Here is a 112,699-nt window from a genome sequence, read left to right as displayed (position 1 = left end):
GTGAAGCGGGGTGCGCGCTGCTCAGGCGGCCGACGAACCGCTCGACGAGGCGGAGGACGACGAGGACGACGTCGAGGAGCCGGACGATCCGGAGGACGAGGCCGACGCGGTGGCCGACGACTTCGCGTCCGTACCGGAGCCCGAGGAGCCGGAGCCCTTCGAGGTGGTCGAGGCGGGCGTGCTGCTCGACGAGGAGCCGCGGCTGTCGTTCCGGTAGAAACCGGAGCCCTTGAAGACGATGCCGACCGCCGAGAACACCTTCTTCAGGCGTCCGTTGCAGTTCGGGCACACCGTGAGGGCGTCATCGGTGAACTTCTGCACCGCTTCGAGGCCCTCGCCACACTCGGTGCACTGGTACTGGTAGGTCGGCACTTGTTCCTCCTGGCACTCTTACTCGATGAGTGCTAACGACGCTCCATAGTGACGTATTCCGCGGGATCAGTCCACCGTGACCGGCCCGCGGTGACCGATCCCACGTGCCACGGTCCGCCCCCGGTCCCTCGGCAGCAGCCGGGACCGCAGCGTCACCAGGGTCACCAGAGCGAGGGCCGTACCCACCAACGGCACCAGGAATCCGGTGCTCGCCCCATGGGCGTCGGCGAGCCGTCCGGCCACCGTCACGGCCGCCGCCTGGCCGAGCGCGACCGAGCCCGTGAGCCAGGTGAACGCCTCGGTCCGCGCGGTCCCCGGGACCAGGGCCTCCACGAGGGTGTAGCCGCTGATCAGGGCGGGGGCGATGGAGAGGCCGACCAGCAGTCCGAGCCCGGCCAGCAGCGGCACCGAGTGCACGGCCCACAGCCCCGACGCGGTGAGGGCCAGCGCCGTGTACCCGGCGATCAGCCGGCGCCTCGGCCCGCTCTTCCAGGCGATCGCGCCGCAGGCGATCCCGGCCAGCATGTTGCCGGCCGCGAAGATCCCGTACAGCAGACCGTTCGCACCGGGGCTGCCGATCTCCTCGGCGAAGGCGGTCAGCGAGACCTGCATCCCGCCGAAGACCGCGCCGATCCCGAGGAAGGCCACGGCGAGCACCCGGACGCCCGGGACGGACAGCGCGGAGGCGTGGCGGGGCGATCCGGCGGCGGGCGCCGGGCGGACCGGCGGCTGGGTGGCGCGCCGGGCGGCGAAGAGCAGTCCGCCGGCCAGGGTCAGGGCGGCCTCGGCGATCAGCCCGGCCGCAGGGTGCACGCCGGTGCACAGCGCGGTGGCGAGCACGGGTCCGATGACGAACGTGAACTCGTCCGTCACCGACTCGAACGCCGCCGCCGTCGCCAGCAGCGGCGAGGCCTCCCGGCCCGGCCCCGCACCGAGCACGGCCGCCCAACGGGCCCGGACCATCGGCCCGATCTGCGGCACCGACGCACCGGTCGGGACGGCAGCGGCGAACAGCGCCCACATCGGGGCGTCCGCCAGCGCCAGCGCGGTCAGCCCGGAGACCGAGGCGGCGTGCACGAGGACGCCGGGCACCAGCACGGCGCGCTGGCCGAAGCGGTCGGCGAGCTTGCCGGTCTGCGGGGCGAACAGGGCCATGGAGACACCGGTCACGGCGGCGACGGCACCCGCGCTGCCGTAGGAGCCGGTGGTGTGCTGGACGAGCAGCACGATGCCGATGGTCAGCATCGCGAAGGGCTGCCGTGCGGCGAAGCCCGGCAGAAGGAAGGTCCACGCACCCGGGGTGCGCAGCAGCTGCCCGTATCCGGGGCGCTCGGAGACCGTGGACGCCACGGTCCATGCCTTTCCGCCGCCTGGTGGCCGTGCTCCCGCGGGGCGGACCGGCACGGGGGTGCGGGCCCGGTCGGGAGCTGCCGAGAGCTGTCCTCTTCGCGCGGAACTGCGGTAGATGCCGGGCGCTCGCAGCAGAGGCGGAGGACGCCACGACCGCCATACGGTCGCGCCAGCTCTGCGTCAGGCAGAGTTGGTGGTTCATGCGGCGGTCCGCACGGAACGGGTGGCTCCGGCGGACCTGATTACGTCCCTTCATGCTACAGGCAGCGGATCCGGCGCCCCTCCGGCCGCTGCCCGCGCACACCGTGCCTCAGGGTGTGCCCTGACTCGGGGGTGTGCCCTCGGTGGGTGCACCCCGTCTCAGTGGTGCACCCCGTCTCAGTGATGCGCCTTCTCCTCGTGCGGCTCGGAGTGGCGCTGGGCCGGCTTCCGGGTCCCGGACTCGCGCTTTCCGGATTCCGGTTTCCTGCTCTCCTCGCTCCGGCTCAGCTTCTTGACGGCCTTGAGCGCGCCTGCCATATGCGGGCCGGTGAGCGCTTCCGGGCCTGCCGCGCCCGTTCCGGTTCCCAGCCAGCCGGCCAGCTTGCCGCCCTCGCCGATCGCGCGCAGCCGGGCCTCGGTGGCGTCGCGGACCGGGTCGGTGGTCACGACGAGCAGCTCGTCCCCGCGGCGCAGCACGGTGGCCGGCGCGGGCACGAAGCTCTTGCCGTCGCGGACGACCAGCGTCACCGCGGCCCCCGAGGGCAGCCGCAGCTCGCCCACCTCGACGCCGTGCATCTTCGACTTCGCCGGGATGGCGACCGACAGCAGATGGCCGCGCAGCCGCTCCAGGGGCGCCGATTCGATGCCCAGGTCGGCGGCCTCGGAGGGGTCCTCGGCGATCCGCAGGGACTTGGCCAGCCAGGGCAGCGTCGGCCCCTGGATGAGGGTGTAGACGACGACGAGGACGAAGACGATGTTGAAGACGCGGGTGGAGCCCTCGATCCCGGACACCATGGGGATGGTCGCCAGGATGATGGGGACGGCACCGCGCAGCCCGGCCCAGGACATCAGGGCCTTCTCCTGCCAGGGCAGCCGGAACGGTGCCAGCGAGACGAAGACCTCCAGCGGCCGGGCCACCACGGTCAGCACCAGGCCCACGATGATCGCGGGCCAGAAGTCGTCGACCAGGTCGTGCGGGGTGACCAGCAGTCCGAGCAGGACGAACATGCCGATCTGGGCCAGCCAGCCGAGCCCGTCGGCGAACCCGCGGGTGGCCGGCCAGTGCGGCAGCTTGGCGTTGCCGAGGATCATCGCGGCCAGGTAGACGGCGAGGAACCCGCTTCCGTGGAGCATCGCGCCGGCCGCGTACGCCGAGACCGCGATGGCCATCACGGCGATCGGGTAGAGGCCGGAGGCGGGCAGCGCCACATGGCGCAGCCCGTACGAGCCGAGCCAGCCGACGGCGATGCCCACGGCCGCGCCGATCGCCAGCTCCAGGGCTATCTCGCCGATCAGCACGTACCAGCTGTCGACCGGACCGCGGGTGGAGAAGGCCACCACGAGGATCACCACGGGGGCGTCGTTGAACCCGGACTCGGCCTCCAGGACACCGGTCACCCGGGAGGGCAGCGGCACCTTGCGCAGCACGGAGAAGACCGCGGCGGCGTCCGTGGAGGAGACGACCGCGCCGATGATCAGCGCCTGCCGCCACTCCAGACCGACCAGGTAGTGCGCCCCGGCCGCGGTCACGCCCACGCTCACCCCGACGCCGACGAGGGAGAGCACGGCGGCGGCGGGCAGCGCCGGTCTGATCTCCTTCCACTTCGTGCCGAGGCCGCCCTCGGCGAGGATCACGACCAGGGCCGCGTAGCCGATCACCTGCGTCAGTTCCGCGTTGTCGAACTTGACGTCGAAGAGCCCGTCCTGGCCCATGGCGACACCGATGCCGAGGTACAGGAGCAGGCTGGGGAGCCCGCTGCGCGACGAGATGCGCACCGCCGCCACCGCGACGAGCAGGACGAGCGAGCAGACGAGCAGGAGTTCGTTGAGCGTGTGGACAGTCAGTGGCCGGTCCTTTCCCGCGTACGCCTGCCGGAACGACTTCCGGCGGCCAGTACTTCGTTACCTTACCTAATCTTTAACGCTTTCTTGATGCGTTCGAGTATTCGTACGATCGCTACGCAATTCGAACCATCCCGATACCGCGTCGGACCGGCCTCGACGCTGCGCCTATGGTTGCTCCTGCACTCCCAGGACCCTGCCCCTCGAAGGACAGCGATGCCCGCCAACACAATCGCCTCTTCCGGCACCACCGGTACCGCCGGCGGTGGGACCGGCAAGAAGAAAGGGCGACGCGCCCGCCTGATCGTGATCGTGCTGGTCCTGGCGCTCGTCGCGGGCCTCGGTTACGGGACGTACTGGTCGGTGTCCACCGTGCGCGCCTCGTACCCGCAGACCAACGGGACGCTGAAGCTGCCCGGCCTCGACGCCAACGTCGAGGTGAAGCGCGACGGTTACGGCATCCCGCAGATCTACGCGGACTCCGACGCCGACCTCTTCCGCGCCCAGGGCTTCGTCCACGCGCAGGACCGCTTCTGGGAGATGGACGTCCGCCGTCATCTGACCGCGGGCCGCCTCTCCGAGATGTTCGGCTCCGGTCAGGTCGAGACGGACTCGTTCCTGCGCACCCTGGGGTGGCGCAAGGTCGCTCAGGAGGAGTACGACACCGTCCTGTCCGACGACACCAAGAAGAACCTCCAGGCGTACGCGGACGGCGTGAACGCCTACCTCAAGGGGCGCGACGGCGCGGACATCTCCGTCGAGTACGCCGCCCTCGGCCTCACCAACGACTACAAGCCCACCGAGTGGACGCCCGTCGACTCGGTCGCCTGGCTGAAGGCGATGGCCTGGGACCTGCGCGGCAACATGCAGGACGAGATCGACCGCTCGCTGATGACGAGCCGGCTCGACGCCGAGCAGATCGAGGACCTGTACCCGCCCTACCCGTACGAGAAGCACCGGCCGATCGTCGACCAGGGCGGGATCTCGCCGGTCACCGGGAAGTTCGACCCCGAGGCGAAGCCGTCCTCCGGCACCGGCTCGGCCACCGCGCAGGGTGCCGTCGAGGGCCTGACCTCGCAGCTCGGCTCGCTCTCCGACACCCTGGACCAGATCCCCGCCCTGCTCGGCCCGAACGGCACGGGCATCGGCTCCAACTCCTGGGTCGTGTCCGGCAAGTACACGACCACCGACAAGCCGCTGCTGGCGAACGACCCGCACCTGGCCCCGCAGCTGCCCTCGCTCTGGTACCAGATGGGGCTGCACTGCCGCGCCGTCTCGGACGCCTGCACGTACGACACCGCGGGCTACACGTTCTCCGGCATGCCCGGCGTGATCATCGGCCACAACCAGGACATCGCCTGGGGCTTCACCAACCTCGGCGCCGACGTGACCGACCTCTTCCTGGAGAAGGTGTCCGAGGACGGCTACCTGTACGACGGCAAGACCAAGCCGTTCACCACCCGCGAGGAGACCATCAAGGTCGCCGGCGGCAAGGACCGGCACATCACCGTCCGCGAGACGAACAACGGCCCCCTGGTCTCCGACCGCAGCTCCGAACTGGAGAAGGTCGGCCAGAAGGCACCCGTCACCAACGCGGCGCCCGACCGCGCGGACGGCTACGGAGTGGCACTCCGCTGGACCGCGCTCGACCCCGGCCACTCCATGGACGCCGTCTTCGAGCTCAACCGCGCCAAGGACTTCACCACCTTCCGGGCGGCCGCCGCCCACTTCGAGGTCCCCTCGCAGAACCTGATCTACGCCGACACCAAGGGCCACATCGGCTACCAGGCACCCGGCAAGATCCCGGTCCGCAAGTCCGGCGACGGTTCGATGCCCAGCCCCGGCTGGTCCTCCTCGTACGGCTGGAAGAAGGACCCGATCCCCTTCGACGAGCTGCCCTACGAGTACGACCCCGAGCGGGGCTACATCGTCACGGCCAACCAGGCGGTCATCGACAAGGACACCTACCCCTACCTGCTCACCCAGGACTGGGGCTACGGCAGCCGCAGCCAGCGGATCAACGACCTCATCGAGTCGAAGATCAAGGGCGGCGGCAAGATCTCGACCGAAGACATGCAGAAGATGCAGATGGACAACACCAGCGAGATCGCCGCGCTGCTGGTGCCCGAGCTGCTGAAGATCAACATCTCGGACAAGCACGTCCGCGAGGCGCAGAAGCTGCTGGAGGGCTGGGACTACACCCAGGAGGCCGACTCGGCCGCCGCCGCCTACTTCAACGGGGTCTGGCGCAACATCCTCAAGCTGGCCTTCGGCGACAAGCTGCCCAAGGAACTGCGCGTCGAGGGCGAGTGCCTGAACGTGCCCCCGGCCAAGAGCTCCGGACCGGTCGACGAACAGAAGAAGCTGGTCCGCGAGTGCGGCAAGCGCGCCCCCGACTCGGCCCAGCCGGACGGCGGCGACCGCTGGTACCAGGTCGTGGCCGACCTCATGGACAAGCCGGACAGCGCGTGGTGGAAGACCCCGGCGAACCGCAAGGACAAGGCGACCGACAGCCGCGACGAGCTGTTCGCCCGCGCCATGGAGGACGCCCGCTGGGAGCTGACCGCCAAGCTCGGCAAGGACATCACCACCTGGAGCTGGGGCCGCCTGCACCAGCTGACCCTGAAGAACCAGACCCTCGGCAAGGAGGGCCCCGGACTGCTCCAGCGGCTCCTCAACCGCGGCCCCTGGAACCTGGGCGGCGGCGAGGCCGCGGTGGACGCCACCGGCTGGAACGCGGCGGGCGGCTACGAGGTCGTCTGGGTCCCGTCGATGCGGATGGTCGTCAACGTGGGGGACTGGGACAAGTCCCGCTGGATCAACCTGACCGGTGCCTCCGGTCACGCCTTCAGCGCCCACTACACCGACCAGACCGACAAGTGGGTCAACGGCGAACTGATCGACTGGTCCTTCGGGACCAACGCGGTGGCGAGCTCCACGAAGGACACGCTGACGCTGAAGCCGTAGTCATCGACCGGAGCAGCGCTCTTGATCGGAGCGCTGCTCCGGAGGTGGGGCGCTGATCACTGATCGGAGCACTGCTCACATTTTGGGCACCCATCCCGAACCGGAGCGCCGATCGCCGATCGGAGCACCGCTCGCATTCCGGGCACTGATCCCAAACCGGAGCACCGCTCTCATCGGATGTCAGTGCTCGGCGAATCGCCGGGCGCCGGACGGTGTGACCACGGCGTCCACGGGGTGGTCGTGCGGTTCCTCGGGGACCCGCGCGGTCACCTCGTCGTCGTAGAGCAGGACGACCAGCGCCGGATGGGCCCCGGCGGCGGCCAGCCGGGCGAGCACCCGGTCGTAGCTGCCGCCGCCCCGGCCGAGCCGCATTCCGCGCTCGTCGACGGCGAGCCCCGGCAGCAGCACGGCGTCGGCGGCCAGCACGGCATCGGCGCCGAGTCGGGTGCCGGAGGGCTCCAGCAGTCCGCGGCCCGCCCGTTTCAGTCGCTCCGCACCCTCGTAGGGCGCCCAGTCCAGGTCGTTGTCCGGCAGGAGTACCGGGAGAAGGACGCGGACGCCCCGGGCGCGCAGGGTGTCCAGCAGGGCGCGGGTGCCCGGTTCGCGCCCCACCGAGACATAGGCGGCGACGGTCCGGGCCCCGGCCAGCTCCGGGAGTTCGGGGGCCCGGCGGGCGAGGGCCTCGGCGGCCTCCGCCACCTCCTCGGGGGTCAGGCGCCCGCGTGCGGCGAGCAGTTCACGCCGCAAGAGCGCCTTTGCGGACATGTCGGAGTTCAACGGGGCACCTCCGTGCCGTACGTACAGACATATATGAGTACAAAGTTAACCGGAGACTCATCTTCCGCCCATGTGCCCCGGATATGGTTCTGCGCATGACCCAGTCGAACCCCAGGATCAGCAAGGCCGTCATCCCGGCGGCGGGCCTCGGGACCCGCTTCCTGCCGGCCACCAAGGCCACTCCCAAGGAGATGCTGCCTGTCGTCGACAAGCCTGCCATCCAGTACGTCGTCGAAGAGGCGGTCGCCGCCGGGCTCACCGACGTCCTGATGATCACCGGTCGCAACAAGCGTCCTCTGGAGGACCACTTCGACCGGAACTACGAGCTGGAGTCGGCCCTCACCCGCAAGGGGGACGGGGAACGGCTGCGCAAGGTCCAGGAGTCGAGCGACCTCGCCACCATGCACTACGTCCGCCAGGGCGACCCGCGCGGCCTCGGGCACGCGGTCCTGTGCGCGGAACCGCACGTCGGCGACCAGCCGTTCGCGGTTCTGCTCGGCGACGACCTGATCGATCCGCGCGACCCGCTGCTGACGCGGATGGCCGAGGTCCAGGAGCGCGAGGGCGGCAGCGTGATCGCCCTGATGGAGGTCCCGTCCGCCCTGATCCACCAGTACGGCTGTGCGGCCGTGGAGCCGACCGCAGAGGCCGACGTCCTGCGGATCACCGGCCTGGTCGAGAAGCCCGAACCGGCCGACGCGCCCAGCAACCTGGCCATCATCGGCCGCTATGTCCTGGACCCCGCCGTCTTCGGGATACTGCGCAGGACCGAGCCGGGCCGGGGCAACGAGATCCAGCTGACCGACGCGCTGCAACTGCTCGCGGCGGACGACAAGGTCGGCGGCCCGGTCCACGGCGTCGTCTTCCAGGGCCGCCGCTATGACACCGGCGACCGGAGCGACTACCTCCGTGCCATTGTCAGACTCGCGTGCGAACGTGAGGACCTGGGCCCGGACTTCCGGACCTGGCTGCGCAGTTATGTCACGGAGGAGATGTAGGACCTTGAGCAGCACGATCTGGTCGGTGGACGAGCATCTGGACGACATCCTCGCCGCGGTGAGGCCGCTCGAACCCATCGAGCTGCAACTGCCCGAGGCCCAGGGCTGCGTCCTGGTCGAGGACGTCGTGGTGGAGATCGCCCTGCCGCCCTTCGACAACAGCTCGATGGACGGGTACGCGGTCCGGATCGCCGATGTCGCGGGCGCGAGCGAGGAGTTCCCCGCCGTGCTCACCGTCGTCGGGGACGTCGCGGCGGGCGACGCCGGACTGCGGGACGGGCGCCGGCTCGGGCCGGGGGAGGCCGCCCGGATCATGACGGGCGCCCCGCTGCCGGAGGGCGCCGAGGCGGTGGTCCCGGTGGAGTGGACCGACGGCGGTACGGGCGGCGGTCCGGCCGCCACCATGCGCGCCCACAGCGACGCGCCGGAGGACGCGGCCGGTGAGGTGCGGGTGCACCGCCCCGTGGAGGCGCGGGCCCATGTCCGGGACCGGGGCAGCGACGTGCGCCCCGGCGATCTGGCGCTGCGCGCCGGCGCCGTGATCGGGCCGCCGCAGATCGGGCTGCTCGCCGCGATCGGCCGCTCCACGGTGAAGGTGCGGCCCCGGCCGCGCGTCGTGGTGATCTCCACCGGCAGCGAGCTGGTGCAGCCCGGCGAGGAGCTGACCGGCGGCCGGATCTACGACTCCAACAGCTTCGCCCTGACGGCCGCCGCGCGCGACGCCGGAGCGATCGCGTACCGGGTGGGCGCCGTCACCGACGACGCGGACGAACTGCGCGCCACCATCGAGGACCAGCTGATCCGCGCCGACCTCGTGGTCACCACGGGCGGCGTCAGCGTCGGCGCGTACGACGTGGTCAAGGAGGCGCTGTCCTCGGTGGGCGACGAGGACGGGCCGGGCGGCAGCGTGGACTTCCGCAAGCTGGCCATGCAGCCCGGCAAACCGCAGGGCTTCGGTGCCATCGGCCCCGACCACACCCCGCTGCTGGCGCTGCCGGGCAATCCGGTCTCCAGTTATGTCTCGTTCGAACTGTTCGTCCGTCCCGCGATCCGCACGCTGATGGGCCTGCCCGATGTCAGCCGCCCCACCGCGCGGGCGGCCCTGGACACCGGGAAGGCCCTGTCCTCGCCGTCCGGCAAGCGGCAGTTCCTGCGCGGGACGTACGACGCGGAGGCCGGCACGGTCGCCCCGGTCGGCGGTTCCGGATCGCATCTGATCGCCGCGCTGGCCCAGGCGGACGCGCTGATCGTGCTGCCCGAGGACGTCACCTCCGCGGAGCCCGGCGCGGACACCGAGGTGATCCTGCTCCGCTGACCGCCGCCCGGTGGCGGTACGGTGTCTGCCGCTGTGCCGTCCGGGGACACCCCCCGGACCCCGGACCGCACCCGGTGCGGCCCCGGGGCCACCGGCGCCCCTACCCGCTAGGCGGACTTGGTTTTGAGTACGCAGAACAGGCTGACGCACATCGACGAGGCGGGCGCCGCCCGTATGGTCGACGTCTCGGCGAAGGACGTCACCGCGCGCGTCGCCCGCGCCAGCGGCCGGGTCCTCGTCTCGCCGCGCGTCATCGAACTGCTCAGGGGCGAGGGCGTCCCCAAGGGCGATGCCCTCGCCACCGCGCGCATCGCCGGGATCATGGGGGCCAAGCGCACCCCGGATCTCATCCCCCTCTGCCACCCCCTCGCCGTCTCCGGTGTCACGGTCGACCTGTCCGTGGCCGACGACGCCGTCGAGATCACGGCGACCGTGAAGACCACGGACCGCACCGGGGTGGAGATGGAGGCCCTGACCGCGGTGTCGGTGGCCGGACTGACCGTCGTCGACATGATCAAGGCCGTGGACAAGTCGGCCGTCATCACCGATGTCCGGGTCGAGGCGAAGTCGGGCGGCAAGTCCGGCGACTACCGCCGTCCCGCCTCCGGCGGAGCGGACGCGTGAGCGCCCCGGAACCGGCCGCGGGCGGCTACCGCGCCCTCGTGGTGACCGCCTCGAACCGTGCCGCGGCCGGGGTCTACGCCGACAGGGGCGGACCGCTGATCGCCGAGGCGCTGACCGGGCTCGGCTTCGCCGTCGAGGGGCCGCGCGTGGTCCCGGACGGGGATCCGGTGGCCGAGGCGCTGCGGACCGGGGTGGCCGAGGCGTACGACGTCGTCGTGACCACCGGCGGCACCGGCGTCTCGCCCACCGACCGCACGCCGGAGGCGACCCGCTCCGTCCTGGACTACGAGGTGCCCGGCATCCCGGAGGCGATCCGCGCCGAGGGCCGCGACAAGGTCCCGGCGGCGGCGCTGTCCCGGGGCGTGGCGGGCGTGGCCGGGCGTACTCTCATCGTCAATCTGCCCGGTTCCACGGGCGGGGTGCGCGACGGCCTCGCGGTGCTGGAACGTCTGCTGGTGCACGCCGTCGACCAGTTGCGCGGCGGCGACCACCCTCGACCGGGGAGCCCGAGCTGAACGTCCCGACCTGGCCGGTGATCCTGGTGGACGGCGATGTCGCCCTCCGGCCGATAAAGGTGCGCGACCAGCGCGTGTGGCGCGAGGTCAACCGGCGCAACCGGGACTGGCTGCGGCCCTGGGAGGCGACCGTGCCGCCGCCGGCCCCGGGCGGTCCGGTGGCGCAGCGTCCCACGTACCGTCAGATGGTCCGTCATCTGCGGTCCGAGGCCAACGCGGGCCGGATGCTGCCGTTCGCGATCGAGTACCAGGGGCGGCTGGTCGGGCAGTTGACCGTCGCGGGGATCACCTGGGGCTCGATGTGCTCGGGGCATGTGGGCCACTGGGTGGACCAGGCGGTGGCCGGGCGCGGGGTGATGCCGACCGCGGTGGCGCTCGCCGTGGACCACTGTTTCCAGGTGGTCGGACTGCACCGGATCGAGGTGTGCATTCGTCCGGAGAACGGGCCGAGCCGCCGGGTGGTGGAGAAACTCGGATTCCGCGAGGAGGGGCTGCGTCCCCGTTATCTCCACATCGACGGTGCGTGGCGTGACCACCTCATCTACGCGCTCACCGCGGAGGAGACCCCGGACGGGCTGCTGCGGCGATGGCACAGGTCGCGGCAGCAGCGGCCGGCGGGTGCGCAGGGTCCGCAGGACCCGCGGGGGCCGCAGGGGCCGGATCAGGCCACGGAATAAAATAAGTGTTCGAATTTGATCGAGTGATGACCGCTAAGGTGCAGGCAAACACCGACTGTTGATCCGAACAATCACAAAAAAAGTCCGTGATATCAGCCGGATCGTGCGACACACCGCGCCAATTGGCGGATGCCTCCACTCAAACCCCTCTACGGTGTGAGATGTGAGCAGCAGCGGCCTCATCTACGCAGTCATTGTCGGGGCCTGGGCCGCCTACTTGGTGCCGATGTGGCTCCGCAGGCAGGACGAGCTGAACGAGGCGCGTCCGACGGAACGCTTCAGCACCGCCATCCGGCTGCTGTCCGGCCGGGCGGCGATGGAGCGCCGTTACGCCAAGGAGCTGCGGGGGCGCACCGAGGAGGAGGCGGCGCCCGACGCCGACCCGGACGAGATCACGGACTCCCTGGACTCCGTCGACGTCCGGGCCTTTTCCGCGCCCCCGGCGCACACCGAGCTACGGGTGCACGACCCGGCTCGTACGCCGGAGCGCACTCCCTCGGGGCGCGCGGGACGCAAACGTCAGGGACGCCCCGCCGGCATCGACGCGGAACGGGCCCGGCGCGCCCAGCGCCTCCAGGTCCTCGCCCGCCGCCGGCGCACCACCGTGCTCCTCTTCCTCGCCTTCACGCTCGGCGCGATCGTCGCGGCCGTCGGCGGACTCCGCTTCCTCTGGGCCCCCGCGGTCCCCGCGGTGCTGCTGAGCACGTACATCGTGCATCTGCGCGCCCAGGAACGGCGCCGGTTCGCCTTCACCATGGACCGCCGCCGCGCCGAGGTCGCCGCCCAGCGGCTGCGCGAGAACCGCCCCCGCCGCCACCAGCCTGCCTCCGCCCCCGTCGAGACCGACGAGGACGCCGAGACGCGCCACCCCGCCCCCGAGCCCACCCCTGCGGTCTCCCCGCAGGAGGCGGGCCGCCGCGCCCTGGTCGAGCAGACGGACCACGCGGAGTGGGTCGACCAGCAGCGCGAACGCGGCCGGGCCCAGGGCGACAGCTGGGAGCCCGTCCCCGTCCCCCTGCCGACCTACGTCACCGCCCCCGTCGCCCCCCGCGCCACCGGCGGCGTCGAGGTCGGCAACCCGGAGACCTGGAGCGCCGCCCGCTCCTCCTCCGCCGAACCCACCCCTCAGCCCTCCGCCGCCCCCGTGGACCCGGCCCCCCGCCAGCGCTCCACCCCCTCCCGCCGCTCCCGCGAACGCGGCCGCACCCCCCTCTTCGACCAGTACGACGAGGGCGACCGCCCCCGCGCCGCCAACGAGTGACCCCCGGCCCCCGCCGCCGCGACGCCGCCACGGCTGACCAGCGCGGAACGGATTTCCGACCACCCCGTGGAGGGTGCTAGAGTTTCACTCGTCGCAAGGGCCTGTGGCGCAGTCTGGTAGCGCACCTCGTTCGCATCGAGGGGGTCTGGGGTTCAAATCCCCACAGGTCCACTGCAACGACTGTTCTTGAGTTAGCTCGGGAACGGTGACGGGATCCCGTCCGATCGCAAGATCGGGCGGGATCTTCGTCGTTTCGGGGGTCGTTCGATGCCTGTTCGGGGTGGTGGATGGCGGCGTATCGGTTCTGGCGGGTTGCTCGGCAGGTGCCTGGCCGCTGCCGGGGCATGCGAACCGGCCCCGGTCGCCCGGGGCTGGTGATGGTGCTGTGCGGCTGTGACGCTGCCCGATCAGAGGCTGGCCGGCGGGTGCCGCCCCATGTCGAGTGGTGTGGGGGCGGAAGACGAGTCGCGACCTGGGGCAGCCGGAATGGAATCGAAGTCGGCGTCGGAAAGGCGGCTGCCGGTTCGCTCGTAGAGCCAGGTTTCCAGGATGTCCAGGTTTCCGATGGCCAACATGATCGCGATCAGGATCGTCTGGGCCACCTGGCCGGGTGCTCGGCGGTGCATCGGGTTGCCGATGTCCATGTAGGCGCCCTTGAGGCGGCCGTTGAGGCCCTCGTTGTGGGAGCGGATCGGCTTGTAGATCCGCTCCCAGGTGGGGCTGAGGTAGTGGCTGTCCTGCCGGAACTTGGCGTTCTTCAGGTCTCCGGCCGCGTCGGCGGGGACGCTGATCGCGGAGGCCCCGCAGATGGCGGGCAGCGCCTCCTTGCCGGGAGGGTCCGCCCATTCTCTGTCAGGGAGCTGGATGGTCGGGCGAGCCGAGGCGTGGGTGGCGCGGGAGCGGAGATCCGCCAGTTTGAGCACGGTCTGAGGCGGGCCCGAGGCGGTCGGTCGAGTAGGGCGGAGGCGTTCTCGGCGTGGACAGTTCACCGAAGGGGATGGTCCGGCCGCCGGGCATTGCAGGCGCACGGTTCCACGGGCGTCGGCGTTCTGCTTGAGCTTGAGGAAGTAGGGCAGCCGCTCGGCGACCACCGGCTTCAAGTCGTCGAGCCGTCGGCGGAAGGTCTTGTCGTCCATGCCATGAGTGGCCTGAGCCAGGGCGTTGGGGATGTGTGGGCAGGCGAGGGAGCCGTCGATCAGTACGGCTCCTTGCCAGCTGCCCTGGATACCGCGGTCGGCCGCCTTGTAGTCCAGAGCGAGGCGGTAGCCGAGTCGGCGTACGGGGATCTGGAAGTTCTCCGGCGAACAGCCGGTGTAGGCGCGATCTGCGGCACAGGTGCCTGTTGGCAGCCGAAGCTCGGCGATGTGCTTCAGCATGGTGACCGCGTTCTCGCCCGTACGGACGGTTGGAGTGTCCAGGCTGAGGCCGAGGCAGAGCTGCGGGTAGGAGGGCGCGCGGCGGCCCTTCGCGGCTCCTTCGCCTGTGCGGGAGTGGGCGGCGACGAGCAGGCTTGCGCTGTAGCCGAAGATGCCCTTGTCGGAGCCGCCGCTGAAGTGCCAGCCAGCGGTGATCTCGACGGACGCCGTGCCCGAGTAGTCGCTGTCGGGCTTGGCCAGAACTGGGATCGAGGTGGCGTCCACTCCCACGTCACCGGCCCAGTGCCGCATGTATCCGCGTTGCTGTGCCAGCCGGACCGGGACCAGTACGAGGTCGTTCGCCAGCCTTTGGAGCCGGTTCGCGGCCGTGCGGCCGGCAGCCTCCTCCCAGACAGCGGAGTGGATGTCAGCCTCCGCTTGGTCCAGGCGCCGGCGCCGGTCGCATCGTGCCGGGTCGAGTGCGGTGGTGATCCGGTCCAGCCCTCGGTAGAGGCGACGACTGGCAGCTATGCACGCGCGTGCCGTGGACGGCGGCAACTCGGGGATACCGAGCCAGGCGCGGGCTGCGGGCTGGAGACGGAAGTGCAGGATCTGCCAGGCGTCGGAGACCGTGGCTCGGCCCGTGTAGTACACGGCGAGCATCAGGCCCGCCAGTACGGTCCTCGGCCGTACGCCTGGTGGCCCGGGGCGGCCTCGCAGCATATCTTCCAGCTGTTGGGGCAGGCCGGAGCGGTCGAGGACAGACAGCAGCTGGCCGACCTTGGAGTCGGGGATCTCGGTGAGCCTTCCAGGACGCAGTCGTGGCCGCGCATGGCGGGCGGCCAGCTGGTCGGCTTCAGGCCGCGCCCTCACGAGCGGCGGCCGCGCAGCAAGCGGATCACCTTCGCCCTGGGCAGTGGGGGCACCCAGTGGTGGTAGCCCGCCAAACCGGCAGGGGAGGCCATGCCTGCGGCAGAAGCGACCGCCTCCGGACTGATGCCCTCGGAAGGCCGGCCGACGATCCACGTCGACCGCAACCGCCGAGCGGAGAGCGGCGGCAGACCCGCATGAGGCCGATGGCGGGCAGGCCAGGAAGAGACGAGGTTCTTGGCTGCGGTGACCTTCCGTCCCGGCCTGAAGAGGAACCCGGTTCCGGAGGTCTCTGCCAACTCGGCCAGCGTGCCTTCCCAGTCGGAGTGACACGCCACGAGCCGGCCGAGCATCTTCTCCTCCAGCACCGCGACCCCACCAGAAGTGACGCGAACGTGGCTGCCTCGCATGGGCGGGACCTCACCCGGCATCAGGCCGCACCCGGCTCCGAGCGCCATGAGCGCGAGGCCGTCGAGTCGAGCCTGGTCCGGCAGATGATTCGCCCAATCCCGCAGGCGCGCCAGCTCCCCGGTTTCATAAGGCGGCTGCGGCGTACGGGGCGAGGAAAGTCGAGCCGGAGGGGCCTCTCCGCGCTGGACCCAAACCAGGGCTTCCCGGGCCCGCCGCAGCCAGGTCCGGTAGGTCAGCACCGTCGAGTCCTTCACCGCCACGCAGCCCGACAGGATGAACGCGTCGATCGTCTCGGTCCGCAGCCAGGTTCCCGGGTCGCGCGGCAGTCCGCTCCGGTCCGCCCAGACCGCAATTCGGCCGATCACGTGCAGCAGATGCTCCGCCGCGTAGCAGGTGGCCGGAAATGTCGCCGCCACGGTGGCTCTCACCAGCTCGGCGACCGGCGCCCACTGCCGATACGGCAGCCGGGGCCGGTAGTCGCGGATCTTGCTGGAGACCTCCGGATTCAGTGTCACAGACCAACAAAACCGGCTGGACAAGCAGCCAGTGAAGACGTCGAAGGCGATCTTCACGGAAAGGAGTGCATCGACATGGTCGGAGGTTTGGCCCGTAAGACCGCGCCGAGAAACCTTGCCCGCGATCCGGAATCCTGGCCCGACTCCGCCGTCGACGATGTTGCCGCCAGGGTCGTCCAGGCCATCGCTCGCGCGCTCGCGCTCGCCCTGGAGCGCGACAAGCGAAGTCTGCGGCAGGTCTCTACGGGATCCTGCGTCAACCGTCAGGCCATTGCCGACCTGCTCGCCGGCCGGTGCTGGCCGGACGTCGTCACCGTTGCCCGCCTGGAAGATTTCCTCGCTGCCCCGCTGTACCCGCGGGACGGAATGCGCAGTACGCATGAAAATCGGCCTTCCCGTTCCCAGGGAAACCCGTCTCAGGAAACGACGAAATAGGCCACGCGCCCCCGAGGCGAGGCGGATTGCTCTAGCCTCGGGGATGCGTGAGCCACTACGAGGGTCCACGTCATAGGTTCCGAAGAGGGTCCAAGCTCAACGGAGCCCGTCCCCTTCTCCCCGCAATGGGAGGAGGGGACATCTCATGTTCGGGGCGGCGTCGTCAGGCCTCCCCTCCCTGCGATTCCGTGACCCGACGGGCGGCGAAGGCGCCGACCGGGTGCTCCACGGCACGGCCGTTCTTCACCAGCCGCTTGCACGTCGCGCGGGTCGTCTCGATGGGCGCCCGCCCGACGTCGCCCTTGGTCGGGCGCCCAAGGGCCTCTGTGATGTCCTTGACCTTCATCGGCCGTCCGGCGCCCACGAGGATCTGCTCGACCGCCTGCATCAACTGCCCGGACGGCGACCGTGAAGGCCCGCTCTGCCCGGCACGCGTCTCCTCTGGCGGCTTGCTCGGTTCCGACTCGTCGCCGGCGGACGCATCGCCGTCCTCGTCCTCCGCGTCAGCTTCCTGCTGGGCACTTTGATCGTCCTCGGACGACGCCGAGCGACCCGCGAGGAGCTCGGTGAGAGCTTCGCTCAGCTGATCGCGAGTGCTCGCGTACTTTGCCGCCTCGACTCGGAGGTCCGCGAGCTCTGCTTCGAGCTCCGAGATCCGCGCCAGCGTCCGATCAGTCTTGCCGGAGTAGATCTCAACAGCCGTCCGCAACCCGGGAGCCGCATCCGGCTCGCCCGCCCCTGTGAAGTCCATCCGCCCCTCCTCGGCCCTCCCGTACGACAGGACAACGGCAGTCATCGTAGGGAATGCCAGTCGTGCCCGGCAGCCAAATGGCCAACGAAGTCTGGCAGTTGAGGCACGACGAAGCATGAGCCTGATGTCTGGCGCCCCTGACCTGCGTGTCTGCGACGCCAGTCGTAATGCTTAACATCGTCAACAGTTACGGCAGATCAGGCTCTGCCACGATTCCTGACGCCACGTCTTCGAGGACGAGGCCCGGAAGGATGGCCAGACCCAGACTCTGAAGATCCACGTTCGGGCTGGCTGCCTTCTCTGCAACGCGGGGCGACCAGGAGGCCAGCCCGTCCAGTGCAGGTACCAAGCCTTCTCGGTCGTCACTGAGCAGGGCTGTCACGAGCGACACGACATCGGCGCGGGAGCTGCCTGCTGGAGTCGGGAGAACGGCTAGCCCTGAGAGTGCGCGCTGGTCACGAGAGCCACAGAGCGCCGTGAGGGCGGCGAGGGCGAATCGGACGGCATCGCTCTCGTCCTCCCAGTGGGACAGCAGTCTCGGCAACTCGCTGCCGATGGCCCGCCGTGTCAGGTACTCAGCTGCAGACTCCTCCCAGGCACCCCCGAGTGCGGTGATGCGATCGGCCAGGGAGACCTCTGCAGCAGGCCCCGAAGCAGCAAGCCGCAACAGGTCGCCGAGCAGAACCAGCCGGCTGCCGGGCGCGACGCTGTCGTCGCAGACCAGCTCCATGAGGAACGGGACAGCCTCGGCGGTGGTGTCGGTGCAGGTGCCTTGGTGGGCCACGGCATCCGCGAGATCGCCGAGGAACTCGCCCGTTGACCCGTAGGGCGCGCCGAACGCGAACTCCTCATCAAGCAGCCACCCCACGGCATCCGGAGCATCCTCCCCGCTGCCGTACATCCGCTCTGCGACCGCCACCACGGCCTGGACTAGCACTGCGGGCTCACCGACCTCAATGCACTTCCACGGCGGACCGGCCGGAGGCCGCGCGGGATCCTCGGGCAGAGGACTCGGAAGGGCGACATCGGCGCCGGACTGCTCATGGACCAGGCCGTCCCGTGGGAAGACTCCTTCGAGAGTCGCAGCATGCCCCTCGCTGCACCCCTGCTGAAATCCCGCGTGGGCACGGGCCACGCCGGCCACCCGAATCCGTTCACTCCGGAAGAACGGCTCGAGAGCCATGCGCTCGTACCCGCTGTAGACGGCCAGCGAGAAGAGCTGCCACCACCCCTCCAGCTCCGGGTCCATCGACGGCTTTCCGTACCAGAAGCTCGACGGAACGAACCGGAAGTGATCGTGGACGCGCACTGCCGTCAGACGGTGGCCCATCCCGGAAAGCTCGGCTGCGGCGGCGCGGGCAGCGTCCTCACTCGGCAGGCTCAGCGTGTACTGGACTCCCCAAGCGGGGGGTGCCGCGCTCATCAGCTGCACTGCCAGGTGAACATCGCCCGCTCGAAGCGCCGCGCGGCCAGATCTTCCGGGCGGATCAGCCAGTACAGGGCTCCGGCATCGCCCCACATCATGTCCGCGGCGTCCTCGCTGTCGAACTGGGCCAGCAGCACCCAGTTGCCCGCCTCCTCTGACAGCCGAGGGTCCTCCCAGGACACTTCGCCGTCCAAAACCGCCTCCGCGATCTCGATCTCCACAGGGTTCTGCACCGAGTGAGCGTGGCCGCCGATCTGATGCCCCACCTCCTCGTCGAACTCCCACAGCGCCTCGAGGAACCCCTGCGAGCAGACGGGATGGTCGTACCGATTCCCCAGCGGGGCGCCTGGGGCGAAGACGGCCCGGACGGATGGATGCCAGGGCTCGGTCGCAGTCATCTCCACCCGAGCGGTCAGTGGTACCACCGGGTACGGCTTGAGCCCAGCAGGCGCCCCACGCTCTGACACCTCCTCGTCGGCCCCCACGCAGAGCACGCGGGCGCCCGCCCAGCTCTCCCGGTCCTCAGCAAGAACGAGAGCATCGCCATCGTCCAACTGCCCATCGAAGTAGAAGAACAGCAGCGTCCCCGCCGCGGGCAGATCGATGTCCAGCGCAGCCACCTGGAGGCGCGTGCAGTCGAGCGAGGCTATGAAGGAGAGCGGGCCGTGTCCATCCCACATCGGCCACGCTGAGGTGACCGGTAGCGCCGGGAGTCCACCGAGCTGCCCGATTGCGTCGCCGGAATTGACCGCTGCTTCCAGACGAATGCCAGGCCGAAGCAGACAAGCCCAGTTCTCGGCTACCTCGGGCGACAGATACTGCAGGGCGAGAGAACGAAGGGCATCTCGGGAACCGTGTGTCATGCGCCCGATCATCCAGGGCACCACCGACAACCGTCCCTGCAGCCCACGGTTCAGCCTCCGGCCGACTTGGTCTGAGAGGTACGGGCCGGCAGTGGCAGGGCCTCACATCAGCAGCCCACCGCCCTCCCCGCATTCACCGTGGACCACCCGCTGCCACGCCGGGGACGGCACGTCTGCCACCAGCAATGTGTTCAGAGCGTCAGTGCCCTGATCTCTGACGAGGTCGGATGCTTCTTCCTCCACGGGAAAGTCACCTTGAAGAGCGTCGCAGTGCAAGCAGCCGTTGCTCAGGTACCTCCCACCCATTGTGGAGCTCCAGCGGGGCTTGATCGAGTCCGCAAGGGGTGTGAATCCGAGCTCCGCCAGCAGCTCCTTCACCCATACCCGCGAGGCTTCGTCGACCGTCCTCGGCCAGCGATCAGTGGAGGTCGGACGACACGGGTACAAGCCCACCACGCAGGTGGTGACTTCGCCGCACTTCCAGCACGGGCGGTCCATGGTCAGTACGCGCAAGGGGATCGTTGCCGCGGAGCCTGCCGGCACCACGTCCGGAATCCACGGCTCAGTTCCGAACTGGTCGCTCTCGTCCCAGCGCTCGTGCCGGAATGCGACTTCCTGGCACACAGGACACCGAGCTCTCCGCTTGCCGTCATCGCAAAGAGTCAGCACTGCTGCTCCTGCTGCGACCTGGACGGAGCAGTCCATGCATGTGCCGGCAAACCGGTTCGCCTCTCCCCGAAGGGGGCGATCACGCGGTTGCTCTCCGGCCAACGACGTAGCGTCCCCACGGGCTGGACGCCCCAGACCCGGCTCGGGAGCGTCGGTTTTGCAGTACACCTGCCATTTATCCCTGAGCCGAATGCGAACGCCAGCACCGGGCTGCACGTACTGGGAGCAATGATCGGCTGCGCAGACACCCCCGTACCTGTTCGTTGGCAGTTGACTCAACTCGATCTCCTCCTTATCTGGGACGCCCTGCCGGAGTCGCTCGTGGACACCTCCGGGCTCGCTGCTGCTGTCAGTGGCCTCTGCCAGGATGCAGAACGTGCTCCCCACTGCCGCCCGAAGACCAGCTCAGCCTGATTTGACCCACCACAAACCGCTACTTGAGCCCTATACGGAAGGCCGCCATGAGTTGGGATGTGCTCCTCCTCCGCCTGCCCGACAACGTCACTTTGGTCCAGGAGATCCCAAACGACCACACCCCGCCTCCGCTTGGCCACCGCCACGACGTGCTGGGTGCCATCGCCCAGACCATCCCTGAAGCCGATCTCTCGGACCCGACCTGGGGCCAGCTTCTCGGACCCACCTGGTCCATGGAACTCAACATCGGCGAGGAGGACCCAGTGGACTCGATCATGATCCACATCCGGGGCTCGGGCGACGACGTGCTCCCGCCCGTCTTCCGCCTCGCTGACGTCTTGGGCTGCGGGGTCTTCGACTGCGCCGAAGGGGACCTGATCACCGCAGAGCAGACATCGGACTGGCACGGATTCCAGAAGTTCCGCGACCACGTGCTCGACTCTTCTCGTTGACCTCTTTTCGGCTGGTCGTGCGAGTGTCACCGCATCCCAGCCGTACGGAGTCAGAAGGGCAGTTCGTCCACCGCAGTTGGTTCCGTGCCCTGCCACTGGGCCCACCGACCGGGGATGGCAGCGCAGGTTGTCGCAAGGTGGCTCAGGTGTTTTCCTCGAACGTGCAGCCAGCTGTGAGGCGCCAGTCCGTCCTGTCGTAGAAGGAGACCGGGAGCGGAGTACCAGCGGACCGGAGACTCGTCGTCGCCCGTCCACATGGGGTAGTCAGGGAGGGCCACTCGCTCAAAGAGCTCCGCAACCGAGTCCATCGCGTCGGCTGGCAACTCGCAGGCGTTGTAGAGCTGCCCGTTGCCGAACAGTGCCTCGGACAGCACGAGCTCGACGCACGCCAGCGAAACCCGGTCCATGAAGGGCCGCCAACCGTCTCGCGACTGGACGACAACAGGCGGGTCGCATTCCTTCAGGTCGCTCAGGCGTACGCCCCAGAAAGCGCACCCTTGGTTCTCGCTCCGGAAGACCAGCACCCCTCCGAGATCCTGGTGCACGAACAGACCTGGTGGGGGCAGCATTGGATCCTGGTACGCGAAGAGGTCGGGGCGCCTGCCCATGAGGAGGTACGCCTCTCGTAGCGCAGTGGGGAGCGGCAGGCCGAGGCGCGCTTCGACCTGCTGAAGGTCAATCTCGGCGACACCATCACCCGCAGTCAGGGGTGTGTACCAGTCGGCGGCAAAGGCGCGAATGAACTCCCATGCCTGCGACCGGTCCGACACACCGCTCTCAAGGGCCTCAGCCACATCGAAGTTACTCACCATGCGGTGACCGTACCCACCACGCTGACGAGGTGGGGAACGATCACGTGGCTGCTTGGAAAGAATCACCGGCTGAAGTGTTGCGCTGCTGGTCAGCGGTACTCGTGAACACCCACTGTGACGACTGCCGCGTCTCACAACTCGCCGAGGGTTCTCAGCCTTACTCATCCACGGCGCCCTCAAGGAAGTCGTGGTGGCGGGCGAGGGCTTGGCCGAGCTCCGTGCGGCCTGGGGTACCAGGCTGGGAGGTCTGCCACAGGGTGACGCCCGCGTTTTTGATCTCCGCAGTGCGGTACGACGCGATGGTGGAGTCGTCGGGGTCCTTTGCGGCCACGAGGACCGCGAGGATGTGGTGGGCGGCTTCGAGGTCCGGGCGTCGTGTCGCGCGCCGTGCTACGGCGGTGATGTGGGTGATGTCCGTGGTGCGCTCAAGGGTCTGGGCGGTCAGATCCAGCCACACCGCATCGTCCAGGGCTGCGGCATGGGCGAAGTTCCCGGCGCCGCGCAGGTGGCCGGCCGAGCCGGGGACGTCGAGCGCGAGGACACCGCGCCACAGGTCCACCCCCTGCTCGACGTCCACTGCGTTCTCCGGTGTGGCGGTGCGGGGCAGGAGACGTTCGGCTTCGCCCAGCAGGCGGGAGATCGCCGCCGGGCCGCCGTCGCGGGCGGAGAGGAGGGCGAGGAACTCAGGACGGCCGCCGAGGGTTGCCGGCTTGGCCAGCAGCAGGGCCGCGCAGTATGGCCAGAGCGTGGCGTTCTTCGTACCGTCCCCGCTGGTGCGGCTCAGGTAGACGGCGAGCTGGACCGGGTCGAGGCGCTGCAGGATCCGCATGCCCTCGGGGCGGAGGCTCCTCTGAGCGTTGATCCCGAGGACCGCGGGCGAGACCGCCTTGTCGAGGTCGAAGAGAGCTGCCTGGTGTCGGTCGACCCAGCGGGATGCGTGCTGGATCAAGGCGGGAAGATGGTGGCCGATGACCGCCAGGGCGCGGTCGTCAGTTCCCTCGTCGAGGATGTCGTCGAGAAGGGTCTCGACGGCCACCGTGAGCTCGGCCGGGGCGTAGACGAAAGTCAGACCGTGTCGGATGAGGGCGTCCAGCGCGAGGCCGCCGATCTCCTGGTGTGCGGCCGACAGCGGGTCGGCCTCCGAGGTGGTCGGCTCGGTCCACGCGGTGACGGCTGTCTCCAGCCAGGCGGTGAACGTAGCCGCGATATCCCCGAGGTCGATTCGGTGTGTCCATGCCTCGCTCAGCGCCAGGCACAGCGTGAGCTGTGCCTGCATCTGGACCGAGGCCCCGACACCGGGCGCGCTGAGCAGGTCCCACAGTGCTGCGGTGACGGCCCTCGTGGTGGCCTCGTGGTCCGGGAGCGGGCACGGGTCGGCGGTGAGCGGGGTGCGCAGCGCGGCCAGGTAGGCCTGCTGCAGGGCGGGGTCCGCGAGACCGGCGACGACTGCGGGGACGTCGGTGGCCCACAGGGCCGGGTCGGTGGCGACGAGCCGGCCCAGCACGGTCAGGGCATAGTCCAGGGACAGGGATCCGGTCCGCTGCCGATCCAGCAGGAGCGCGGCGGCTGCCGGTGCGCCGTGGTCGGTGGCGACGGGCGCGAGGTCCTTGGTGGCGGCGGTGAGGGTGTCGAGGTAGGGGACGAACTGAAAGCGCGGCAGCGGCTTGGCCGGAGCGGTCCCGATCAGGTCGGTCACCGCGTCGACGGCAGGCTGCCACGGGGCGAGCACCGGTGCCGGCAGGACCGGGGAGAGCGACCACACCGCGTCCCAGCCCCGTGGGGCGTTCCAGTCGGCGAGGGCGCGGCGGCCCGCGTCGAGGTCGGCCCCGGTCGGGGCGACGCCGAGTCCTTGTGCGAGCTCCGCCTCCACTGCGGGCAGGGTATCGGGCGGGCAGCGGTCGAGGGCGGCAGCCACCAGGTCGAAGGTGTCGGCGCCAACCATCTTGACGTCACCGAGGCGCGTCAGGAGGCCGCGGGCGGCCGTGAGCCAGCTCTGGGAGGCCTCGGAGTCGTCGTACTGCTGAGGGACGGTCTCCAGCAGGTGGGCGGCCAACACGCGGTCCGCCCATCGGGACGGTCCCGGGAGGCCTGGCCATCCAGCGGTGCGCTGCGCCAGGGGGACGCCGTGCTGGAACTCGGTCCGGGCGAAGTCGAGGCGGGCTCGGACCGCGATCCGGGTGGCGGACGGGCCGAAGTCGTCGGCCGAGACCACCTGGCGCAGATCGTCCGCCATGTCGAGGGCCGCCTGGTCCGATTCGGAGTTCACGGCGGCATCGACGACCGCATTCATGGCGCTGCGTACGGCCCGCACCACGGCCGCCTCCCCAGCGCCGTCCGGGCAGTATGCGGAGCGTTGGAGGTCCGCCAGCTGCGCCTGGAGCTCCCAGTACTGCCCGGCAGAGTGGTCCACCACGTACAGCAGCACCCGCTTGGCCACTTCTACCCAGTCGACGTCCCGCTCGTCGGCCGGGACGTCGACCAGCCACACAACCAGCTGAGGCCACAGCGCCTCCACGGTGCCGTCCTTGCACACGACGGTCCGCACCTCGGGGGCGGAAGCACCGCCGATGGCGCCAGCCACCCTCAGGAGACCGGCCAGCACGGCCGGGTCCGCGTCGGTGAAAGCGCCTCGGTGCTTCCTGAGCCACTCCAGTACCCGCCGCGGGTCCGCCTGCGCGACGCGCTCCAGGTACGGACGGGCCGGCCACCGGCCCGCTTCGGGCAGAAGCCGATTGGTGTTGACCAGGTCGAGCCAGGCGGGGCTCACGGCGTTGGCGAAGAACCACCTGATCGCGCGTGGCTGGTGGATCGCGGCCACCGCGGCGGCGTCCGCCGCGCTCGGCGCCTCGTTGCGGGTGAGTGAGACCAGCAGCGGGGCCAGGGCGGGCAGGTCGAGCAGGAGCTGCTCTACGTGCGCCAGGAAGTTGGAGACCAGGCGTCGGGTGCTCGCCTCGTCCTCGGCCCCGCCGCCGTGGAGACTGCCGGAAGTACGCCCGTAGAACTTCGACCAGGCTCGGAACGCCTCCTCTTCGCCGGGCCCAGGGGCGGTGCCGTGGTACCGATTAGTGAGGTGTGCCACCTGACGCGGCCGGAACTTGCCGGCGTTCACCTCCCGCGCGTAGTAGGCCCACGCGTCCCGCAGGCCGGCGAGGCCGTCCGGCCGGGCGGCTGCTTCGGCTGCTCCTGAGGCCTGGCGGGCTTGCCGTACGCGGCGCAGGGTCTCGATGATCGCCCGTTGGTCATCCCCGGCGGCGGGCAACGTGCTCAGTCCCTCGGCCAGGTCCAGGAGCTCGCGGACCCCCTCGTACTCCGCCCGGGGGTCGGCTGGGACCGGCAGCCGGCCGTCAGGGATGTGGATCAGCCGCTGAACGCCCGCTCCAAGGCCGGCCTTCTGCTCCAGGACATCCGGCACGTCGGCGGCATCGAGTGCGACGAGCAGCTTGTCCAGAGGGGCCTGCCCCTGCTTGCCAGCCTGTTTGAGGAGGGCGGCGACTTCCGTGTTGACCTGTTCCTGGGCTGCGCGTGGGCCCTCGAAGTCCTCCCCGGCTTCCTTGAGGAGTGCATCCAGTGCTGACCGGCAAGACGCCAGGACCGTCTCGAGCGGCCTGGGCCACCGGTCGAGCTCCTCCAGCAACTGCAGGGCCGTGCGCAGGTGATCCAGCGCCCGCTCGCCGTTGGCTCCGAGCGCAGTAAGGGCATCCGCAGTGCGGGAGCCGTCTGCTAGCCGGGACCGGTCAACTTCCGCGCCAGGGGCGCCATTCGGTATCACCGGGTCACGCTAGCAGCGCTTGGAGTTCCCCATCCTCGCCCCTGTGTCTGAACAGCGGAGGTCGTCTGGTCGTGATTGGTTGGGAAACGATCTCCGTCGACTTGGGGAGCGATCTTCGTGAGCCTCTGGCGGGCCTGGTCAGACACACTCGTGAACACCCCACTGCAACGAACGTTCTTGAGTTTGCTCAGGAGGGTTCATGAGATCCCGTCCGATCTGATTGATCGGGCGGGATCTCCGCGTTTCCGGGGTCTGTTTGAGGCGAGTCCAAACGAGGTTGTTGCTGGGGACGGGTGTCTGGCGGTCGTGCGGATCTCCGGACCTCTGGGCGGAGGCAGGCGCAGCCGCTCAGTCGGTGGACTTCCAGGCAGCGGTGACACACCCTTCCTCCCAGTGCCACCACTCCTCCGTCTCGCCGTGCTCCAGGAGGCTGCGGATGCGTCGCAGGTCGGCTTCCGGTGGGACATCGAGCGCCACCATCCCGTACCGCTCGATGCCCTCGCCGGTCGTGCCGAGCTCGTGGAAGGCGTCCAGGACGCTCTGCCTGGCCGCAGCCGATCCGTTGTCCCTCACCACGATCAGCCGGATCGTGCAGTTCTCCGAGCGGCGGACCGTCTCTCCCGCCCAGAGGGTGCCTTCGCTGTCGGGCTCCACCTCGACGATGTATCCGCGGGCGACTTCATGTGCGAACCAGGGCGTGTTGTCCACACGCGCCGTGCCATCACCGAGGTTCACCGCCCACAGGCTCTCGACGGCCGCGGGCGGCCAGCCGTCCTCGTCGACATCCATCCGGAAGTGGATCTTTATATGGTCGCCGCTGATGCTTGTTACAGCACCATCATCCACAGGGCGTGACCACCGCTGGGACGAGGCCCGTGAAGCTCGCCGGCGACGATGCCCGCAGCGGGATCGGCTGCGCGTACGAGGTCGGAACCGGCTCGTTGGGCGGACGCCGTGTTCGTTCAGGACAGGGTCCTGCGGGACGCGCGTCGCTCCGCAGCGGTGATCAGGATGCCGAGCAGCACTGCCAGGTCGGCCGCGCCTTCGGCGTCGTCGGCCCAGCGGGTGGTCTGCAGCGGGCGGACTTGGTCGAGAAGGACACCTTCCCGGGTCAGGACGAAGGCCGTCGCCAGCATGGCCGCGCGGGCGTTGCCGTCCTCGAAAGGATGGAAGAAGAGGACGTCGAGGTAGGTCCGTGCGACACGTGACGGGAGGGGCAGATTCCGTTGAGTGCTTTCGGACAGACAGTGCTCGAACTGCTCCCGCGTACCGGGTGCAAGACCGTAGTGCTCCCGTCCGCCCTTCGCGAACGCCGACAGCGTGCGGAAGCCGACGTGGTCGTGGCCCAACACGATCCGCTGCCACTTCGCCATCAGGGCGAAGGCCAGCGGCTTGCCCTGCTCCGCGTCGGCGAAGGCCATGTCGAGGGCGGTCAGGACCCGCGCGGTTCCCTCGCTGTCCCGTGCACCTCGCGTAGCGGTGAAGAAGCTTCGGAAGCCGTCGCGGGCCGGTGCTCCAGGGACAGGGGTCGTGCCGCGCCAGGGCGGCCAGGAGATGTCCGGCCGGATGAGCAGCCAGTCGGCGAGGCTGTCCTTGGGCTGGGCGGGCCCGGAGGTCATCCGGTGTCGTCCACGCCGCTCGCGAACCGCGAACTCACCGCGTCGACCACCGTGACGTCGGGTTCGGTCCAACTGGCGAACCGGCCACCGACCGCGTTCTCGACGATCTCCTCGGCGCGGCCCTCGCCGAGGCCGTTGGAGGCGAGGAACCACCGGAGGACTTGCATGCAATGCCCGTACCAGCCGCTCTCGGCCTGAGTGCGGTCAGCCACCACGGTGACCAGGCGTGCGCACGCCCGCTCCCAGTACCAGGGGTCCACCGAAGGGATCGTGGTGTTCTCCGGTGGCGCCAGAGCCGCGAACCGTTCCGCCAGGTCCTCCAGCCACCCACGCCATTCCCGAAGGGCCTCGACGATCAGCGGGGCAGTCACTTCCGGGGTCGTCATGGAATGGGATGAACAGCACCAGACTTCGACGACGCCTCCGTCGAAGTCACCCTCGCCGACCGACCAGTTCCAGCCGCACGCCCACCGACCGTACCGGTCCGTCAGGAACTCGGTGACGTGATCCGACGAACGCCGGCGAACCTTGTGAGTGTCTTCAACGCTGGGCAGCAAGGGCGCGACAAGGCTCGCCAACTCCGCCGCCGCATCGTCGGCCATCTCGAACGGATGCCGAGCCGGATCCACATCTGCCCACGTCAGGGTGCGTGCCCACAGTTCACTCACCGTCCCACTCTGCCGGGCGCGGCACCCTGACTCCACTCGATATCGAGGGAGCCCTGTCCGTGGGAAATGATCTGCGTCGTTCCGGGGCATTCGGTGCCCCGGTAGCCGGGGATCACGCCGCGGCCGGGGTGATGTTCTGGTTGGCGTGGAAGAAGTTGTCGGGGTCGTAGTGGCGTTTTACTTCGGACAGGCGGTTGTAGGAGTCGCGGTAGGTGGACCGGACGCGGTCGGTGGATTCTTCCTGGCCGAGGAAGTTGACGTAGGCGCCGCCCATGGAGTGGGGGTGCAGTTCGGTCCAGAAGTCGATGCACCACTGGCGGATCCGTTCGGCGTTGGCGGGGTCGGGGTCGATGCCGGCGACGACGCCGGACCACATGGCGTCGCGGTAGGCCCAGGGGGTCTCGGTGGGGGCGACGCGGTGGGCGGCTCCGTCGACGGGGTACAGGTGCATGGTCGAGAGGGCGGTGGGGAGGGCGCGGCCGTACTTCTCGTAGACCTCGATCGCCTGGTCGGAGATCGCGTCGAAGAAGTCGCCGCGCCAGTACCACTGGAGGCCCTTGGGGATCAGGTCGTCGAACATGGACTGGAGGGCCGGGTAGGGCATGGGGCTGGTGAAGTGGAACGCGGGGGGCGCCGGGTCGTCGACCGGTGCCAGGGTCTCCTCCAGGCGGCCGTCGGCGAGGTCGCCGGTGTAGCACCAGATCACGCCGCACATCTTCTGCCCGTGGATCTCTTCCGGGAAGGGCGGGCCCGGGGGGACGGCCAGCAGGGCGAAGAAGCCGTTGAGTTCGTCCGGTGCCGCGGGCAGGAACTCGCGGTACCAGCGCAGGACTTCGGCGGTCCGCTCGACCGGCCACACGGTCACCGCGACGCCCACCGTGTCGACGGGGTGCAGCCGGTAGGTGAAGGAGGTGACGACGCCGAAGTTGCCGCCGCCGCCCCGCAGGGCCCAGAACAGGTCCGGGTGCTCCTGCTCCGAGGCGGTGACGAACGTGCCGTCGGCCAGGACGACGTCGGCGGCGACGAGGCTGTCGATGGTCAGGCCGTACGCCCGGGTCAGATGGCCGTGGCCGCCGCCGAGGGTGAGGCCGCCCACGCCGGTGGTCGACATGATCCCGGCCGGTACGCCGCGCCCGAAGGTGTGCGTCGCGTGGTCCAGGTCCCCCAACTGGCTGCCGCCGCCCGCCTGGACCGTGCCGGCGCCGGGGTCGACGCGCACCCATCGCATCGGCGAGAGGTCGAGCGTCAGGCCGCCGTCGATCATGCACAGCCCCGGGCCGCTGTGGCCGCCGCCGCGGACCGCGAGATCGATTCCCGACTCCTGGGCGAAGGCGAGCACGGCGCGTACGTCCGCCGCGTCCACACAGCCGGCGACGGCCGCGGGGCGGCGGTCGATCATGGCGTTGTAGAGGCTGCGGGCCTCGTCGTAGCCCGTGTCCACGGGCGTCACGACAGGTCCCCGTACGGTGTCGCGCAGGGTGGCGAGTGCCGTTGCGTCGATGCTGGTCATGGTCGAACACCTCTGAGCGGTCCCCGGTTCGGGACCTCGACATCACCGTTTCAGTGTGACGCAGGTCACATTGTGGGGCGAGGTGTGGGGCTGTCGGGCTTCGCGATCCGGGTGTTGGTGGCCCCTGCTGGTGCCTCTCCTTCGGCGCCATGAGCGGGGGGACCGGGGGGACTTGGGGTGCCGGACCCCTCGGCCGGGGGCCGTGGCTAATTTCCTTGATGATCTTGGCGGGGTGGTCGTGGGTGGCCGTGAAGGGCTGATGCGCGCCGCTCCCGCGGTCCGTTCAGCGGGTCGCGGCGGTGATCACGGAGTCGAACGCGGCGGAGAGGGACTCCTGGAGGGATGTGGAGTGGCCGAGGTAGCCGTTCACCATCGCGCCGTCGCGCAGGATCATGAGCTGGCGTGCGGTCGTGGCGGGGTCGGGCACCCCGGCCTCGGTGGCGATGGCGGCGAACTCGTCGAGCATCCATCGGCGGTGCTCGTCGACGACGGTGCGGACGGGGTCCTGCGGGTCCGAGAACTCCGCGGCGGCGTTGATGAACGCGCAGCCGCGGAATCCGGGGGTGCAGCTCGCGGCGCCGATGCCGGCGGCGATCGCGCGCAGTGAGCCCGTCGGGTCGCCCGCCGTGCGGAGGGAGGAGAACCATGTGCGTTCTCCGGCGGCCTGCTGCTGGAGGTAGGCGACGACGAGGTCGCTCTTCGTGGGGAAGTGGCGGTAGAAGGTGACCTTCGTGATGCCCACCCGGGCGATGATGCGGTCCGCGCTCGTTCCGCGGATGCCCTCCGCGTAGAACAGCTCGCTCGCGGCCTGGAGGATGCGTTCGCGCGTGGCGGGCCCCCGCCTGGTCCGGGTGCTGTCCGTGGCTTCCTGCCGCATCCGCGCTCTCCGACCTTCGTCTCTGCCGCTTGCCTGGGTGTACGGAGTAGTCTACCGTCCTTAAGTAGACGAACTAGTTACTCTACTTAGGAGTGTGTGATGCCGACCCTCACCGAATCCATCGACCCGTCCACGGCGCCGGCGCCCGCACCGGCGTACGCCCGGTCGCTGCGCACGCTCTACTTCGTGCGCTTCGTCTTCGCCGCCGTCTGGGTGGGGACCATGTTCGCGACCGCGGCGAAGGCGTCCGGGCCGAGTGCTCCGCTGACCGTCCTGCTGATCGTCTATCCGCTCTTCGACGCCGGTGCCGTGCTGTGGCAGTTGCGCGCCGACCCGGACACGGGGCGCGCGAAGGCCGCGGAATGGACCAACGTCGCGGTCAGCGCCGGGGTCGCCGTCGCGCTCGGGATCTCCTCCTCGATCGCGCTCTCCGGGGCCCTCGCGGTCTGGGGCGTGTGGGCGATCATCGCCGGCGCGCCGCAGCTCGTCGCCGCGATCCGCAACCGCCGCAACGGCGGCCAGGTCGCGCAGATGCTCTCCGGCGGGATCTCGCTCTTCGCCGGTGCGGGCTTCGTCCTCCAGGGCGTCCAGGGAAGCGACAAGATCTCGGGCGTGGCCGGATACGCGGGGCTCGGGGCCCTCTTCTTCCTGATCTCGGCCGTCCTGCTGAGCGTCAGGCTGAAGAAGCGGAACGCGTACGCCGCCTCGGCGGCGCCGCGACCGACGGCCTGATCGCCGGCAGCGGTGGTCCCCGTCCGCCCGACGGCGCCCCCTCCGCCCGACGGCGCCCCCTCCGCCCGACGGCGCCCCCGTCCGCCCGACGGCGGACCCGCCGCCCCCGCCGCCCGCCGCCCGGAAGCGATCCGTGAAGCCCCACACGCCCGGCTTCGGCGCTACGCCTCCTCGTCGTCGCGCGAGGACGGCCCGCCCCGGCGCGGCGGGCCCTCCGGGCGCAGGCGTGCCGGAACCTCGGCGAGCCGGGCGGCCGGGTGCCAGTCGCGGCCGCCGGGGAGAGACCAGTGGTAGTGGACGGCGAGGAGGCGCAGGGCGAGGGCGAGGGGGATGCCGAGGGCGGTGCCGATCTGGGGGGTGCCGGAGTACCAGCAGATGACCGTGACGCCGGAGACGACCAGGGCCACCGTGGCGTACAGGCCGTTGCCGCCGAACACGGCGGGGCGGCGGCCGAGGACGATGTCCCGGAGCGCGCCGCCGCCGACGGCGGACATGGTGCCGAGGAGGACGGCGGGCAGCCAGCCGAGGCCCGCCTGGAGGGTCTTGTTGACGCCGGCGACCGACCAGAAGCCGATGACCGCCGCGTCGAGCACGGTGAAGGCCCGCGTCCAGACCGCCTGGCCCATGTTCATCAGGAAGGACATCAGGATGCCGGCGAAGCAGGTCGCGAGGTACGCGTAGTCCGTCAGGGCCACCGGGGTGCCGTGCTGGAGGAGCACATCGCGCATCAGGCCGCCGCCGAGACCCGAGAGGAGCCCGACGACGAGGAAGCCGAAGAGGTCCAGGCCCTCCTGCCGGGCGATGACACCGCCGAGCACCGCGCACCCCAGGACACCGGCCAGGTCCAGATAGCGGGTCGCCACGGTCAGTTCGGTGGTCACGTGGAACGCGAGGACGAGGGAGGCCATGGCATGCACCGTAGGCACGGCACCGGGCGGATTCCCGGGGCGACCCGCCCGTACCGTTGCGGACCTCCGTAGCCACCCCTCCGTCAGTGCGCCCCGTCCAGCCGTGTCCGCTGCTCGTCCGTCAGTTCCAGGTCGACCGCGGCCAGGCTCTGTGCGAGCTGGGCGACCGAGGAGGCGCCGACGAGGGGGAGGACGGGGAGGGGGTGGGCGAGCTGCCAGGCGAGGACGACCTGCTCGGGGGTGGCGCCGGTCTCCCGGGCGACGGCGTGGAGGACGGCGAGGCGGGCGGGCGTGCCCGGGTGGTCGTAGTCGGCGGGGAGCGGCTTGTCGGGGCGGGTGTAGGCGCCGCCGAGGAGCGGGGAGTAGGCGACGAGGGAGAGGCCGGGTTCGGCGCGGAGGTAGCCGAGGAGTTCGGGGCCGGCGTGGCCGAGGCTGCCGTCCTGGAAGAGGGGGCTGGGGACGTCGAAGCGGGGGCGGAGCAGGCTGTGCTGGTACTGGAGCACCTCGTAGCCCGCCAGTCCGGCCGAGGCGGCGAGGGAGCGGGCGCGCTCGACGCGCCAGACCGCGTGGTTGCTCGCGCCCAGCAGGCCGACCGCGCCCTGTGCCACCAGCTCGCCGAACGCGCCGACGGTCTCCTCCAGCGGGACGGTCCGGTCCTCGATGTGCGCGTAGAGCAGGTCGATCCGCTCCACGCCGAGCCGCTCCCGGCTGCGCTCGACGGCCTCGCGGACGGCCTTCGCGGACAGGCCCTCCGGGTTGTCGACGAAGCCGGTGCCGGGGGCGAGCGGTTCCGCGCCGAGCTTGGTGGCGATGACGATCTCGTCCCCGACGCCCCGGCTCCGCCGCCACCGGCCGAGCAGCCGTTCGCTCTGGCCGCCGAGGCCGCCGTCGACCCAGTACGCGTAGTTGTCGGAGGTGTCGATGAAGGTGCCGCCCGCCTCGACGAAGTGGTCCAGGATCGCGAAGGAGGTCTTCTCGTCGGTCACCGAGCCGAACAGCATGGCTCCCAGGGCGAGTGCGCTGACCTCGCGGCGGGTGGCGGGGCCGGAGCCGATGGTGCGGTACTTCATGGGTCCCCCTCGGGTCGCGGCCGTCGTCGCTCGGCGGCCGTGGGAGGGAGTCTGCGTGTTGAAGTGCGCTTCAAGGCAAGCGCCGTGGGGGTACGGGGGAGGGCGGAGCCCCCTACGCTGGGGCGGTTGGCCCGATCCCTGCGACTCTCCGTACCGAGGAGCGGCCCGTGACGACAGGCGAAACCGAACCCCGACCCGCGCCCCATCCCCGTCCCCAGCCCCTGTCCCCGCCTTCGCCCCCGATCGACACCAGCAGGCCCCACCCCGCCCGCGTCTACGACTACTTCCTGGGCGGTACGGACAACTACCCGGCCGACCGCGACTTCGCGCGGACGCTGCCCGAGGAGACCCGCGCGAACGCGGCGGGCAACCGGGCGTTCATGCACCGGTCCTCCGCCTGGCTGGCGGGGAGCGGGATCGACCAGTTCCTGGACGTCGGCGCCGGCATCCCCACGGAGCCCAATCTCCACCGGATCGTGCAGGCGATCGTGCCGTCGGCGCGGGTCGTGTACGTGGACCACGACCCGATCGTCCTGCGGCACGCGCGGGCGCTGCTGAGCGGGACGCCCGAGGGCGCCACCGCCTTCGTCCACGCCGATGTGCGCGAGCCGGCGGTGATCCTCGAACGGGCCCGGGAGCTCCTGGACTTCGACCGGCCGGTCGCCCTGTCGCTCAACGCGGTACTGCACTTCGTCACCGACGACGAGGATCCCTACGGACTCACCCGCACCCTGGTCGGCGCGCTGGCCCCCGGCAGCTTCCTGGCTCTCTCGCACGGCACCTTGGACGAGCACCCGGAGCTGCGGCGGAAGGTCGAGTCGGCGTACCGGGAGGGGGCCATTCCGCTGGGGATCCGGACGCACGCGGAGGTCCTGCGGTTCTTCGAGGGGCTGGACCTGGTGGAGCCGGGGCTCGTCCCCACGAACGCCTGGTACCGGGACGGGCCCGTCCCCGCCGCCGGGCGCAGCGGGTTCTACGCGGGGGTCGCCCGGGTGGGCTGACGGGCCGCCCTCAGCCCTGGAGCGGCTTCGCGAAGCAGCGGCTGCTGTCGTACGTGCGGTAGTGGCCGAACTTCTCGCAGGGGGTGTAGCCGCTGGAGACGTACAGCGCGATCGCCTCGGGCTGGCGGTCGCCGGTCTCCAGCACCATGCGGGTGCGGCCCGCCGCGCGGGCGTCGTCCTCCAGGGCGGCCAGGATGCGGCGGGCCAGGCCCTGGCCGCGCCCCTCGGATATGACGAACATCCGCTTCAGCTCGGCGTCCCCGTCGGAGTAGCCCTCCGCGTTGCGCTCCTGCGCGCGCCAGCCCCCGGTGGCCACCGGGCGGTCCGACGCGTCGTACGCGAGCAGGTACAGACCGTGCGGGGGCGTGAACATCGAGGCGTCCAGCGGTGTGACGTCGCCCTCGTCCCCGTAGCGCTCGGCATATTCGAGCTGGACGAGGTCGTTGAGCTTGACGGCATCGGGGTGGTCGTAGGGGGTCGGCCGGATAATCATACGGAGAATGGTACAGGTATGCGGTTCGGAACTCTCGGTGTCGTGCTCCCGGTACCGCGCCCTCGGTATCGTGCCTGAATGCTCACTGCGGCCTCCGACGGTGTGCTGCGCAGTCTCCGAACGCCTGTGAACTATAGGAGCGTGCTTTGCTCACTGTGACCTCTGTCAACGTCAACGGTCTCCGCGCCGCCGCGAAGAAGGGCTTCGTCGAGTGGCTGGCGCAGACGGACGCCGATGTGATCTGCCTCCAGGAGGTGCGCGCCGAGGCGGAGCAGCTTCCGGAGGGCGTGGGTGAGCCCGAGGGCTGGCACACCGTCCACGCGCCCGCCGCCGCCAAGGGCCGGGCCGGCGTCTCCGTCTACTCGCGCCGGGAGCCCGAGCGCGTCCAGATCGGCTTCGGGGGATTCGGTGTCGAGGGGGCCGAGGAGTTCGACACGAGCGGCCGGTACGTCGAGATCGACCTCCCCGGCGTGACCGTCGCCAGCCTCTATCTGCCCTCCGGCGAGGTCGGCACCGAGAAGCAGGAGGAGAAGGAGCGCTTCATGGCGGCCTTCCTGCCCTATCTCGTCGGGCTGAAGGCGCGCGCCGCCGCCGGGGGCCGCGAGGTCGTCGTCTGCGGCGACTGGAACATCGCCCACCGCGAGGCCGACCTCAAGAACTGGCGCGCCAACCGCAAGGCCTCCGGCTTCCTGCCCGAGGAGCGGGCCTGGCTGACCCGGGTCTTCGACGAGGCCGCGTACGTCGACGTCGTGCGCACCCTGCACCCGGACACCGAGGGTCCCTACTCCTGGTGGTCCTACCGGGGCCGCGCCTTCGACAACGACACCGGCTGGCGCATCGACTACCAGGTGGCCACCCCCGGCCTCGCCGCGACCGCCGTGAAGGCGTGGGTCGAGCGGGCCGCCACGCACCCGGAGCGGTGGAGCGACCACGCGCCGGTCACGGTGGTGTACGAGCGCTGACCCCCGGCCCGGCCACGGTGCCGGTGCTGACGGCTTCACAGCCCCGGTGGCCGCTCACGGCTCCGGTGGCCGCTCACGGCGCCGGCGGCTGCTCCTTCTCGTCCCGGCGCAGCCGCCGGTCCAGGGCCATCGACAGTTCCGCGTCGACCACCGCGCGGGCCAGCGGCCGCAGTTGGGGCGGTTCGTGTTCCGTGCTGTGGGCGCGGAGGGTCGAGACGAAGAGTTCGGCCAGGGCGTCCGCGTGCTCGCGGACCTGGCGGCCGGAGGCCAGGACGGTGGCGAGGGGGACGCCCTCGCGGACCAGCTCGGCCGAGACCTCCAGCAGGCGGCGGCTGATGTGGACGACCTCGTCGCCGTCGGTGCCGAGATAACCCAGCTCCATGGCGGTGGCCAGGTTCTCCGGGGTGGACTCGCCCTCGAAGTAGTCCGCGAGCTGCTCGGGGGTGAGCCGGACCGGGACCTCCTCGGTCGGCTCGCCCAGGCCCAGCACCTCCGCGACGTCCCGCCCGCTCTCGAACGTACGGGCAAGATCCGCGATGCCGGACAGGGTGTGGCCGCGCTCCAGCAGTCCCGCGATCGTGCGCAGCCGGGCGAGGTGGTGGTCGTCGTACCAGGCGATACGGCCCTCGCGGCGGGGCGGCGAGATCAGTCCCCGCTCCCGGTAGAAGCGCAGGGTCCGGACCGGGATGCCGGCCTCCTCGGCCAGCTCCTCCATGCGGTACTCGCGGTGCTCGCGTCTTCCGTCCACACCGGCACCCTATCGGCCCGCGCTTCAGCCTTGGCCCGATGTTGTACCGCCGGTAACTTTCCCCCGCAGGCCCCCTACCCATCGGTACGCGGCTGCTCTACGCTCCCCACAATGCCAGTGATTGCTGGCAGAGTCGTGTGACGTACCGCGGGAGGCGGCAGCATGGCCCAGCACGAACACGTACGCGTGGCGGTGATCGGATCAGGGTTCGGGGGCCTCGGCGCCGCGGTCCGGCTGCGCCGCGAAGGCATCACCGACTTCGTGGTCCTGGAACGCGCCGGCGCGGTCGGCGGCACCTGGCGCGACAACAGCTATCCGGGCTGCGCCTGCGACGTACCGTCGCACCTCTACTCCTTCTCGTTCGCCCCCAACCCCGACTGGCCGCGCACCTTCTCCGGCCAGGAACACATCCGGGCGTACCTGGAGCACGTCGCCGACACCTTCGGAATCCGGCCGCACCTGCGGCTGAACCACGAAGTCACCGTAATGCGCTGGAACAAGGACGAGCTGTACTGGGCGATCGAGTGCGCCAACGGCACCACGCTCCACGCCGATGTCGTCGTCTCCGCCACCGGACCGCTCTCCGACCCGAAGACCCCCGACATCCCCGGGCTCGCCGACTTCCCCGGCAAGGTCTTCCACTCCGCCCGCTGGGACCACGACACCGACCTCACCGGCAAGCGCGTCGCCATGGTCGGCACCGGCGCCTCCGCCATCCAGATCGTGCCCGCGATCCAGCCGAAGGTCGGCCGGCTCACCCTCTTCCAGCGCACCCCTCCGTGGGTGATGCCCCGCATGGACCGGAAGATCAGCGGCGCCGAGCGCGGACTCCACCGCGCCCTGCCCTTCACCGGCACCCTGCGCCGCGGACTGCTCTGGGGCATCCGGGAGTTGCAGGTCAGCGCCTTCACCAAGCATCCCGACCAGCTCGGCCTGGTCGAGCGAATAGCGAAGTCCAACATGGCCCGCGCCATCAAGGACCCGGTGCTGCGGGCCAAGCTGACCCCCGACTACCGCATCGGCTGCAAGCGCATCCTGCTCTCCAACGCCTACTACCCGGCGCTCGCCCGGCCCAATGTGGACGTGGTCGCCTCCGGTCTGGCCGAGGTGCGCGGCTCCACGGTCGTCGCCTCCGACGGTACGGAGGCCGAGGTCGACGCCATCGTCTTCGGCACCGGCTTCCACGTCACGGACATGCCGATCGCCGAACGGGTCGTCGGCGCCGAGGGCATCACGCTCGCCGAGTCCTGGAAGGACGGCGTCCAGGCACTGCGCGGAGCCAGCGCGGACGGCTTCCCCAACTGGATGACGATCATCGGCCCCAACACCGGCCTCGGGAACTCCTCGATGATCCTCATGATCGAGGCCCAGCTGAACTACATGGCCGACTACCTGCGCCAGTTGGACGTGCTCGGCGGCCGGGTCGCGCTGGACGCCCGCCGCTCCGCCGTCGGCGCCTGGAACCGCCGCGTCCAGGACCGGATGAAGCGCACCGTCTGGAACACCGGCGGCTGCGACAGCTGGTATCTCGACGCCAACGGACGCAACACCACCGTCTGGCCCGGCACCACCTCCGAGTTCCGCCGCGTGACCAAGCACGTCGACCTCGCCGAGTACCAGGTCGTACGGGCCGCCAAGGGCGGATTGGTCCCCGAGCAGCGGCAGCCGCACAACCGGCCCGCCGTGGAGCCGACCGTCGCCGAGGAGGCCGCGCGATGAGCCGCCCGCTGCGCGCCGCGCACCACCGCCCGGTCCCCGTACGCGAACTCATGGCCGTCTCCGCCGACGGTTCGCGCATACACGTCGAGGTGCACGGCCGCGACGACGCCCCCGCCGTCGTGCTGTCCCACGGCTGGACCTGCAACACCCACTTCTGGGACGCCCAGATAAGGGATCTCGCCACCGACCACAAGGTCATCGCCTACGACCAGCGCGGCCACGGCACCTCACCCGCCGCCGGCCGCGACGGCTACAGCACCGAGGCGCTCGCCGACGACCTCGAAGCGGTCCTCGCCGCCACCCTCGCCCCCGGCGAGAAGGCCGTCCTCGCCGGGCACTCCATGGGCGGCATGACCCTGATGTCCGCCTCCCGCCGCGCCGGACTGCGCGAGCACGCCGCCGCCGTCCTGCTGTGCAGCACCGGAAGCTCCCGGCTGCTGGCCGAGGCCCGCGTCGTCCCGCTGCGGCCGGGCGCGGTGCGCACCCGGATGACCCGCGCGATACTGGGCGCCCGCGCCCCGCTCGGACCGGTCACCCCGCTTTCGCGTCGCATACTCAAGTACGGGACGATGGGGGCGGGTTCGTCCCCCCACCGGGTCGACACCTGTGCCCGCATCGTCCACGACTGCCCCCGGCGCCCCCGGGTCGCCTGGGGCCACGTCCTCGCGGATCTCGATCTCGACGAGGGCGTACGGGAACTCCGGGTGCCCACCGCGGTGATCGCGGGTACGGAGGACCGGCTCACGCCGCCCGTCCACGCCCGCGCCATCGCGGCGGCGCTGCCGGACTGCCTGGGGCTCACCGAGCTGTCGGGCATGGGCCACATGACTCCGGTCGAGGCGCCGGACGTCGTCACGGCGAAGATCCGTGAACTGGTGACCGCGTACCTCCCGGCGCGCGGCACCGCCGTTGCCGAGGACAAGATGAAGGAGGAGGAAGTCGCATGAGCGGCAGGCGGAGTCTCGAAGGACAGGTCGTCGTCGTCACCGGCGCGGCACGCGGCGTCGGCGAACTGCTGGCCCGCAAGCTCTCGGCGCGCGGCGCGACGCTGGCCCTGGTCGGCCTGGAGCCGGACGAGCTGAAGAAGGTCTCCGAGCGGCTGCACGGGGAGAGCGACCACTGGCACGCCGACGTCACCGACCACGAGGCGATGGCCCGCGTCGCACGCGAGGTCAAGGAGCGCTTCGGCAAGGTCGACGTCGTCGTCGCCAACGCGGGCGTCGCCACCGGCGGCCCCCTCGTCGACTCCGACCCCGTCGCCTGGCGCCGGGTCATCGAGGTCAACCTCATCGGCGGCGCCGTGACCGGCCGGGCCTTCCTGCCCGTCCTCATGGAGAGCCGGGGCTACTTCCTCCAGATCGCCTCCCTCGCCGCGATGACCCCCGCCCCGATGATGAGCGCCTACTGCGCCTCCAAATCCGGGGTGGAGGCCTTCGCCCACAGCCTGCGCGCCGAGGTCGGCTACCGGGGCGTGAAGGTCGGCGTCGGCTACCTCTCCTGGACCGACACCGACATGGTGCGCGGCGCCGACGAGGACGACGTCATGCGCGATCTGCGCCAGCGCCTGCCCTGGCCCTCCAACCGCACCTACCCCCTCGGCCCCGCCGTCGACCGCATCGTCACCGGCATCGAACGGCGCGCCCCCCACGTCTACGCCCAGTGGTGGCTGCGCGGCATGCAGTCCGTCCGCGGCTACCTCCCCTCCCTCATCGGCGTCGTCGGCCAGCGCGAGATGAAGCGATTCGCCCCCCGCCTCGACGGCATGCGCATCGGCCTCGTAGGCGCCGGAGGCGCCGCCGACCAGGACGAACGGGCCGGACGCCACGCCTCCACCACAGAGGGTCAATGATCGAAATGCGATGAATCGCCCGGCGTGCAAGTCTGGTCGAGGCCCGTCCCGGGCCTACCCCCCACACGTCGAGGAGTGACCAGCATGGGCATCGCCGACCAGTTCAAGGACAAGGCCAAGGACCTCGCCGACCAGGGCAAGCAGAAGATGGGCGACGGCGACAACGACAGCCAGGACCGGTCGCAGGACATGCAGGACCGCGCCCGCGACACCGCCGACAAGGGCAAGCAGAAGGCCGAGGACGCGGCGAAGGACATGAAGGACAAGTTCAACCGCTGACGCGCGGCTGCCAGAACGCGAGGGGCGTACCCGGAAGGCTCCGGGAACGCCCCTTTCGCGCGCTCCCTGCCGGATTCCGGCAGGAACCTCCCTTCCGGACTGCCGCCCCCGCCCGGTGACGGCCCCGCCCCGCACCGGCGATCATGGGATCCGGACGACTGGACGGCCCTTGGTGCCCAGGTCCGCGTGAGGTGGGGGAGAGGGCATGGACACCCTGGACACGATCGGGGCGGTGTTCGTCGCCGTCATCGGCGTCGGCTGCGCGCTCTGGGGCGGCCGATGCCTGCTCCGGCCGGCAAGCGCCCCGCAGGACTTCCAGGGTTCCGCCTGGGCCGCACGCTCCTGGGGCGGTGCCTACTTCGTGATCGGCGTCTGCCAGACGATCCGCATGATCGCGAAGCTGTACGGCCGCGAACCGACCTGGCCCATGGACGTGAGCCTCGCCGTCGCCACGCCCCTCCTCGGAGCCGCCTTCCTCGGCGCCTACGTCTCCCGCCGCCGCGCCCGCCGCGATGGCACGCTCACCCGCCCCGGACGCCACAGCCGTGCCCGTCTGCTGTTCGGAGGACGCCGAGCATGAGAACTCCCGTCGCCTGGAGCGAGGCGGCCGCCGCCATCGCCCTCTGCTGGGCGGTCAGCGCCGTCGGCTACGCCGTGCTCGCCGCCCTCGACCAGCCCACCCTGCACATGACACCCCTGATCCTCCTGGGGCTGGCCCGCTGGTTCTTCGTCCACCACCGCTACTGGCGCGCCGCCACCGCCGCCGCGCTCACCGGCAGCGCGGTCCTCGCGCTCCTCCTCGACCCCTTCCGCGCCGCCGCCAACCCGTATGTGGCCAACGCCCTCGTCACCGCCCTCGCCACGACGGCCGCCGTCGCGGTCTTCACGGCCGTCACCCGTGCCCGGCCGCGCGCCGCGCGAGGCGGGCGCGTCAGCGCGCCTTGACGCTCTCGATGAACGGCGCCCATGCGGCGGCGTTGATGACGAGGGCGGGGCCGTGGGGCCGCTTGGAGTCGCGGACGGGGACGAGGCCGGGGTGCCCGTCGGCGACTTCGAGGCAGTCGCCGCCGCTGGTGTTGCTGTAGCTGCTCTTGCGCCACGCGGCGAAGTCCTGGGCCACTTCGAGACAGTTACCCCCGCTGCCGTTGCTGTAGCTGCTCTTGTGCCAGGTGGCAGCGCTGAGGTCAAGGGTGGTCGTGGCCATGCCGGTGCTCCTCAGCCGCCTCCCTGATCAGAGCGAGGGACGCCTCCGGCGGCGATGCGGCGGCCCTCAGGCGATCGTATGCCTTGCGGTACTGCATCACGAGAGCCGGATCATCGATGGTCTGACCGTGGTAGGCACCCTCGGTGTAGACGATGGGCGGCTCGCTGTCGAACTCCATGTGGAACATGGGCAACTCGGTGAACGCGCGCGTCGGCCCGTTCCACGGGAGGATCTGTAGAACGATGCGGCCACTCTGCGCGAGGGCTGCGATGTGCTCCAACTGCTCGGCCATGTCCACGGGCGCGACGATGGAATGGTGCACCACGGACTCGTGGAGCACCACCCAATATTCCGGACGCTTCGGATTCTCGAAGAGCCTCGCCCGCTGCATCCGGGCGGCGATTTTGGCTTCCACCTCCTCCGGGGAGTCGAGCGGGTGAGTGGAGCGGATGATGTTGTGGGCGTAGGCCCTGGTCTGGAGCAGTCCGGGAATCAGGGTGCCGGACCATTCGTGGATGCACGTGGCCCGGGTCTCCGCCTCCGCGATGTTGGTGAAGAACGCCGCATGCGCCCCCTGCCGCGCCTTCCGCACATCTTCACAACGCCGTTCGAAGAACCCGTCCGTCTCCGGGACCCGGTCCACATGGCGGGCCAGCTCCGCAGGCATACGGCGGTGGCCGTGCTCGATCTCGCTCAGGTACGTCACGCCGAAGAAGCTGCCCTCCACGAGCTTTTCGAGGGTCAGGCCGGCCTGCTCCCGCTGGAAGCGCAACTCCTTGCCGTAGAACTGCGGCACTCCCGCCGCTCCATCGATCTCCTTGCGTGTGGCCACCGCTGACCGCCCCTTCTCGCTGCTTTCTGTGGAGCGGGATCGGCTTCAACGGTAGAGCTCCGTACGGCACCGTGTGAGGTGTTCGTCACAGTCAGCAACGAAAGGTGCACGGCACTCATGAACGACTCACAGGCCGTCGAGGCGTACGACATCGGGTCCGAGATCGACGCACTCCGGACCGCGCTCCTCGCGCACGGCGTCAAGCTGCCGTCCCTCGGCGTCGACCCCCTGACGCTCGCCGCGCGGACCACCCGGCCGCCGCTGGTCGCGTTGGGGAACTGCAACGTGGAGACGGCGCGGCGGCTGACCGAGGTGCTGCGTACGGCGGCGGTGGGGGAGGCGTGAGCGTGCTGCCGTTCGCGGTGGATCTGGTGGCCGTGCCGAAGGCGGTGCCGGAGGTGCGGCGGATACTGCGGGGCTGGTTCGCGGGGGAGGACACGGGCGATCTGGAGTTGTGCGTGGGCGAGTTGCTGTGCAACGTGATCGCGCACGTCGGCATGGGGACGCCGGTCACGCTTCGGGTGAAGGGCGCGGGCGGCGCACGCATCCGGGTGGAGATGTGCGATGCCGCGCCCTCGCTCTGGCCGATGCTCCGGACGGCCGGGGCAGGGGACGAGTCGGGGCGCGGGCTGCATCTCGTGGAGGCGCTGGCGCTGCGGTGGGGCGTGGAGCAGGGCCCGTACCGCAAGACGGTGTGGTGCGAACTGCGGGCGCCGCGCGGGGCGGCGGCCCGCAGATGGGGGACGTCAGTGCGCGATGCCGTCGATCAGATCGCGGGCGCCCTGGCGGAGCAGGGCCACGGCGACGGAGGTGCCGAGGGTGGCGGGGTCGAGGCGGCCGGCCCATTCGTGGGCGTTGAGGACCGTCTTGCCGTCGGGGGTGAAGACCTTGGCGCTGAGGGAGAGTTCGCCGTTGTGCCCGGCGCGTGCGTAACCCGCGATGGGGCTGTTGCAGTGGCCCTGGAGGACGTGGAGGAACATCCGCTCGGCGGTCGTGGCGCGGTGGGTGTCGGGGTGGCCCAGCGCGCTGACCAGGTCGATGAGGGCGGTGTCGCCCTCGCGGCACTGGAGGGCCAGGACGCCCGCGCCGATCGGCGGGCACATCACCTCCGTGGACAGCACCTCGGTGATCACGTCGGTGCGGCCGATCCGTTCCAGCCCGGCCAGGGCGAGGAGCAGCGCGTCGGCCTCGCCGGCCGCGAGCTTCTCCAGGCGGCGGTTGGCGTTGCCGCGCATCGGTACGCAGACGAGGTCCGGGTGTGAGGCGGCCAGCTGGGCGATCCGGCGTACGGAGGAGGTGCCGATCCGGGTGCCGGGCGGCAGCTCGTCCAGGGTGAGGCCGCCGGGGTGCACGAGGGCGTCCCGTACGTCGTCGCGCTCCAGGAACGCCGCGAAGGTGGTTCCGGCGGGCAGCGGGCGGTCGGCCGGGATGTCCTTCACGCAGTGCACGGCGAGATCCGCCTCGCCGGACAGCAGCGCCTGGTCGACCTCCTTGGTGAACGCGCCCTTGCCCTCGACCTGGGCCAGATCGCCCATCCACTTGTCGCCGGTCGTCTTCACGGGGACGACCTCGGTGGCGATCCCCGGGTGCAGGGCAGCCAGTTCAGCGCGTACACGCTCCACCTGGGCGAGTGCCATGGGCGAGTCACGGGAGACGATGCGGATCAGGTCGATGGCCATGCTGTGCATGATAGGCCGTCAGATGTGGGTCGTTGCCCGGTACGGACGGGGCGGTTCAGTCGGTGGCGGCGGTCAGTCGATCCCCGTCCGTGTGCCCGTCCGCATCGACATCTCCGTCCTCCGCCTCCCAGCGCAGCAGGTCGCCCGGCTGGCACCGCAGCACCTCGCAGAGCGCGGCGAGCGTCGTGAACCGTACGGCCTTGGCCCGGCCGTTCTTGAGGACCGCCAGGTTCGCGGGCGTGATGCCCACGCGCTCCGCCAGCTCGCCCACGGACATCTTGCGCCGCGCGAGCATCACGTCGATGTCGACGACGATCGGCATCAGATGACCTCGTCCAGCTCGGCCCGCATCCGGGTCGCCTCGGCCTCGCGGTCCACGGCCTGGGCCAGCAGCGACCGCAGCACGTACACGATGAGCGCGACGCCGAGGATCGCCAGGCCGATGCCGCCCATGATGAGCGTGACCCCCGGATCCTCCCGCTGACCCGGTGCGTTGATCCCCGTCACCGTGAACCAGACCAGCGCCGCCGCGACGACCGCTCCGATGATGCCGTCCACGTACCGGAACGCGGCGTCGGAGAACACCGTGCCGCGCCGCACCATCGTCACCAGCCGCCACACGCACACCAGGGCGACCTGGGCCGTCCCGATCCCGACGATCGTCACCACGCGCAGCGCGGTGAGCGGGAGCGACCCGTCCTCGGGGTCGTTGCCGCTGATCAGCATCCAGGCCATCAGGGCCTGGACGAGCACCGCGCCGGTGAGCACCACCGCGAGCACGGCGCGCAGGGTGCGTACCGCAAGGTCTCCCACGACCATCACCTCCATCGTTCTGCGATGGAAATCTATTGAATATCGATAGGTTCGGCAAGTGTGAGTGCGGTGTGTGGTGGGCGGCGCACGGTGAGCATGGGATACCCCCGGGGGTATTTGCCTTCGAGGGAGGGGAGGTCGTACCGTCGGATTCTGATACCCCCCAGGGTATCCATTCGCTCTGTACCAGGAAGGCCGATGCCATGACCGCCGTCTCATCCCTCCCGGCGGGACGCACCGCCGAGGCCGCACCACCGAGGCCCGGCCCGTTCGGGCGGCTCGGGGCGTGGTCGGCCTCGCACGCCCGGACCGTGTTCCTCGTGTGGGCCGTCGTCGTCATCGCACTCGGCGCCTTCGCTCCGAAGATCAACACCGCACTCTCCGGCGCCGGATGGCAGGCCGAGGGCTCGCAGTCGGTCGCCGCGCGGGACCTCGCGGAGAAGCACTTCGGCGGCAACGCCTCCTCGGCGCTGCAGATCGTGGTCAAGGCCGACCGCCCCGTCACCGATCCGGCCGTGGCCGAGGTGATCACCAAGGCCGGGGACCTGGCACGGGCCGACGACCGCGTCGGCGCGATCGTCGCCCCGCAGAAGGGCGCGACGATCAGCCCCGACGGCCGGACCGCGATCGTGCTGGCGGGCGCCGACGCCGACCCCAACACGATGGTGCGGGCCGCCGACGACCTCAAGGACCCGCTCGCCGCGCTCTCCGGGGACGGGATCGAGGTGAACGCCACCGGAGCGTCCGTGCTGTGGAGCGACTTCAACGCCGCCAACCACGACGCGATGATGAAGTCCGAGTTCATGTCCTGGCCGGTGACGCTGGTCATCCTGGTCCTGGCCTTCGGTTCGCTCGTCGCCGCCGGGCTGCCACTGCTGCTCACGATGGCCGGACTCGCCGCGTCCGCCGGTTCGCTCGTCCTGCTCACGCACCTGACGCCGATCTCGGTGTGGGCGATGAACTTCGCGATGATGTTCGCGCTCGCCCTCGGCATCGACTACGCGCTCTTCATGGTCATGCGCTTCCGCGCGGCCCGCTCCACCCGGCGCGAGAACGACGCGGTGGGCGCGGTCGCCGAGACGATGGACACGGCGGGCAAGGCCGTCGCGCTCTCCGGTGCGACCGTCCTCATCAGCCTCTCGGCCGTCATGCTCGTGCCCTCGCCGGCGTTCCGGTCGATGGCCGGCGGCATCATGCTCGCCGTCGCCTTCGTCCTCGCCGCCACCCTCACCCTGCTCCCGGCGGTCCTCGCGAAGCTCGGGCCCCGCATCGACGCGGTGTCGCTGCCCTGGGCCAAGAAGGCCGCGCCCGCCTCGCCGCGCTTCACGGCATGGGGCGAACGCCTGTGGCGCCACCCTCTCCGCTACGGCATCGGCGCGCTCGTCGTCCTCGTGGCGCTCGCCGCGCCGGTGATCGGGCTGCGGACCGCCATGCCGTCCATCAACGTGCTGCCCGAGGACGCCTCCGCGCGGGCCGGGTACGCCGCCGTGCAGGAGTCCTTCGGGCCCGGCGCCCCCGGCACGCTCCAGATCGTCGTCCCCGCCGACGCGGCCGGCGAGGCCGTACGCGTCACCGGAGCCACGGACGGCATCGCGCAGGTCATGCCCGCGCAGCCGGCGGCGGACGGCAGCGACTGGGCGATGATCCAGGCCGTCCCCGACGTCGACCCCTCCGACAAGGCGCTCTCCGGCACCGTGCACACCCTGCGCGCGGACCTGCCCGAGGGAAGCCTCGTGGGCGGCGCACCGGTCGAGAACCTCGACCTCCAGCACGTCCTCACCGAGAAGACGCCACTGGTCATCGGCGTCGTCATGGTGCTCGGCTTCCTGCTGCTGCTCTTCGCCCTGCAGGCACCCGTCATCGCCGCGCTCGGCACCCTCGCGAGCCTGCTCTCCACCGGAGCCGCCTTCGGCGTCGCGCGGCTCCTCTTCCAGGACGGCCACCTCGCGGGCCCGCTGGGCTTCACCTCGCAGGGCTTCCTGGACGGCTGGGCACCCGTGTTCTTCTTCGCGATGATCTTCGCCATCGCCATGGACTACACGGTCTTCCTGCTGGCCTCCGCCAAGGAGCACTACGAGCGCACCGGAGACCCCAAGCAGGCCATGGTCGGCGCCCTCGCCCATTCCGGCCGGGTCGTCTTCGCGGCCGGGGCCGTCATGGTCGCCGTCTTCTTCACCTTCGCGATCTCCGGACCGCTGCCGCCGAAGGAGATGGGCATCGTGCTCGGCGTCGCCGTCCTCCTCGACGCGGCACTCGTCCGCCTCGTCCTCCTCCCCGTCCTCCTGCGGCTCACCGGGCGGGCGGCCTGGTGGAGCCCGAAGTGGCTGCGGCGGGTGCTTCCGGCGGTGCGGTTCTCGCACGGCTGAGGGATACGGCCAGGGGATGCGAGCGGCGGCGCCGGTGCGGTGCCGCCGCTCGCGGTACGCCCGTCGGACACCGGGTGGGCGGGGCGCGTCCCCCAACCCCCTTGCATTGGCCCGGGGATGACACTTCCTGACACGATGCGGGCATGACCGAGGACATACGCACCCGGGGCGAGGCGCTGGTCGCCGCAGCCCTGGCGGGGGACGGCAAGACAGCGCGGCGGCACACGGACTACTTCGTGCTGGGCCATCGGGTGGACCAGGGGATTCCGTACTGGGAGCGGGCGGTGGAGGCGGGGGACGCGTTCTCGCACTACACGCTGGCGCGGTACCGGAAGATCCGGGGGGACCGGCGGGCCGGGGAGGCGCTGTACCGGGCGGCGGCGGAGCGGGACGCGGGGTGCGCGTACGGACTGGGCACGCTGCTGATGGAGGACCGGAACCCGGAGGCGGCCGAGTGGTTCCGGCTGGGGTGGGAGCGGTGGCGGCACCTCGGCTGCAAGATCGAGCTGGGGAAGCTGATGGCGGCCGAGGGGCGGCACGCCGAGGCGGCCGCGTTCCTGATGAAGGACGCCGATCTGGGGGACATCGCGGTCTTCCGCTGGTTCCAGCTCTTCGACTCGTTCCGCGAGACCTTCGAGCGCACGGCCGCCGCCCTCGACGCGGCGGAGGCCGACGGGGACGAGGACGCCGCCGAGGCGGCCGTGCGGATTCTCTTCGACCTGGACGAGCACTTCGCGGACTACCCGGGGCTGACCGCCGAGGCCGACGCGCTGTACGGGCGCGGTGCCGCGCTCAGTGCCCGCGCCGCGCTGTTCCACGCGATGTTCCTCGTCGAGACGGACGAGGACGCCTGGCCCCGCGCCCGCGCCATCCTGGCGGACGCCCATGAGCGCGGCGCCGAGCAGGCCGCCTCCACGCTCGGCATCAACCACGAGAAGCGCGGCGAACTGGCCGAGGCCGAACGCGCCCACCTTCTCGCCGTCGAGCGCGGCGAGGAGAAGCCCCGCTGGAACCTCGCCCTGCTCTGCAAGCGCCAGGGCCGCTACGACGACGCCGAACGCTGGTTCCGGGAGATCGGCGAGGACGACAAGGACGCCGCCCGCGAGCTCGACCGCATCGCCCGCTTCCGGTCCGGTGACCTCTCCGCCCCCGACGCCGACGACCTCGCCCGTCTGCCCGCCCTCCGCGAACGCGCCGAGGCGGGCGACCTGCGCGCCGGATACGAGTACGCCGCCGCCCTCAACGACTGGGACGGCTCCAACGCCGCCTATCTCCTCCGCTGGATGGAACCCGCCGCCGAGGCCGGCGACCAGGACGCCGCGTTCGCCGTCGCCGGGCTCTACGAAAAGCTCCGCCGCTTCTCCCTGCGCGACGCCTGGCGCCGCCGGGCCGCCGACGCGGGCCACCTCACCGCCTGTTCCCAGATGGGCTGGCTCTCCGACCACCACCACGACTACCAGGAGTCCGAGCGCTGGTTCGTCCGCGCCGCCGCCGCTGCCGACGAGGACGACGGCAGGGGCCTGTACGCCATGCTCGCCGGCAAGCTCATGGCCCAGCGCGGCGCCTACGCCGAGGCCGAGCCCTTCCTCCGTACCGCCTGGGAAGAGGGCGAGGACCTCGACTACGGCACCGAGACCGCCGCCTACTACGGCCTCACCCTCCACCGCCTCGGCCGCTCCGAGGAGGCCATCGACCTCCTGGAGTCCGCAGTCCTCTTCTGGGACGAGGAAGTCCGCCGCCGCTACGACACGGACGACCTGGACACCCTGGCCCGGATGATCGATCCGGAGGAGATCCTGGAGGAGGCGAGGAAGGCGGTGGAGGAGGGGGCGGACGGCTGACGTCTGCGGTGTCCGGGTTCCGGCCGGGCCCCTGGCCGCGAAGCCGTCAGCGCAGCCTCAGTTGCTCGCGCAGCCGGTCCACGTGGCCCTGGACGTCGCGATCGATGACGGGGGGCTCAGCGGCGGCCTCGTCCGTGGCCGGTGTCGCGGCCGGGCGGCGGCACGCGGCGCACAGGCCGTCGCAGAAGGCTTCGGGGCGGCCGGGGACGCGGCAGGCGGTGCACTCGGGCATGAGGAAGGGGCCCGGGGAGCTGTCGGGCGGTGCGGGGGCCGGGGCGGCCGGGCGGTGGGGCGGGAGCTTGGTGACGAGGCGCTTGCGGACGAAGCCGAGGGGGGAGTCGACGGCGGGCGGGAGTCCGGCGGTGACCGCGTGGATGAGGTCGTCGGCGTCCGCTCCGCGTGCGAACCAGGCGGCGGCCGGCGCCTCCAACGTCCGGCAGTCGTCCTCGGAGAGGCTGACGCGTCGGTCGGCGTGGCCCAGCCGGGCCAGGGCGAGGTAGGCGGGGGACGGGCCCTCGGCGGGCGGGCGCTGCTGGGGTACGAGCGGGGCGGCGATGGCGGTTTCCGGGCTCTCCGGCGCCGGGGCCGTCGTCTCGGCCGGGACCCACGGCGGGGGCGGGGCCGCCGGGGTGGCTGCGGGCGGTGCCGGGGGCGGCCCGGCCAGGCGGTGGCTCGCCTCGGCGGTCAGGAAGGTGTTCCACCACTCGTTGTCGCGGGCCGTCCGCGACCAGAACGTACGGGTGACCCAGCGGACGTTGTCGCCCTCCCCGACCGCGCACCGCGCCTGCCGCAGATGCCCGGCCACGCCCAGGGCCCGCAGCGCGCTGCCGACGGCCATCTGCCCGTACAGCGGCTGGCTCTTGGCGAGCGATTTGATCCCCATCGCCGCGCCTTCGGGGAGCCGGTCCACGTACGCCGCGATGTACCGCTCCCGCTCGGGCAGGAACGCGAAGTCATCGGCGTGGGGCGGGCGTTCGTCCGGCACGGACCGCTTGCCGTAGCCGGGGCTGGCCTTCGGGTGTTCGGTGCCTACGTCCTGTGGGGCCGGAACCGAACGCGGCTGGGGCGGGACGGCGGGCGGCGGCGGGGCGGAGCTAAGGTTCTGGATAGCCACGAGATCGGTCCTTGCTTGCGATCTTGGGGTGAGACCCCGGCCGGTGCATCAACACCGCGTCGGGGTCGTTACGTTGGGGGCACCGTAAGCAGCCGTGACGTTGCGCCGCAACTCGGTCACAAGTAGTCATACTTGCTCGCCGTTACGGGGTGGGAGGTGGGGAGGTTTCTCCCACCTTCTTTTATTTACCTACCGGTTGTCAGACACGGCTCGAATCCCGGAGCCCGGATCTCGGAGCTCGGGTCCCGGGCTCCGAGACTCGGGCAGAGCGGCCGATCGGGTACCCACGAACGAGTGAACGGGTCTTCGAGTCTCGGGGCTCGGAGCCCGGAGCCCGGAGCCCGACGCTCGGGTCTTGGGGATCGGGTCTCGGGTCTCGGAACCTGGGAATGATGGAGCGGCCGACCACCGGCCGACCGTGGCCGAGACCATCATCCGTATCCCGGCACCCAGGGTGTCGCAGATCAGGCGGGCGTGCGATGCCGCGTAACGCGCAGCCTCAGCAGAACTTCGGGGGCGACGGTGCTCTGGTGGCAGACGAGTTCAGCGCGGAGAGGGGGCTCGTCAAGGGCCTCTCCGACTCCTTCGAGACCTTGTGGGAGCGTGGCGTCCCGCACAGCGAGTTCCGCGTCCGATGCGCGCACGCGCCGAAGCGGGCGGCTCGCGAACGACGTGGCGCCGATCGGCCAGGTGTTGTCGTACCCCCGGTGTAGCGTCCAGGCCGGAGTCAGGTCGTGTTCTGTGGGTGACGGAGGCGCGCGGATGACACGTACACGTACGACAGGCGAGGCCGTGGTGGGCGACGTCCCGGCTCAGCAAGAGCTCGGCGCGGGGCGCCGTTCGGTGAACGGCGAACTCGACGCGCTCAAGGATGCTTTGGACGGCCAGCGCGCGCACGTTCTCGGGATCCTCGAAGGGCTCTCGGAGGAGGATCTGCGGCGGCCGGTGCTGCCCAGTGGCTGGAGCTGCCTGGAGTTGCTGCGCCACCTCACTGTGGATGTCGAACGTTTCTGGTTCCCCGGGGTGATCGCGGGCGAACCGGATGTGGCCGGCCAGCTCGCGGCGGGCGCGGAGGCGCACTGGTCCGTCCCCGAAGGGATGAGCACCGAGGAGGTCTTCGCCGACTACCGGGCAGCCGTCGCACGCGCGGACGTCGTGCTCGCCGCCGCCGGCCCGGAACAGGAGCCCGCCGCGTGGCCCGTGGACATCTGGCCGACCTGGCGGCTGCCCGACGTGCGCCGGGTGCTCATCCATGTGCTCACCGAGGTCGCCTGCCACAGCGGTCACTTGGACGCGGCACGCGAACTGCTCGACGGGACCACCTGGCTGGGCGGCAACCCCTACGCCGGATAGTCCTCCGGCCCGCCGCCCCTGATGCGTGAACGCGCGTTCCTACGGCCCTAGAAGCTGTCGTACGCAGGCCGTCCCGCAGGCCGGTACACCCCCAGGACCGTGCCGCCCTTCGTCGCCGTGACCGTGACCGGTTGCAGGGCCGTCGGGATCGCGCCGTCCGCGAAGAGGCGCTTGCCGGTGCCGAGGATCACCGGGTGGATGGTGAGGCGGTATTCGTCCACCAGGTTCTCGCGCATCAGGGTCTGGGCCAGGTCGCCGCTGCCGACGACGTTGATGTTGCGGCCCTCGGTCTCCTTGAGGCGGCGTACCGCGTCGGCGGTGTCACCGTCCAGGAGGGTGGAGTTCTGCCAGTCGACGGACGTGAGGGTGCGGGACGCCACGTATTTGTGCATGGAGTTCATGCGCTCCGTGAACGGGTTGTCCGGGTCGGCGGTCGGCCAGTACGACGCGAAGATGTCGTACGTCTTGCGGCCGAGGAGCATCGCGTCGGCGTCCTCGTACCAGCCGGCGATCGCCTCGCCGACGCCCTCGTCGAACGTGGGCTTCTGCCAGCCGCCGTGCGGGAAGCCGCTCTCGGGGTCCTCGTCGGGGCCGCCGGGGGCCTGCATGACGCCGTCGAGGGTCAGGAACGTGGTGACGATGATCTTGCGCATGGTGTGTGCTCCTCTCGTCGTGGGCGGACCCCGAGGCAGCCGGCCTCAGCGGACCACGTCGAAGACGTTCTTCTGGATGCCGTTGGGGAACGCCTCGTGCTCCACGAGCTTCAGGTGCCGGGTGTCCTGGTCGGCCGCGCTGAACAGGCGCTTGCCCGCGCCGAGGAGCAGCGGGAAGACGAGGAGGTGGTAGCGGTCGATCAGACCGGCGTCGGAGAGCGCGTGGTTGAGGGTGGCGCTCCCGTGGACGATGACCGGGCCGCCGTCGGTCTCCTTCAGCGCGGCCACCTCGTCCAGGGACCGGAGGATGTGGGTCTCGCCCCACGTGTCCACGAGGCCGTCCTCGGTGAGCGTCGTGGACACGACGTACTTGGGCATCGCCTTGTAGCCGGCGAACTCCTCCATGCCCGGCCACACGGGGCTGAACGCTTCGTAGCTGGTCCGCCCCATCATGAGCGCCCCGGCCTCCTCCTGTTCCCGGCCCTTGATCTCGTACGCCTCGGGGAGGAAGTCGACGTCCTTGAAGGTCCAGCCGGAGTTCCGGTAGCCGGGCTCGCCGCCCGGGGCCTCCATGACACCGTCGAGGGAGACGAAAGCGGTGCTGATGAGTGTGCGCATGGTGTCCTCGGGATAGGTGCGGCGGGCTTTACACGGGTTCAGACCGCGCGGCGGGGGAAAAGTCATCGGTCCGGCGTTCCGGGCCGGTTCCCCGGACGGCGGACCACCACTGTCCCGGAGCCCTACCTCGGCGGCAACGGCGGCCTCCTCCGGTCCGGGGCCGTGTCGTACGACGGCGGGGTGGCCGGGGGGTGGGCGGCGAGGAGGTCGAGGGCGAGGCGGACGGCGTCGTCGAGGACGGCGTGGCGGCCCTCGGCCCAGTCGAGGGGGGTGCGGAGGGCTTCGAGGTCGGGTTCGACGCCGTGGTTCTCGACGGACCAGCCGTACGTGTCGAACCAGGCCGCGTTCATGGGGACGGTGATCACCGTGCCGTCGACGAGGCGGTGGCGGCCGGTCATGCCGACGACGCCGCCCCAGGTGCGCTGGCCGACGACCGGGCCGAGTTTGAGGAGGCGGAAGGCGGCGGTGATCATGTCGCCGTCGGAGGAGGTGGCCTCGTCGGCGAGGGCGACGACGGGGCCCCGGGGGGCGTTGGAGGCGTAGCTGACGGGCTGGGCGTTGCGGGTGAGGTCCCAGCCGAGGATGGTGCGGGTGAGCTTCTCGACGACGAGTTCGCTGATGTGGCCGCCCGCGTTGCCGCGTACGTCGACGATGAGGGCGGGGCGGGAGACCTCCAGGCGCAGATCGCGGTTGAACTGGGCCCAGCCGGAGCCGCCCATGTCCGGGATGTGGAGGTAGCCGCAGCGGCCGCCGCTGAGATCGCGGACGACGGCGCGGCGTTTGGCCACCCAGTCCTGGTAGCGCAGGGGGCGTTCGTCGACGAGGGGGACGACGGCGACGCGGCGGGAGCGGCCCTGGCCCTCGGCGGGGGTGAAGGTGAGTTCGACCGTGGTGCCGCCCGCAGCGGAGAGCAGCGGGTAGGGGCCGGAGACCGGGTCGACCGGGCGGCCGTCGACATGGGTGAGGACGGCGCCCTCCCGGATGCCCGTACCGGCCAGCGGGGAGCGGGCCTTGGAGTCCGAGGAGTCGCCGGGCAGGATGCGGCGCAGCGTCCAGGCGCCGTCCCGGCAGGTGAAGTCGGCGCCCAGCAGGCCGATCGCGCGCTGGTAGTGCGGGGGGCCCTCGTTGCGGCGGGCGGGCGCGACGTACGCGTGGGAGGTGCCCAGCTCGCCCAGGACCTCGCGCAGCAGATCCGCGAACTCGTCGGGGGTCGCGACCCGTTCGACCAGCGGGCGGTACTGGTCCAGCACCGCCGGCCAGTCGATGCCGCACATGTCCGGCTCCCAGAAGTACGAGCGGATCAGCCGCCCCGCCTCCCCGTACGCCTGCCGCCACTCCGCCGCCGGGTCCGCCTCGTGCAGGATGCGGCGCAGGTCGAGATAGACGGTGGAGTCGTTGTCGCCGGGCTCGTTCGCCGGGACCGCGCGCAGTTCGCCGTCGTCCATGACGACGAGCCGCGAGGAGTCGCCGCTGACCTCGAACCAGTCGAGGTGGTCGACGAGTTCGGTCCGTTTGGCCTTGGCGATGTTGAAGTGCTCCAGCGTCGGGCGCCCCGACATGTCCGCCGGGTTGGCGAAGGTCTCGCCCAGCGCGCCGGAGATCGGCCAGCGCAGCCAGACCAGCCCGCCGCCGCTGACCGGGCAGAGCGCCGAGTACTTGGACGCCGAGACGGGGAACGGGGTGACCCGGCTCTCCAGCCCCTCGAACTCCACCGTGACCGTCGAGCCCTCCGCCGCCTCCGCCTCGTCGGAGTCCAGCGGGTCGAGACCGCCCGCCGCCGGGCGCCCGTCGGGGGAGAGGGCGAACGGGGACGGGGTCGCCGAGGAGAGCGGGACCAGATAGGGGCGGCAGCCGAGCGGGAAGGAGAGGTCGCCGGTGTGCACGTCGTAGACCGGGTCGAAGCCGCGCCAGGACAGGAACGCGAGATAGCGGCCGTCGCCGGTGAAGACCGGGTTCTCGTCCTCGAAGCGGCCGTTGGTGACGTCGACGATGATCGGGGCGCCGGTGCCCTGGATCCGGGCCAGTTTGATCTGGCGCAGCGAGCGGCCGACGCCCGGGTGCGACCAGGTCAGCCAGTCGCCGTCCGGGGAGAACGCCAGATCGCGGACCGGGCCGTTGATGGAGCGGATCAGCTCGGTGGGCTCCCCGGTGGACGTCTCCTCGTCGGTGTCCAGGAGCAGGATCCGCCCGTCGTGCGAGGCGATGGCCAGCCGTTCGCCGTCCGGGTCGGAGATCAGCTCCAGGACCCGGCCCAGCCGGCCGGACGCCAGCCGGCGCGGGGTGCGGTCGCCGCTGACGCGCGGCAGGTACGCGATCTCGATCGCGTCCTCGCCCTCCGCGTCGGTGACGTACGCGACCTGGCCGCCGCTGCCGAGCATCTCCGGCAGCCGCACCCGGACCCCCGGGGTGTCCGCGATGGTGCGGGCCGGGCCGTCGCGGTGGGTGAGCCAGTACAGGCTGCCGCGCACCGAGACCGCGCTGGCGCGGCCCGTCTCGTCCACGGAGAGCCCGTCGACGTTGCTCGCGGCCGGGACCTGGTAGACGCGCCGCCCGGCGCGCGGGCCGCCGAGCCGGACCGACAGCTTCCGGGGCACGGCGCCCGGGGTCTCCAGGTCGTCGACCAGCCACAGCTCGCCCGCGCACTGGTAGACGACCCGCCGGCCGTCGCTGGAGGCGTGCCGGGCGTAGAACGCGTCGTGGTCCGTGTGGCGGCGCAGGCCGCTCCCGTCGGGCCGGCACGAGTAGAGGTTGCCGACGCCCTCGTGGTCGGAGAGGAAGGCGATCCGGTCCCCGACGAACATGGGGGAGTCCAGATGCCCGTCGAGGTCCGGCAGCAGCCGTTCGCCGTGCAGCCAGAGCCGGCCCGTGGCGCCGCCCCGGTAGCGCTTCCAGGCGGCCGGTTCGTGCGGCGGTGTGCCGGTGAGCAGCAGGGTGCGGCGCTCGCCGTCGATGTCGCCGACCGCGATGTCGGAGACCGGGCCCCAGGGCAGCCGGCCGCCGGGGCTGCCGTCGGTGGGGACGCCGTAGGCCCAGGAGAAGTACGAGAACGGCTGCCGGTGCGAGGAGACGGCGAGGATCTGCGCCGCGTCCCCGTCGGGGGTCCAGCCGCAGACCCGGGCGTCCGTCGACCCCCAGTAGGTGAGCCGGCGGGACGGGCCGCCCGCCACCGGCGCCACATGGATCTCCGGGTCGAGGCTGCGCCAGGTCGTGTACGCGATGCGGGTTCCGTCGGGGGAGAACCGGGGGTGGCCGATCCGGGTGCGGTCGACGGTCACGCGCCAGGCGCGTCCGGGCACCTCGCCCTCGGGGACGAGGGGGGCGACCCACAGATCGTCCTCCGCGGCGAAGCAGAGCAGATCCTCGTGAAGGTGCGGGAACCGGAGATACGAGACGTCGTCACTCACCCCACCCATGCTTTCGGTGCGCGGGGGGCGCGGCAACTCAGGGGACAGGAGAACGTTCGGACGGTCCGCCCCCAGCCCGTCCGCCCGTCCGCCCGGCCGGTCCGCGTGGCCCGTCTTTACGGCCCGCTGACAGCTGTGGTGCGGCCCACAAGCGAAACTGTTCCGTTTCGCTGGGGAGAGGGAGTAGCGTGCAGGTGTACGAAACAGTTTCGTTCGATGATCGCTCGATACACCGGACGGAACGGCCCCGAGGAGAACAGGAGGTCGACACATGGCACGCACACGGCTCACGCCCGAGCGTGAGAGCGAGCTGTACGCCGCCGTGCTCGACCTGCTCCGCGAGGTGGGCTACGACGCCCTCACCATGGACGCCGTCGCCGCGCGTACGCATTCCAGCAAGGCCACCCTCTACCGCCAGTGGGGGAGCAAGCCGGCGCTCGTCGTCACGGCCCTGCGGCACAACAAGCCCGTCTCCCTCGGCGATGTCGACACCGGCTCGCTGCGCGGTGACTTCCATGCCGTCCTCAGCCGCAGTGACGACTGTCAGATGGAGAAGGACGCCGCGCTGATGCGGGGTCTGAGCCATGCCGTCCACGACAATCCCGACCTCCTCCAGGCGCTTCGCGAACTGCTGGTCGAACCGGAGATGACCGGTCTCGACATGCTGCTGCGCCGCGCCGTGGACCGGGGAGAGGTGAGCCCGGACAATCCGGCGCTCGGATACGTACCGCACATGCTGATCGGCGCCTTCGCCACCAGACAGCTGGTGGAGGACCGCCCCGTCGACCAGGCCTTCCTTCTCGACTACGTCGACTCCGTGATCCTCCCCGCTCTCGGAGCCTGACCACACCGGTCCCCGCGTCCTCTCACGTACGGCCCCCTCCCCAAGCCCCACCTGACACGCCGCTCTCGTCGTCGGGCTGGTTCCACACGCCCATTTCCTCTCAACGACCTGACCGGGAGTACGCCTCCGTGGCCACATTCCTCTACAAACTCGGACGGCTCGCCTTCCGGCGCCGCCGCTATGTCGCCCTGATCTGGGTGGCACTGCTGGCCCTCGCCGGATTCGGCGCGGCCTCCGCGTCCACCGCCACCTCCAGCTCCTTCTCCATTCCCGGTACGGAGGCCCAGAAGGCCTTCGACCTGCTGGAACAGCGCTTCCCCGCCGCCAGCGCCGACGGCGCGACCGCGCGCATCGTCTTCAAGGCCCCCGAGGGCGAGAAGATGACGGACCCGGCCAACAAGACCGAGGTCAACAAGATCACCTCCGAGCTGAAGTCGGGCTCGGACCAGATCGCCTCGGTCGTCGACCCGTACGCCGGAAAGGCCGTCTCCAAGGACGGCTCGACCGCGTACATCTCGGTGACCTACAAGGTCAACTCCATGGAGCTGACCGACGCGACCCGGGACGCCCTGGAGGACGCGGGCACCCACGCGCAGAAGAGCGGCATGACCGTGGAGATCGGCGGTGACGCGCTCCAGGTGATGCCGGAGACCGGCGCCACCGAGATCATCGGCGTCGCCATCGCCGCCGTCGTCCTGGTCGTCACCTTCGGCTCGCTGATCGCCGCCGGACTCCCGCTGCTCACCGCCCTGATCGGCGTCGGCATCGGCGTCTCCACGATCACCGCGCTGGCCAACGTGCTGGACCTGGGCAACACGACCTCCACCCTCGCGATGATGATCGGCCTCGCGGTCGGCATCGACTACGCGCTCTTCATCGTCTCCCGCTACCGTGCCGAACTGGCCGAGGGCCGGGAGCGCGAGGAAGCGGCCGGACGCGCGGTCGGCACGGCCGGTTCCGCAGTCGTCTTCGCCGGGCTCACCGTCGTCATCGCCCTGGTCGGCCTGGCCGTCGTCAACATCCCGATGCTCTCCAAGATGGGCTTCGCCGCCGCCGGCACCGTCGCCATCGCCGTCCTGATCGCGCTCACCCTCGTCCCGGCCATGCTGGGCTTCGCGGGCAAGCGGGTCATGGGCCGCAAGGCGCGCAAGGCCGCCGAGGCGGAGAACGCCCCCGAGGCCAAGCCGAACATGGGCACCCGCTGGGCGCGGTTCGTGCTGCGCAAGCCGGTCTGGGTGCTGCTCGTCGGCGTCCTCGGCCTCGGCGCGATCGCCGTCCCGGCCGCCTCGCTGGAGATGGGCCTGCCCGACGACGGCTCCCAGCCCACCAGCACCACCCAGCGCCGCGCCTACGACCTGCTCTCCGAGGGCTTCGGCCCCGGCTTCAACGGGCCGCTGCTCGTCGTCGTCGACACCGAGAACAGCTCCGACGGCAAGGCCGCGGCCCAGCGGGTCGGGGACGAGATCTCCGGCATGAAGGGCGTCGTCGCCGTCACCCCGGCCACCTTCAACAAGGCCGGCGACGCGGCGATGATCACCGTCGTCCCGAAGGACCGCCCCAGCTCCGTCGAGACGGAGAACGTGGTCCACTCGATCCGCGACGCGGGCAAGGACATCAAGTCCAGCACCGGCGCCGAGGTGCTGGTCACCGGCTCCACCGCGATGAACATCGACTTCTCGCAGAAGATGAACGACGCGCTGCTGCCGTACCTGGCGCTCGTGGTCGGCCTCGCCTTCCTGCTGCTGATGGTGGTCTTCCGGTCGGTGCTCGTGCCTCTGAAGGCGGCGCTCGGCTTCCTGCTCTCGGTCGTCGCGGCCCTGGGCGCGGTCGTCGCGGTCTTCCAGTGGGGCTGGCTCGGCTCGCTCTTCGGGGTCGAGCAGACCGGTCCGATCATGTCGATGATGCCGATCTTCATGGTGGGCGTGGTCTTCGGCCTCGCGATGGACTACGAGGTCTTCCTCGTGACCCGGATGCGCGAGGCGTACGTCCACGGCGAGAAGCCCGGCCAGGCCATCGTCACCGGCTTCAAGCACGGGGCCAGGGTCGTCACGGCCGCGGCCGTGATCATGATGGCGGTCTTCGCCGGCTTCATCGGCTCCAGCGAGCAGATGATCAAGATGATCGGCTTCTCGCTCGCCATCGCCGTCTTCTTCGACGCGTTCGTCGTCCGCATGGCGATCGTGCCCGCCGTCCTGGCGCTGCTCGGCAAGCGTGCCTGGTGGCTGCCGCGCTGGCTGGACCGGGCGCTGCCCAACGTGGACGTCGAGGGCGAGGGTCTCCGCAAGGAGCTGGCCACCGAGCCGGCCGCGGACGGTCCGGGCCCCGACGCCGGGGACGAGCGCGAGCTGACCCGGGTCTGACCGGGTCCGGTCCTGCCGGACCGGCCCGACCGGCTCCTGTCCGACCGGCTCCCGGACATCGTGACGGGGGCCACCGAACTCCGGGACCGCGTCTGAGCGGAACGCGGTCCCGGAAAGCACCGGTTACCTGTGGGGACGGGGGACCGGGGCGACGAGAGCCCCCGTGCATCTGGGCACGGGGGCTCTCACCATGTTCGTCGCCCTCCGGGGGCCGGAGGGTGGTGTGCGGCGGGGCTCAGGCCGGCGCGGCCTCCTGCTCCGCCGTCCGTTCCGCCTCGGCCGCCGCCGTGCGGGCCCGCCGCAGGAAGCGGATCAGGGGCGCGGTGTCGAACTGGACGACGTCCACGCCCTCCGGCGTATCGCGTTCGACGACGAGCTGGACGCGGCCGCACGGCCAGACGCGAAGACCGTCGCGCTCGGCGGGGGAGCGCAGCCCCTGCTCCAGCAGCTCGCGTCCGACCGGCCAGACGGAACCTTCGGGGAAGGCGATCAGGATCGTGCCGGGGTCGGCCGCGGCGTCGTGGCGCAGCTCGACATGGACCACGGGCAGATCGCGGGCATCGGTGACGAGCCGGGCTCGGGCATGTTCTTTGATCACGGGGGACATGGGCCGGCTCCTCCTGTGTGCACCTGTATTTTCTGTGTCTTCGACCTCCAATGTCCCATATTTTCGTAAAAGAGCACGATGAGGGGTGCCGGGCAGTTGTGACAACCCCGCTCTTGCGACCTCTTTGCAACAAGGGCCTATCATTGAGAGGTTCATGACCCCGCGCAGCTATGCGGTCACGCAGAAGCGGAGCCTCCCCCCATGCATGTACCCGACGGATTCATCAACGCGCCCGTCTCCGCCGTCACCGGGGTGGTGGCCGCCGGGGCGGTGGCCGTCAGCCTGAAGGGCGCGCGCCGGGAACTGGACGAGCGCACCGCGCCGCTCGCGGGGCTCGTCGCCGCGTTCATCTTCGCCGTGCAGATGCTGAACTTCCCGGTCGCCGCCGGCACCAGCGGACATCTGCTGGGCGGGGCACTGGCCGCGATACTCGTCGGGCCCTACACCGGGGTCCTCTGCATATCCGTCGTCCTGTTGATGCAGGGCATCCTCTTCGCCGACGGCGGGCTCACCGCGCTCGGCGTGAACATCCTCGACATGGGCGTCGTCACCACCGTCGTCGCGTACGCCCTCTTCCGCGGGCTGCTCGGCGTGCTGCCGCGCACCCGCCGCTCCGCGACCGTCGCCTCCTTCGTCGCCGCCCTGGTCTCCGTCCCGGCCGCCGCCGCCGCGTTCACGCTGATCTACTGGATCGGCGGCACCACCGACATCCCGATCGGCAAGGTCTTCACCGCGATGGTCGGGGTCCACGTCCTGATCGGCATCGGCGAGGCCCTGATCACCGCGCTGACCGTCGGCGCCGTCATCGCCGTCCGCCCCGACCTGGTCCACGGCGCCCGCGGCCTCACCGCCCCCCTCAAGCTCCGGATCGACGGCGAACTCGTCGACGCGCCCGCGCCCGCCCGCGAGCCCGCCCCCGCCGCCCACCGCCCGACCCGCGGGCTCTGGATCACCGGACTGGTCACCGCCCTCGTCCTGGCCGGATTCGTCTCCTTCTACGCCTCCGCCAACCCCGACGGACTGGAGAAGGTCGCCGGCGACCAGGGCATCGACGAGAAGGTCAAGGACCACGCCACCAAGGACTCCCCGCTCGCCGACTACGGCGTCAAGGACGTCTCCAACACCCGCCTCTCCGGCGGCCTCGCCGGGATCATCGGCGTCGGCGCCACCCTCGTCGCGGGCAGCGGCGCCTTCTACGTGGTCTCCCGCCGACGCCGTGCGCAGGGCGAGGCCGACACCCGTACCGAAGAGAAGGTCTGACATGGGCGCGGGCCACGCCCACAAGCTCTACCGGCACGGGCACTCACCGGTCCACGACCTGCCGCCGCACTGCAAGATCGCCGCGGTGTTCTGCTTCGTCGTGGTCGTCGTCTCCACCCCGCGCGAGGCGGTCTGGGCCTTCGGGCTCTACGCCCTGCTGATCGCGGGCGCCGCCGCCGCGGCCCGCGTCCCCGCCGGCTTCCTCCTCAAGCGGCTGCTGATCGAGGTGCCGTTCGTCGCCTTCGCGCTGCTCATGCCGTTCGTCGTGCCCGGCGAGCAGACCCAGGTGCTCGGCCTCTCCGTCAGCGTCCCCGGCCTCTGGGGCGCCTGGAACGTGCTGGCCAAGGGCACCCTCGGCGTCGCCGCCTCCGTGCTCCTGGCCTCCACCACCGAACTGCGCGCCCTGCTGCTCGGCCTCCAGCGCCTGAAACTGCCCCCGCTGCTCGTCCAGATCGCCTCCTTCATGATCCGCTACGGCGACGTCATCACCGACGAGATGCGCCGGATGTCCATCGCCCGCCGCTCGCGCGGCTTCGAGGCGCGCGGCGTCCGGCAGTGGGGCGTCCTCGCCAAGTCGGCGGGCGCCCTGTTCATCCGCTCCTACGAACGCGGCGAACGCGTCCACCTCGCCATGGTCAGCCGGGGCTACACCGGCACCATGCCCGTCATCGACGAGGTGACCGCCTCGCGCGCCCAGTGGGCGTACGCCTCGGCCCTCCCGGTGCTCGCCCTCGCGGTCTGTCTGGTGGGATGGACCGTATGAGCCCCGACCCCGCCCCCGTACCGCCCTCCCTGGAGGTCAGCGGCCTCGCGTACGCCTACCCCGACGGCCACCAGGCGCTCTTCGGCGTCGACCTGACCGTCGCGCGCGGCGAGCGCGTCGCCCTGCTCGGCCCGAACGGGGCCGGCAAGACCACCCTCGTCCTCCACCTCAACGGCATCCTGGAGGCGGGCGCCGGAACGGTCCGCGTCGCCGGAATGCCGGTGGACAAGCGGAACATGGCCGAGATCCGCCGCCGCGTCGGGATCGTCTTCCAGGACCCCGACGACCAGCTCTTCATGCCGACCGTCCGGGAGGACGTCGCCTTCGGACCGGCCTCCGGCGGGCTGCGCGGCGCGGAGCTGGAGGAACGCGTCATGGAGGCGCTGAAGCAGGTCGGCATGGAGGAGTACGCCGGCCGGCCCCCGCACCACCTCTCCTTCGGTCAGCGCCGCCGCGTCGCCGTCGCCACGGTCCTCGCCATGCGCCCCGAGATCCTGGTCCTGGACGAGCCCTCCTCCAACCTGGACCCGGCCTCCCGCCGCGAACTCGCCGACATCCTGCGCGGCCTGGACGTCACGGTGCTCATGGTCACCCACGACCTGCCGTACGCCCTCGAACTCTGCGCCCGCTCCGTCATCCTCAGCGACGGAGTCATCGCCGCCGACGACCGCACCCAGGACCTCCTCTGCGACGAGGACCTGATGCGCGCCCACCGGCTGGAGCTGCCCTTCGGCTTCGATCCGCGCTCGGTGACGGTGCCTTCGGCGTGAGAACCGCCTGCGGGCGGGCCGCGGACGGGCCCACGGTCCGCAACCGGGTGCCCGAGGGGTGACCCGCCCCACCCGCGACCTGCGACGCCGTGCACCATGGGGGCATGAGCGGCGGCAGCGCGGGAGCAGGCGTGGACGTACGGGGCACGGTGGCGCCCGGATTCGAAGCGGTCCGGGACGCCTTCGTCCGCAACTTCGAGGAACGCGGCGACCGCGGGGCGGCGGTCACCGTCTACCGGCACGGGTACAAGGTCGTCGACCTGTGGGCCGGGACCCGCGACGTCGACGGCACCGAACCCTGGGCCGTCGACACCGTGCAGATCGTCCGCTCGGCCGGCAAGGGCATCGCCGCCGCCGTCCCGCTGCTGCTGCACCAGCGCGGCCAGATCGACCTGCACGCCCCGGTCTCCACCTACTGGCCCGAGTTCAAGGCGAACGGCAAGGAACGCGTCCTCGTCCGCCACCTCCTCGCCCACCGGGCCGGAGTCCCCGCCCTCGACCGCCCGCTCACCCCGGCGGAGGCGGCCGACGGCAGCAGCGGGCCCCGCGCGGTCGCCGCCCAGCGCCCCCAGTGGGAGCCCGGCACCGACCACGGCTACCACGCCCAGACCTACAGCTGGCTCATCGGCGAACTGGTGCGCCGCGTCACCGGGCGCACCGTCGGCCGCTGGGTCGCCGAGGAGATCGCCCGCCCGCTCGGCCTGGACTTCTGGTTCGGCATCCCGGCGGACGAGGCCCACCGCATCGGCCGGATCGGCCCCGTGGAGGCGCCCCAGGGCGACGCCGGAGGCGGGCTGCGGATGCGCCCCAAGCGCGCGGTGTCCGACGCCTACCGCGACCCGGAGTCGCTGACCCGGCGGGCGTTCGGCGCCATCGACCCGCTCCCCGACGAGAACGACCCCGGCTACCGGGCCGCCGAACTCCCCGCCTCCAACGGCATCGCCACCGCCCGCGGCCTGGCCCGCTGCTACGCCGCGATGATCGGCCCCGTCGACGGCCACCGGCTGTTCGCCCCCGCCACCCTCACCCTCGCCCGCACCGAGGAATCCGCGGGTCCGGACCGTGTCCTCGTCGTCAACACCCGTTACGGGCTGGGCTACATGCTCCACGGACCGGCCGCCCCCCTGCTGGCCCCCGGCTCCTTCGGCCACCCCGGCCGGGGCGGCTCCCTCGGCTTCGCCGACCCCGAATCCGGCATCGCCTTCGGCTACGTGACGAACGGTCTGCAGAAGGGAGTCACCGCCGACCCCCGTGCCCAGGCCCTGGTGCGGGCAGTACGGTCGGCGCTATGACTTCTCCCGTACGGCCCCGACTCGACGGATACGGCGTCCTCATCACCGGAGCGGGCCGGGGCATCGGCGCCGCCACCGCCCGCCGGCTCGCCGACGAGGGCGCCCGCGTCCTCGTCACCGACCTGGACGGGGAACGGGCCGAGGACACGGCCGCGGAGATCCGGGAGGACGGCGGCCAGGCCGCGGCCCTGGACTGCGACGTGGCCGACCGCGAGGCCGTCGAGACGGCCGTCGCCCACGCCGTCTCCCTCTTCGGCCGCCTCGACGTCCTCGTCAACAACGCCTGCGCCTGCACCGAGGACGCCCCGCTCTTCGAGGACGAACCCGACGCGAGCTGGGCCCGCGACCTCGACATCACCCTCACCGGCGCCTACCGCTGCGCCCGCGCCGCCCTGCCGCACCTCGCCGCGTCCGGCCGGGGCGCCATCGTCTCCATCGGCTCCGTCAACGGCCTCCAGGACTTCGGCAACCACGCCTACAGCGCCGCCAAGGCCGGCCTCGAAAGCCTCACCCGCACCCTCGCCGGCCACGCGGGACCGCGCGGCGTCCGCGTCAACCTCGTCGCCCCCGGCACCGTCCGCACCGACGCCTGGTCCGGCCGAGGCGACGCCCTCGACCGCGTCCGCTCCCTCTACCCCCTCGGCCGCGTCGGCGAACCCGAGGACATCGCCGCCGCCGTCGCCTTCCTCGCCTCCCCGGACGCCGCCTGGATCACCGGCACCACCCTCCGCGTGGACGGCGGCCTCACCGCCGTCAACAACGGTTTCCGGCAGGCGCTGGCCATGGAGTAGGCCGTGGCCGGAAGGCCCTGCCGGTCGTACGGCGAGACCTTCCGGCGGTCACGCGCCGCCGAGCGACACCCCCCCGCGAACGCCTGGGCCGGATCCGCGCAAGTACGGGGTGAGACCGCCACCCGGGCGGGATCGGACAGGAGACCTCATGGATCCGGACGAGGACCTGCTGACGCGGGCGGCCCGCGAGCCCGACGCCTTCGAACCGCTGGTCGACCGGCACAGTACGGCCCTGCACGGCTACCTCGTGCGCCGGGCACCGGCCGCCGCCGACGACCTGCTCTCCGAGGTGTGGCTCCAGGCGTACGCCCACCGGAGCACCTTCGACGCCGGACGCGGATCGGCCAGGGGCTGGCTGTTCGGCGTCGCCAGGAACGTCCTGGCCCGCCACCGGCAGGCCGCCGCACGGGCGGCGGACCGGCCGCAGCCGCCCGCCGACGCCGCGCCGGGCGACCCCTGGCACGCCGTCGACGCACGCCTGGACGCCGCCGCCGTCGCCCCCGACCTGCGCGCCGGACTCGCCGGACTTCCGGAGGCGGAAAGGGAGTTGCTGCTCCTCGTCGCCTGGGAGGAACTGACCCCGGCCGAGGCCGCGGCGGCCGTCGGCATCCCCGCGGGCACCGCGCGCTCCCGACTGCACCGGGCCCGCGCCCGGCTCCGCGACGGACTCTCCGCCACCACCCGTACGACCCTGACGGGAGACCCCGCATGACGCACACCGACCAGCGCACCGACGTCCTCGACTTCCCCGGTGCCGAAGCACTGCGCCGGGCCGGCCGCACCACCCCGCCCGACGACGCGGTCCGGGAGCGGGCCCGCTCCCTCGTGCGCGCCGCCATCGCCGCCGACACCGCGGCCCGGCCCGCCGTCCCGGCGGCCCCGGCCGCCGCCGTCCGGCCACGCCGGGCGCACCCCGGCCGCCGCCGGGTGCTGGTCGGGGCCGCCGCCGTCGCGGTGCTGGCCGCCGGAGCGGCCCTCCTGCCCGTGACCGACATCGGCGGCGAACCGGCCGCCACCGCCTCGGCGGCCGAGGTGTTCACCGCCATGGCCGACCGCGCGGCCTCCGGGGACGCGATCGACGCCCCGTACTGGCACACCACCGTCCGGACCTGGGTGGAGGGCGAGCGGGCCCGGACCGACGACGTGTACCTGAGCCGGAGCACGGTCGTCATCAAGACGCACAACGGCCGGACCGTCACCAAGTCCAACCCGTCCGGCACCAGTTGGGCCGTCGGCGACCGGCAGGTCGGCTGGAAGGGCCTCGACACCCTGCCCACCGCCCCGGACGCGCTGCGCCGCGCCCTGTCGGCGGGTGCCCGGGGGAGCGCCGCCGACGAGCAGACCGTACGCCAGGCCGGAACCCTGCTCACCGACGCGCCCGCCCCGCCCCGGCTGCGCGCCGCGCTCTACCGGGTCATGGCCGGCACACCCGGCGCCAAGGTCACCGAAGGGGTGAAGGACGCCGCCGGACGGACCGGCACCCGGATCAGCTGGACCTGGTCCGGCACCCTCCCGCTGAGCGTCCAGCACGATCCGGGCTGGATCGTGCGCCCCTCCGACGGTCTGCTCCTGGAGACGGACTACAGCCCGGTCGACGACCCCGGGCACATCACCAACACGCACACCTATCTGCGCGTGGGCCCGGCGGACAGCATCGGCTGACGGACGGCCCCGACTGGTTGACGGTCCTGGCTCGGTACGGGCCCGCGCGGAACAGGGGGCCGCGCGGGCCCGTACCGCCCACAACCGCCGTAGCCCGCTCTGCGGCAGCAGGTGTCAACGGCAGACGAGCAGGCCGCCAAGACACCTGATGCGGAAGGCACCTTCTGCCCGAATGGTCTGGTCGACCCGTTCCCGCGCGCGCTCGATCGTCTCCCGGAACGGGACGCCCATTCGGTCCGCCCAGGCCTCGTAGGAAGCCAAGTGCGCGACGACCGGGTCGGCGTCGGTCACCTCGATCACCCCGGGCAGGGGGATCGTACGGATCTCACCGAAGACCTCACCGAGGACCGCCGGCGCATCCTCCAGGGTGAAGCGGGAGGACAACTGCACGCGTGCTGGCCCCTCCGCGACGCCCAGCACATCGCCGGCGGCCCGGCGCCAGAGGTTCTCCAACTCTCGTTTGTCGGTCCGGCTGTTCGTGGAGACGATCGCGATGCCGCCGGGGGCCAGCACACGGCCCAGCTCCCGCACGGCCTGGGCCTGGTCCTCGACGTGGTACAGCATGTGCAGCGCGAGAACCGCGCCGAGGACTCCGTCCGCGACGGGCAACTGCTGGATGTCCGCGACGACCGCTCCCGGGACGGCACCGAGAATGCCGCGCGAGACATCCGCAGGCAGCACGTTCAGGTCGGTACGGTCCTCCCGCAGCCGGGCGACGAACTCTCCGTTCCCGCAGCCCACGTCCGTCACCGAGCCGTGTACGCCGGCCAGTTCGCTGACGACCATGCCCGGAAGATCGTGGCGCGGAGTCTGCCACTGGTACAGGGACCGGCGCGCGGCCAGGTGCCGGCCCGTGCCGTACGCCTTGGTGGCGAGGAGGCTGCGGTCGGTGACCGATTGATCGTGCGCGGGCTGGGCGGTCATCGGGGCTCCGTGGAATGCAGGGCTCTCTCATCGATATCCTCGCCATTCTGGCGGCAAGCACGGGCACGTGTAGCTCTGCGATGCTGGAGGCTGACCGAGAGGAGCCGCAGCGATGCAGTGGAAGATCCACGGGGAACGTCCGATCTACGAGAACAGCTGGGTGAACCTGTGGCTCACTGACGTCGAGACGCCGGACGGGAACCGCTGGGAACACCACGTCGTCAAGCTCCGGCACCTGGCCGTGGCCGCCGTGGTCAACGAGCGGCGCGAGGTGCTGATGATGTGGCGGCACCGCTTCATCACGGACGCCTGGGCGTGGGAGCTGCCCATGGGCCTGGTCGAAGAGGGCGAGACACCGGCTGAGGCAGCGGCCCGTGAAGTGCTGGAGGAGACCGGCTGGCGTCCCGCAGCGGTCAAGCCGCTCATCTACGCCGAGCCGGCCAACGGCATCACCGACTCCCAGCACCACATCTTCCGCGCCGACGGGGCGACGTACGAGGGACCGCCGACCGAGAAGAACGAGTCGGACCGCATCGAGTGGATCCCGCTGGCCGACGTACGGGGCATGATCGACCGCCGCGAGATCGTCAGCAGCGGCTCCCTGGTCGGGCTCCTCTACGTCCTCATGGACGAGGCGATCCGCTGACCCGGCGGGCCAGCACGTCCCGGAGCCGGGACTCGAAGCCCGACGGTCGGTCCCGGCCGAGGGGCCGACCCGGCGCCGCAGGCCCGTACCGTCCACCGCATCGCACGGGCCTCCCGGAGACAGCCGGGGAGGCCCGTGCGCCGCATTACGCCTCGTCCGCCCCGTGCGCGGTCTCCGCGTGCCGCCGCCGGAGCACCCGGAAGTCCGTCTCCCGGCTCCCGTCGCCCGCACGCTGCGCGGCCTCCTCGGCGGCGGTGAACGCCTCGCACGTCCCGCACCCACCCGACGACGGGACGGCGTCGGCGTCCGCCCCGGCGCCCTCGCGCGCCTCCCGCCCGTCGCCTTTCATGCGACCTCACCCCGACTCCGCGCGTTCTCCCGCGCGTTCCGCGCCCACAGCCGCTCCCGGGACGTCGCCTCCCGCGTGTGCTCGGGCAGCACCTCCCACTCGGCGCCGCCCCGGGCCGGCCGGAGCATCCAGTAAGGGCCGGCGACCCCTCGGAACTCCCCGATCCGGGGCAGATGCGCCCGGGTCACATCGACGACGAGGGCCCCGGGGGCGGGGGTGAATTCGGACGGTTGTACCTGTGTAGACACTGCCGTACCTCTCCGTAGTCGTTCCACTACCAAGGCGGCTCAGCGTGTCCTAGAGTCACATGGTCTTCAACTTGCACGATTCGCACGAAGAGTTGGGCGGTGTGCCTTGAACCGTAAGGAACTGAGTCCAGAGAGTTCCCCAGTCGCAGCGTTCGGAGAGCGTCTTCGCAGGTTGCGAGACGAACGCGGCTGGACGCAGGACGAGCTGGGTGAGCGCATGGGATACTCGGGCACCCACGTATCAGCTGTGGAAACTGGTCGAAGGTCTCCAACTCCGCGCTTCTCGAACAGGGCTGACAGGGCATTCGGAACCGGCGACCAGTTCGAGCGCCAGGGTCGGGCGGCACGTGACACTGCCCTCCTGGAAGGGTTCCCGGAGTACGTGGGGCACGAGGGGAAGGCCGCCGAGATCCGCCTCTACGAGGTGGGCGTCATGCCGGGCCTGCTCCAGACGCCGGAGTACGCGACGGCCCTGGCGGAGAGCGCGGTCAGAAGGGGTGTCATTACGCCCGACCAGGCGCTTCAACGCGTGGAGCTCGTCGCGGAGCGACAGGATTCCTTGCTGCGGCCCAACCCTCCGCTCGTCCTGGTGGTGCTGGACGAAAGCTGTGTCCGGCGTCCCATCGGCGATTCCGCCGTCATGGAAGCCCAGTTGGCTCGGCTACTGGAGTTCGCGGAGCTGCCGACCACGGTGTTCCAGATCGCCCCGTTCTCCATGGGCGACCGCCGTCCGTTCGACCTGCCCCTCTACATACTGACGATGCCCGACCGCTCGTTGATGTCCTACGCGGAGTCCGCCCATCAGGGGCACCTGGAGCGGGAAAGCAGCTTCGTGCTGCCGCTGCTGACGGCCTACCATCAGCTACAGGCCGAATCGCTCTCCCAGGCGGCGTCCGTGGCCATGATCGAGCAGTTACGAAAGGGCACTCCGTGACGACCGAATCCCCCCGCTGGTACACGTCCTCCTACAGCAACAACGGCGGCGCTTGCGTCCAGGTCGCCACCAACCTCGCCGCCACCGGCACAGTTCCGGTCCGCGATTCCAAGAATCCGACCGGTCCCGTCCTCGCGCTCACTCCCGCCGCGTTCACCGCGTTCGTGACGGACATCAAGCACGGCGGCTTCCCGACCGCCTGAGGCCGAGCAGAGACGAGAGGGTATCCCGTGACCACTGAATCCCCCCGCTGGTACACGTCCTCGTACAGCGACAACGGCGGCGCTTGCGTCCAGGTCGCCATCAATCTCGCCGCCACCGGCACTGTTCCTGTCCGTGATTCGAAGAATCCGACGGGTCCCACCCTCGCGCTCACCCCTGCCGCCTACAGCGTGTTCGTGATGGACATCAAGCTTGGCGGTTTCCTGACCGCCTGAGGCTCAGCAGACGCGAAAGGGCACACCGTGACGACCGAATCCCCTCGTTGGCTCACTTCCTCGTACAGTCAGAACGGCGGCCAGTGCGTCCAGGTCGCCACCAACCTCGCCCCCACCGGCACCGTCCCCGTCCGTGACTCCAAGAACCTCACGGGCCCCGCTCTCGCCCTCACCCCCGCCGCGTTCACCGCGTTCGTGACGGACATCAAGCGCGGCGGCTTCGAGACCGCCTGAGCGGGACGGGGGAGGGGAGCGCGCTCTTCCCGGGTACGTACGCCGAACGCCGAACGGCCCCCGGGACACCCCAGGGGCCGTTCGCGGCGTAGCCGTTCCCTCAAACGGGGACGCCGAGGTGGTGTTCCTCCTTCTGCTGGGACGCGGGCTGGGCGTCGGTGGCGAACAGGCGGTCCGCCGCCAGGGCACCCGGGCCGGTGACGGTGAGCAGGAGGAGGGTCCAGCAGAAGAGGGCGGCGGGTTCTCCGCCGTTCTCGATGGGGAGCAGGCCCGTCCGCTGGTGGACGTCGAAGTACGCGAAGGCCATGGAGCCGGAGCCGATGAGGGCCGCCGTCCGGGTGCCGAGGCCGATCAGGACCAGGGTGCCGCCGGCCAGCTGGATGACGGCCGCGTACCAGCCCGGCCAGGTGCCCGCCGGGAGTTCCGGTCTGCCGAGGACGCCGAAGAGCGAGGCGACGCCGTGGCAGGCGAAGAGCAGTCCGACGACGATCCGGAACAGACCGAGGACGTAGGGGCGGGCCCGGTCGAGGTGCGTGACCCTCATGTGCGGACGCCTCCCGTCAGCTGTAGATCCCGAACTCGTAGAGCGAGTAGCCCCAGCCGGTGCCGCGGGCGGTGGCGTTGATCCGTACGTAGCGGCCGGTGCCGTTGACGTCGAAGTCGTCGATGTCGCCGTCGCCGTCCGTCACGGACTTCACCGTCGTCCAGTTCTGGCCGTCCTCGGACGTCTGGATGTCGTACGCCTTGCCGTACGCCGGGTCCCAGGAGAGCTGGACGTGCTTGAAGGTGGTGGAGGTGCCCAGATCGACCTGGAGCCACTGCGGATCGCTCCAGTCGCTGGCCCAGCGGGTGTCGTTCTTGCCGTCCACGGCGCTGGATGCGGCGCAGGGGCAGCCGCCCGTCGGGTCGGTCTGGAAGGAGGAGGCGGTGGCCGTCTTGCCCAGCGCGACGTTCGTGCCCTCCACCTTCGGCGGGACGACCTTCAGGGACGTGGTCTCGATGCCGGCGTTGCCGTGGCCGTCGGTGGCCTTCACGTAGACCTTGTAGACACCGGTCTTGGACGGGGCCTTCGCGGTGAGGGAGCCGTCGCCGTTGACCGTGGTCTCCGCCGGGACCAGGGCCTTGTTCTGGTCGATGTAGTTGCTGCTGAACAGGACCTGGTAGGTGAGCGCGTCACCGTCCGGGTCGCTGGTGGGGGCGGTGATGTGGACCTGGCCGCCGGTCGGTACGCCGCTCGTGGCGTCGTCGACCGTCATGCCGCTGATCACCGGCGGGGTGTTGTCACCGGAGGTGTCGGCGCCGTACGCCTTCTTCACCGCGTAGTACGAGAGGCGCTTCTCGCCGCCGGGCAGCAGGTTGAACCACACACCGCCGAAGTCGTTCTCGGTGCCGTAGTGGAACATCGTGGCGCCGAGCGCCACCCCGGTGTGCCCGGTCACGCAGCCCCACGCCTTGGTGTAGCCCTCGGCCTTGGCGACGTCGGTGGGTTCGGTGGGAACGCCGTTGGCATCGTCGTCGACCTCCCACTCACCGGCCGGACCCGTCTCGGTGACGATGTACGGCTTGTCGTAACCGCCTTGCTCCCAGTCGGATTTGACGTCGCACACCGCGTTGTAGGCGTTGACGGCGTACAGATCGAGGTCGGGGGTGTTCTTCTTGTAGTACGGCCAGGCCCCGGTCCAGGCGTCCGTGGAGGTGACCGGGTGGTTGGGGTCGACCTGGTGGATCTTCTTGGCGATCTCGTTGACGAAGGAGGTGTACGCGTTGCGCTGGGCCTCCAGTTCGTCGCCGCCGTAGCAGTTCTGGAGGCCGAGCGTGGACTCGTTGCCGACGTTCCACATGAGCACGCCCGGGTTGTCCTTGTAGGTGTCGACCCACTTGGGGAACTCGGCGAGCATGTCGTTCTTGTACTGCGTGTCCGTGAGGTAGTTGACGCAGCCACCGCTGCCGGGGCCGCCGCCGGGCTGGAGCCAGAAGCCTGCGATGACCTTGACGCCGTTGGCCGCCGCCGTGTCGAAGAGCGGCTTGCTGGTGGCGTCGGTGCCCCAGGTGCGGATGGTGTTGACGCCCATGGACTTCAGATCGGGCAGGTACTTCTCGGCGTCGGAGACCGAGGGGCCCCAGGTGAGGCCCTTGACCGTATACGGCGAACCGTCCACGGTCAGCTGCCAGTCGCCCTGCGATCCGGTGACCTTGACGACGCTTCCCGCGGCCTGGGCCGCCGGGGCCTGGACGGCGAGCAGTCCGCCGCCGAGCAGCGCGGCCGCCGCGAGCGGGGTCACCAGGCGCCTGGTCCTGCGGGCAGTTTCGCGCGTGGCCCTGTGTGTGGGGGGATGGTGCATGCGAGTGCTCCTTGCGGGTGGTGAGGGTGCGACGGAAGCGATCTTGGAGAGCGCTCTCCAAGATCGGCCGAAAAAAGGCCCCGCCTCCGTCCGGTTGTGGGGGTGTGGGGACTACGGGAGCTGGTAGTTCCCGTCGAGGACCGCGCCCTTGTCGGGGTGGTTCTCGTCGTAGCCGTGCGGGTCGCACTGGAGGCCGCCCTTGACGCAGTGGGTGACCATCGCGTCCAGCGTGCGGGCGTCCCAGCCGTTCATGAAGTCGTAGTGGAACGAGAAGCCGCGTCCGCTCGCGAGCTTCACCTGCGACATGTCACCGTTGACCGGCCAGGCCATCTTGAACTCGATCATCGGCAGCGCCACCGGGTGATCGGCCGGGCAGGAGTTGTAGTTGTTGCCCGAGGCCACCGGGTAGGCCATGTGGCTCTTGTGGTCCGGGGTGTCCAGATGGATGCCGTCCCAGCAACTGGGGGCCTGGAGGCGGAGGTTGAGCTGGACCTCGCGGCGGTCCGGGCAGGCCGCCGGGAAGTCGTAGTTCTTGAAGCTCTCGGCGCACTCCCAGCCCTCGACCGTGCCCTTGAGGTTCTTGAACTCCTCCTGGGTCTGCATCGGGGAGCCGACGACGTAGCGCAGGCCCTTGGGGAAGGGGCGGACGCTCCGGTAGTCGGTGACACCCGACTTGTAGTAGATCGTCTGGACGCCGTCCGGGAGCACCTTGGTGTCCCCGTTGAACAGGCTCGGCATCCAGTACCCCGACTTGTCACCGGGGGCCAGGCACGTGGTGTCGCCGTTCTGGAGCGAGTCGGCGGTCGTGTACGCGTCCGTCGTGGTGTTGCCCATGAACGTGTGGTCATGGGACTTGCCCGGCTGGCCCGGATAGACGATCGGGTCGTCCGGAGCGGTGTGCGTCGGCGCGCACTTGGCCTGGAACTCGTGGAAGTACGCCTGCGGCGGCACCTCCATCGACGGGGTGACCCCGGTGACCGGCGGGTCGGCCATGATGTAGCCGTCCCCGTCCGGATCGTCCGCCGAGGCCTGCGTGGAGTCCGCCATCCCGGGCATCCCCGGCATGGAGTACGCGGCGTGCTGCGCGTGCGTGCCCGCCGCCTGTGCGGGGCTTTCGGTGGAAGCGTTCGCCGTCGCCGTGATCCCGGCGATCCCCGCCGTGGTCAGCGTCAGCGAAGTGAACAAGAGCAGTCCGGTGAGGGTTCTCGACCTCCGTGGCATGGAGACCTCCTCCTGCGTTCGTGGGGGATTGCATGGAGTTGGGAGAGCGCTCTCCCACTCGGGAGTGTTCCGCTCCTGACAAGAGCGTGTCAATAGTTGGTGAACGGGTCCCTCGGCGCGCGGCGTTGGCGCGGCGGGGCGCGGGGCCGCCGCCGGACGGTCGTTCCCCGGGGCGTGACCGGCCCTCCCGGCGAGGGTGAGCACCGGAAACGGCCTCGGTGACGGGCGCGGTGTAGTACCCCTGGAAGGGCCAGGCAGGTTCGTTCTCGTCCGGGAGTCGTCGATGGCCGTTCGCCGCGTTGTACCCAACATCCGCACGGAGGCCGCGCAGGAGAGCCGGGAGTTCTACGGCCTGCTGGGCTTCGAGGAGGTCATGAACCACGGCTGGATCATGACGCTCGCCTCCCCGGCCGGCCCGGCGGCGCAGATCAGCGTCATGCACAGCGACAGGACCGCGCCCGTCGTCCCCGACATGAGCATCGAGGTCGACGACGTGGACGCCGCCTACGAGGTCCTGCGGGAGAGCGGCGCGGAGATCGTCCATGCGCTGCGGGACGAGGAGTGGGGCGTACGGCGGTTCTTCGTCCGCGACCCCTCGGGGCGGGTGGTCAATGTCCTGGGGCATCGCTGACGGCGGTGGTGGTGGCGGTGGCGGTGGCGGTGGCTCGGTGGAGGTGGGGGCCGCCTCCGTCGGCGGTGGCGGGTGCCGGGCGGGGAACCGGTGACCCATCGACCCACGGAACCGGGCCGCCAGGACCGGGGTTCGGTCGTGGTCCGCGAGTTCACGGGGCCGGGGGACGTCCCGGGGTGAGCGCGCTTGTTCGGTGGGCGAGAACCTCATGGACTATTCATTGGCCGACGCGGCATGATGATCACGGCTTTTGTGCGGCGGAAAGGCGCGGTACACAGCCGTGATGCAGGCCATAGTGCAGTACCCAGGAGGATGTGCCCAGTGAGAAGACCCGTGTCCGTCGCCCTTACCGTCGTCGGGATGATTGGGCTGTTTGCTGCCGCGCCAGGCGCGTCGGCGTCAGAGTTGGCCGCCGACCCGGTCCGCCCGTCCGTGGAGGTGACGGCCGAGGCGCCCACGAAGCATGCCTCCGAGGTGCCGGTATCCGGCCTGCCGGGGGAAACGGGCGCGAACGCGTCCGGAGACAACATCTTCAAGGGGGAGAAGAGCTTCGTTCAGTACTACGCCTGGGAGTGCCTGGACGACAGCAACGCCAACGGGCTCCGGCTGCACACGTGCAGCCAGGCGAGCTTCGACGCCAGATACCAGAAGTTCTACTGGACCAGCACGGGTGACTACTTCAAGTTCCAGAATGCCTATACGGGACTCTGCCTCGACGGCAGCGCCAACTACGGTGTGCGCACGCACGGATGCAGTGACGCGAGCTACAACAACGGCTACCAGAAGTGGCGGATGTACGCCTCCGACCCGACCGAAAACTGGGTCAGCTGGAAGAACGTGGCCACCGGTGAGTGCATGGACTACAGCCTCAACTACGGCCTGCGTCTCCACACCTGTAGCACCGCGAGCTTCTCCAACGGCTATCAGACGTGGAGCCGCTACTGATTTTCTGGACCGCCCGGGTGGCTTCCCCTTCCGCGAACCACCGGCTGTCCTGCCGCACCGCGCCCTTCACGAACCCGGTCTGACGGCCCGATCAGCCCGGGACGTGCCCCGTCAGCCGGTGCCAGCGGGCGCGGGCGGCGTCGAGTTCCTGGCGGGCCCGGGGGATGCCGGGGTCGTGCTGCTGGTGGAGGGTCAGGTCGTGGAGCCGGCGGCTCGCCTCGGCCTGGCCGGTGGTGTCCTCGCGGACGCGGCGCAGCTCGGCGCGGGCCTCGCGCAGAAGGCGGGGGCGGTCGGCCCGGAACTCCTTCGCGGCGGCGGTGGTGTTGTGGACGGCGAGGACGAACCTGCGGACGTGCTCCTCGTCGAACTGCCCGGCCGGGTACGTGATGAGGTGCCGGCGCCCGCCAGGGGCGGTCACATAGACGTGGCCGCCGTGGTGGGTGTGCTCGGAGCGGACGGAGGTCTCGTGCAGGGGCAGCTCTCCCGACCAGTCCTCGGTGCTCAGGACGAGCACGAACTCGTAGAGGCTCAGGTCGCCCAGCTCCTCCCGGTAGCCGCCGCGCCCGGGATCGTTCAGCTGGGCCAGGTCCTCCTCCGCCCTGCGCACCCGGCGCCGGTGCGTGGTGGCGGCCCGCTGGTTGGCGTCATGGGCGGCGGCCAGTTCCCGGGCGGCGCTGCGCTCCAGTCCGCGCAGGGTGGTCCGGGCGGCGTCCAGGTCGCGGCGCGCGGCGGCGTGCTCGCTCCCGAACGCGAACCGCCCGCCTCCCGGATAGCGGTGCAACTGCCGCAGGACCAGGCCCGCGACGGTCCCGAGCACCACGAGCAGCACGATCAGGACGGCGCCCATCTCTCCCCTCCTCCGCAAGGCCGTTGACGTCGTGGGGCCGGTCCGCGCGCGGCCCCGCCCCGGTCGACTATCGGGAAACGGGGCCGCGTTCGTCAATCGGATACGGGACGGGCCCGCCTCACGGCCCCGCCCGCAGCACCTCCGCGACGACAGGGCCCGCCGCCGTGCCGCCGTGGCCGCCGGACTGGACGAGGGCGGCGGCGGCGAGGTCGTTGGAGAAGCCGGTGAACCAGCTGTCGGAGGTGGCCTTGCCGTCGACCTCGGCGGAACCGGTCTTGCCGCCCTTGTAGCTGCCGACGCCGGCCATCGCCTGGGTGGCCGTGCCCTCGCCGCTGGTGGCGGTGTAGTTCATCATCTCCTTGAGCTGGGCCGAGACGCCGCCGGGCAGCGGGGACGCGGTGGCGAAGGTCCGGTTGTCCAGGGAGCGAGGGACGATGTACGGCTGGAGGAACTGGCCGTGCACGGCGGTGGGGGTGACGGACGCCATGTTCAGCGGATTCATCTTGATCTTGCCCTGGCCGATGAACGAGGCGGCGGTCTCCGCGCCCTCGGACGGCGGGACCGATCCGTCCTTCGTGCTGATACCGGCCTTCCACTCCTGGCCGATGCCGAAGTAGCGCGAGGCCTCGTCGCCGAGGGCGGTGTCCCGGGTGCCCTCGCCGAGCGGCAGCACGGGCTTGATGAAGGCCGTGTTGCAGGACCGGGCGAAGGCCCGCTTCAGCGTGGGGTTGTCGGTCATCGAGAAGTCGTTCAGGTTGTGGAAGACCCGGCCCTCCCAGGGCACCGTGGCCGGGCACTTGACGGGCCCGTTCGCGGTGCCCAGACCGTGCTGGATGATCATCGCGGCGGTGACGATCTTCATCGTGGAACCGGGTGCCAGCTGGGCCCACCGCGCCGCGTCGAAGCCGTCCGCCCGGTTGTTGGCGATGGCCCGGATCGCCCCGCTCGACGGTTCGACGGCGGCCACCGAGGATTCGGGGTACTTCTTCACCGCGCGCTCGGCCGCCGCCTGGATCCCCGCGTCCAGCGTGGTCGGCACCCGGCCGGGCTTGCCCTTGACCAGGGTCAGCAGTGTCCTGTCCGCCCCGTCGGCGGTCGCGCTGTTGATCCACGTCTCGATGCCCGTGGTGCCGCCGGCCTTCGTGCCGTACTTCTTGCGCAGCTCGTCCAGGATGACGCCCAGCGAGGGGTACTTCTCCTTGGTGAGCACCTTGCCGTTGCGGTCGACCGCCTCGATCGAGGCGGTCTTCGACTCGCCCGTCTCCAGCGACTCGCCCTTCTTCAGGTCCGGGTGGATCACCGAGGGCTCCCAGTCGACGAGCGGCTTCCCGGTGGTCAGCCCGCGGACCACGGTCAGCTCGGAGGCGTACGACCAGGCCTTCGTCGTGCCCTTGTAGGAGACCGTCGCCTTCACCGTGTACGGCACCTTCGAACCGGTCGCCGCGCCCGCGGTGATCACCGCCTCGGTGACATGGGCGGACTCGCTGTACCCGGTCAGCGCCGGACCCGCCTCGCCCTCGTTGTTGGTGAGCTGGGCCGCCGTCGTCGCGTCCCCGCTCGCCCACGCGGCCAGGAACTCCTTCGACGTATCGGCTATCTCGTCCTTCGTGACCGGCCCGGTCCGCACCTCGGCCGTCGTGGTCTTGGCGTCCGAGCCGCCCCCGACCCCGCTGTCCCCCAGCCCGTCCAGGATGTTGTACGCCCCGTAGCCCACCCCGCCGACCACGACCGCGAACACCCCGCCGACGACGGCCACCTTCGCCCCGCTGCGCATTGCTGCGTCCCCCTCCCCAGGAGGCCCCCTTGAACATGTTCAAGGGGGCTTTTGCGGGAACCCTACGGGACGGCGGTGAAGGGGGAGATGGTTGTTATAGGAACGCGATCCGATACGGCGTGAACGGACGGCTCAGATCCAGGTATCCAGCCACATCCGGTCCCGCCAGGAATCCTCCGGAATCGGTGTTCCGGTGTACAGCGGCCAGAAGTAGATGAAATTCCAGATGATCAGCAGGACCAGGACGCCCGCCGCCGCGGCGCCCACCGTCCGGCGGCGTTCGCCGGTGGGGTCGCTTTTCGTCAGGCCCAGTTCATGGGCGGTGCCGGTATGCGCCGCGGGCCCCAGCATCGCGCCGATCATCATGGAGACGGCGAGACAGAGGAAGGGCACGAAGACGACCGCGTAGAAGAGGAAGATGGTGCGCTCCTGGTAGAGGAACCAGGGGAGCCAGCCCGCCGCCACGCCGCAGGCGATGGCACCGGCGCGCCAGTCGCGGCGGAAGAACCAGCGCCACAGGACGTAGACCAGGGCGAAGCACGCGGCCCACCACAGCAGCGGAGTGCCGAGGGCCAGGACCTCGCGGGCGCATTTGCCGGTGGCGGACTGCGTGCAGCCGTTCTCCTCCTCGTAGAAGTAGGAGACGGGGCGGCCCAGGACGATCCAGCTCCAGGGGTTGGACTGGTAGGTGTGGCCGGAGGTCAGGTTCACATGGAACTCGTAGACCTGGTTCTCGTAGTGCCACAGGCTGCGCAGCCAGTCCGGCAGCCAGGTCCAGGAGCCGCCCTTGCCGTCGGTCGCCGCCCAGTCCCGGTAGTAGCCGTGGTGCTTCGGGTCGTTGCGGACGATCCAGCCGGTCCAGGTGGCGAGGTACGTGACCACCGCGACGGGCACGACGGAGACGAAGGCCGGCAGCAGATCCCGCTTCAGCACCGCGAAGTACGGCCGCATCGCCCCCGCCGTCCGCCGCGCGCCCACGTCCCACAGAACCGTCATCAGGCCGAACGCGACCATGACGTACAGCCCGTTCCACTTCGTCGCGGCGGCCAGGCCCAGACAGACCCCGGCCGCGATCCGCCACGGGCGCAGGCCCAGCCTGAGGTTCTCCGCGACGTCGACGTCCGGCCGCAGCACCCCGTCCTCGGTCTCCGGCAGCGCCGCCGCGAGCCGGCTCCTGGACCGGTCGCGGTCGATGAGCAGACAGCCGAACGCGGCCAGCACGAAGAACATCAGCACCAGGTCGAGCAGCGCCGTGCGGCTCATCACGAAGTGCAGACCGTCCACCGCGAGCAGCGCGCCCGCCAGACAGCCCAGGAACGTCGAACGGAAGAGCCGGCGGCCGATACGGCAGAGCATCAGCACCGACAGGGTGCCGAGCACGGCCACCATGAACCGCCAGCCGAACGGCGTGAAACCGAACAGCTGCTCACCGATCCCGATGATCCACTTGCCCATCGGCGGATGGACCACATAGCCGGGATCCGTCGGGACCGGAACCTGGGACGGATCGTTGAGGATCAGCTTGTCGACGTCCTTGGGCCACGCCCCCTCGTACCCCTGGTTGATCAGTGCCCAGGAGTCCTTGGCGTAGTACGTCTCGTCGAATATCACCGCGTGCGGGCTGCCCAGCTTCCAGAAGCGCAGCACCCCCGCCACCGCCGCGACCAGCAGCGGGCCGCCCCACGCCGACCAGCGCACCAGCCGGTCCGCGAGCGGCGGCGGCACCCCGAGCACCGCCCACAGCTGGCCGCCGGGCCGGGTGTACGGGGGGATCAGCCGTTCCCGCAGCCCGATTCCGGCGCGGGGCACATGGCCGAAGCGGCGCAGCCGCCGCTGCCAGGAAGTCGGCTCCGGGCCGTGCTCTTCCCCGGCGTCTTGGCCCTGCCGGGCTTCGGGCGCAGTACTCGTCACCGCGCCATCGTAGGGAACACGTCTGTGCGGACGCTGCCGCCCGTGCTGGGAGGATGGACGTTGTGACTGGATCGACTGGAACGCTGGTACTGGCAGGGACCCCCATCGGCGATGTGGCGGACGCCCCGCCCCGCCTGGCCGCCGAACTGGAGACGGCCGACGTCGTCGCCGCCGAGGACACCCGGCGGCTGCGCCGGCTGACCCAGGCCCTGGGCGTCCACACCTCGGGGCGTGTCGTCTCCTATTTCGAGGGCAACGAGTCCGCCCGCACCCCCGAACTCGTCGAGGCGCTGCTCGGCGGCGCCCGGGTGCTGCTGGTCACCGACGCGGGCATGCCCTCCGTCTCCGACCCCGGCTACCGGCTGGTCGCCGCCGCCGTCGAGCACGACATCCGGGTCACCGCCGTGCCCGGCCCGTCCGCCGTGCTCACCGCCCTCGCCCTGTCCGGGCTGCCGGTCGACCGCTTCACCTTCGAGGGCTTCCTGCCCCGCAAGGCCGGGGAGCGCCTCGGCCGGCTCCGCGAGGTCGCCGACGAGCGCCGCACCATGGTCTTCTTCGAGGCCCCGCACCGCCTCGACGACACCCTCGCCGCGATGGCCGAGGTCCTGGGCACCGGCCGGCGCGCCGCCGTGTGCCGGGAGCTGACCAAGACGTACGAGGAGGTCAAGCGCGGCCCGCTGGGCGAGCTGGCCGTCTGGGCGGCCGAGGGCGTACGCGGCGAGATCACCGTCGTCGTGGAGGGCGCCCCCGAGACCGGGCCCGAGGAGCTGGACGCCGAGGAGCTGGTGCGCAGGGTGCGGGTGCGCGAGGAGGCGGGGGAGCGGCGCAAGGAGGCGATCGCCGCCGTGGCCGCCGCCGCGGGCCTGCCCAAACGCGAGGTGTTCGACGCGGTCGTCGCGGCAAAGAACGCGGCTCGGACCGGCCCCGCGGACGGTAAAGGACTATCGTGAAAAGCAAAGTAAGAGCCGCGTACCGGCCCCTTTTGCCACGAGAAGCTCAAAACCGGTCCAACACTCGACAGGGCCCGGTGCGCTCCCGCCGGTAAAGGCGTCCACTGGATCCAGGACGCATTCCCCGGAGTGCTTGTCCGGCGGACAAGAGGAGCCAGCATGAGCGACATCGCAGCGACCACCGCGCATGAGGCCTACGCATTCGCCTGCATGCGGTGCGGATACGGCTGGGAACAGGCCTACGAGATCGAGCACCACGTCGACGCCTCGCAGCACGCGTACGTGGTCTACAAGGCGAACGGCGAGCGCGTCCCGTCCCCGCTCTCCACACCGACCTGCGCCAACTGCGGCGGACACGTCGTCCGGATCATGCGGTCCGGCCGGGTCTCCACGGTGCAGCAACTGCTCCGCAACCCCCACCGGGTCCAGGAGCCCGTACCGCCGGAGCCCGCCGCCGGGCCGGTGGCCGCCACCGCCGCGCCGACGGGCGAGCACCACTGGCACCTCTCCGACCTGCTCCATCCCTTCCAGCGCCGGTGACGTCCGTACGGTCTCGGTGAGGCCCCGGGCCGCGGTCCTCGTACGATCGTGGCCATGAGCCGTACCGAAGCCCCGCCGCTGCCCGAACCGCTCCCGGTACCGGTCGCGGACTCGCACACCCACCTGGACATGCAGGACGGCACCGTCGAGGAGGGCCTGGCCAGGGCCGCCGCGGTGAACGTGACCACAGTGATCCAGGTCGGCTGCGACGTGAAGGGATCGCGCTGGGCCGCCGAGACGGCCGCCGCGCACCCGAGCGTGTACGCGGCCGTCGCCCTGCACCCCAACGAGGCGCCCCGGATCGTCCACGGGGACCCCGACGGCTGGTCGCGGCAGGGGGCCCGCGAGGGCGGCGGCACCGCCGCCCTCCACGAGGCGCTGGCGGAGATCGACGCCCTGGCCGCGCTCCCCGACGTCCGGGGCGTCGGCGAGACCGGACTCGACCACTTCCGCACCGGCCCCGAGGGCATGGCCGCCCAGGAGGAGTCCTTCCGGGCCCATATCGAGATCGCCAAGCGCCACGGCAAGGCCCTCGTCATCCACGACCGCGAAGCGCACGCCGACGTGCTGCGCATCCTGGCCGACGCGGGCGCCCCGGAGCGCACGGTCTTCCACTGCTACTCCGGCGACGCCGAGATGGCCGAGCTGTGCGCCCAGGCCGGGTACTACATGTCCTTCGCGGGCAACGTCACCTTCAAGAACGCCCAGCCGCTGCGCGACGCGCTGGCCGTCGCGCCCACGGAACTCGTCCTGGTGGAGACCGACGCGCCCTTCCTCACCCCCGCCCCGTACCGGGGCCGCCCCAACGCGCCCTATCTGATCCCGGTCACGCTGCGTGCCATGGCCGAGGTGAAGGGCGTCGACGAGACCACCCTGGCCACCGCGATCGCGGTGAACACCGCGCGCGCCTTCGACTACTGACCGGTGGCGGGCGGCGCGCCGCCCGCCCGGCCGTAGGCTTGACGGGTGAGCACCACAGAGCCCGACGCCCTCCTGGGCCCCGCAGACATCCGCGAACTGGCCGCGACGCTGGGCGTACGCCCCACCAAGCAGCGCGGTCAGAACTTCGTCATCGACGCCAACACGGTCCGCCGGATCGTGCGCACCGCGGAGGTCCGCCCGGACGACGTGGTGGTCGAGGTCGGCCCCGGCCTCGGTTCGCTGACGCTGGCGCTCCTGGAGGCCGCCGACCGGGTCGTCGCCGTCGAGATCGACGACGTGCTCGCGGCCGCCCTGCCCGCGACCGTCGCGGCCCGGATGCCGGAGCGCGCCGACCGGTTCGCGCTCGTCCACTCCGACGCCATGCTCGTCACGGAGCTGCCCGGCCCGCCACCCACCGCGCTGGTCGCCAACCTGCCGTACAACGTCGCCGTGCCGGTCCTGCTCACCATGCTCGACCGCTTCCCGAGCATCGAGCGGACCCTGGTCATGGTGCAGGCCGAGGTCGCCGACCGGCTCGCCGCCCGCCCCGGGAACAAGGTCTACGGAGTGCCGTCGGTCAAGGCCAACTGGTACACCGACGTCAAGCGCGCCGGGTCCATCGGCCGCAAGGTCTTCTGGCCCGCGCCCAACGTCGACTCCGGGCTCGTCTCGCTGGTCCGCCGCGCCGAGCCCGTCGCCACCACCGCGAGCAAGGCCGAGGTCTTCGCCGTCGTCGACGCCGCCTTCGCCCAGCGCCGCAAGACGCTGCGCGCGGCCCTGTCCGGCTGGGCGGGCAGCGCCGCCGGGGCCGAGGCCGCCCTCGTCGCCGCCGGGATCTCGCCGCAGGCGCGCGGCGAGTCGCTGACGGTCGAGGAGTTCGCCGCCATTGCCGAGAACAAGCCCGCGGGGGACCTCCCCGCCACCCACGAATCCGCCGGGAGTGCCGAGTGAGCAACAGCGTCACCGTACGGGTACCGGCCAAGGTCAACGTCCAGCTCGCGGTCGGTGCCGCGCGCCCCGACGGCTTCCACGACCTGGCCAACGTCTTCCTCGCCGTCGGCCTCTACGACGAGGTCACCGCGACCCCCGCCGACACGCTGCGCATCACCTGTTCCGGCCCGGACGCCGCCCAGGTCCCGCTGGACACCACCAACCTCGCCGCCCGTGCCGCGATCGCCCTGGCCGAACGGCACGGCATCGCCCCCGACGTGCACCTCCACATCGCCAAGGACATCCCCGTCGCCGGCGGCATGGCGGGCGGCAGCGCCGACGGGGCCGGGGCCCTGCTGGCCTGCGACGCCCTCTGGGCCACCGGCGCCTCCCGCGAGGAACTGCTGGAGATCTGCGCAGGGCTCGGCAGCGACGTGCCGTTCAGCCTGGTCGGCGGCGCGGCCCTCGGCCTCGGCCGGGGCGAACGGCTCACGCCCGTCGCGACCGGCGGCACCTTCCACTGGGTCTTCGCGGTCGCCGACGGCGGACTGTCCACCCCGGCGGTCTACCGCGAGTTCGACCGGCTCACGGCAGGCACCGAGGTGCCCGAGCCCGTCGCCTCCGAGGCCCTGCTGGACGCGCTGCGCACCGGTGACGCGCACGCCCTCGCCGGTGCGCTGAGCAACGACCTCCAGGCCCCGGCGCTGTCCCTGCGGCCCTCGCTGGCCGCCACGCTGGAGGCGGGCACCCGGGCCGGGGCGCTGGCCGCGCTGGTCTCCGGCTCCGGGCCCACCACCGCCTTCCTCACCGAGGACGAGGCCTCCGCCCGCAAGGTCGCAGACGCGCTCACCGCCTCGGGCACCTGCCGCACGGCCCGGACGGCCCTCTCCCCGGCCCCGGGCGCGACGGTCCGCTGACACCGGGCAGCGTGCGGCCCGGCTCAGCCGAGCCGCACGCTGCCCCGGGCCAGCTCGTACGCCGGCAGCATCCCCCGGTGCTCGGTCGCGTCCAGCCCGCCCAGATGCACCACGACGGGACCGTCCGGGGTGGCCACGGCGAAGGCGCGGGCCGGGCGGGACTCGTCCATGACCTCGCTGTGGAGGGTGTAGGTCACCTCGGTCACGGCCGTCTTCCCGCTCGTCACCTCCCGGTACGCGACCTTCGACGCGTTCTCGTCGGCCTTCACGAAGCCCTCCAGCACCGAGCGCGGGGTGGCCGAGGCGCCCGCCCGGCCCTGCCAGACGCGCAGAAAGCCGATGTGGCCGGCCGGTTTGGCGTCGATCTCGCAGACCATGTGCACCGGGCCCTGGGTGGAGAGCGCGGCCAGGGGGTCGTCCGCCTCCACGGGGGCCACCGCCTTCGGCTTCCAGTGCTCCGCCAGGTCGAAGACCACCGGCAGTTCGCACCCGGACCCGGCCGCGCCGACCGCCCCGCCCGCCTTCGCCGCCGGGGCCGCCGTGGCCGTGGCCGGGGCCGTGGAGGACTTCCCCTCCGCTCCGGTGCCCCCGCCGTCGTCCGTCCCCGACGAGCAGCCCGTCAGCGCGAGCGCCGCCAGCAGCACGGGCGCCAGCCCGCGGACCGTCCGACCAGTCATGTCCGTCCCCACCCCTGTGCCTGTTCCGGGCCCGTCCGGGGCCCGGTGATCGATGCGCGCAAGGTATCCCACGGCCGGAAGGCCGCCCGTACGGAGGTGGGCGCCGGGCCGACTACGCTGAAGGCCAGAGTCTTCCTTCGAGCTGGAGCGTTCGTGGCCGTCAACCTCGTCAATGTCGAGCAGGTCAGCAAGGTGTACGGCACCCGTGCCCTGCTCGACGGTGTGTCCCTCGGTGTGTCCGAAGGGGACCGCATCGGTGTCGTCGGCCGCAACGGCGACGGCAAGACGACCCTCATCCGGATGCTCGCCCGGCTGGAGGAGGCGGACTCAGGCCGCGTCACGCACAGCGGCGGCCTGCGCCTGGGCGTGCTCACCCAGCACGACTCGCTCGACCCGCAGGCCACGATCCGCCACGAGGTCATCGGCGACCTCGCCGACCACGAGTGGGCCGGAAACGCCAAGATCCGCGATGTGCTGACCGGGCTCTTCGGCGGTCTCGGCCTGCCCGGCTTCGAACACGGCCTGGACACCGTCATCGCCCCGCTCTCCGGCGGTGAGCGCCGCCGGATCGCCCTGGCCAAGCTCCTCATCGCCGAGCAGGACCTGATCGTCCTCGACGAGCCGACCAACCACCTCGACGTCGAGGGCATCTCCTGGCTGGCCGGCCATCTGCGCGCCCGCCGCTCCGCGCTGGTCTGCGTCACCCACGACCGGTGGTTCCTCGACCAGGTCTGCACCCGCATGTGGGACGTGCAGCGCGGCGCGGTCCACGAGTACGAGGGCGGCTACAGCGACTACGTCTTCGCCCGCGCCGAACGGGAGCGGATCGCCGCGACCGAGGAGGCCAAGCGGCAGAACCTGATGCGCAAGGAGCTGGCCTGGCTGCGGCGCGGCGCCCCCGCCCGCACCTCCAAGCCCCGCTACCGCATCGAGGCCGCCAACGAGCTGATCGCCGACGTGCCGCCGCCGCGCGACACCAGCGAGCTGATGAAGTTCGCCAACGCCCGGCTCGGCAAGACCGTCTTCGACCTGGAGGACGTGACCGTCCAGGCGGGCCCCAAGACGCTGCTCACCCACCTCACGTGGCAGCTCGGCCCCGGTGACCGCATCGGGCTGGTCGGGGTCAACGGGGCGGGCAAGACCTCGCTGCTGCGGGCGCTGGCCGCGGCGGCCCGCAGCCAGGGCGACGAGCAGCCCGCCGCCGGGAAGATCGTCGTCGGCAAGACCGTGAAGCTCGCCTACCTCTCCCAGGAGGTCCACGAGCTGAACCCGGAGCTGCGGGTGCTGGAGGCCGTGCAGCAGGTGCGCGACCGCGTGGACCTCGGCAAGGGCCGGGAGATGACCGCGGGCCAGCTCTGCGAGCAGTTCGGCTTCACCAAGGAGAAGCAGTGGACCCCGGTCGGCGACCTCTCCGGCGGTGAGCGGCGCCGGCTCCAGATCCTGCGGCTGCTGATGGACGAGCCGAACGTCCTCTTCCTCGACGAGCCCACCAACGACCTCGACATCGAGACCCTGACCCAGCTGGAGGACCTGCTCGACGGCTGGCCCGGCTCCATGATCGTGATCTCCCACGACCGGTTCTTCATCGAGCGCACCACGGACCGGGTCATGGCGCTGCTCGGCGACCGGACGATGCGGATGCTGCCGCGCGGTATCGACGAGTACCTGGAGCGCAGGCAGCGGCAGGCGGAGACCGCCGCGCCCGCGGCCCCGGCGCAGGCCGCCCCGGCCGCCGCCGCCCCGGCCGTCTCGGCGCAGGCGGCCCGCGCTGCCAAGAAGGAACTCCAGAAGGTGGAGCGGCAGCTCGACAAGATCTCCACCCGTGAGGCGGCCCTGCACACGCAGATCGCCGACCACGCCACGGACTTCGAGAAGGTCGCCACCCTCGACGCCGAACTGCGCGAACTGGTCGCGGAGCGCGAGGAGCTGGAGATGCGCTGGCTCGAACTGGCCGAGGACGCCTGAGCGTTCGGTACGCCCTTCCGCCGGCGGGCGGACGCCGTCGCGCACGGTGACAGGTGTGACGGCAGTGGTTCATGGGGTGGGTGGTAGAAAGAAACCTGCCCGAACGCCGTGGTACCGATCGAACAGGGGGACGGGTCGATGAGTCAGCCGCCCGGACAGCAGCCGCCGCAGGGCGGGTTCGGAGCTCCATACGACCCGCAGCCCGGGGGCTACCCGCCCCCCGCCGGTCCGCAGCAGCCCGCAGTCCCGTACAACAGCCCCGGCCCGTACGGGAGTCCGGGACCGTACGGTCAGCAGGACCCGTACCGGCAGCCCGGCCCGTACCAGCAGCCCGGCCCCTACGGGCAGCAGCAGCCGCAGGGCTACGGCTACCCGCCCCCGCAGCAGCCCCCGACCCAGCCCGCGCAGCCGCCGGCCGCGCCCCCGGACGGCGGTCCGGGCGGCGGGCGGTTCCGCGGCCGGACCGGGGTGGTCATCGGCGCCGTGCTCGCGGTGGTGCTCCTGGCCGGCGGCGGCATCTGGCTGGCCACCGGCCCGGACGGCGACGACCCGAAGCCCGAGGCGGGCGGCCACAGTTCGGCACCGCCCGCCCCCGCGCCCACCGCCTCGCCGACCGGCGGGTCCAAGGGCGAGCCCGTGATCAGCCCCGAGGCCGAGGCCGCCGCCATCAACGCGAAGGTCACGTCCGGGGAGTCGAAGGTCCTCTGGCTCCAGAAGGGCGGCGTCGACCTGCCGCGCAACGGCTCCGACGTCTTCGGCCCGTGGATCGTCGGCGACACCGTCGTCAAGGCCATGTACCGCACGGTCTCCGCGTACGCGCTCAGCGACGGCTCGCTCAAGTGGAGCCTTCGGATGCCGACCACGGTGTGCGCGGCCCCCTCGCAGGCCACCGCCGACGGCAAGATCGTCTTCGCCATCAACGGCAGCACCGGGTCCGGCGCGTCCTGCGACAACGTCCAGATGGTCGACCTCACCACCGGCAAGGCCGGCTGGCGCAAGGCCTTCGTCCGCAAGGGGCTGTGGGACGGGCTCTCCGACGTGGCCATGTCCATCAACGGCTCCACCGTCACCGTCGGCCGCACCAGCCGCACCGACGCCTACCGGGTCAGCGACGGCAAGGTCCTGTTCGGCAAGCTCCCGGGCAACTGCCAGCCCTACGGCTTCGCCAGCGGCCCCGTCGCGATCGCCGCGACCAGCTGCCAGACCGCCGCCGACGACCACAAGGAACAGCAGGTGCAGCGGATCGACCCCGCCACCGGCAAGGTCCTGTGGACGTACAAGGTCAAGAAGGGCTGGCAGGTCGACCGGATCTACTCGGCCGATCCGCCCGTCATCTCGCTGCGCCGGCCCGAGAAATGGGCCATCGCCGTGCTCAACGCCGACGGCACCTACCGCTCCCAGCTCTCCGGCGGGCCCGGCGACTACGGCCCCAAGTGCGACGACGAGCTGATGACCCTCGGCAAGAACCTCGACAACTGCGTGGGCGTCGCCGCCGACGCGGGAACCGTCTACCTCTCCACCAAGGTCGTCCCGGCCAAGGACGAGGAGCCCCGCAACAAGGTCGTCGCCTTCGACCTGGCCACCGGCAAACCCCGCTGGACCGCCGACTCCCCGGTGGGACAGCCCCTCACGCCGCTGCGCACCGAGGGCGGGAAGCTGCTGATGTACGCCGCACCCGCCAAGGGCAAGGGCGGTGCCGTCGCCACCCTGCCGTCCACCGGCGGCACCCCGCTCCTGGTCCAGCGCCACCCCGTGTCCGGGGCGTCCATGGAGCGCGGCTTCTACGACCCCAGGGTCGTCTACGCCGGCGGCCGCACCCTCCTCATGCAGACCCGGGTCACCGGGATCCACGACGGGGACGAGATCGAGACCCGGTCCATGGTCGCCTTCGGGCCGTGACCGGGGCGGGTCCCGGTCACGGCCGTCCGGCGGTGGTCCGTCCTGCGGTGGTTCAGACGGATCCCGCCTCCAGGAGGGCGGCGACGTCCGCGCGCAGCGCCTTCTTGTCGATCTTGCCCACCTTGGTCAGCGGCAGCGCCTCGACCAGCACCAGACGCTCGGGCAGCTTGAACCGGGCCACCCCGGTCGCCTCCATCACCCCGCGCGCCTCGTACAGGGTGACCGTCGTGCCGGGGCGCGCCACGACGTACAGGCAGACCCGTTCGCCGAGGTCGCGGTCGGGCATCGCGACGGCCGCGACCTGGCTGACGGCCGGCAGCTGGTAGACGAGGTTCTCGACCTCCTCGGCGGAGATCTTCTCGCCGCCCCGGTTGATCATGTCCTTGTCGCGGCCCTCCACGACGAGGTTGCCCTCCGGGGTGCGGCGGCAGATGTCGCCGGAGCGGTACCAGCCGTCCTCCGTGAAGGCGCGGGCGTTCTGCTCGGCCGCCCGGTAGTAGCCGCGCGGGGTGTACGGGCCGCGGGTGAGGAGCGAGCCCGGCTCGCCCTCGGGGACGTCCCGGTCCCACTCGTCGACCAGCCGCACCTCGTCGGCGGGGCAGACGGGCCGCCCCTGCGTGGTGCACACGACGTCCTCGGGGTCGTCGAGCCGGGTGACGTTCAGCAGCCCCTCCGCCATGCCGAACACCTGCTGGAGCGTGGCCGTCAGGACCGGGCCGACCTTGCGGGCCAGCTCGTCCGCGAGCCGGGCGCCGCCCGCCTGCAGGACCCGCAGGCTCGCCAGCTGCCCGGCACCGTGCTCGGCGGCGTGCTCCAGCCAGCGCCCGGCGACGGCCGGGACGACCGCGGTGTGCGTGACGCCCTCGGCCGCGACGGTCGCGAAGGCCCGCACCGGCTCCGGGGACGGCAGCGTGACGACCCGGCCGCCGCTCAGCAGGGTGCCGAGGATGCCGGGGCAGGCCAGCGGGAAGTTGTGCCCGGCGGGCAGGCTGACGAGGTAGACGCTCTCCTCGCCGAGCGCGGCGGCCTCCGCGCTGACCCGCGCGTTGTAGGCGTAGTCGTCGTGCGTACGGGCGATGAGCTTGGGCAGCCCCGTCGTCCCGCCGGACAGCAGGAACAGTGCCACGTCCCGCGACCGCGGGGCGCGGGCGTCCAGCAGGGCGCGGACCGCCGCCGGATCGGCGGGCGGCGCGCACAGGGCCCGCAGATCGACGCTGCCGGGAGCGATCGCGTCGCCCGCGACCAGCACCCGCCAGCCGGCACCGGTCGCGGCCCGGACCTCGTCCGCCAGCTCGTGGCCGAGCGCCTGGTGGTCGAAGTCCCGCATCCGGTCCGGCAGCGCGATCGCCACGGCCTCCGCGTGCACGGCCAGATAGCGCAGTTCGGCACGGCGGTGCGCGGGCAGCGCCATCACGGGCACGATGCCCGCGCGCAGACAGGCCAGGGTCAGGACGACGAACTCCCAGCCGTTGCCGAGCTGGACGACGATCCGGTCACCGGCCTCGATGCCCAGGTCCAGCAGGCGTACGGCGGCGGCGTCGGCCCGGTCGGCCAGCTCGGCGCGGGTCAGGCGGAGTCCGGCGCCGCCCAGGGCCACCGGGTCGGTGAGGGCCGGGGCGCCGGGCGCCCGGTCGGCCGCCTCGCGCAGCAGGGTGCCGAGCGGGACGCCCGCCCAGTAGCCCTCGGCGGCATAGCGCGCGGCCTCGGCCGCGGGCCAGGGCACGGTGTGCTCAGCGATGGGGGTGGGCATGGTCGGCCTCCCTGGTGATGACGACGGCGTCGAGTGCGACCAGACCCCCGTGGGTCAGGCGCAGGGGGTTGACCTCGATCTCTTCGAGGCCGGGGTGGGCGACCAGCAGGTCACCGAGGGCGGCGGCGATCCGGCCCAGCTCCCGGGGGTCCAGGACCGGGCCGCCCCGCCAGCCGTCGAGCAGCGCCCGTCCGGCCAGATCCGCCGGCATGGCCTCGGCCACCGCCGGTGCGAGCGGCGCCGTGCGGACGGTGACGTCGGCCAGGGCCTCGGCCGTCGTACCGCCCAGTCCGAGCAGCACGACCGGACCGAAGACCGGATCGCGGCGCGCCCCGAGGACGAGATCGACCCCGGGGGGTGCCATCGACTCCACGAGGAAGCGGCGGGCACCCGCCTCCTCCAGCCGGTCCAGGGCCGCGTCGAGGGCGGCCGGGGAGCCGACACCCAGGTGCACGCCGCCGATCTCGGTCTTGTGCAGGACGGCGGCGTCCAGCAGCTTGACCGCCACCGGACCGCCCAGCGCGGCCAGCGCGGCATGGGCCCCGGCCCGGTCCGCGCAGACCCGGCGGGCCGTCGTCGTCACCCCGAGGCGGTCGAGGATCCCCTTCGCCTCGTCCTCGTCGAAGGCGGCACCCGCCTCGACGACGAGTCCGGGGGCGCCACCCGCCGGCGTGTCCGTACGGGCGTCCGTGCCGGCGGAGTGGCGGGCGCGGGCGTCGGCCAGCAGGGCGGCCGTCGCGGCGGCCACCCCGTGCGGATCGGCCGCCACGGCGATCCCCGCGTCCAGCAGGGAGCGCCGGGCCCCGGCCACCTCCTCGCCGCTCCCGCCGAGCCCGACCACCAGCGGGACCCCCGGTACGGCGCCCTCGCGGGCGGCCGCCACCAGGTCCACGGCGTCGGGTTCGTGCAGGGCGTAGGCCGCGACGGCGTCGACGCCAGGGTCGGCGGCGACCGCACCGAGCACCCGGCCGAGCTCGGGCCCGGGGCGGCCGGTGTCGACGGGGTTGAGCTGATACGTCAGCGGCGGCAGCAGCGTGGCCAGGGCCGCGGTGGTCGCCCCGTCCAGCTCCGGGACCCGGGCGCGGCGGCCCCGCAGGTCGTCCAGGAGCAGCAGCCCCGGACCGGCCTGCGCGGTCACCACACCGACACCGGGATCGGCGGCGGGCCGGGCCCGGGTGACGGAGAGCGCGCCCACCGCGTCGACCAGTTCCCGCGCGTCGGAGACGACCACGGCGCCGGCCTGGGCCAGCGCGGCCCGTGTGGTGCGCCAGGACGTGGCGAGCGCCCCGGTGTGCGAGGCGGCGAAGGCACTGACGTCGTGCTCGCCGACGACCAGGGCGACCACCGGACGGCGGGCCGCGAGCCGGCGCACGGCGGCGGCCAGCCGGGGGCCGTCGGCGACGGACTCCACATGGAGGGCGACGGCCCCGGTGTGCGGGTCGTCGGCCAGGTGGTCCAGGACGTCCGGGGCGGTGATGTCCACCCCGTTGCCGAGCCCCACGGCCAGGCTGACGCCGTGGCCCGCCTCGGCCAGCAGGAACGCCAGGGCGTGGTTGACGCCGCCGCTGGCCGCGACCACCGCGACCCGGCCCGCCCGGACCCGGGCCACGCCCGGGACGAAGCTGGCGGTCAGCCCGGTGTGCGGGGCGAGGAAGCCGCTGGTGTTCGGGCCCAGCAGCCGGATGCCGGTGGCCGCGACGGTCTCGGCCAGCCGTCGCTGGTACGCGACACCGGGGCCGCCCGCCTCGGCGAAGCCGCCGCCGCAGATCACCGCGGCACCGGCCCCGGCGGCGGCCGCGTCGGCCAGCACGTCCGGGCAGGCCGGCGCGGGTACGCAGATCATCGCCAGGTCCACCGGCCCGTCCTGGGCCGCCGCGCGCACCGAGCCGTACATGCCCGTGTCACGGTCGTTGACCAGGGCCAGACGTCCGCCGCGCGCCGCGAACCCCTCCAGCGAACGGGCCATCGCGGCACCCAGCTTGCCGGGCTTGCGCGAGGCGCCCACGACCGCGATCCCGCGCGGCGCGAAGAGGGCGCCGAGCCCCCGGGCGGAGGCGGGTGCGCCGGTCATCCGGGCACCCCCACGAGGTCGGCGCGGCCGGAGAGCACCGTGGTCAGCGCCCGGTCGCGGTCGGGCTCCGGGTCGATCAGGAGCGCGGGAAGACCCTCCGCCATCCGGGCCTGCTCGCAGACCAGGACCCGGGTCAGCGGGGTGCCGCCGTGCACCGCGACCAGGACCGGTCCACCGGCCCCGGACCCGGCCAGCGCGGCGAGCCGGGCGAGGACACCGGGCAGCCCGGCCTCCGAGTCGGGCGCGGTGAGCAGGGCGCCCCACGGGCCGGGCACCGGCTCGGCGGACAGGGAGAGTTCACCCACGCCGCGTACGGCGGTCGGGGTGCCGTCCGCGCTGCGCACGATGTCCACCAGCCGGCCCGGTGCCTGCCAGCCGGAGCCGTGGAACGGGGTCTCCAGGGGCTCGGCGCCGTGCGCGCGCGTCCACCCGAGGTGCCCGCCCGCCACGAACTCCGGGGCGCGGCGGGCGAGCCGGGCGTCGGAGATGCTGCGGGTGAGGAAGTGGTAGGCGAACTGCCACGGTTCGAACGTGTCGTGGTAGCGGCCGAAGTGCTCCCACCAGGAGAGGCTGGGCCGCGCCGAGTCCTGGATGCGGCGGACCGAGGGCTGCGCCGCCTCCTCGTACGCGGACAGGGCGGCCGGCAGATCGCCCGGGTGGGCGGAGAGTGCCGCGGCGAGCGCGACGGCGTCCTCCATGGCCATCTTCGTGCCGGAGCCCACCGAGAAGTGCGCGGTGTGCACGGCGTCGCCGAGCAGGACCACGGGCCGGGGGGACGTGGTGTGCCAGCGCCGGGTGCGCCGGGTGCGGAAGTTGCCCCACCGGGAGTTGTTGGTCAGCAGCTTCCCGCCGCCGATGTGGTCGGCGAACAGCTTCTCCAGGTACTCCTTGGACCGCAGGTCGCTGGGGCCCGGGGGCTGGGTCACGTCGAAGGCGTCGAGCCCGGCGCGCCGCCAGGAGGCCTCGTCCGTCTCGACGATGAAGGTCGACACGGTGTCGGAGACCGGGTAGCCGTGCACCGCGAACACGCCGTCCGGGCCGCGTTCGTGGATGAAGGTGAGGCCGTCGAAGAGGTGGTCGGTGCCGAACCAGATGAACTTGGCGGCGGCGGTCTCCACCTCGGTCCCCAGGTCCGCGCCCCGCTCGGCCTCCAGCTGCTCGCGGATCCTCGAGCCGGTGCCGTCGGCCGCCACGACCAGGTCGTAGCCGGTCAGGTCGTCGAGCGTGACCTCGGTGGAGAAGCGCAGGTCGACACCGACGTCCCGGGCCCGGTCCTGCATCAGCAGCAGCAGGGTGCGCCGGGCGACGGCGGCCATGCCGTTGCCGCCGCAGCGGATCCGTTCGCCCTTGAGCCGGACCTCGATCTCGTCCCAGTGCCGGCCGTGGTCGGTCAGCGCCCGGCGCAGCACCGGGTCGGCCTCGTGGATCGCGGCGAGGGTGCGGTCGGAGAAGACGACGCCGAAGCCGAAGGTGTCGTCGGCGCGGTTGCGTTCGAAGACGGTGACCTCGGCCGACGGGTCCGCCTGCCGGACCAGCGTGGCGAGGAACAGCCCGCCGGGGCCGCCCCCCGCGACTGCGATGCGCATCAGGTGCTCCTTGGTTCTGTGGGGGTGCCGTGCGGTACGCGCGACGGGGTACGGCACGAAGGTGCGCGGCCGGGCCGGGCGCGGAGACGGTGTCCGGAGGTGGACGACTGCTCCGCGCCCGGCGGCTTCGGCCTCAGCCGGTCCGCAGGACCGACCGCAGGGCGTCCAGCAGCGCACCGGCCGGGTCCTCGCCCCGGCCGGCCGAGCGCCAGCCCACGATGTGGTCGGGCCGGACCAGCAGCGCGCCGTCCTCCGCCAGACCGGACACCCCGGCCCAGTCGCCGTACCGGTCCTCGTAGTCGCAGCCGTGGCCGATGGAGACCACGTCGATCTCCACCCCGGTCGCGGCGGCGGCCTTCGCGGCGGCCTCGCGCCAGTCCGCGCCGAGCACCCCGGTGAGCAGGGTGAACCGGCCGTGGCCGCAGAGGTCGATGACGGGGACCTTGCGCTGGCCGTCGAGCAGCCAGGCGTGCGGGAGGTGGCGTCCGGGATAGGTGGTCGGGAAGTAGTGGATCTCCTCGTCCCGCGGCGCCACCGGTGCCTCGCCGTCGGGGACCAGCGCACCGGAGGTGTAGTTCTGGTTGGTCTCCACCCCGTGGGTGTTGAAGCAGAGCAGGGTGTCGCGCACGGCCGTGTCGAAGGCGGCCCGGCGTCCGGCGCCCTCGGCGGTGGGCGCCCGCAGGGTGTCGAGCGCGGCGTCCAGCTGCTCCTTGCCCGCGGCGGGCGGCAGGTGCAGGGCCTGGAACAGCGGCGGCATCAGGGCGTTGCTGGCGGTGGCCCGCTCCACGATCTGCCGGGCCACGGGCAGCCGTTCGTCGCGGTAGGTCTCCAGCAGGCCGGGGCCGGCCTGGCCGCGCAGGACCAGGGCGAGCTTCCAGCACAGGTTGAAGGAGTCCTGGATGGAGGTGTTGGACCCCAGTCCGTTCATCGGGGAGTGCCGGTGGACGGCGTCGCCGACGCAGAAGACCCGGCCCTCCTGGTTGTCGGTGGCGTAGACGTGGTTGACCGCCCAGGTGGAGACCGACTCGACCTTCACGGGGACGGTGTCGTCGCCGATGAGCTGGTGGGCGATGGCCTCGCCGAACTCGTGGGTCAGCTCGGGGGCGCCCTGCTCCACGTCGTAGCCCCAGACGGCGATCCACTTGTTCCAGGGGCGCACCACGCGCAGCACACCGATGCCGTTGCCGTCGTGGCCGATGCCGGGCTGGATGAACCAGTACATGTCGCCGGGCCGGTGTGCGACCAGGTGCGACAGGTCCGCCTCGAAGACGATGTTGATGGAGCCGCCGAGCCCCATCTCGCCCTCCAGCGGGATGCCGAGCTGGGACATGATCCGGGAGTTCCCGCCGTCGGCGCCGATCAGGTACCGGGAGCGGATCTCGTACTCCTCGCCGGTCACCCGGTCGCGGACGGTCGAGGTGACGCCGTCGTCGTCCTGGGTGAAGGAGAGCAGTTCGGTGTTGACCCGGTGGGTGGTGCCGCGGTGCGTGGCGGCGTTGAGGAGCAGGGGCTCCATGCGGTCCTGCGGCAGGTCGCACACGGTGGTCGGGCTGGCCAGGTCGTGCTCGGCCTTGAACAGCGGATGGGTGTACCAGGTCCGCAGCCGCCCCAGTTCCGGGCCGGTGAGGGTGGTGGCCCACACGTGTTCGCCCATCAGGTGCTGGGGGGTGGAGACGCGCTTGGCCTCGTCCTCGACGCCGAGGTCGCGCAGCACCTCCATGGTGCGCTGGTTGGTGATGTGGGCGCGCGGGGTGTTGGCGACCGAACCGTACTTGTTCAGCACGATCGCGCGGACACCGTAGGTGGCGAGGAGGGCTCCGGCCGCGGCTCCGGCCGGACCGGCACCGGAGATGAGGACGTCGGTCTCGACCGTCTTGGCAGTGCTCATCGTTGAGACTCCTGGGGCAAGGGACATGCGGGGGGCCGCCGCCGGGCCGGGGGAACCCGGCGGCGGGAGGGGTCAGTGGTGGGTGACGAAGTCCGTCACCAGGCGGTTGAACTCGTCGGCGTGCTCCAACTGGGCCCAGTGGCCGCAGCGGTTGATCAGGTGCGCGCGCGAGTCGGGGATGTTCGCCGCGAGGAAGAGCGTCGACTCGAAGGAGACGACCCGGTCGTCACGGCCGTGGACCAGGAGGGACGGCGCGGTGATCCCGGAGACGCGGCTCGGGTCGATCCAGATCGGGATCGGGGCCTTCGGCGCCACCGCGGCGATGTTCGCCAGGTGCTCGGGGCGCTTGAGCGCGGCCCGCGAACGCTGCTCGCACAGCTCGGGGGTGGCGAAGCGGGCCGTGTCGTAGACCATGATCTCGACGAGGCGGCGCATGCCCTCGGGGGTCGCGTTGGTGTACGTGTCGTACATGATCTTCAGGCCCTCGGTGGGGCCGCCGCCGGCGCCGAAGAGGAACGGCTTCATCTGGAGCGGGGCGCCCATGGTGACGAGGTGGGAGACGCGCTCGGGCCGTTCGAGGGCGAGCCGCAGCGAGGTGTGGCCGCCCATCGAGTTGCCGACGAACGCGGCCTTCTCGATGCCCAGGACGTCCAGCAGCTGGCAGGCCGCCTCCACATGGTCCAGGGTGCTGAAGTCCACCGCGTCCGAGTCGCCCCAGCCGGGCATGTCGGGGGCGATGACCCGGAAGTGCTTCGACAGGGCCTCGATGTTGGGCGAGTAGTTGCTCCAGCCGGTGGCGCCGGGGCCGCCGCCGTGCAGCAGGACGACGGGGTGGCCCTCGCCGGCCTCGTTGTAGTGGATCCGCCAGTCCTTGGTCTCGACGTACCGCGAGATCTCGTCGGGGTTCAGGGCCATCAGTGATCGCCTCCGGGGGCGTGGTTGGTGAAGGGGGCGCGGCCGAGCAGCTCGTGCACGGCCTCGGGCGAGCGGTGTCCCCAGCTGTGCAGCCGGTCGAGGGTCCGCACCTGCCAGGTCGCGTCGTCGATGAGCAGCCCGCCCCAGCCGTACTCGATGCTGAAACCGGACGGCGTACGGACGTAGAAGCTGAACATGTGGTCGTTGGGGTGCATGCCGAGCGTCATCTCGAAGGGCTGCTCGGCGTCCATGCAGCGGTCGTAGGCCATGCCCACGTCGCGGATGTCCGTGACTTCGAGCATGAAGTGGTGGGTCTTCTTGGCGTGCGGCATGTCGCCGAAGGCGACGCTGTGGTGGCGCGGGTTGCAGTGCAGGAAGATCAGGTCCGCGAAGACGCCCGGGGCCAGCTCCTCGATGATGATGTCGCTGACCCGGAAGCCGAGCAGGCCCTCGTAGAAGGCCATGTACTCCTCGCGCGGCACCCCCTTGGAGAGCAGTACGTGGTGCCCGGCGCCGCCGCTGCCGGTGACGAAGCCGCCCAGCAGGGTGTCGGAGTGGAACGGGGTCTCCGCGTCGGCGAGGCCGGTGACCAGCTCGATGCGGTTGCCCATGGGGTCGGTGACCTGGACCAGGCGGTCGACGCGGCGCGCGGCGGCCAGCTCGGTGCCGCCCTCGGTGACCTCGGTGCCGGCGGCCGTCAGCTCGGCGACGAGCCGGTCGAGCGCCTCCGGGGACTCGACCTCGTAGCCGCTGACCGCCAGGTCGTCGGCGGGTCCCTCGGTGATGATCCAGCGGTGCGCCTTCTCGTCGGTGCGCAGGGTGAAGCCGTCGTCGGTCTTCCGGCCCAGCTGCATGCCGAGCAGCGTCACGCCGAAGTGCTCCCAGTCGGCGAGGTCGCTGACCTCGTACACGACGTAGGCCAGCTCTTTCACTGCGGTCATGAGTGGTCTCCTTCCGAGGCCGAGAGGGTGGGGGTCACCCCTCGGACGAACAGAGGCGGGGGAGTGGGTGCCCGGGAGCGGTAGGGGCCCCGGGGCATGGAGAAGAAGGCTCCGGACCGCGCGGAAGGCGCCCGGAGAAGCATTATTGAACCGATCGTTCAGTCCAATAATCCGTACGTTCACATGCGGAAGGGGGCGCGTCAAGGGTTCGGCCAACTCTTCGCTCTGTGTGACCGGCCGGAGGCCGGCCCGTATGATCGGCGGGTGAGACGCGGATCGAAGGCCCCCAACGGGAACGAGCGCGGGCGACGCTCCAAGGAGGAGATCCTCGACGCGGCGGCCCGGGTCATGGCCGTACGGGGATACGCGGCGGCCACGATCACGGCGATCACGGCCGAGACCGGCATGCCGCGCAGCGCGATCTACCACCACTTCCACTCCAAGGGCGGACTGCTCGCCGCCGTGATGGAGCGGGGCGCCCGCGACTACTTCGGCGCGATGCGCGAGGCCCACGCACAGCCGCCCGAGGGGGGCACGCACCACGAGCGGATGGCGTGGTTCATGGACCGGACGGCGGAGGTCTTCACCGCCAAGCCGGACTTCCTCAGGCTCCACGTCCGGCTCGTCATGAGCGACGAGGCCGCCGACGAGGAGGTCCTGGCGACGAACCGCAGCGTGCGCGCCGAGGGCCGCGCCTATATGAGCGAGATGGTCGCGTCGGCCTTCGCGGACGAGGGCCCCGAGATCGCGCGGGCGGTCGGCGAGGAGCTGTCCGTCTTCGCGATCGCGGCCTTCGACGGCTCCTTCGTCTCCGCCATGGCCGAGGCGGAGTACACCGTCGCCTCCCAGATGGACCGCCTCACCGACGCGATGGTCGCGCTGGGCGAAGCGGCCGTGGCCCGGCACAAGGCGTCGGCCCCGGCGTCCTGAGGACGCTCCCCGCCCGGTCCGCCTGACGGCGATTTAGGCGTAACGAGGGCATCACGGCCCGGTTCTCCCTTGGGAACAGGGGTGGACCGAGCCGGAACGCGTGGTCGGGCGGGTGGTAGAAAGAAGCCCCGCTCGACTGTCGTGACACTGCGGGATCCATGCCCGATTCGCTCCATTTCGCCAGTGATTCAGGGGGTCTTGGCCGGCCCCCGGGACCGCGGTGGGATCGCGGGGGAGTCCGGACCGGGCACCGGACCGCACGAAGGGGGACGCGCTGATGACCCAGCCGCCCAGCCAGCAACCGCCGCAGGGAGGCTTCGGCGCTCCGCAGGAGCCGCCGCAGGGGGTCCCCCAGCCGCCCCAGGGCCCGCCGCAGACGCCGCCGCCTGCCCCGCCGCAGGCTCCGGCCGACCAGCCCGGTTACGGCTACCCCCAGCAGCCCGGCCCCTACGGCCAGCCGCAGCAGCCGGGACCGTACGCGCAGCAGCCCGGCCCGTACGGCCAGCCCCAGCAGCCGGGACCGTACGGCCAGCCGCAGCAGCCCGGTCCGTACGCGCAGCAGCCCGGCCCGTACGGCCAGCCCCCGCAGCCCGGCCCCTACGGCCAGCCGCAGGGCGGCTACGGCTATCCGCAGCAGCAGTACCCCACGGCCCCGGTCCCCGAGGTCCCCGGCGGACGCGGCCCCTTCAAGGGGAAGCCCGCGGTGATCATCGGCGCGGCGGTCGCCGCGCTCGTGGTGATCGGCGGCGGGGTGTTCCTGCTGACCGGCAACGACGACAGCGACGACAAGAAGCCCGTCGCCGGGGGCAGCAGCCGGCCGGCCGGGCCGTCCGCCTCGCCGAGCGTGGACGAGGGCGACGGCGACGGCACCGGCCGCGACGGCGACGACGACCTGAACGCCGGACGCAAGTCCGGTGAGGCGAAGGTCCTCTGGCTCCAGAAGAACGACGTCGACCTGCCGCGCAACGGCGCGGACGTGTACGGCCCGTGGATCGTCGGCGACACCGTCGTCAAGGGCATGTACCGCACGGTCTCCGGCTACGCCGTCTCCGACGGCAAGGAGAAGTGGAAGCTCAAGCTGCCGGCCGACATCTGCTCCGCGCCCCAGCAGACCACCACCGCCGGCAAGATCGTCATCGCGATCAAGAACGGCACCACCTCCAAGGCCGACTGCTCGACGCTCCAGCAGATCGACCTCACCACCGGGAAGGCGGGGTGGAAGAAGGAGGTCAAGAAGAGCGGCCTGTTCGACATGATGTCGGACCTCTCCATGGCCATCACCGGCGACACCGTGACGGCCGGCCGCACCGGCGCCTCCAACGCCTACCGGATCAGCGACGGCAAGGAGCTGTTCGGCAAGCGCAGCGGCACCTGCCAGCCCTTCGCCTTCGCGGGCGGCGCCCGGCTGATCGCCGCGACCAGCTGCCGCACCGACGACGCCGACAACCCGCAGCACGCGATCGAGCGCGTCGACCCCGCCACCGGCAAGCCGCTGTGGACGTACAAGCCCGCCCGCGGCTGGGAGGTCGACAAGGTCTACTCGAACAGCCCGCTCATCGTGTCGCTGACCAAGGGCAGCGGCGACAGCAAGAAGTGGAGCATCGTCGCCCTGCGCGAGAACGGCACGCTCCGCTCGCAGCTGATCGGCGACAAGGGCGACAAGTTCGCCCCCGACTGCGGTGGCGCCTTCACCATCTTCGGCCAGCGCCTCGACGGCTGCACCGGCGTCGCCGCCGACGCCAACACCTTCTACATGGCCACCCAGGACGACACCAGCGGTTCCGGCCGCACCAACCAGGTCGTCGCCTTCAACCTCAACACCGGCAAGTCGAAGTGGAAGGCGAAGGCCCCGGCCGGCCAGACCATGAAGCCGCTGCGGATGGAGGGCGCCGACGTGCTCCTCTACGTGGACGCCGGCTACGGCAAGGGCGGCGGCATCGCCACCCTGGCACCCACCGGCGGCAGCCCGAAGATGCTGCTCCAGCACCCGGAGTCGACGTCCTCGATCGAGAGTTCGTTCTGGGACGAGAAGGTGCTCTACGCGGACGGCCGCTCGTTCATCGCCAGCGGCCGGGTCAGCGCGAGCAACGACAAGGAAGAGCTGGAGACGAAGACCATGATGGCCTTCGGCAAGTAGCCGCCCGCGCCGACCGGTTCGGCCCCCCGACCGATTCCCTCCCGTTTCCCCCGAGGTACGCACACGCCATGACGCAACCGCCCCAGCCGCCGCCCAACGAGCCGTCCCAGGGCGGGTTCGGCGCGCCGCAGGACCCCCCGCCCGGTGGTTTCGGCGCCCCGCAGGACCCGCCGGCCGGAGGCTTCGGCGCGCCCACGCCGCCGCCCGCCGACCCGTTCGGCAAGCAGCCCGCCACCCCGCCGCCGGCGGGCCCGCCGCAGCCGCAGCCCGGCTACGGCACCCCGCCCCCGCCCACCGTCCCCGGCGGCTACGGCACCCCGCCGCCCACCGTCCCCGGCGGTTTCGGCGCCCCGCAGCAGCAGCCCGGCTACGGCTATCCGCCGCAGCAGCCCGGGTCCGGCTACGGCTACCCGCAGCAGGGCCAGGCCCCGCAGCCCGGCTACGGCTTCCCGCCCTCCCCGCCCCAGCAGGGCTACGGCTACCCGACGACGCCGATGCAGCAGCCGCAGCAGCCGCAGCCCGGCTCCGGCGGGCCCAAGAAGTTCTCCACCCAGGCGCAGATCATCGTGGCCGCCGCGGTCGCGGTGGTGCTGATCGTCGGCGGCGGCATCTGGTTCGCCTCCAGTGGCGGTGACGACGACAAGAAGGACGAGGCCAAGACCTCCGCCGGCACCACCGGCGGCGAGAACAAGGGCGGTGACAGCGGCGGCGGCATCGGGGGCGGCGGCAAGGAGAAGGCCCCGGCCAACACCAAGTCCTCGGTCGCCTTCCAGCTCCCGCAGCCCAAGGTCACCGAAGTCACCACCGTCGACGGCTCCTGGATCACCGACAAGGCGTACGTGAAGACGGGCGTCAACGAGGTCGTCGGCTACGACCTCGCCAAGGGCACCAAGCTCTGGTCGATCCCGCTGGACGGCCAGCTCTGCGCCGCCTCCCGGCACATGAGCAAGGACTTCAAGACGGCCATCGCCTTCGAGGAGGGCAAGCGGACCGCCGCGAAGAAGTACCAGAGCTGCACCCAGGTCGGCGCGATCGACCTCAACACCGGCAAGCTCATGTGGAGCAAGAGCGTCACCTCGTCCAACACCGGTGACCGCCCGGTCCGCTTCGACGAGGTCACCCTCAGCGGCTCCACCGTCGCGGCCGGCGGCACCGACGGCGGCGCGGCCTTCGACCTCGCCACCGGCGCCGAGCGCTGGAAGCCGAAGGTCAGCACGGACAACTGCTACGACAAGGGCTACGGCGGCGGCGAGGCCCTGGCCGTGGTCCGCAAGTGCGGTCCGTACGACGACCCGCAGCTCGTCATCCAGGCCCTGAACCCGACGACCGGGGCGCCGCTGTCCTCGTACAAGATGCCCCCCGGCGTCGACTACGCCAGCATCGTCTCCACCAAGCCGCTGGTCGTCGCCGCCGACGTCGGCGAAACCGCCGGTGACGGCAGCGGGATCTCGGACTTCTTCTCCATCGACGCGTCCACCGGCAAGCTGCTCACCCGGATCTCCGCGGACGCCGAGAAGTACGCGGCGCGCTGCGGCTCGACCGAGGTCGAGACCTGCCAGCAGCTGGCCGTCGGCAACAACCGGCTCTACCTGCCCACCGAGGAGCACGAGGGCACGGGCGAGTACGGCAACACCAACGAGATCGTCTCGTTCGACCTGACCACCGGCAAGCCGACCAGTGACCGGGCCGACGCGGGCGAGCGGTACACGATGTTCCCGCTGCGCATGGACGGCGGCAACATCATCGCGTACAAGGTGCCCCCCTACGACAAGGGCGGGCAGGTCGTCTCCATCGACGGCGCCACGTTCAAGCAGACCGTGCTGATGGACAACCCGAGCGACGAGTCCGTCCGGGACGCGGAGACCAGCTTCTCCACGGACTACGCCGAGTACCGCTACACCAACGGGCGGCTGTACATCTCGGAGACGATGATCAGCAAGCCCCGGGAGAGCTCGCTGGGCGACAAGGAGTACCTGGTCGTCGCGTTCGGCACGAGCTGACCGGCGCACACGCGTGAGGGGGTGGAGCCGGCCGGCTCCACCCCCTCACGCGTGTCCGCTGCCGCGGGCCGTCAGCTCGCGCTGCTGTCGTCGAACGGCGGGTACATGATCTTGGAGTTGGTGCAGCCCAGGATCGTCGTCCCCTCCATCTGGCAGAGCTGGATGTACGCGGAGGAGATCCAGCCGCCCGGGTTGGCGTAGGTCGTGTCCGACCACGCGGTGCCGGCCCCGGTGGAGACCCGGTGGATCGGGAAGTAGTGCGTCCCGGCGTCGCCCCGCGTCACCAGCCGCACGCCCACGCCGTGGCCGTCGGCCTTGGTGTCCTTCACGTACAGGTACAGCGGGTTGAGCTGGTACGGGTTGAGACGCCAGTCGGCCTTCACCTCCGCGTAGCCCCAGGTGGTCGACACGGACGCCTCGGTGAACTGCACGGCGGCGGACGCGGATCCGGTGAACGCGGGGCCGGCCAGCGCGAGGCACGCGGCGGCGGCGGTGAGCAGAGTCTTCTTCAGACGCACGATTCTCCTGGAAGGTGGTCGGAATTCAGTCAGCGTGCAGGGTACAACAGCGGGGATTCGGCCATACGGGAACACCAACTCGCTCTGAACGCACAGGAAGTCGCCTGTCTCGGTCGTTCTCCCGGCGAACCGGCCCGCGGCCTCGAACAAGCGTGTAACTTGCCGGGTCTGTAGCGGGCCGGGGGGTCTGACGGCGTGAGGGGGAGTGCCCGATGGGCGTGCGGCTGATGGTGGTCGACGACCACCGACTGCTCGCGGAGGCGCTGGCCTCGGCGCTGAAACTGCGCGGGCACCGGGTGCTCGCCGCCGCCGCGCCCGCCTCGGGCGCGGCCGAGCTGGTGATCAGCAGGTCGCCCGAGGTCTGTCTTTTCGGCACGGCCGCCCCGGCCGAGCCCGGCACCTTCGATCCGGTCGCCCGGATCCGGCAGGCACGGCCGCAGATCGCCGTGGTGGTCCTCGGCCCGGTGCCCAGCCCGCGCGGCATCGCCGCCGCCTTCGCCGCCGGCGCCGCCGGATACGTCCGCCACGACGAGCGCATCGAAGGTGTCGAACGCGCCATGGTCAAGGCCCGCGCCGGCGAGGCCGCGATCGCGCCCCAGCTCCTCCAGGGCGCCTTCGCCGAACTGCTCAACCCGGCGGCGCAGCCCGACGACGAGGGCCGCCAGCTGCTCGGGATGCTCACCCCGCGCGAGGTCGAGGTCCTGGTCCGGGTCGCCGAGGGCGAGGACACCCGGCTGATCGCGGCCGGGATGCGGATCGCGCCGAGCACCGCCCGCACCCATGTGCAGCGGGTGCTGATGAAACTGGGGGTCGGCTCCCGGCTGGAGGCGGCCGCGCTGGCCGCGCGCACCGGACTGCTCGACCGGGCGGTGCGGGAGGCCCCGAGGGGCCCGGACCCCACGGCCTGACCGGCCCCTTCCCTCCGTATTCCCGCCATATCTCCACTCCCCGGCGTACGGCCGTGCCGTACGCCTCCGACGCATGCGCCGCATCATTGACGGGTCTGTTGATTTGTGGTTCATTGTGTTCGGTTCTGTTTGGGAGGAGTCCGGTGAAGAAGACGGTTACGACGCTCGCCGACGGCCGGGAGCTGATCTACTACGACAGCCGCGACGACACCGTCCGCGACGCCGTCGACCGGCGTCCGCTCGACGCCGTCTCGACCTCCTCCGAAGTCCGCCGCGATCCGCTGCTCGGCGACAGCGTCGCCATCGCCTCGCACCGCCAGGGACGCACCTACCACCCGCCGGCCGACGAGTGCCCGCTCTGCCCCTCGTCCGGGGACCGGCTCAGCGAGATCCCGGACACCGGCTACGACGTCGCCGTCTTCGAGAACCGCTTCCCCTCGCTGGCCGGTGACTCCGGCCGCTGCGAGGTCGTCTGCTTCACCTCCGACCACCACGCGTCCTTCGCCGACCTCACCGAGGAGCAGGCCGGTCTGGTCCTGGAGGCCTGGACCGACCGCACCGCCGAGTTCGCCGAGCTCTCGCAGGTCACCCAGGTGTTCTGCTTCGAGAACCGGGGCGCCGAGATCGGCGTCACCCTCGGCCACCCGCACGGCCAGATCTACGGCTACCCCTTCGTCACCCCGCGCACCGAGCTGATGATGCGCTCGGCCGCCGCCCACCGCGCCGAGACCGGCGGCAACCTCTTCGACGACGTGCTCGCCCGCGAGGAGGCCGACGGCTCGCGGATCGTCCTCGCCGCCGAACACTGGGTGGCCTTCGTCCCGTACGCGGCCCACTGGCCGTACGAGGTCCACCTCCACCCCCGCCGCCGCGTCCCCGACCTGCGGTACCTCGACGAGGCGGCCCGCACAGAGTTCCCCCAGGTCTATCTGGAACTCTTGAGGCGATTCGACCGGATCTTCGGCCCCGGCGAGCCGCCCACCCCGTACATCTCCGCCTGGCACCAGGCACCGTTCGGGGTCGAGGGACGGGATGACTTCGGACTCCATCTGGAGCTTTTCACCATCCGACGCACCTCCGGCAAGCTGAAGTTCCTCGCGGGTTCCGAATCCGGCATGAGCGTGTTCATCAACGACGTGCCGCCGGAGACCGCGGCCCAGCGACTGCGAGAGGTAGCGAGCCAGTGAGCAAGACCCCGAAGAAGTACCTGGTGACCGGTGGTGCGGGTTATGTGGGCAGTGTGGTCGCCCAACACCTGCTGGAGGCCGGCCACACCGTCACCGTCCTCGACGACCTCTCCACCGGCTTCCGCGAGGGCGTCCCGGCCGGCGCCGACTTCATCGAGGGCCGCATCCAGGACGCCGCGAAGTGGCTCGACCCCTCCTACGACGGGGTGCTGCACTTCGCCGCGTACTCCCAGGTCGGCGAGTCCGTCACCGACCCGGAGAAGTACTGGGTCAACAACGTCGGCGGCTCCACCGCCCTGCTCGCCGCCATGCGCGACGCCGGGGTGCGCACCCTGGTCTTCTCCTCCACCGCCGCCACCTACGGCGAACCGGTCTCCAGCCCGATCACCGAGACCGACCCCACCGCCCCCACCAGCCCCTACGGCGCCACCAAGCTCGCCGTCGACCACATGATCAGCGGAGAGGCCGCCGCCCACGGCCTGGCCGCCGTCTCCCTGCGCTACTTCAACGTGGCCGGGGCCTACGGCGACTGCGGCGAGCGGCACAGCCCCGAGTCCCATCTGATCCCGCTGGTGCTCCAGGTCGCCCTCGGGCAGCGGGAGTCCATCTCCGTCTACGGCGACGACTACCCGACCCCGGACGGCACCTGCGTCCGCGACTACATCCACGTCGCCGACCTCGCCGAGGCCCATCTGCTGGCCCTCGACGCCGCCGCCCCCGGCGAGCACCTGATCTGCAACCTCGGCAACGGCAACGGCTTCTCGGTCCGCGAGGTCATCGAGACGGTCCGCGAGGTCACCGGCCACCCCGTCCCCGAGACCGCGGCCCCGCGCCGCGGCGGTGACCCGGCCGTCCTCGTCGCCTCCGCCGCCACCGCCAGGGAGCGGCTCGGCTGGCGGCCGTCCCGCGCCGACCTGGCCGGAATCGTCTCCGACGCCTGGACGTTCGCCCGCCGAGAGGAGCCCACCGCACCATGACCGACCACGCTGAGCTGACCGCCTCCTTCACCGAGCTGTACGGGAGCGCGCCCGAGGGGATCTGGGCCGCCCCCGGCCGGGTCAACCTGATCGGCGAGTACACCGACTTCAACGACGGCTTCGTGATGCCGCTCGCCCTCCCGCACACCGCGCGCGCCGCCGTCGCCCGCCGCACCGACGGCGAGCTGCGACTGCACTCGACCGATGTGCCGGGCGGCGTGGTGAGCCTGCGCGTCGACGAACTGGCCCCCGGCCAGGGCCACGGCTGGGCCTCCTACCCGGCCGGGGTCGTCTGGGCGCTGCGCGAGGCCGGGCACGCGGTCACCGGCGCCGACATCCAGCTCTCCTCCACCGTCCCCACCGGCGCCGGGCTCTCCTCGTCCGCCGCCCTCGAAGTGGTGACCGCGCTGGCCCTGAACGACCTCTTCGGTCTCGGCCTGGACCACGCCGAACTGGCGGTCCTGGCCCAGCGCGCGGAGAACGCCTTCGTCGGCGTCCCCTGCGGGGTCATGGACCAGATGGCGTCCGCCTGCTGCACCGAGGGCCACGCCCTGCACCTGGACACCCGCGACCTCGGCCGCCGCCAGATCCCCTTCGACCTGGCCGCCCGGGGGCTGAGCCTCCTGGTCGTCGACACCCGCGTCCAGCACGCGCTGGGCGACGGCGCCTACGCGGAGCGGCGGGCCGGCTGCGAGGAGGGCGCCCGGCTGCTGGGCATACCCACGCTGCGCGACCTCCCGTACGAGGATCTGGACGCGGCGCTCGGCCGGCTCGCCGAAGCGGGCGCGGACGAGTCCGTGGTGCGCTACGTCCGCCACGTGGTCGGCGACAACCAGCGGGTGGAGCAGGTCATCGCCCTGCTGGACGCCGGTGACGTGCGCGCGGCCGGACCGGTCCTCACCGCCGGACACCTCTCGCTCCGCGACGATCTGCGGGTCTCCTGCGCGGAACTGGACCTGGTGGTCGAAACGGCGAACGCGGCCGGTGCGCTCGGCGCCCGGATGACCGGCGGCGGCTTCGGCGGTTCGGCGGTCGTGCTGGTGGAGGAGGACCGGGCCGACACCGTCGCGAAGACCGTCCGGGAGGCCTTCGCCGCCGCGGGCTACGCGGCCCCCGGCATCTTCCCGGCCGTGCCGTCGGCGGGTGCCCGCCGGCTCGTCTGAGCCGACCGGGGGGCCGGCCCGGCCAGCTCCTTGACCAGCGTGAACTCGGTGATGCCGGGCGGGTAGTCCACCACCCGCCCGGCCACCTCGTAGCCCCGGGCCCGGTAGAAGTCCGGGGCCTGGAAGTCCCAGGTCTCCACCCGCGAGCGGACGCAGTCGTGCTCCTCGCGCGCCCGCCGCTCCGCCTCGTCGAGCAGCCGGGAGCCCAGACCGGACGAGCGGTGCGGGGCGTCGACCCAGAGCAGGTCGACATGGAGCCAGTGCGCCCAGACATGACCGGCCAGCCCGGCGGCGATCCGCCCCTGCCCGTCCAGCGCCCAGATCTCCAACGGGACCTCGTGCGCGGCGGGGGTGTCACGCAGCGCGCGGATCCGGGGCGAGCGCGCGGTGTTGTCGTCGCGCAGCCGGCTGTGCAGCAGCCGACGTCGTTCTTTGTCCACTTCTGTCTCAAGACGGAACATGAACCCCACCCTAGGGGCGTCCGGCCGGTCAGTTCTGTGAATTCCCTTCCGCCGCACGCCCCCACCCGTACCCTGATGCTCAGCACCGGTGGGGGCCGGTGCTGATTCAGGGGTACGAGACAGCCGGATACGGCGTCCGGGCGGAGAGCGGTCACACCACACGGCGGCGGCCGTGGACCGCGGACCAGCTCCCCGCTCCGGGCGTCGTATCCGTGCCGGTCCGGCCCCGCCGGGGGGTGGGCCGCGTCGGCGCCCCAGAGCGCACAGCATGGGGGTGCCTGTGGTCCGTATCCGGGTTCTCGTGGTCGACGACCACCGCATTTTCGCCGAATCGCTCGCCGCGGCCCTCGCCGCCGAGCCCGATGTCGACGTGGCCGCGGCCGGCAGCGGCCCGGCCGCCCTGCGCTGTCTGGACCGGGCCGCCGCGGAGGGCCGCTGCTACGACGTCCTCCTCGTCGACGCCGAACTGGGCATCCTGAACCCGCCCGGGGCCACCGGCCCGGTCCCGGTACCCGCCCCCGACAGCGGGGAGAACGGGCCGGTCGACGGCCTCTCCCTGGTGGCCGGGGTCCGCTCGCTGCGGCCCTCGGTGCGCACGGTGGTGCTCGCCGAGAAGGACGACCCGCGCCGGGCGGCGCTCGCCCTCCAGGCCGGTGCCTGCGGCTGGGTCGCCAAGGACAGTTCGCTGCAACGGCTGCTCGCGGTGATCCGGGGGGTGCTGCGCGACGAGACGCATCTGCCGCCCGCCCTGCTCACCGGGGTGCTGCGGGAGCTGATGGCGGACCGCAAGCACCGCACCGAGAGCGAGGCGCTGGTCGAGTCGCTGACCCCGCGCGAGCGCGAGGTGCTGCGCTGCATGGTGGCGGGGCTGGGCCGCAAGGCGGTGGCGGAGCGGCTCTTCCTCTCCCCGCACACGGTGCGTACGCACATGCAGAACGTGCTGGGGAAGCTGGGGGTGCACTCGACGCTGGCCGCGGTGGCGCTGGCCCGGCGGGCCGGGGTCGGCCCGGTCGATCTGGAGCAGGCCCCGCTAGCCGGGGACGTTGTCGAACGGGGCGGTCAACTGGCGTAGCAGCCCGGCCAGTTCGCCACGCTGCCCGCGCGACAGCTCGCCGAGGATGGCCCGCTCCTGGGCGAGCAGCCCGGCCAGCGACTGATCGGCCTTGTCGCGGCCCTCGGCGGTCAGCCGGACCAGGACGCCCCGGCGGTCGTTGGGGTCGGGGAGCCGCTCGACCAGGTTCTTCTTGGTCAGCCGGTCGATACGGTTGGTCATCGTGCCCGAGGTGACCAGGGTCTGGGTGAGCAGCTGGCCGGGGGAGAGCTGGTACGGGGCGCCGGCGCGGCGCAACGACGTGAGGACGTCGAACTCCCACGGTTCGAGCTGGTGCTCGGCGAAGGCGATGCGGCGGGCCCGGTCGAGATGGCGGGCCAGGCGGGAGACGCGGCTGAGGACCTCGAGCGGTTCCACGTCGAGGTCGGGGCGCTCACGGCGCCATGCAGCGACCAGTCGGTCGACCTCGTCCTCCATGTGGATCAGTGTAGTTGGTCTGTCGACATGAAGTCTCTTGAATCCAAGTCTCTTGACCAGAAGTTTCTCAAACCTGAATTCCTTGAGCATGAGTGTCTTGATGGCGAGTCTCTTGACATCGAGATATGTGCGGTCGACCCTGGAGCCATGACCGCACCCCTCTGGGATCCGCAGCAGTACCTGCGCCACGCGGACCACCGCACCCGCCCCTTCCACGATCTGCTCGCCCGCATCCCCCCGCTCCCCGGGAACCCTCCCCGCATCGCCGACCTCGGCTGCGGCGCGGGCAACGTCACCGCCCTGCTCGCCGACCGCTGGCCCACCGCCGGGATCACCGGCTACGACACCTCCCCGCAGATGCTGGAGCGGGCCCGCGCCCACGCCACCGACCGGCTCGACTTCGCCGAGGCCGACGCCGCGACATGGACCCCCGACGAGCCGCACGACCTGATCGTCTCCAACGCCCTGCTCCAGTGGGTCCCCGGCCACGCCGCCCGCTTCCCCGACTGGCTGGCCGCGCTCACCCCCGGCGGCACCCTCGCCCTCCAGGTCCCCGGCAACTTCGACCAGCCCTCGCACGCCCTGATGCGCGACCTCGCCGGCTCCCCGCGCTGGCGCTCCCGCCTCGGCGGAGTGCTCCGCCACGCGGACGCCGTCCTCGAACCGGCCGGCTACCTCGACCGGCTCACCGGCCCCGGCCGCACCGCCGACGTCTGGGAGACCACCTACCTCCACCTGCTGACCGGCCCCGACCCGGTCCTCGACTGGGTGAGGGGCACCGGACTGCGCCCGGTCCTCACCGCCCTGGCCGACGACGAGGACGCCCGGGACGCCTTCCTCGCCGACTACCGCGACCTGCTGCGCACCGCCTACCCGGCGGGCCCGCACGGCACGGTCTTCCCGTTCCGCCGGATCTTCGCCGTCTGCCACCGGGAGAAGTAGATGATCACCGCACTCGACCACGTCCAGCTGGCCGCCCCCGAAGGCTCCGAGGACGCACTGCGCGCGTACTACACGGGCGTCCTCGGCATGACGGAGATCCCCAAGCCGCCGGTTCTGGCGGCCCGGGGCGGCTGCTGGTTCGCGGCCGGACCGGTCCAGCTGCACCTGGGCGTCGAGGCGGACTTCCGCCCGGCCCGCAAGGCCCACCCCGGCCTGCGCGTCACGGACATCGAGGCGTACGCGGCGCGGCTGGCCGAACGCGGCGCCGAGGTCACCTGGGACGGGAACCTGCCCGGCCACCGCCGTTTCTACAGCCACGACCCGGTGGGCAATCGTCTGGAGTTCCTGGAACCGGACGGGGCCCCGGCACCGGAGGACCGGTGACGGGGCCCCGGGGGACCGACGTGTGCGGAAGGCGTCAGTTGAGGACGGAGTACGTGTTCCAGCCGCCGCCGAGCCGGACGGGCTTGGTGAACTGCCCCTGGCCGTTCGAGATGTACAGCCAGAGGCTGCCGTTGCGGTCGACGCCCACCAGGTCGGCCTTGCCGTCGCCGGTGAGGTCACCGGGCGCGGCCAGCTTGGTGTAGGTGTTCCAGCCGCCGCCCACCGGGAACGGCGAGAGGAAGGGGCGGTACTTGTCGCCCGTGCCCCGGTACATCCGGAGCACCCCGTCCTTGTCGCGGGCCAGCACGTCGGTGCGGCCGTCCCCGGTGAAGTCACCGGCGCCGATGAGCACCGTGTACGCGTTCCAGCCGCCGCCGACCCGGATGCGGGACGAGAAGCCGCTGCCGGTGCCGTTGCCCGGGTAGAGGTAGAGCACCCCGCTCTTGTCACGGCCCAGCAGGTCGCCCTTGCCGTCGCCGGTGAGGTCGCCGGGGCCGAGCACGGCCGTGTAGCCGGTCCAGCCGGTGCTGATCCGGGGCGTGGAGTCCGGCGAGTAGCTGTAGTTGTAGATGCCGCCGTCGTACAGCTCCATCAGGTCGACCAGGGCGTTCTCGTTGAGTGAGGAGGCGTAGAAGGGCTTGGCGCCCTTCCAGCCGCCGGTCTCGCTCAGCTGGTCGCGGGCGCTCAGCTTGCCGTTGTTCAGCGACCAGTACGCCCAGAGCGTGCCCTTGGTGTCGAGGCCGATCAGGTCGTTCTTGCCGAAGTCCGGGTTGCCGCCCGCACCGGCGAGGAGCGAGGCCGAGTTCAGCCCCGTGCCGCCGGCCACCCGGGCGGTGAGCTCGCCGGTCGCCGTCGACGTGTACACGTAGACGTCGCCGTTGACCTCGCGCCCGATCAGGTCGCCCCGGCCGTCGCCGTCCAGGTCGTCGGTGCCGATGACCTGGTTGTAGATCTTCCAGCCGTGGCCGACCCGGGGTCCCGTGGCGTCGAACACCCGCTGCGTCGAGCCCGTGCCCGTGTAGAAGTACAGATCGCCGGAGACGGTCCGCCCGTAGAGGTCGGCGATGCCGTCCCCGTTGACGTCGTTCGCCCCGATGAGCTGGTCGTACCTGTCCCAGCCCTTGCCGATGAGGATCCGGGCGGCGAACGGCGAGGTGGCGGTGTTGCCGGTCGCCGGGTAGAGGTACAGCTCGCCCTCGGGGGTGCGGGCCAGCAGGTCGGCGCGGCCGTCGCCGGTGAGGTCACCGGGGGAGAGGACCTTGTTGTAGATCTGCCAGCCCTTGCCGGTCCAGCCGGCGGCGCCGGTGCCCGCGATCGAGGTGCCCGCGCGGAAGGTCAGCGAGCCGTACGGCGACAGGGTCAGCAGGTCCGCGACCCCGTCCCCGTTCTGGTCGCCGACCGGAATGATGTCCTTGAACGCCGAGGGCACCTTGCCGGGGATGTCGAAGGCCCGCTCCGCTGCGCCGCTCGGCGCGACGACCAGGTCGGAGGCGTAGTCCCGGTAGATCAGGTCGGAGCGTCCGTCGCCGTCGAAGTCCGCGCGCGGCTTCACCGCGGCGGCGGCTCCGGACGCCTCCGCGGCGGCGGCCCTGCGGCCGGCGGCGGTGGGCTGCGGCAGGTTCAGCACCGGCCGGGGGGCCGAGGCGGCGGAACGTTCCGTCGCCGTGTGCCGCGGCGACGGTCCGTCGGCCGAGGCCGGGGCGGCCAGCAGCATGCCGGCCGAGAGAACGAGAGCGGTGCAGGCCGCGATCCGGCCCGCGCGCCGGGAGCGCGCGGGACGACGGGCGCTGCCCGTGGACGTCACAGAAGTCAAAGTCCCCCCTGGGGTACGGACCCGTGGGGCCCCGCCGCGCACCCGGTGCGCGGCGG

General features: G+C 71.6%; 103 protein-coding genes, 1 tRNA gene and 2 pseudogenes. 56 read left to right on the top strand and 50 right to left on the bottom strand.

All coding sequences use genetic code 11. The features are described 5' to 3' along the window. Positions 1 to 21: 21 nt before the first annotated feature. The 3 genes from ACFVDM_RS29610 to ACFVDM_RS29600 form a co-directional block, all read right to left on the bottom strand. Positions 22 to 372: an FmdB family zinc ribbon protein gene (locus tag ACFVDM_RS29610; RefSeq protein WP_383647113.1), complete on the bottom strand. Its 351-nt coding sequence runs from the start codon at positions 370 to 372 to the stop codon at positions 22 to 24. Between the two features lie 66 nt (positions 373 to 438). Next, positions 439 to 1,722: an MFS transporter gene (locus tag ACFVDM_RS29605; RefSeq protein WP_383647109.1), complete on the bottom strand. Its 1,284-nt coding sequence runs from the start codon at positions 1,720 to 1,722 to the stop codon at positions 439 to 441. A 378-nt stretch (positions 1,723 to 2,100) separates the two neighbouring features. Then, positions 2,101 to 3,708: a potassium/proton antiporter gene (locus tag ACFVDM_RS29600; protein WP_383647105.1), complete on the bottom strand. Its 1,608-nt coding sequence runs from the start codon at positions 3,706 to 3,708 to the stop codon at positions 2,101 to 2,103. Between the two features lie 273 nt (positions 3,709 to 3,981). On the opposite strand from ACFVDM_RS29600, the gene ACFVDM_RS29595 reads away from it, so the two are divergent. Next, positions 3,982 to 6,732, top strand: coding sequence for a penicillin acylase family protein (locus ACFVDM_RS29595; RefSeq protein ID WP_383647102.1), 2,751 nt, complete (start codon positions 3,982 to 3,984; stop codon positions 6,730 to 6,732). Between the two features lie 180 nt (positions 6,733 to 6,912). On the opposite strand, the gene ACFVDM_RS29590 is transcribed toward ACFVDM_RS29595, so the two are convergent. Then, positions 6,913 to 7,497 carry a 5-formyltetrahydrofolate cyclo-ligase gene (locus tag ACFVDM_RS29590; RefSeq protein ID WP_383647097.1) on the bottom strand — a complete coding sequence of 195 codons (585 nt, stop codon included), beginning with the start codon at positions 7,495 to 7,497 and terminating at the stop codon, positions 6,913 to 6,915. 107 nt (positions 7,498 to 7,604) lie between these two features. On the opposite strand from ACFVDM_RS29590, the gene galU reads away from it, so the two are divergent. From galU to ACFVDM_RS29555, 7 genes are all read left to right on the top strand, one after another. Further along, the gene (gene galU / locus ACFVDM_RS29585) at positions 7,605 to 8,507 is read left to right on the top strand and encodes a UTP--glucose-1-phosphate uridylyltransferase GalU (RefSeq protein ID WP_383647094.1); all 903 of its coding nucleotides are present in this window, start codon (positions 7,605 to 7,607) and stop codon (positions 8,505 to 8,507) included. A gap of 4 nt (positions 8,508 to 8,511) precedes the next feature. Continuing rightward, the gene (gene glp / locus ACFVDM_RS29580; protein ID WP_383647090.1) at positions 8,512 to 9,822 is read left to right on the top strand and encodes a gephyrin-like molybdotransferase Glp; all 1,311 of its coding nucleotides are present in this window, start codon (positions 8,512 to 8,514) and stop codon (positions 9,820 to 9,822) included. A gap of 123 nt (positions 9,823 to 9,945) precedes the next feature. Further along, positions 9,946 to 10,446 (top strand): cyclic pyranopterin monophosphate synthase MoaC, encoded by a 501-nt coding sequence (gene moaC, locus ACFVDM_RS29575; protein WP_383647087.1) that lies wholly within the window; start codon positions 9,946 to 9,948, stop codon positions 10,444 to 10,446. Further along, the gene (locus ACFVDM_RS29570) at positions 10,443 to 10,961 is read left to right on the top strand and encodes a molybdenum cofactor biosynthesis protein B (protein ID WP_383647082.1); all 519 of its coding nucleotides are present in this window, start codon (positions 10,443 to 10,445) and stop codon (positions 10,959 to 10,961) included. Before moaC ends, ACFVDM_RS29570 begins: the two co-directional genes overlap by 4 nt. 17 nt (positions 10,962 to 10,978) lie before the next feature. Then, positions 10,979 to 11,638 (top strand): GNAT family N-acetyltransferase, encoded by a 660-nt coding sequence (locus ACFVDM_RS29565; RefSeq protein WP_383647079.1) that lies wholly within the window; start codon positions 10,979 to 10,981, stop codon positions 11,636 to 11,638. 163 nt (positions 11,639 to 11,801) lie between these two features. Continuing rightward, positions 11,802 to 12,899: a gephyrin-like molybdotransferase receptor GlpR gene (gene glpR, locus ACFVDM_RS29560; RefSeq protein ID WP_383647075.1), complete on the top strand. Its 1,098-nt coding sequence runs from the start codon at positions 11,802 to 11,804 to the stop codon at positions 12,897 to 12,899. A 97-nt stretch (positions 12,900 to 12,996) separates the two neighbouring features. Continuing rightward, positions 12,997 to 13,070: transfer RNA gene (locus ACFVDM_RS29555), tRNA-Ala, on the top strand. A 236-nt stretch (positions 13,071 to 13,306) separates the two neighbouring features. Here the strand turns inward: ACFVDM_RS29555 and ACFVDM_RS29550 are convergent. From ACFVDM_RS29550 to ACFVDM_RS29530, 5 genes are all read right to left on the bottom strand, one after another. Beyond that, a complete protein-coding gene (locus ACFVDM_RS29550) occupies positions 13,307 to 14,917 on the bottom strand; it encodes a hypothetical protein (RefSeq protein WP_383647069.1) in 1,611 nt (536 codons plus the stop codon). 206 nt (positions 14,918 to 15,123) lie between these two features. Next, positions 15,124 to 16,431 (bottom strand): hypothetical protein, encoded by a 1,308-nt coding sequence (locus ACFVDM_RS29545; protein ID WP_383647064.1) that lies wholly within the window; start codon positions 16,429 to 16,431, stop codon positions 15,124 to 15,126. 217 nt (positions 16,432 to 16,648) lie between these two features. Continuing rightward, entirely contained in the window at positions 16,649 to 17,236 is a 588-nt protein-coding gene (locus tag ACFVDM_RS29540) for a hypothetical protein (protein ID WP_383647057.1), read from the bottom strand. A gap of 187 nt (positions 17,237 to 17,423) precedes the next feature. Continuing rightward, positions 17,424 to 18,659: a hypothetical protein gene (locus ACFVDM_RS29535; RefSeq protein ID WP_383647051.1), complete on the bottom strand. Its 1,236-nt coding sequence runs from the start codon at positions 18,657 to 18,659 to the stop codon at positions 17,424 to 17,426. Further along, a complete protein-coding gene (locus ACFVDM_RS29530; RefSeq protein WP_383647044.1) occupies positions 18,659 to 19,525 on the bottom strand; it encodes a YwqG family protein in 867 nt (288 codons plus the stop codon). Before ACFVDM_RS29530 ends, ACFVDM_RS29535 begins: the two co-directional genes overlap by 1 nt. Positions 19,526 to 20,655: 1,130 nt before the next feature. Between ACFVDM_RS29530 and ACFVDM_RS29525 the strand changes: the two genes are divergently transcribed. Then, a complete protein-coding gene (locus ACFVDM_RS29525; protein WP_383647038.1) occupies positions 20,656 to 21,060 on the top strand; it encodes a hypothetical protein in 405 nt (134 codons plus the stop codon). A gap of 50 nt (positions 21,061 to 21,110) precedes the next feature. On the opposite strand, the gene ACFVDM_RS29520 is transcribed toward ACFVDM_RS29525, so the two are convergent. The 7 genes from ACFVDM_RS29520 to ACFVDM_RS29490 form a co-directional block, all read right to left on the bottom strand. After that, a complete protein-coding gene (locus tag ACFVDM_RS29520) occupies positions 21,111 to 21,872 on the bottom strand; it encodes an SMI1/KNR4 family protein (protein ID WP_383647031.1) in 762 nt (253 codons plus the stop codon). A 157-nt stretch (positions 21,873 to 22,029) separates the two neighbouring features. Continuing rightward, complete coding sequence (locus ACFVDM_RS29515) at positions 22,030 to 25,506, bottom strand: hypothetical protein (RefSeq protein ID WP_383647025.1); 3,477 nt, start codon at positions 25,504 to 25,506, stop codon at positions 22,030 to 22,032. A 483-nt stretch (positions 25,507 to 25,989) separates the two neighbouring features. Next, positions 25,990 to 26,430 (bottom strand): DUF4265 domain-containing protein, encoded by a 441-nt coding sequence (locus ACFVDM_RS29510; protein ID WP_383647020.1) that lies wholly within the window; start codon positions 26,428 to 26,430, stop codon positions 25,990 to 25,992. Between the two features lie 173 nt (positions 26,431 to 26,603). Further along, positions 26,604 to 27,260, bottom strand: a complete 657-nt coding sequence (locus ACFVDM_RS29505; RefSeq protein WP_383647012.1) for a Fic family protein — start codon at positions 27,258 to 27,260, stop codon at positions 26,604 to 26,606. Beyond that, entirely contained in the window at positions 27,257 to 27,928 is a 672-nt protein-coding gene (locus ACFVDM_RS29500) for a hypothetical protein (RefSeq protein WP_383647009.1), read from the bottom strand. Before ACFVDM_RS29500 ends, ACFVDM_RS29505 begins: the two co-directional genes overlap by 4 nt. Positions 27,929 to 28,040: 112 nt before the next feature. Then, entirely contained in the window at positions 28,041 to 29,438 is a 1,398-nt protein-coding gene (locus ACFVDM_RS29495; protein WP_383647005.1) for an FAD-binding oxidoreductase, read from the bottom strand. A 283-nt stretch (positions 29,439 to 29,721) separates the two neighbouring features. Next, positions 29,722 to 30,315, bottom strand: coding sequence for a TetR/AcrR family transcriptional regulator (locus ACFVDM_RS29490; protein WP_383647000.1), 594 nt, complete (start codon positions 30,313 to 30,315; stop codon positions 29,722 to 29,724). 99 nt (positions 30,316 to 30,414) lie between these two features. Here ACFVDM_RS29490 and ACFVDM_RS29485 point away from each other — a divergent pair, with 99 nt between their 5' ends. Next, positions 30,415 to 31,047, top strand: coding sequence for a hypothetical protein (locus ACFVDM_RS29485; protein WP_383646994.1), 633 nt, complete (start codon positions 30,415 to 30,417; stop codon positions 31,045 to 31,047). Positions 31,048 to 31,208: 161 nt separating this feature from the next. Here ACFVDM_RS29485 and ACFVDM_RS29480 read toward each other — a convergent pair whose 3' ends face one another. Together ACFVDM_RS29480 and ACFVDM_RS29475 are read right to left on the bottom strand one after the other, a co-directional pair. Beyond that, on the bottom strand, positions 31,209 to 31,955 hold the full coding sequence (locus tag ACFVDM_RS29480; RefSeq protein WP_383646989.1) for a trimeric intracellular cation channel family protein: 747 nt from the start codon (positions 31,953 to 31,955) through the stop codon (positions 31,209 to 31,211). Positions 31,956 to 32,038: 83 nt separating this feature from the next. After that, positions 32,039 to 33,025, bottom strand: coding sequence for an aldo/keto reductase (locus ACFVDM_RS29475; protein WP_383646985.1), 987 nt, complete (start codon positions 33,023 to 33,025; stop codon positions 32,039 to 32,041). 221 nt (positions 33,026 to 33,246) lie between these two features. Here ACFVDM_RS29475 and ACFVDM_RS29470 point away from each other — a divergent pair, with 221 nt between their 5' ends. Then, the gene (locus tag ACFVDM_RS29470) at positions 33,247 to 34,026 is read left to right on the top strand and encodes an SAM-dependent methyltransferase (RefSeq protein WP_383647575.1); all 780 of its coding nucleotides are present in this window, start codon (positions 33,247 to 33,249) and stop codon (positions 34,024 to 34,026) included. Positions 34,027 to 34,036: 10 nt separating this feature from the next. On the opposite strand, the gene ACFVDM_RS29465 is transcribed toward ACFVDM_RS29470, so the two are convergent. Next, entirely contained in the window at positions 34,037 to 34,519 is a 483-nt protein-coding gene (locus ACFVDM_RS29465) for a GNAT family N-acetyltransferase (RefSeq protein ID WP_383646981.1), read from the bottom strand. 146 nt (positions 34,520 to 34,665) lie between these two features. On the opposite strand from ACFVDM_RS29465, the gene ACFVDM_RS29460 reads away from it, so the two are divergent. After that, the gene (locus ACFVDM_RS29460; protein ID WP_383646978.1) at positions 34,666 to 35,481 is read left to right on the top strand and encodes an exodeoxyribonuclease III; all 816 of its coding nucleotides are present in this window, start codon (positions 34,666 to 34,668) and stop codon (positions 35,479 to 35,481) included. 73 nt (positions 35,482 to 35,554) lie between these two features. Here the strand turns inward: ACFVDM_RS29460 and ACFVDM_RS29455 are convergent, their stop codons facing one another. Beyond that, entirely contained in the window at positions 35,555 to 36,196 is a 642-nt protein-coding gene (locus tag ACFVDM_RS29455) for a MerR family transcriptional regulator (protein WP_383647572.1), read from the bottom strand. A 195-nt stretch (positions 36,197 to 36,391) separates the two neighbouring features. Here ACFVDM_RS29455 and ACFVDM_RS29450 point away from each other — a divergent pair, with 195 nt between their 5' ends. The 6 genes from ACFVDM_RS29450 (at position 36,392) to ACFVDM_RS29425 (ending at position 41,021) form a co-directional block, all read left to right on the top strand. After that, positions 36,392 to 37,948, top strand: a complete 1,557-nt coding sequence (locus ACFVDM_RS29450; RefSeq protein ID WP_383646973.1) for a flavin-containing monooxygenase — start codon at positions 36,392 to 36,394, stop codon at positions 37,946 to 37,948. Further along, positions 37,945 to 38,895: an alpha/beta fold hydrolase gene (locus ACFVDM_RS29445; RefSeq protein WP_383646969.1), complete on the top strand. Its 951-nt coding sequence runs from the start codon at positions 37,945 to 37,947 to the stop codon at positions 38,893 to 38,895. Before ACFVDM_RS29450 ends, ACFVDM_RS29445 begins: the two co-directional genes overlap by 4 nt. Beyond that, positions 38,892 to 39,797: an SDR family oxidoreductase gene (locus ACFVDM_RS29440; RefSeq protein WP_383646964.1), complete on the top strand. Its 906-nt coding sequence runs from the start codon at positions 38,892 to 38,894 to the stop codon at positions 39,795 to 39,797. Before ACFVDM_RS29445 ends, ACFVDM_RS29440 begins: the two co-directional genes overlap by 4 nt. Positions 39,798 to 39,881: 84 nt before the next feature. Next, entirely contained in the window at positions 39,882 to 40,076 is a 195-nt protein-coding gene (locus ACFVDM_RS29435) for a hypothetical protein (RefSeq protein ID WP_383646959.1), read from the top strand. Between the two features lie 205 nt (positions 40,077 to 40,281). Continuing rightward, a complete protein-coding gene (locus ACFVDM_RS29430; protein ID WP_383646953.1) occupies positions 40,282 to 40,656 on the top strand; it encodes a hypothetical protein in 375 nt (124 codons plus the stop codon). Further along, on the top strand, positions 40,653 to 41,021 hold the full coding sequence (locus tag ACFVDM_RS29425; RefSeq protein WP_383646947.1) for a hypothetical protein: 369 nt from the start codon (positions 40,653 to 40,655) through the stop codon (positions 41,019 to 41,021). Before ACFVDM_RS29430 ends, ACFVDM_RS29425 begins: the two co-directional genes overlap by 4 nt. Here ACFVDM_RS29425 and ACFVDM_RS29420 read toward each other — a convergent pair. Both ACFVDM_RS29420 and ACFVDM_RS29415 read right to left on the bottom strand, forming a co-directional pair. Continuing rightward, positions 41,008 to 41,280, bottom strand: coding sequence for a DUF397 domain-containing protein (locus tag ACFVDM_RS29420; RefSeq protein WP_383646940.1), 273 nt, complete (start codon positions 41,278 to 41,280; stop codon positions 41,008 to 41,010). The genes ACFVDM_RS29425 and ACFVDM_RS29420 overlap by 14 nt on opposite strands. Continuing rightward, the gene (locus tag ACFVDM_RS29415; RefSeq protein WP_383646934.1) at positions 41,261 to 42,112 is read right to left on the bottom strand and encodes a helix-turn-helix domain-containing protein; all 852 of its coding nucleotides are present in this window, start codon (positions 42,110 to 42,112) and stop codon (positions 41,261 to 41,263) included. The genes ACFVDM_RS29420 and ACFVDM_RS29415 overlap by 20 nt, the downstream gene beginning before the upstream one ends. A gap of 117 nt (positions 42,113 to 42,229) precedes the next feature. Here ACFVDM_RS29415 and ACFVDM_RS29410 point away from each other — a divergent pair, with 117 nt between their 5' ends. Further along, positions 42,230 to 42,457, top strand: a complete 228-nt coding sequence (locus ACFVDM_RS29410) for a hypothetical protein (protein ID WP_383646927.1) — start codon at positions 42,230 to 42,232, stop codon at positions 42,455 to 42,457. Beyond that, positions 42,454 to 42,798, top strand: a pseudogene (locus ACFVDM_RS29405) (ATP-binding protein); the annotation flags it as partial. The gene ACFVDM_RS29410 and the pseudogene ACFVDM_RS29405, both read left to right, overlap by 4 nt. A 60-nt stretch (positions 42,799 to 42,858) precedes the next feature. On the opposite strand, the gene hemC reads toward ACFVDM_RS29405, so the two are convergent. The 3 genes from hemC to ACFVDM_RS29390 are packed head-to-tail and all read right to left on the bottom strand — an operon-like array spanning position 42,859 to position 44,604. Then, a complete protein-coding gene (gene hemC, locus ACFVDM_RS29400) occupies positions 42,859 to 43,791 on the bottom strand; it encodes a hydroxymethylbilane synthase (RefSeq protein ID WP_383646922.1) in 933 nt (310 codons plus the stop codon). Between the two features lie 55 nt (positions 43,792 to 43,846). Then, on the bottom strand, positions 43,847 to 44,113 hold the full coding sequence (locus ACFVDM_RS29395) for a helix-turn-helix domain-containing protein (protein WP_383646915.1): 267 nt from the start codon (positions 44,111 to 44,113) through the stop codon (positions 43,847 to 43,849). Beyond that, the gene (locus tag ACFVDM_RS29390) at positions 44,113 to 44,604 is read right to left on the bottom strand and encodes a DUF2975 domain-containing protein (RefSeq protein ID WP_383646909.1); all 492 of its coding nucleotides are present in this window, start codon (positions 44,602 to 44,604) and stop codon (positions 44,113 to 44,115) included. The genes ACFVDM_RS29395 and ACFVDM_RS29390 overlap by 1 nt, the downstream gene beginning before the upstream one ends. Positions 44,605 to 44,807: 203 nt before the next feature. Between ACFVDM_RS29390 and ACFVDM_RS29385 the strand changes: the two genes are divergently transcribed. Together ACFVDM_RS29385 and ACFVDM_RS29380 are read left to right on the top strand one after the other, a co-directional pair. After that, positions 44,808 to 46,970, top strand: coding sequence for an MMPL family transporter (locus tag ACFVDM_RS29385; RefSeq protein WP_383646903.1), 2,163 nt, complete (start codon positions 44,808 to 44,810; stop codon positions 46,968 to 46,970). 143 nt (positions 46,971 to 47,113) lie between these two features. Further along, complete coding sequence (locus ACFVDM_RS29380; RefSeq protein WP_383646894.1) at positions 47,114 to 48,811, top strand: tetratricopeptide repeat protein; 1,698 nt, start codon at positions 47,114 to 47,116, stop codon at positions 48,809 to 48,811. Positions 48,812 to 48,857: 46 nt separating this feature from the next. Here ACFVDM_RS29380 and ACFVDM_RS29375 read toward each other — a convergent pair whose 3' ends face one another. Further along, positions 48,858 to 49,925: a MarR family transcriptional regulator gene (locus ACFVDM_RS29375; protein ID WP_383646887.1), complete on the bottom strand. Its 1,068-nt coding sequence runs from the start codon at positions 49,923 to 49,925 to the stop codon at positions 48,858 to 48,860. Positions 49,926 to 50,768: 843 nt separating this feature from the next. Here ACFVDM_RS29375 and ACFVDM_RS29370 point away from each other — a divergent pair. After that, positions 50,769 to 51,278: a DinB family protein gene (locus tag ACFVDM_RS29370; RefSeq protein WP_383647567.1), complete on the top strand. Its 510-nt coding sequence runs from the start codon at positions 50,769 to 50,771 to the stop codon at positions 51,276 to 51,278. A 47-nt stretch (positions 51,279 to 51,325) separates the two neighbouring features. On the opposite strand, the gene ACFVDM_RS29365 is transcribed toward ACFVDM_RS29370, so the two are convergent. The 3 genes from ACFVDM_RS29365 to ACFVDM_RS29355 form a co-directional block, all read right to left on the bottom strand. Beyond that, positions 51,326 to 51,931, bottom strand: a complete 606-nt coding sequence (locus ACFVDM_RS29365) for a dihydrofolate reductase family protein (RefSeq protein WP_383646881.1) — start codon at positions 51,929 to 51,931, stop codon at positions 51,326 to 51,328. Positions 51,932 to 51,976: 45 nt separating this feature from the next. After that, positions 51,977 to 52,549, bottom strand: a complete 573-nt coding sequence (locus ACFVDM_RS29360) for a dihydrofolate reductase family protein (RefSeq protein WP_383646876.1) — start codon at positions 52,547 to 52,549, stop codon at positions 51,977 to 51,979. A 122-nt stretch (positions 52,550 to 52,671) separates the two neighbouring features. Next, complete coding sequence (locus ACFVDM_RS29355) at positions 52,672 to 55,953, bottom strand: S41 family peptidase (protein ID WP_383646869.1); 3,282 nt, start codon at positions 55,951 to 55,953, stop codon at positions 52,672 to 52,674. A gap of 271 nt (positions 55,954 to 56,224) precedes the next feature. Between ACFVDM_RS29355 and ACFVDM_RS29350 the strand changes: the two genes are divergently transcribed. Together ACFVDM_RS29350 and ACFVDM_RS29345 are read left to right on the top strand one after the other, a co-directional pair. Beyond that, positions 56,225 to 56,797 (top strand): TetR/AcrR family transcriptional regulator, encoded by a 573-nt coding sequence (locus ACFVDM_RS29350; RefSeq protein WP_383646864.1) that lies wholly within the window; start codon positions 56,225 to 56,227, stop codon positions 56,795 to 56,797. A gap of 128 nt (positions 56,798 to 56,925) precedes the next feature. Beyond that, positions 56,926 to 59,157 carry an MMPL family transporter gene (locus tag ACFVDM_RS29345; RefSeq protein ID WP_383646858.1) on the top strand — a complete coding sequence of 744 codons (2,232 nt, stop codon included), beginning with the start codon at positions 56,926 to 56,928 and terminating at the stop codon, positions 59,155 to 59,157. 235 nt (positions 59,158 to 59,392) lie between these two features. On the opposite strand, the gene ACFVDM_RS29340 is transcribed toward ACFVDM_RS29345, so the two are convergent. Beyond that, positions 59,393 to 59,764, bottom strand: a complete 372-nt coding sequence (locus tag ACFVDM_RS29340; RefSeq protein WP_383646853.1) for an SsgA family sporulation/cell division regulator — start codon at positions 59,762 to 59,764, stop codon at positions 59,393 to 59,395. A 201-nt stretch (positions 59,765 to 59,965) separates the two neighbouring features. Here ACFVDM_RS29340 and ACFVDM_RS29335 point away from each other — a divergent pair, with 201 nt between their 5' ends. The 7 genes from ACFVDM_RS29335 to ACFVDM_RS29305 all read left to right on the top strand — a co-directional run bounded on the left by ACFVDM_RS29335 (position 59,966) and on the right by ACFVDM_RS29305 (position 66,302). Then, positions 59,966 to 61,024 (top strand): energy-coupling factor ABC transporter permease, encoded by a 1,059-nt coding sequence (locus ACFVDM_RS29335; protein WP_383646849.1) that lies wholly within the window; start codon positions 59,966 to 59,968, stop codon positions 61,022 to 61,024. A 1-nt stretch (position 61,025) separates the two neighbouring features. Next, the gene (cbiQ, locus tag ACFVDM_RS29330) at positions 61,026 to 61,787 is read left to right on the top strand and encodes a cobalt ECF transporter T component CbiQ (RefSeq protein WP_383646842.1); all 762 of its coding nucleotides are present in this window, start codon (positions 61,026 to 61,028) and stop codon (positions 61,785 to 61,787) included. Continuing rightward, positions 61,784 to 62,557, top strand: a complete 774-nt coding sequence (locus ACFVDM_RS29325) for an energy-coupling factor ABC transporter ATP-binding protein (protein WP_383646835.1) — start codon at positions 61,784 to 61,786, stop codon at positions 62,555 to 62,557. The genes cbiQ and ACFVDM_RS29325 overlap by 4 nt, the downstream gene beginning before the upstream one ends. 131 nt (positions 62,558 to 62,688) lie before the next feature. After that, complete coding sequence (locus ACFVDM_RS29320) at positions 62,689 to 63,849, top strand: serine hydrolase domain-containing protein (protein ID WP_383647562.1); 1,161 nt, start codon at positions 62,689 to 62,691, stop codon at positions 63,847 to 63,849. Further along, a complete protein-coding gene (locus ACFVDM_RS29315) occupies positions 63,846 to 64,640 on the top strand; it encodes an SDR family NAD(P)-dependent oxidoreductase (RefSeq protein ID WP_383646829.1) in 795 nt (264 codons plus the stop codon). Before ACFVDM_RS29320 ends, ACFVDM_RS29315 begins: the two co-directional genes overlap by 4 nt. 148 nt (positions 64,641 to 64,788) lie before the next feature. Then, positions 64,789 to 65,352 (top strand): RNA polymerase sigma factor, encoded by a 564-nt coding sequence (locus tag ACFVDM_RS29310; protein WP_383646824.1) that lies wholly within the window; start codon positions 64,789 to 64,791, stop codon positions 65,350 to 65,352. After that, a complete protein-coding gene (locus ACFVDM_RS29305; protein WP_383646818.1) occupies positions 65,349 to 66,302 on the top strand; it encodes a hypothetical protein in 954 nt (317 codons plus the stop codon). Before ACFVDM_RS29310 ends, ACFVDM_RS29305 begins: the two co-directional genes overlap by 4 nt. A gap of 114 nt (positions 66,303 to 66,416) precedes the next feature. Here ACFVDM_RS29305 and ACFVDM_RS29300 read toward each other — a convergent pair whose 3' ends face one another. Continuing rightward, on the bottom strand, positions 66,417 to 67,226 hold the full coding sequence (locus ACFVDM_RS29300) for a class I SAM-dependent methyltransferase (protein WP_383646815.1): 810 nt from the start codon (positions 67,224 to 67,226) through the stop codon (positions 66,417 to 66,419). Between the two features lie 112 nt (positions 67,227 to 67,338). On the opposite strand from ACFVDM_RS29300, the gene ACFVDM_RS29295 reads away from it, so the two are divergent. Further along, the gene (locus tag ACFVDM_RS29295) at positions 67,339 to 67,872 is read left to right on the top strand and encodes an NUDIX hydrolase (protein ID WP_383646811.1); all 534 of its coding nucleotides are present in this window, start codon (positions 67,339 to 67,341) and stop codon (positions 67,870 to 67,872) included. Between the two features lie 145 nt (positions 67,873 to 68,017). On the opposite strand, the gene ACFVDM_RS29290 is transcribed toward ACFVDM_RS29295, so the two are convergent. After that, complete coding sequence (locus ACFVDM_RS29290) at positions 68,018 to 68,221, bottom strand: hypothetical protein (RefSeq protein ID WP_383646806.1); 204 nt, start codon at positions 68,219 to 68,221, stop codon at positions 68,018 to 68,020. Next, the gene (locus ACFVDM_RS29285) at positions 68,218 to 68,469 is read right to left on the bottom strand and encodes a hypothetical protein (protein WP_383646801.1); all 252 of its coding nucleotides are present in this window, start codon (positions 68,467 to 68,469) and stop codon (positions 68,218 to 68,220) included. The genes ACFVDM_RS29290 and ACFVDM_RS29285 overlap by 4 nt, the downstream gene beginning before the upstream one ends. A 106-nt stretch (positions 68,470 to 68,575) precedes the next feature. Here ACFVDM_RS29285 and ACFVDM_RS29280 point away from each other — a divergent pair, with 106 nt between their 5' ends. The 4 genes from ACFVDM_RS29280 to ACFVDM_RS29265 are packed head-to-tail and all read left to right on the top strand — an operon-like array spanning position 68,576 to position 70,074. Next, positions 68,576 to 69,403, top strand: coding sequence for a helix-turn-helix transcriptional regulator (locus ACFVDM_RS29280; protein WP_383646796.1), 828 nt, complete (start codon positions 68,576 to 68,578; stop codon positions 69,401 to 69,403). Then, positions 69,400 to 69,606, top strand: a complete 207-nt coding sequence (locus ACFVDM_RS29275; protein ID WP_383646793.1) for a DUF397 domain-containing protein — start codon at positions 69,400 to 69,402, stop codon at positions 69,604 to 69,606. Before ACFVDM_RS29280 ends, ACFVDM_RS29275 begins: the two co-directional genes overlap by 4 nt. 27 nt (positions 69,607 to 69,633) lie before the next feature. Next, a complete protein-coding gene (locus ACFVDM_RS29270) occupies positions 69,634 to 69,840 on the top strand; it encodes a DUF397 domain-containing protein (RefSeq protein WP_383646789.1) in 207 nt (68 codons plus the stop codon). A 27-nt stretch (positions 69,841 to 69,867) separates the two neighbouring features. Next, entirely contained in the window at positions 69,868 to 70,074 is a 207-nt protein-coding gene (locus ACFVDM_RS29265) for a DUF397 domain-containing protein (RefSeq protein WP_383646784.1), read from the top strand. 100 nt (positions 70,075 to 70,174) lie between these two features. Here the strand turns inward: ACFVDM_RS29265 and ACFVDM_RS29260 are convergent, their stop codons facing one another. The 3 genes from ACFVDM_RS29260 to ACFVDM_RS29250 form a co-directional block, all read right to left on the bottom strand. Beyond that, positions 70,175 to 70,618, bottom strand: coding sequence for a DoxX family protein (locus ACFVDM_RS29260; RefSeq protein WP_383646781.1), 444 nt, complete (start codon positions 70,616 to 70,618; stop codon positions 70,175 to 70,177). 16 nt (positions 70,619 to 70,634) lie between these two features. Continuing rightward, a complete protein-coding gene (locus ACFVDM_RS29255; RefSeq protein WP_383646777.1) occupies positions 70,635 to 72,416 on the bottom strand; it encodes a discoidin domain-containing protein in 1,782 nt (593 codons plus the stop codon). 111 nt (positions 72,417 to 72,527) lie between these two features. Then, complete coding sequence (locus tag ACFVDM_RS29250; RefSeq protein WP_383646774.1) at positions 72,528 to 73,637, bottom strand: DUF1996 domain-containing protein; 1,110 nt, start codon at positions 73,635 to 73,637, stop codon at positions 72,528 to 72,530. A 283-nt stretch (positions 73,638 to 73,920) separates the two neighbouring features. Between ACFVDM_RS29250 and ACFVDM_RS29245 the strand changes: the two genes are divergently transcribed. Both ACFVDM_RS29245 and ACFVDM_RS29240 read left to right on the top strand, forming a co-directional pair. Next, entirely contained in the window at positions 73,921 to 74,268 is a 348-nt protein-coding gene (locus tag ACFVDM_RS29245; RefSeq protein ID WP_383646770.1) for a VOC family protein, read from the top strand. 333 nt (positions 74,269 to 74,601) lie between these two features. Continuing rightward, positions 74,602 to 75,213: an RICIN domain-containing protein gene (locus ACFVDM_RS29240; RefSeq protein ID WP_383646767.1), complete on the top strand. Its 612-nt coding sequence runs from the start codon at positions 74,602 to 74,604 to the stop codon at positions 75,211 to 75,213. A 91-nt stretch (positions 75,214 to 75,304) separates the two neighbouring features. On the opposite strand, the gene ACFVDM_RS29235 is transcribed toward ACFVDM_RS29240, so the two are convergent. From ACFVDM_RS29235 to ACFVDM_RS29225, 3 genes are all read right to left on the bottom strand, one after another. Further along, the gene (locus ACFVDM_RS29235) at positions 75,305 to 76,060 is read right to left on the bottom strand and encodes a hypothetical protein (RefSeq protein WP_383646764.1); all 756 of its coding nucleotides are present in this window, start codon (positions 76,058 to 76,060) and stop codon (positions 75,305 to 75,307) included. A 118-nt stretch (positions 76,061 to 76,178) separates the two neighbouring features. Next, positions 76,179 to 77,834: a penicillin-binding transpeptidase domain-containing protein gene (locus ACFVDM_RS29230; protein WP_383646762.1), complete on the bottom strand. Its 1,656-nt coding sequence runs from the start codon at positions 77,832 to 77,834 to the stop codon at positions 76,179 to 76,181. A 132-nt stretch (positions 77,835 to 77,966) separates the two neighbouring features. Further along, on the bottom strand, positions 77,967 to 79,745 hold the full coding sequence (locus ACFVDM_RS29225) for a dolichyl-phosphate-mannose--protein mannosyltransferase (RefSeq protein WP_383646759.1): 1,779 nt from the start codon (positions 79,743 to 79,745) through the stop codon (positions 77,967 to 77,969). Positions 79,746 to 79,798: 53 nt separating this feature from the next. Here ACFVDM_RS29225 and rsmI point away from each other — a divergent pair, with 53 nt between their 5' ends. The 5 genes from rsmI (at position 79,799) to ACFVDM_RS29200 (ending at position 84,003) form a co-directional block, all read left to right on the top strand. Beyond that, positions 79,799 to 80,695: a 16S rRNA (cytidine(1402)-2'-O)-methyltransferase gene (gene rsmI / locus ACFVDM_RS29220; protein ID WP_383646756.1), complete on the top strand. Its 897-nt coding sequence runs from the start codon at positions 79,799 to 79,801 to the stop codon at positions 80,693 to 80,695. Between the two features lie 159 nt (positions 80,696 to 80,854). Then, the gene (locus ACFVDM_RS29215) at positions 80,855 to 81,235 is read left to right on the top strand and encodes a hypothetical protein (protein ID WP_383646753.1); all 381 of its coding nucleotides are present in this window, start codon (positions 80,855 to 80,857) and stop codon (positions 81,233 to 81,235) included. 54 nt (positions 81,236 to 81,289) lie between these two features. Then, the gene (locus ACFVDM_RS29210) at positions 81,290 to 82,156 is read left to right on the top strand and encodes a TatD family hydrolase (protein ID WP_383646750.1); all 867 of its coding nucleotides are present in this window, start codon (positions 81,290 to 81,292) and stop codon (positions 82,154 to 82,156) included. 45 nt (positions 82,157 to 82,201) lie between these two features. After that, positions 82,202 to 83,107 carry a 16S rRNA (adenine(1518)-N(6)/adenine(1519)-N(6))-dimethyltransferase RsmA gene (gene rsmA, locus ACFVDM_RS29205; RefSeq protein WP_383646747.1) on the top strand — a complete coding sequence of 302 codons (906 nt, stop codon included), beginning with the start codon at positions 82,202 to 82,204 and terminating at the stop codon, positions 83,105 to 83,107. Further along, entirely contained in the window at positions 83,104 to 84,003 is a 900-nt protein-coding gene (locus ACFVDM_RS29200; protein WP_383646744.1) for a 4-(cytidine 5'-diphospho)-2-C-methyl-D-erythritol kinase, read from the top strand. Before rsmA ends, ACFVDM_RS29200 begins: the two co-directional genes overlap by 4 nt. Positions 84,004 to 84,026: 23 nt before the next feature. Here the strand turns inward: ACFVDM_RS29200 and ACFVDM_RS29195 are convergent, their stop codons facing one another. Next, positions 84,027 to 84,680 carry a lipoprotein gene (locus tag ACFVDM_RS29195; RefSeq protein WP_383646741.1) on the bottom strand — a complete coding sequence of 218 codons (654 nt, stop codon included), beginning with the start codon at positions 84,678 to 84,680 and terminating at the stop codon, positions 84,027 to 84,029. A gap of 153 nt (positions 84,681 to 84,833) precedes the next feature. Here ACFVDM_RS29195 and ACFVDM_RS29190 point away from each other — a divergent pair, with 153 nt between their 5' ends. Further along, a complete protein-coding gene (locus tag ACFVDM_RS29190; RefSeq protein WP_383646738.1) occupies positions 84,834 to 86,645 on the top strand; it encodes an ABC-F family ATP-binding cassette domain-containing protein in 1,812 nt (603 codons plus the stop codon). A gap of 138 nt (positions 86,646 to 86,783) precedes the next feature. After that, positions 86,784 to 88,544: a PQQ-binding-like beta-propeller repeat protein gene (locus ACFVDM_RS29185; protein ID WP_383646735.1), complete on the top strand. Its 1,761-nt coding sequence runs from the start codon at positions 86,784 to 86,786 to the stop codon at positions 88,542 to 88,544. A gap of 52 nt (positions 88,545 to 88,596) precedes the next feature. Here the strand turns inward: ACFVDM_RS29185 and ACFVDM_RS29180 are convergent, their stop codons facing one another. From ACFVDM_RS29180 to ACFVDM_RS29155, 6 genes are all read right to left on the bottom strand, one after another. Continuing rightward, complete coding sequence (locus ACFVDM_RS29180) at positions 88,597 to 90,294, bottom strand: (2,3-dihydroxybenzoyl)adenylate synthase (RefSeq protein ID WP_383646732.1); 1,698 nt, start codon at positions 90,292 to 90,294, stop codon at positions 88,597 to 88,599. After that, positions 90,275 to 92,365: an acetate--CoA ligase family protein gene (locus ACFVDM_RS29175; RefSeq protein WP_383646729.1), complete on the bottom strand. Its 2,091-nt coding sequence runs from the start codon at positions 92,363 to 92,365 to the stop codon at positions 90,275 to 90,277. The genes ACFVDM_RS29180 and ACFVDM_RS29175 overlap by 20 nt, the downstream gene beginning before the upstream one ends. Continuing rightward, a complete protein-coding gene (locus tag ACFVDM_RS29170; RefSeq protein WP_383646725.1) occupies positions 92,362 to 93,951 on the bottom strand; it encodes an FAD-dependent monooxygenase in 1,590 nt (529 codons plus the stop codon). Before ACFVDM_RS29170 ends, ACFVDM_RS29175 begins: the two co-directional genes overlap by 4 nt. A gap of 133 nt (positions 93,952 to 94,084) precedes the next feature. Continuing rightward, positions 94,085 to 95,839: an FAD-dependent oxidoreductase gene (locus ACFVDM_RS29165; protein ID WP_383646722.1), complete on the bottom strand. Its 1,755-nt coding sequence runs from the start codon at positions 95,837 to 95,839 to the stop codon at positions 94,085 to 94,087. Between the two features lie 72 nt (positions 95,840 to 95,911). After that, positions 95,912 to 96,754 carry an alpha/beta fold hydrolase gene (locus ACFVDM_RS29160; RefSeq protein WP_383646719.1) on the bottom strand — a complete coding sequence of 281 codons (843 nt, stop codon included), beginning with the start codon at positions 96,752 to 96,754 and terminating at the stop codon, positions 95,912 to 95,914. After that, on the bottom strand, positions 96,754 to 97,695 hold the full coding sequence (locus ACFVDM_RS29155; protein WP_383646716.1) for a VOC family protein: 942 nt from the start codon (positions 97,693 to 97,695) through the stop codon (positions 96,754 to 96,756). The genes ACFVDM_RS29160 and ACFVDM_RS29155 overlap by 1 nt, the downstream gene beginning before the upstream one ends. Positions 97,696 to 97,959: 264 nt before the next feature. On the opposite strand from ACFVDM_RS29155, the gene ACFVDM_RS29150 reads away from it, so the two are divergent. From ACFVDM_RS29150 to ACFVDM_RS29140, 3 genes are all read left to right on the top strand, one after another. Next, the gene (locus ACFVDM_RS29150; protein WP_383646713.1) at positions 97,960 to 98,625 is read left to right on the top strand and encodes a TetR/AcrR family transcriptional regulator; all 666 of its coding nucleotides are present in this window, start codon (positions 97,960 to 97,962) and stop codon (positions 98,623 to 98,625) included. Positions 98,626 to 98,902: 277 nt separating this feature from the next. Next, positions 98,903 to 100,762: a PQQ-binding-like beta-propeller repeat protein gene (locus ACFVDM_RS29145; protein ID WP_383646711.1), complete on the top strand. Its 1,860-nt coding sequence runs from the start codon at positions 98,903 to 98,905 to the stop codon at positions 100,760 to 100,762. A 68-nt stretch (positions 100,763 to 100,830) separates the two neighbouring features. Further along, on the top strand, positions 100,831 to 102,762 hold the full coding sequence (locus ACFVDM_RS29140) for a PQQ-binding-like beta-propeller repeat protein (RefSeq protein WP_383646708.1): 1,932 nt from the start codon (positions 100,831 to 100,833) through the stop codon (positions 102,760 to 102,762). A 71-nt stretch (positions 102,763 to 102,833) separates the two neighbouring features. On the opposite strand, the gene ACFVDM_RS29135 is transcribed toward ACFVDM_RS29140, so the two are convergent. Continuing rightward, positions 102,834 to 103,280: a hypothetical protein gene (locus ACFVDM_RS29135; RefSeq protein WP_383646705.1), complete on the bottom strand. Its 447-nt coding sequence runs from the start codon at positions 103,278 to 103,280 to the stop codon at positions 102,834 to 102,836. Positions 103,281 to 103,492: 212 nt separating this feature from the next. Between ACFVDM_RS29135 and ACFVDM_RS29130 the strand changes: the two genes are divergently transcribed. From ACFVDM_RS29130 to galK, 4 genes are all read left to right on the top strand, one after another. Beyond that, positions 103,493 to 104,188 (top strand): LuxR C-terminal-related transcriptional regulator, encoded by a 696-nt coding sequence (locus ACFVDM_RS29130; RefSeq protein ID WP_383646702.1) that lies wholly within the window; start codon positions 103,493 to 103,495, stop codon positions 104,186 to 104,188. 143 nt (positions 104,189 to 104,331) lie between these two features. After that, entirely contained in the window at positions 104,332 to 105,375 is a 1,044-nt protein-coding gene (gene galT / locus ACFVDM_RS29125; protein ID WP_383646699.1) for a galactose-1-phosphate uridylyltransferase, read from the top strand. Beyond that, complete coding sequence (gene galE / locus ACFVDM_RS29120; RefSeq protein ID WP_383646696.1) at positions 105,372 to 106,352, top strand: UDP-glucose 4-epimerase GalE; 981 nt, start codon at positions 105,372 to 105,374, stop codon at positions 106,350 to 106,352. Before galT ends, galE begins: the two co-directional genes overlap by 4 nt. Then, positions 106,349 to 107,515, top strand: a complete 1,167-nt coding sequence (galK, locus tag ACFVDM_RS29115) for a galactokinase (RefSeq protein ID WP_383646693.1) — start codon at positions 106,349 to 106,351, stop codon at positions 107,513 to 107,515. Before galE ends, galK begins: the two co-directional genes overlap by 4 nt. 23 nt (positions 107,516 to 107,538) lie before the next feature. Here galK and ACFVDM_RS29110 read toward each other — a convergent pair. Continuing rightward, positions 107,539 to 107,976: pseudogene (locus ACFVDM_RS29110) on the bottom strand (GNAT family N-acetyltransferase); the annotation flags it as partial. Between the two features lie 268 nt (positions 107,977 to 108,244). Between ACFVDM_RS29110 and ACFVDM_RS29105 the strand changes: the two are divergent. After that, the gene (locus tag ACFVDM_RS29105) at positions 108,245 to 109,048 is read left to right on the top strand and encodes a LuxR C-terminal-related transcriptional regulator (protein WP_383646690.1); all 804 of its coding nucleotides are present in this window, start codon (positions 108,245 to 108,247) and stop codon (positions 109,046 to 109,048) included. Here the strand turns inward: ACFVDM_RS29105 and ACFVDM_RS29100 are convergent. Continuing rightward, positions 109,007 to 109,504, bottom strand: coding sequence for a MarR family winged helix-turn-helix transcriptional regulator (locus ACFVDM_RS29100; protein WP_383646687.1), 498 nt, complete (start codon positions 109,502 to 109,504; stop codon positions 109,007 to 109,009). The two genes, ACFVDM_RS29105 and ACFVDM_RS29100, sit on opposite strands and share 42 nt — an antisense overlap. A 147-nt stretch (positions 109,505 to 109,651) precedes the next feature. On the opposite strand from ACFVDM_RS29100, the gene ACFVDM_RS29095 reads away from it, so the two are divergent. Both ACFVDM_RS29095 and ACFVDM_RS29090 read left to right on the top strand, forming a co-directional pair. Further along, the gene (locus ACFVDM_RS29095; RefSeq protein WP_383646682.1) at positions 109,652 to 110,446 is read left to right on the top strand and encodes a trans-aconitate 2-methyltransferase; all 795 of its coding nucleotides are present in this window, start codon (positions 109,652 to 109,654) and stop codon (positions 110,444 to 110,446) included. Then, the gene (locus tag ACFVDM_RS29090) at positions 110,447 to 110,830 is read left to right on the top strand and encodes a VOC family protein (RefSeq protein ID WP_383646679.1); all 384 of its coding nucleotides are present in this window, start codon (positions 110,447 to 110,449) and stop codon (positions 110,828 to 110,830) included. Positions 110,831 to 110,864: 34 nt separating this feature from the next. Here ACFVDM_RS29090 and ACFVDM_RS29085 read toward each other — a convergent pair whose 3' ends face one another. Further along, entirely contained in the window at positions 110,865 to 112,634 is a 1,770-nt protein-coding gene (locus ACFVDM_RS29085; protein WP_383647556.1) for an FG-GAP repeat domain-containing protein, read from the bottom strand. Positions 112,635 to 112,699 lie beyond the last annotated feature (65 nt).

This window comes from Streptomyces sp. NPDC057682 (assembly GCF_042799575.1).
Taxonomy (GTDB): Bacteria; Actinomycetota; Actinomycetes; order Streptomycetales; family Streptomycetaceae; genus Streptomyces.
This window is presented reverse-complemented; position numbering and strand designations above follow the sequence as displayed.

Coding starts and splice junctions, on each gene's coding strand:
- ACFVDM_RS29595 (WP_383647102.1), top strand. CDS start 3,982: ATGCCCGCCAACACAATCGCCTCTTCCGGCACCACCGGTACCGCCGGC.
- ACFVDM_RS29590 (WP_383647097.1), bottom strand. CDS start 7,497: ATGTCCGCAAAGGCGCTCTTGCGGCGTGAACTGCTCGCCGCACGCGGG.
- galU (WP_383647094.1), top strand. CDS start 7,605: ATGACCCAGTCGAACCCCAGGATCAGCAAGGCCGTCATCCCGGCGGCG.
- ACFVDM_RS29550 (WP_383647069.1), bottom strand. CDS start 14,917: ATGCTCGCCGTGTACTACACGGGCCGAGCCACGGTCTCCGACGCCTGG.
- ACFVDM_RS29545 (WP_383647064.1), bottom strand. CDS start 16,431: ATGCGTACTGCGCATTCCGTCCCGCGGGTACAGCGGGGCAGCGAGGAA.
- ACFVDM_RS29540 (WP_383647057.1), bottom strand. CDS start 17,236: ATGGACTTCACAGGGGCGGGCGAGCCGGATGCGGCTCCCGGGTTGCGG.
- ACFVDM_RS29535 (WP_383647051.1), bottom strand. CDS start 18,659: ATGAGCGCGGCACCCCCCGCTTGGGGAGTCCAGTACACGCTGAGCCTG.
- ACFVDM_RS29530 (WP_383647044.1), bottom strand. CDS start 19,525: ATGACACACGGTTCCCGAGATGCCCTTCGTTCTCTCGCCCTGCAGTAT.
- ACFVDM_RS29525 (WP_383647038.1), top strand. CDS start 20,656: ATGAGTTGGGATGTGCTCCTCCTCCGCCTGCCCGACAACGTCACTTTG.
- ACFVDM_RS29520 (WP_383647031.1), bottom strand. CDS start 21,872: ATGGTGAGTAACTTCGATGTGGCTGAGGCCCTTGAGAGCGGTGTGTCG.
- ACFVDM_RS29510 (WP_383647020.1), bottom strand. CDS start 26,430: ATGGATGTCGACGAGGACGGCTGGCCGCCCGCGGCCGTCGAGAGCCTG.
- ACFVDM_RS29505 (WP_383647012.1), bottom strand. CDS start 27,260: ATGACCTCCGGGCCCGCCCAGCCCAAGGACAGCCTCGCCGACTGGCTG.
- ACFVDM_RS29495 (WP_383647005.1), bottom strand. CDS start 29,438: ATGACCAGCATCGACGCAACGGCACTCGCCACCCTGCGCGACACCGTA.
- ACFVDM_RS29490 (WP_383647000.1), bottom strand. CDS start 30,315: ATGCGGCAGGAAGCCACGGACAGCACCCGGACCAGGCGGGGGCCCGCC.
- ACFVDM_RS29485 (WP_383646994.1), top strand. CDS start 30,415: ATGCCGACCCTCACCGAATCCATCGACCCGTCCACGGCGCCGGCGCCC.
- ACFVDM_RS29480 (WP_383646989.1), bottom strand. CDS start 31,955: ATGGCCTCCCTCGTCCTCGCGTTCCACGTGACCACCGAACTGACCGTG.
- ACFVDM_RS29475 (WP_383646985.1), bottom strand. CDS start 33,025: ATGAAGTACCGCACCATCGGCTCCGGCCCCGCCACCCGCCGCGAGGTC.
- ACFVDM_RS29465 (WP_383646981.1), bottom strand. CDS start 34,519: ATGATTATCCGGCCGACCCCCTACGACCACCCCGATGCCGTCAAGCTC.
- ACFVDM_RS29455 (WP_383647572.1), bottom strand. CDS start 36,196: ATGGAGGAGCTGGCCGAGGAGGCCGGCATCCCGGTCCGGACCCTGCGC.
- ACFVDM_RS29450 (WP_383646973.1), top strand. CDS start 36,392: ATGGCCCAGCACGAACACGTACGCGTGGCGGTGATCGGATCAGGGTTC.
- ACFVDM_RS29445 (WP_383646969.1), top strand. CDS start 37,945: ATGAGCCGCCCGCTGCGCGCCGCGCACCACCGCCCGGTCCCCGTACGC.
- ACFVDM_RS29440 (WP_383646964.1), top strand. CDS start 38,892: ATGAGCGGCAGGCGGAGTCTCGAAGGACAGGTCGTCGTCGTCACCGGC.
- ACFVDM_RS29435 (WP_383646959.1), top strand. CDS start 39,882: ATGGGCATCGCCGACCAGTTCAAGGACAAGGCCAAGGACCTCGCCGAC.
- ACFVDM_RS29430 (WP_383646953.1), top strand. CDS start 40,282: ATGGACACCCTGGACACGATCGGGGCGGTGTTCGTCGCCGTCATCGGC.
- ACFVDM_RS29425 (WP_383646947.1), top strand. CDS start 40,653: ATGAGAACTCCCGTCGCCTGGAGCGAGGCGGCCGCCGCCATCGCCCTC.
- ACFVDM_RS29420 (WP_383646940.1), bottom strand. CDS start 41,280: ATGGCCACGACCACCCTTGACCTCAGCGCTGCCACCTGGCACAAGAGC.
- ACFVDM_RS29410 (WP_383646927.1), top strand. CDS start 42,230: ATGAACGACTCACAGGCCGTCGAGGCGTACGACATCGGGTCCGAGATC.
- hemC (WP_383646922.1), bottom strand. CDS start 43,791: ATGGCCATCGACCTGATCCGCATCGTCTCCCGTGACTCGCCCATGGCA.
- ACFVDM_RS29395 (WP_383646915.1), bottom strand. CDS start 44,113: ATGCCGATCGTCGTCGACATCGACGTGATGCTCGCGCGGCGCAAGATG.
- ACFVDM_RS29385 (WP_383646903.1), top strand. CDS start 44,808: ATGACCGCCGTCTCATCCCTCCCGGCGGGACGCACCGCCGAGGCCGCA.
- ACFVDM_RS29380 (WP_383646894.1), top strand. CDS start 47,114: ATGACCGAGGACATACGCACCCGGGGCGAGGCGCTGGTCGCCGCAGCC.
- ACFVDM_RS29365 (WP_383646881.1), bottom strand. CDS start 51,931: ATGCGCAAGATCATCGTCACCACGTTCCTGACCCTCGACGGCGTCATG.
- ACFVDM_RS29360 (WP_383646876.1), bottom strand. CDS start 52,549: ATGCGCACACTCATCAGCACCGCTTTCGTCTCCCTCGACGGTGTCATG.
- ACFVDM_RS29350 (WP_383646864.1), top strand. CDS start 56,225: ATGGCACGCACACGGCTCACGCCCGAGCGTGAGAGCGAGCTGTACGCC.
- ACFVDM_RS29340 (WP_383646853.1), bottom strand. CDS start 59,764: ATGTCCCCCGTGATCAAAGAACATGCCCGAGCCCGGCTCGTCACCGAT.
- ACFVDM_RS29335 (WP_383646849.1), top strand. CDS start 59,966: ATGCATGTACCCGACGGATTCATCAACGCGCCCGTCTCCGCCGTCACC.
- cbiQ (WP_383646842.1), top strand. CDS start 61,026: ATGGGCGCGGGCCACGCCCACAAGCTCTACCGGCACGGGCACTCACCG.
- ACFVDM_RS29325 (WP_383646835.1), top strand. CDS start 61,784: ATGAGCCCCGACCCCGCCCCCGTACCGCCCTCCCTGGAGGTCAGCGGC.
- ACFVDM_RS29315 (WP_383646829.1), top strand. CDS start 63,846: ATGACTTCTCCCGTACGGCCCCGACTCGACGGATACGGCGTCCTCATC.
- ACFVDM_RS29310 (WP_383646824.1), top strand. CDS start 64,789: ATGGATCCGGACGAGGACCTGCTGACGCGGGCGGCCCGCGAGCCCGAC.
- ACFVDM_RS29305 (WP_383646818.1), top strand. CDS start 65,349: ATGACGCACACCGACCAGCGCACCGACGTCCTCGACTTCCCCGGTGCC.
- ACFVDM_RS29300 (WP_383646815.1), bottom strand. CDS start 67,226: ATGACCGCCCAGCCCGCGCACGATCAATCGGTCACCGACCGCAGCCTC.
- ACFVDM_RS29295 (WP_383646811.1), top strand. CDS start 67,339: ATGCAGTGGAAGATCCACGGGGAACGTCCGATCTACGAGAACAGCTGG.
- ACFVDM_RS29290 (WP_383646806.1), bottom strand. CDS start 68,221: ATGAAAGGCGACGGGCGGGAGGCGCGCGAGGGCGCCGGGGCGGACGCC.
- ACFVDM_RS29260 (WP_383646781.1), bottom strand. CDS start 70,618: ATGAGGGTCACGCACCTCGACCGGGCCCGCCCCTACGTCCTCGGTCTG.
- ACFVDM_RS29255 (WP_383646777.1), bottom strand. CDS start 72,416: ATGCACCATCCCCCCACACACAGGGCCACGCGCGAAACTGCCCGCAGG.
- ACFVDM_RS29250 (WP_383646774.1), bottom strand. CDS start 73,637: ATGCCACGGAGGTCGAGAACCCTCACCGGACTGCTCTTGTTCACTTCG.
- ACFVDM_RS29245 (WP_383646770.1), top strand. CDS start 73,921: ATGGCCGTTCGCCGCGTTGTACCCAACATCCGCACGGAGGCCGCGCAG.
- ACFVDM_RS29235 (WP_383646764.1), bottom strand. CDS start 76,060: ATGGGCGCCGTCCTGATCGTGCTGCTCGTGGTGCTCGGGACCGTCGCG.
- ACFVDM_RS29230 (WP_383646762.1), bottom strand. CDS start 77,834: ATGCGCAGCGGGGCGAAGGTGGCCGTCGTCGGCGGGGTGTTCGCGGTC.
- rsmI (WP_383646756.1), top strand. CDS start 79,799: ATGGACGTTGTGACTGGATCGACTGGAACGCTGGTACTGGCAGGGACC.
- ACFVDM_RS29215 (WP_383646753.1), top strand. CDS start 80,855: ATGAGCGACATCGCAGCGACCACCGCGCATGAGGCCTACGCATTCGCC.
- ACFVDM_RS29210 (WP_383646750.1), top strand. CDS start 81,290: ATGAGCCGTACCGAAGCCCCGCCGCTGCCCGAACCGCTCCCGGTACCG.
- ACFVDM_RS29195 (WP_383646741.1), bottom strand. CDS start 84,680: ATGACTGGTCGGACGGTCCGCGGGCTGGCGCCCGTGCTGCTGGCGGCG.
- ACFVDM_RS29185 (WP_383646735.1), top strand. CDS start 86,784: ATGAGTCAGCCGCCCGGACAGCAGCCGCCGCAGGGCGGGTTCGGAGCT.
- ACFVDM_RS29180 (WP_383646732.1), bottom strand. CDS start 90,294: ATGCCCACCCCCATCGCTGAGCACACCGTGCCCTGGCCCGCGGCCGAG.
- ACFVDM_RS29175 (WP_383646729.1), bottom strand. CDS start 92,365: ATGACCGGCGCACCCGCCTCCGCCCGGGGGCTCGGCGCCCTCTTCGCG.
- ACFVDM_RS29170 (WP_383646725.1), bottom strand. CDS start 93,951: ATGCGCATCGCAGTCGCGGGGGGCGGCCCCGGCGGGCTGTTCCTCGCC.
- ACFVDM_RS29165 (WP_383646722.1), bottom strand. CDS start 95,839: ATGAGCACTGCCAAGACGGTCGAGACCGACGTCCTCATCTCCGGTGCC.
- ACFVDM_RS29160 (WP_383646719.1), bottom strand. CDS start 96,754: ATGGCCCTGAACCCCGACGAGATCTCGCGGTACGTCGAGACCAAGGAC.
- ACFVDM_RS29155 (WP_383646716.1), bottom strand. CDS start 97,695: ATGACCGCAGTGAAAGAGCTGGCCTACGTCGTGTACGAGGTCAGCGAC.
- ACFVDM_RS29145 (WP_383646711.1), top strand. CDS start 98,903: ATGACCCAGCCGCCCAGCCAGCAACCGCCGCAGGGAGGCTTCGGCGCT.
- ACFVDM_RS29140 (WP_383646708.1), top strand. CDS start 100,831: ATGACGCAACCGCCCCAGCCGCCGCCCAACGAGCCGTCCCAGGGCGGG.
- ACFVDM_RS29130 (WP_383646702.1), top strand. CDS start 103,493: ATGGGCGTGCGGCTGATGGTGGTCGACGACCACCGACTGCTCGCGGAG.
- galK (WP_383646693.1), top strand. CDS start 106,349: ATGACCGACCACGCTGAGCTGACCGCCTCCTTCACCGAGCTGTACGGG.
- ACFVDM_RS29105 (WP_383646690.1), top strand. CDS start 108,245: ATGGGGGTGCCTGTGGTCCGTATCCGGGTTCTCGTGGTCGACGACCAC.
- ACFVDM_RS29100 (WP_383646687.1), bottom strand. CDS start 109,504: ATGGAGGACGAGGTCGACCGACTGGTCGCTGCATGGCGCCGTGAGCGC.
- ACFVDM_RS29095 (WP_383646682.1), top strand. CDS start 109,652: ATGACCGCACCCCTCTGGGATCCGCAGCAGTACCTGCGCCACGCGGAC.
- ACFVDM_RS29090 (WP_383646679.1), top strand. CDS start 110,447: ATGATCACCGCACTCGACCACGTCCAGCTGGCCGCCCCCGAAGGCTCC.